The sequence below is a fragment of the Roseinatronobacter bogoriensis DSM 18756 genome, assembly GCF_004366635.1.
Taxonomy (GTDB): domain Bacteria; phylum Pseudomonadota; class Alphaproteobacteria; order Rhodobacterales; family Rhodobacteraceae; genus Roseinatronobacter; species Roseinatronobacter bogoriensis.
Window position 1 is genome coordinate 1 of the sequence record NZ_SORN01000002.1, and the last position, 113,856, is coordinate 113,856.

Annotated in this window: 111 protein-coding genes, 3 tRNA genes and 2 riboswitches (1 of these 116 only partly in view); of the genes, 73 read left to right on the top strand and 41 right to left on the bottom strand. The window is 59.4% G+C overall.

Annotated features, from left to right (window positions below):
- From EV660_RS04695 to rplA, 9 genes are all read left to right on the top strand, one after another.
- The coding region (locus EV660_RS04695) for an EF-Tu C-terminal domain-related protein (protein ID WP_246028973.1) at positions 1–510 on the top strand (510 nt) is incomplete at its 5' end.
- Positions 511–583: 73 nt separating this feature from the next.
- Positions 584–2,455, top strand: coding sequence for an ABC transporter ATP-binding protein (locus EV660_RS04700; protein ID WP_071482086.1), 1,872 nt, complete (start codon positions 584–586; stop codon positions 2,453–2,455).
- 180 nt (positions 2,456–2,635) lie between these two features.
- Positions 2,636–3,301, top strand: a complete 666-nt coding sequence (locus EV660_RS04705) for a CatB-related O-acetyltransferase (protein WP_071480612.1) — start codon at positions 2,636–2,638, stop codon at positions 3,299–3,301.
- A gap of 56 nt (positions 3,302–3,357) precedes the next feature.
- Positions 3,358–3,433: transfer RNA gene (locus EV660_RS04710), tRNA-Trp, on the top strand.
- Complete coding sequence (locus EV660_RS04715) at positions 3,406–4,329, top strand: hypothetical protein (protein WP_134013918.1); 924 nt, start codon at positions 3,406–3,408, stop codon at positions 4,327–4,329. The genes EV660_RS04710 and EV660_RS04715 overlap by 28 nt, the downstream gene beginning before the upstream one ends.
- An 89-nt stretch (positions 4,330–4,418) precedes the next feature.
- The gene (secE, locus tag EV660_RS04720; RefSeq protein WP_071480614.1) at positions 4,419–4,616 is read left to right on the top strand and encodes a preprotein translocase subunit SecE; all 198 of its coding nucleotides are present in this window, start codon (positions 4,419–4,421) and stop codon (positions 4,614–4,616) included.
- A gap of 180 nt (positions 4,617–4,796) precedes the next feature.
- Positions 4,797–5,330 (top strand): transcription termination/antitermination protein NusG, encoded by a 534-nt coding sequence (gene nusG / locus EV660_RS04725; protein WP_071480616.1) that lies wholly within the window; start codon positions 4,797–4,799, stop codon positions 5,328–5,330.
- 116 nt (positions 5,331–5,446) lie between these two features.
- Positions 5,447–5,899 carry a 50S ribosomal protein L11 gene (gene rplK, locus EV660_RS04730; RefSeq protein ID WP_071480617.1) on the top strand — a complete coding sequence of 151 codons (453 nt, stop codon included), beginning with the start codon at positions 5,447–5,449 and terminating at the stop codon, positions 5,897–5,899.
- Between the two features lie 4 nt (positions 5,900–5,903).
- The gene (gene rplA, locus EV660_RS04735; protein ID WP_071480618.1) at positions 5,904–6,602 is read left to right on the top strand and encodes a 50S ribosomal protein L1; all 699 of its coding nucleotides are present in this window, start codon (positions 5,904–5,906) and stop codon (positions 6,600–6,602) included.
- A 127-nt stretch (positions 6,603–6,729) separates the two neighbouring features.
- Here the strand turns inward: rplA and EV660_RS04740 are convergent, their stop codons facing one another.
- The 4 genes from EV660_RS04740 to nudC form a co-directional block, all read right to left on the bottom strand.
- On the bottom strand, positions 6,730–7,173 hold the full coding sequence (locus EV660_RS04740; protein ID WP_071480619.1) for a molybdenum cofactor biosynthesis protein MoaE: 444 nt from the start codon (positions 7,171–7,173) through the stop codon (positions 6,730–6,732).
- Between the two features lie 2 nt (positions 7,174–7,175).
- A complete protein-coding gene (gene moaD / locus EV660_RS04745) occupies positions 7,176–7,427 on the bottom strand; it encodes a molybdopterin converting factor subunit 1 (RefSeq protein WP_071480620.1) in 252 nt (83 codons plus the stop codon).
- Positions 7,424–8,092 carry a CDP-diacylglycerol--glycerol-3-phosphate 3-phosphatidyltransferase gene (pgsA, locus tag EV660_RS04750; protein WP_071482087.1) on the bottom strand — a complete coding sequence of 223 codons (669 nt, stop codon included), beginning with the start codon at positions 8,090–8,092 and terminating at the stop codon, positions 7,424–7,426. Before pgsA ends, moaD begins: the two co-directional genes overlap by 4 nt.
- Positions 8,093–8,185: 93 nt before the next feature.
- Complete coding sequence (nudC, locus tag EV660_RS04755) at positions 8,186–9,127, bottom strand: NAD(+) diphosphatase (RefSeq protein ID WP_071480621.1); 942 nt, start codon at positions 9,125–9,127, stop codon at positions 8,186–8,188.
- Positions 9,128–9,357: 230 nt separating this feature from the next.
- Here nudC and EV660_RS04760 point away from each other — a divergent pair, with 230 nt between their 5' ends.
- The 4 genes from EV660_RS04760 (at position 9,358) to gcvP (ending at position 16,142) form a co-directional block, all read left to right on the top strand.
- Positions 9,358–11,307: a bifunctional 2',3'-cyclic-nucleotide 2'-phosphodiesterase/3'-nucleotidase gene (locus EV660_RS04760; protein WP_071480622.1), complete on the top strand. Its 1,950-nt coding sequence runs from the start codon at positions 9,358–9,360 to the stop codon at positions 11,305–11,307.
- 155 nt (positions 11,308–11,462) lie between these two features.
- Positions 11,463–11,554, top strand: a riboswitch (glycine riboswitch).
- A 2-nt stretch (positions 11,555–11,556) separates the two neighbouring features.
- Positions 11,557–11,622: riboswitch (glycine riboswitch) on the top strand.
- A 64-nt stretch (positions 11,623–11,686) separates the two neighbouring features.
- Positions 11,687–12,826, top strand: coding sequence for a glycine cleavage system aminomethyltransferase GcvT (gene gcvT / locus EV660_RS04765; protein ID WP_071480623.1), 1,140 nt, complete (start codon positions 11,687–11,689; stop codon positions 12,824–12,826).
- A 12-nt stretch (positions 12,827–12,838) separates the two neighbouring features.
- Positions 12,839–13,198, top strand: a complete 360-nt coding sequence (gcvH, locus tag EV660_RS04770) for a glycine cleavage system protein GcvH (RefSeq protein ID WP_071480624.1) — start codon at positions 12,839–12,841, stop codon at positions 13,196–13,198.
- Between the two features lie 103 nt (positions 13,199–13,301).
- Positions 13,302–16,142, top strand: a complete 2,841-nt coding sequence (gcvP, locus tag EV660_RS04775) for an aminomethyl-transferring glycine dehydrogenase (protein WP_071482088.1) — start codon at positions 13,302–13,304, stop codon at positions 16,140–16,142.
- 192 nt (positions 16,143–16,334) lie between these two features.
- Here the strand turns inward: gcvP and trpE are convergent, their stop codons facing one another.
- Positions 16,335–17,861: an anthranilate synthase component I gene (trpE, locus tag EV660_RS04780; RefSeq protein WP_071480625.1), complete on the bottom strand. Its 1,527-nt coding sequence runs from the start codon at positions 17,859–17,861 to the stop codon at positions 16,335–16,337.
- A 6-nt stretch (positions 17,862–17,867) separates the two neighbouring features.
- Positions 17,868–19,697, bottom strand: a complete 1,830-nt coding sequence (locus EV660_RS04785) for a peptidylprolyl isomerase (protein ID WP_071482089.1) — start codon at positions 19,695–19,697, stop codon at positions 17,868–17,870.
- A gap of 288 nt (positions 19,698–19,985) precedes the next feature.
- Between EV660_RS04785 and EV660_RS04790 the strand changes: the two genes are divergently transcribed.
- Entirely contained in the window at positions 19,986–20,762 is a 777-nt protein-coding gene (locus EV660_RS04790) for a 23S rRNA (adenine(2030)-N(6))-methyltransferase RlmJ (RefSeq protein WP_071480626.1), read from the top strand.
- Positions 20,763–20,797: 35 nt separating this feature from the next.
- Here the strand turns inward: EV660_RS04790 and EV660_RS04795 are convergent, their stop codons facing one another.
- The 8 genes from EV660_RS04795 to EV660_RS04830 form a co-directional block, all read right to left on the bottom strand.
- Entirely contained in the window at positions 20,798–21,388 is a 591-nt protein-coding gene (locus EV660_RS04795; protein ID WP_157798930.1) for a protein-methionine-sulfoxide reductase heme-binding subunit MsrQ, read from the bottom strand.
- 14 nt (positions 21,389–21,402) lie between these two features.
- A complete protein-coding gene (gene msrP / locus EV660_RS04800; protein WP_071480628.1) occupies positions 21,403–22,326 on the bottom strand; it encodes a protein-methionine-sulfoxide reductase catalytic subunit MsrP in 924 nt (307 codons plus the stop codon).
- A gap of 499 nt (positions 22,327–22,825) precedes the next feature.
- A complete protein-coding gene (locus EV660_RS04805) occupies positions 22,826–23,830 on the bottom strand; it encodes an ABC transporter ATP-binding protein (RefSeq protein ID WP_071480629.1) in 1,005 nt (334 codons plus the stop codon).
- Positions 23,823–24,815, bottom strand: a complete 993-nt coding sequence (locus tag EV660_RS04810; RefSeq protein ID WP_071480630.1) for an ABC transporter ATP-binding protein — start codon at positions 24,813–24,815, stop codon at positions 23,823–23,825. The genes EV660_RS04805 and EV660_RS04810 overlap by 8 nt, the downstream gene beginning before the upstream one ends.
- The gene (locus EV660_RS04815) at positions 24,815–25,756 is read right to left on the bottom strand and encodes an ABC transporter permease (RefSeq protein ID WP_071480631.1); all 942 of its coding nucleotides are present in this window, start codon (positions 25,754–25,756) and stop codon (positions 24,815–24,817) included. The genes EV660_RS04810 and EV660_RS04815 overlap by 1 nt, the downstream gene beginning before the upstream one ends.
- 12 nt (positions 25,757–25,768) lie before the next feature.
- Positions 25,769–26,755 carry an ABC transporter permease gene (locus EV660_RS04820; protein ID WP_071480632.1) on the bottom strand — a complete coding sequence of 329 codons (987 nt, stop codon included), beginning with the start codon at positions 26,753–26,755 and terminating at the stop codon, positions 25,769–25,771.
- 99 nt (positions 26,756–26,854) lie between these two features.
- On the bottom strand, positions 26,855–28,447 hold the full coding sequence (locus tag EV660_RS04825) for an ABC transporter substrate-binding protein (RefSeq protein WP_084634869.1): 1,593 nt from the start codon (positions 28,445–28,447) through the stop codon (positions 26,855–26,857).
- A gap of 255 nt (positions 28,448–28,702) precedes the next feature.
- Positions 28,703–29,200: a MarR family winged helix-turn-helix transcriptional regulator gene (locus tag EV660_RS04830; RefSeq protein WP_071480634.1), complete on the bottom strand. Its 498-nt coding sequence runs from the start codon at positions 29,198–29,200 to the stop codon at positions 28,703–28,705.
- Positions 29,201–29,483: 283 nt separating this feature from the next.
- Here EV660_RS04830 and ectA point away from each other — a divergent pair, with 283 nt between their 5' ends.
- The 8 genes from ectA to EV660_RS04870 all read left to right on the top strand — a co-directional run bounded on the left by ectA (position 29,484) and on the right by EV660_RS04870 (position 36,704).
- On the top strand, positions 29,484–30,026 hold the full coding sequence (ectA, locus tag EV660_RS04835) for a diaminobutyrate acetyltransferase (RefSeq protein ID WP_071480635.1): 543 nt from the start codon (positions 29,484–29,486) through the stop codon (positions 30,024–30,026).
- 52 nt (positions 30,027–30,078) lie between these two features.
- The gene (gene ectB / locus EV660_RS04840; protein ID WP_071480636.1) at positions 30,079–31,359 is read left to right on the top strand and encodes a diaminobutyrate--2-oxoglutarate transaminase; all 1,281 of its coding nucleotides are present in this window, start codon (positions 30,079–30,081) and stop codon (positions 31,357–31,359) included.
- 5 nt (positions 31,360–31,364) lie between these two features.
- Complete coding sequence (locus EV660_RS04845) at positions 31,365–31,751, top strand: ectoine synthase (protein ID WP_071480637.1); 387 nt, start codon at positions 31,365–31,367, stop codon at positions 31,749–31,751.
- Between the two features lie 44 nt (positions 31,752–31,795).
- Positions 31,796–33,226, top strand: coding sequence for an aspartate kinase (locus tag EV660_RS04850; RefSeq protein ID WP_071482090.1), 1,431 nt, complete (start codon positions 31,796–31,798; stop codon positions 33,224–33,226).
- Positions 33,227–33,513: 287 nt separating this feature from the next.
- Positions 33,514–35,193, top strand: coding sequence for a 30S ribosomal protein S1 (gene rpsA, locus EV660_RS04855; RefSeq protein WP_071480638.1), 1,680 nt, complete (start codon positions 33,514–33,516; stop codon positions 35,191–35,193).
- Positions 35,194–35,399: 206 nt separating this feature from the next.
- Positions 35,400–35,687 (top strand): integration host factor subunit beta, encoded by a 288-nt coding sequence (gene ihfB, locus EV660_RS04860; protein WP_071482091.1) that lies wholly within the window; start codon positions 35,400–35,402, stop codon positions 35,685–35,687.
- A 6-nt stretch (positions 35,688–35,693) separates the two neighbouring features.
- Entirely contained in the window at positions 35,694–36,047 is a 354-nt protein-coding gene (locus tag EV660_RS04865) for a lipopolysaccharide assembly protein LapA domain-containing protein (protein WP_232727269.1), read from the top strand.
- 9 nt (positions 36,048–36,056) lie between these two features.
- A complete protein-coding gene (locus EV660_RS04870; RefSeq protein ID WP_071480639.1) occupies positions 36,057–36,704 on the top strand; it encodes a phosphoribosylanthranilate isomerase in 648 nt (215 codons plus the stop codon).
- Between the two features lie 16 nt (positions 36,705–36,720).
- Here the strand turns inward: EV660_RS04870 and EV660_RS04875 are convergent, their stop codons facing one another.
- Positions 36,721–37,233, bottom strand: coding sequence for an RrF2 family transcriptional regulator (locus EV660_RS04875; protein ID WP_071480640.1), 513 nt, complete (start codon positions 37,231–37,233; stop codon positions 36,721–36,723).
- 236 nt (positions 37,234–37,469) lie between these two features.
- Here EV660_RS04875 and EV660_RS04880 point away from each other — a divergent pair, with 236 nt between their 5' ends.
- The 15 genes from EV660_RS04880 to EV660_RS04950 all read left to right on the top strand — a co-directional run bounded on the left by EV660_RS04880 (position 37,470) and on the right by EV660_RS04950 (position 50,669).
- Positions 37,470–38,792: an NAD(P)/FAD-dependent oxidoreductase gene (locus EV660_RS04880; protein WP_071482093.1), complete on the top strand. Its 1,323-nt coding sequence runs from the start codon at positions 37,470–37,472 to the stop codon at positions 38,790–38,792.
- Positions 38,793–38,898: 106 nt separating this feature from the next.
- On the top strand, positions 38,899–39,255 hold the full coding sequence (locus EV660_RS04885) for a DUF5368 domain-containing protein (RefSeq protein ID WP_071480641.1): 357 nt from the start codon (positions 38,899–38,901) through the stop codon (positions 39,253–39,255).
- A gap of 264 nt (positions 39,256–39,519) precedes the next feature.
- A complete protein-coding gene (cysS, locus tag EV660_RS04890) occupies positions 39,520–41,055 on the top strand; it encodes a cysteine--tRNA ligase (RefSeq protein WP_071480643.1) in 1,536 nt (511 codons plus the stop codon).
- Positions 41,056–41,173: 118 nt separating this feature from the next.
- Entirely contained in the window at positions 41,174–42,802 is a 1,629-nt protein-coding gene (gene cimA / locus EV660_RS04895) for a citramalate synthase (RefSeq protein WP_071480644.1), read from the top strand.
- The gene (locus EV660_RS04900) at positions 42,790–43,536 is read left to right on the top strand and encodes a class I SAM-dependent methyltransferase (protein WP_071480645.1); all 747 of its coding nucleotides are present in this window, start codon (positions 42,790–42,792) and stop codon (positions 43,534–43,536) included. The genes cimA and EV660_RS04900 overlap by 13 nt, the downstream gene beginning before the upstream one ends.
- The gene (locus tag EV660_RS04905; RefSeq protein WP_071480646.1) at positions 43,529–44,299 is read left to right on the top strand and encodes a squalene/phytoene synthase family protein; all 771 of its coding nucleotides are present in this window, start codon (positions 43,529–43,531) and stop codon (positions 44,297–44,299) included. Before EV660_RS04900 ends, EV660_RS04905 begins: the two co-directional genes overlap by 8 nt.
- 182 nt (positions 44,300–44,481) lie before the next feature.
- Positions 44,482–44,805 carry a preprotein translocase subunit YajC gene (gene yajC, locus EV660_RS04910; RefSeq protein WP_071480647.1) on the top strand — a complete coding sequence of 108 codons (324 nt, stop codon included), beginning with the start codon at positions 44,482–44,484 and terminating at the stop codon, positions 44,803–44,805.
- Between the two features lie 50 nt (positions 44,806–44,855).
- Positions 44,856–46,523, top strand: coding sequence for a protein translocase subunit SecD (secD, locus tag EV660_RS04915; protein WP_071480648.1), 1,668 nt, complete (start codon positions 44,856–44,858; stop codon positions 46,521–46,523).
- A gap of 10 nt (positions 46,524–46,533) precedes the next feature.
- Positions 46,534–47,505, top strand: a complete 972-nt coding sequence (secF, locus tag EV660_RS04920; protein WP_071480649.1) for a protein translocase subunit SecF — start codon at positions 46,534–46,536, stop codon at positions 47,503–47,505.
- Between the two features lies 1 nt (position 47,506).
- Entirely contained in the window at positions 47,507–47,863 is a 357-nt protein-coding gene (locus tag EV660_RS04925; protein WP_071480650.1) for an Mth938-like domain-containing protein, read from the top strand.
- A gap of 61 nt (positions 47,864–47,924) precedes the next feature.
- Positions 47,925–48,548 (top strand): heme ABC exporter ATP-binding protein CcmA, encoded by a 624-nt coding sequence (gene ccmA, locus EV660_RS04930; RefSeq protein WP_071480651.1) that lies wholly within the window; start codon positions 47,925–47,927, stop codon positions 48,546–48,548.
- Positions 48,545–49,201, top strand: a complete 657-nt coding sequence (gene ccmB / locus EV660_RS04935; RefSeq protein WP_071480652.1) for a heme exporter protein CcmB — start codon at positions 48,545–48,547, stop codon at positions 49,199–49,201. Before ccmA ends, ccmB begins: the two co-directional genes overlap by 4 nt.
- Before the next feature lie 52 nt (positions 49,202–49,253).
- Positions 49,254–49,985: a heme ABC transporter permease gene (locus EV660_RS04940; RefSeq protein WP_071480653.1), complete on the top strand. Its 732-nt coding sequence runs from the start codon at positions 49,254–49,256 to the stop codon at positions 49,983–49,985.
- The gene (gene ccmD, locus EV660_RS04945) at positions 49,982–50,140 is read left to right on the top strand and encodes a heme exporter protein CcmD (protein WP_071480654.1); all 159 of its coding nucleotides are present in this window, start codon (positions 49,982–49,984) and stop codon (positions 50,138–50,140) included. The genes EV660_RS04940 and ccmD overlap by 4 nt, the downstream gene beginning before the upstream one ends.
- Complete coding sequence (locus tag EV660_RS04950) at positions 50,133–50,669, top strand: DsbE family thiol:disulfide interchange protein (protein WP_071480655.1); 537 nt, start codon at positions 50,133–50,135, stop codon at positions 50,667–50,669. The genes ccmD and EV660_RS04950 overlap by 8 nt, the downstream gene beginning before the upstream one ends.
- A gap of 248 nt (positions 50,670–50,917) precedes the next feature.
- On the opposite strand, the gene EV660_RS04955 is transcribed toward EV660_RS04950, so the two are convergent.
- Positions 50,918–51,313, bottom strand: coding sequence for a hypothetical protein (locus EV660_RS04955; protein WP_071480656.1), 396 nt, complete (start codon positions 51,311–51,313; stop codon positions 50,918–50,920).
- Positions 51,314–51,463: 150 nt separating this feature from the next.
- Here EV660_RS04955 and EV660_RS04960 point away from each other — a divergent pair, with 150 nt between their 5' ends.
- Positions 51,464–52,225, top strand: a complete 762-nt coding sequence (locus tag EV660_RS04960; RefSeq protein WP_134013916.1) for a hypothetical protein — start codon at positions 51,464–51,466, stop codon at positions 52,223–52,225.
- 268 nt (positions 52,226–52,493) lie between these two features.
- Here the strand turns inward: EV660_RS04960 and acnA are convergent, their stop codons facing one another.
- Positions 52,494–55,244 carry an aconitate hydratase AcnA gene (gene acnA / locus EV660_RS04965; RefSeq protein WP_071480658.1) on the bottom strand — a complete coding sequence of 917 codons (2,751 nt, stop codon included), beginning with the start codon at positions 55,242–55,244 and terminating at the stop codon, positions 52,494–52,496.
- A 243-nt stretch (positions 55,245–55,487) separates the two neighbouring features.
- Here acnA and EV660_RS04970 point away from each other — a divergent pair, with 243 nt between their 5' ends.
- The 6 genes from EV660_RS04970 (at position 55,488) to EV660_RS04995 (ending at position 61,092) form a co-directional block, all read left to right on the top strand.
- Entirely contained in the window at positions 55,488–56,204 is a 717-nt protein-coding gene (locus EV660_RS04970; RefSeq protein WP_071482094.1) for a DUF1223 domain-containing protein, read from the top strand.
- A 392-nt stretch (positions 56,205–56,596) separates the two neighbouring features.
- Positions 56,597–57,070 (top strand): hypothetical protein, encoded by a 474-nt coding sequence (locus EV660_RS04975; RefSeq protein ID WP_071480659.1) that lies wholly within the window; start codon positions 56,597–56,599, stop codon positions 57,068–57,070.
- Positions 57,067–57,921 carry an HTTM domain-containing protein gene (locus tag EV660_RS04980; RefSeq protein ID WP_071480660.1) on the top strand — a complete coding sequence of 285 codons (855 nt, stop codon included), beginning with the start codon at positions 57,067–57,069 and terminating at the stop codon, positions 57,919–57,921. Before EV660_RS04975 ends, EV660_RS04980 begins: the two co-directional genes overlap by 4 nt.
- Positions 57,918–58,250 carry a thiol-disulfide oxidoreductase DCC family protein gene (locus tag EV660_RS04985; protein ID WP_071480661.1) on the top strand — a complete coding sequence of 111 codons (333 nt, stop codon included), beginning with the start codon at positions 57,918–57,920 and terminating at the stop codon, positions 58,248–58,250. Before EV660_RS04980 ends, EV660_RS04985 begins: the two co-directional genes overlap by 4 nt.
- Before the next feature lie 143 nt (positions 58,251–58,393).
- Positions 58,394–58,867 (top strand): (2Fe-2S)-binding protein, encoded by a 474-nt coding sequence (locus EV660_RS04990; protein ID WP_071480662.1) that lies wholly within the window; start codon positions 58,394–58,396, stop codon positions 58,865–58,867.
- Positions 58,864–61,092, top strand: coding sequence for a xanthine dehydrogenase family protein molybdopterin-binding subunit (locus tag EV660_RS04995; protein ID WP_071480663.1), 2,229 nt, complete (start codon positions 58,864–58,866; stop codon positions 61,090–61,092). The genes EV660_RS04990 and EV660_RS04995 overlap by 4 nt, the downstream gene beginning before the upstream one ends.
- Positions 61,093–61,573: 481 nt before the next feature.
- On the opposite strand, the gene EV660_RS05000 is transcribed toward EV660_RS04995, so the two are convergent.
- The 4 genes from EV660_RS05000 to lptF all read right to left on the bottom strand — a co-directional run bounded on the left by EV660_RS05000 (position 61,574) and on the right by lptF (position 67,435).
- Entirely contained in the window at positions 61,574–62,815 is a 1,242-nt protein-coding gene (locus EV660_RS05000) for a SurA N-terminal domain-containing protein (protein ID WP_071480664.1), read from the bottom strand.
- 152 nt (positions 62,816–62,967) lie between these two features.
- Entirely contained in the window at positions 62,968–65,229 is a 2,262-nt protein-coding gene (locus EV660_RS05005; RefSeq protein ID WP_084634875.1) for an LPS-assembly protein LptD, read from the bottom strand.
- Positions 65,229–66,323 carry an LPS export ABC transporter permease LptG gene (lptG, locus tag EV660_RS05010; RefSeq protein ID WP_071482096.1) on the bottom strand — a complete coding sequence of 365 codons (1,095 nt, stop codon included), beginning with the start codon at positions 66,321–66,323 and terminating at the stop codon, positions 65,229–65,231. The genes EV660_RS05005 and lptG overlap by 1 nt, the downstream gene beginning before the upstream one ends.
- Positions 66,320–67,435 carry an LPS export ABC transporter permease LptF gene (gene lptF / locus EV660_RS05015; protein ID WP_071480665.1) on the bottom strand — a complete coding sequence of 372 codons (1,116 nt, stop codon included), beginning with the start codon at positions 67,433–67,435 and terminating at the stop codon, positions 66,320–66,322. The genes lptG and lptF overlap by 4 nt, the downstream gene beginning before the upstream one ends.
- 140 nt (positions 67,436–67,575) lie before the next feature.
- Between lptF and EV660_RS05020 the strand changes: the two genes are divergently transcribed.
- Entirely contained in the window at positions 67,576–68,787 is a 1,212-nt protein-coding gene (locus EV660_RS05020) for a cytochrome P450 (protein WP_071480666.1), read from the top strand.
- Between the two features lie 12 nt (positions 68,788–68,799).
- Here EV660_RS05020 and EV660_RS05025 read toward each other — a convergent pair whose 3' ends face one another.
- Positions 68,800–69,819 carry a GlxA family transcriptional regulator gene (locus tag EV660_RS05025; RefSeq protein WP_071480667.1) on the bottom strand — a complete coding sequence of 340 codons (1,020 nt, stop codon included), beginning with the start codon at positions 69,817–69,819 and terminating at the stop codon, positions 68,800–68,802.
- 167 nt (positions 69,820–69,986) lie between these two features.
- Here EV660_RS05025 and EV660_RS05030 point away from each other — a divergent pair, with 167 nt between their 5' ends.
- The 4 genes from EV660_RS05030 (at position 69,987) to EV660_RS05045 (ending at position 73,127) form a co-directional block, all read left to right on the top strand.
- Positions 69,987–71,354, top strand: coding sequence for a class II 3-deoxy-7-phosphoheptulonate synthase (locus EV660_RS05030; protein WP_071480668.1), 1,368 nt, complete (start codon positions 69,987–69,989; stop codon positions 71,352–71,354).
- Positions 71,355–71,444: 90 nt separating this feature from the next.
- On the top strand, positions 71,445–71,942 hold the full coding sequence (locus tag EV660_RS05035) for a GNAT family N-acetyltransferase (protein WP_071482097.1): 498 nt from the start codon (positions 71,445–71,447) through the stop codon (positions 71,940–71,942).
- Positions 71,943–71,995: 53 nt separating this feature from the next.
- Positions 71,996–72,679 carry a molecular chaperone DjiA gene (locus EV660_RS05040; RefSeq protein ID WP_071480669.1) on the top strand — a complete coding sequence of 228 codons (684 nt, stop codon included), beginning with the start codon at positions 71,996–71,998 and terminating at the stop codon, positions 72,677–72,679.
- 64 nt (positions 72,680–72,743) lie between these two features.
- Positions 72,744–73,127, top strand: a complete 384-nt coding sequence (locus EV660_RS05045) for a hypothetical protein (RefSeq protein ID WP_084635104.1) — start codon at positions 72,744–72,746, stop codon at positions 73,125–73,127.
- On the opposite strand, the gene EV660_RS05050 is transcribed toward EV660_RS05045, so the two are convergent.
- Positions 73,076–74,689: a Ppx/GppA family phosphatase gene (locus EV660_RS05050; protein ID WP_071480671.1), complete on the bottom strand. Its 1,614-nt coding sequence runs from the start codon at positions 74,687–74,689 to the stop codon at positions 73,076–73,078. The genes EV660_RS05045 and EV660_RS05050 overlap by 52 nt on opposite strands.
- A 204-nt stretch (positions 74,690–74,893) precedes the next feature.
- Between EV660_RS05050 and serS the strand changes: the two genes are divergently transcribed.
- From serS to EV660_RS05065, 4 genes are all read left to right on the top strand, one after another.
- Positions 74,894–76,186, top strand: a complete 1,293-nt coding sequence (gene serS / locus EV660_RS05055) for a serine--tRNA ligase (protein ID WP_071480672.1) — start codon at positions 74,894–74,896, stop codon at positions 76,184–76,186.
- An 88-nt stretch (positions 76,187–76,274) separates the two neighbouring features.
- Positions 76,275–76,430, top strand: coding sequence for a hypothetical protein (locus EV660_RS18565; RefSeq protein ID WP_157798931.1), 156 nt, complete (start codon positions 76,275–76,277; stop codon positions 76,428–76,430).
- A gap of 143 nt (positions 76,431–76,573) precedes the next feature.
- Positions 76,574–76,912 carry a TfoX/Sxy family protein gene (locus tag EV660_RS05060; RefSeq protein ID WP_071480674.1) on the top strand — a complete coding sequence of 113 codons (339 nt, stop codon included), beginning with the start codon at positions 76,574–76,576 and terminating at the stop codon, positions 76,910–76,912.
- Positions 76,913–76,915: 3 nt separating this feature from the next.
- Complete coding sequence (locus tag EV660_RS05065) at positions 76,916–77,425, top strand: transglycosylase SLT domain-containing protein (RefSeq protein ID WP_071480675.1); 510 nt, start codon at positions 76,916–76,918, stop codon at positions 77,423–77,425.
- A gap of 52 nt (positions 77,426–77,477) precedes the next feature.
- On the opposite strand, the gene EV660_RS05070 is transcribed toward EV660_RS05065, so the two are convergent.
- Together EV660_RS05070 and EV660_RS05075 are read right to left on the bottom strand one after the other, a co-directional pair.
- Positions 77,478–77,921 (bottom strand): DsrE family protein, encoded by a 444-nt coding sequence (locus EV660_RS05070; RefSeq protein ID WP_084634878.1) that lies wholly within the window; start codon positions 77,919–77,921, stop codon positions 77,478–77,480.
- Between the two features lie 114 nt (positions 77,922–78,035).
- On the bottom strand, positions 78,036–79,853 hold the full coding sequence (locus EV660_RS05075; RefSeq protein WP_071480677.1) for an extracellular solute-binding protein: 1,818 nt from the start codon (positions 79,851–79,853) through the stop codon (positions 78,036–78,038).
- Positions 79,854–80,147: 294 nt separating this feature from the next.
- Here EV660_RS05075 and EV660_RS05080 point away from each other — a divergent pair, with 294 nt between their 5' ends.
- Both EV660_RS05080 and EV660_RS05085 read left to right on the top strand, forming a co-directional pair.
- The gene (locus EV660_RS05080; RefSeq protein WP_071480678.1) at positions 80,148–80,921 is read left to right on the top strand and encodes a 3-hydroxybutyrate dehydrogenase; all 774 of its coding nucleotides are present in this window, start codon (positions 80,148–80,150) and stop codon (positions 80,919–80,921) included.
- Between the two features lie 128 nt (positions 80,922–81,049).
- Entirely contained in the window at positions 81,050–82,084 is a 1,035-nt protein-coding gene (locus EV660_RS05085) for a patatin-like phospholipase family protein (RefSeq protein ID WP_071480679.1), read from the top strand.
- Here the strand turns inward: EV660_RS05085 and EV660_RS05090 are convergent.
- From EV660_RS05090 to EV660_RS05100, 3 genes are all read right to left on the bottom strand, one after another.
- Positions 82,059–82,769 carry a DUF502 domain-containing protein gene (locus EV660_RS05090; protein ID WP_071480680.1) on the bottom strand — a complete coding sequence of 237 codons (711 nt, stop codon included), beginning with the start codon at positions 82,767–82,769 and terminating at the stop codon, positions 82,059–82,061. The genes EV660_RS05085 and EV660_RS05090 overlap by 26 nt on opposite strands.
- A 66-nt stretch (positions 82,770–82,835) precedes the next feature.
- The gene (locus EV660_RS05095) at positions 82,836–83,738 is read right to left on the bottom strand and encodes a pseudouridine-5'-phosphate glycosidase (RefSeq protein WP_071482098.1); all 903 of its coding nucleotides are present in this window, start codon (positions 83,736–83,738) and stop codon (positions 82,836–82,838) included.
- 10 nt (positions 83,739–83,748) lie between these two features.
- On the bottom strand, positions 83,749–84,645 hold the full coding sequence (locus EV660_RS05100) for a PfkB family carbohydrate kinase (RefSeq protein WP_071480681.1): 897 nt from the start codon (positions 84,643–84,645) through the stop codon (positions 83,749–83,751).
- A gap of 76 nt (positions 84,646–84,721) precedes the next feature.
- Here EV660_RS05100 and EV660_RS05105 point away from each other — a divergent pair, with 76 nt between their 5' ends.
- Positions 84,722–85,288, top strand: coding sequence for a hypothetical protein (locus EV660_RS05105; protein WP_100319151.1), 567 nt, complete (start codon positions 84,722–84,724; stop codon positions 85,286–85,288).
- A 9-nt stretch (positions 85,289–85,297) separates the two neighbouring features.
- Here EV660_RS05105 and EV660_RS05110 read toward each other — a convergent pair whose 3' ends face one another.
- Complete coding sequence (locus tag EV660_RS05110) at positions 85,298–85,516, bottom strand: hypothetical protein (protein ID WP_071480683.1); 219 nt, start codon at positions 85,514–85,516, stop codon at positions 85,298–85,300.
- 274 nt (positions 85,517–85,790) lie between these two features.
- Here EV660_RS05110 and recA point away from each other — a divergent pair, with 274 nt between their 5' ends.
- From recA to EV660_RS05130, 4 genes are all read left to right on the top strand, one after another.
- Positions 85,791–86,858, top strand: a complete 1,068-nt coding sequence (recA, locus tag EV660_RS05115; RefSeq protein WP_071480684.1) for a recombinase RecA — start codon at positions 85,791–85,793, stop codon at positions 86,856–86,858.
- An 11-nt stretch (positions 86,859–86,869) separates the two neighbouring features.
- Positions 86,870–87,442 carry an MOSC domain-containing protein gene (locus EV660_RS05120; protein ID WP_071480685.1) on the top strand — a complete coding sequence of 191 codons (573 nt, stop codon included), beginning with the start codon at positions 86,870–86,872 and terminating at the stop codon, positions 87,440–87,442.
- Positions 87,443–87,511: 69 nt separating this feature from the next.
- The gene (gene alaS / locus EV660_RS05125; protein WP_071480686.1) at positions 87,512–90,172 is read left to right on the top strand and encodes an alanine--tRNA ligase; all 2,661 of its coding nucleotides are present in this window, start codon (positions 87,512–87,514) and stop codon (positions 90,170–90,172) included.
- A complete protein-coding gene (locus tag EV660_RS05130; protein WP_071480687.1) occupies positions 90,169–90,456 on the top strand; it encodes a DUF1330 domain-containing protein in 288 nt (95 codons plus the stop codon). The genes alaS and EV660_RS05130 overlap by 4 nt, the downstream gene beginning before the upstream one ends.
- Before the next feature lie 47 nt (positions 90,457–90,503).
- Here EV660_RS05130 and truA read toward each other — a convergent pair whose 3' ends face one another.
- Both truA and EV660_RS05140 read right to left on the bottom strand, forming a co-directional pair.
- Positions 90,504–91,274, bottom strand: a complete 771-nt coding sequence (gene truA / locus EV660_RS05135; RefSeq protein WP_071480688.1) for a tRNA pseudouridine(38-40) synthase TruA — start codon at positions 91,272–91,274, stop codon at positions 90,504–90,506.
- 36 nt (positions 91,275–91,310) lie between these two features.
- Positions 91,311–92,162, bottom strand: coding sequence for an SDR family oxidoreductase (locus EV660_RS05140; RefSeq protein ID WP_071480689.1), 852 nt, complete (start codon positions 92,160–92,162; stop codon positions 91,311–91,313).
- A 133-nt stretch (positions 92,163–92,295) separates the two neighbouring features.
- Here EV660_RS05140 and EV660_RS05145 point away from each other — a divergent pair, with 133 nt between their 5' ends.
- From EV660_RS05145 to EV660_RS05155, 3 genes are all read left to right on the top strand, one after another.
- Positions 92,296–92,736: a DMT family transporter gene (locus EV660_RS05145; RefSeq protein ID WP_071480690.1), complete on the top strand. Its 441-nt coding sequence runs from the start codon at positions 92,296–92,298 to the stop codon at positions 92,734–92,736.
- A gap of 187 nt (positions 92,737–92,923) precedes the next feature.
- The gene (ppk2, locus tag EV660_RS05150; RefSeq protein WP_071482099.1) at positions 92,924–93,919 is read left to right on the top strand and encodes a polyphosphate kinase 2; all 996 of its coding nucleotides are present in this window, start codon (positions 92,924–92,926) and stop codon (positions 93,917–93,919) included.
- Between the two features lie 97 nt (positions 93,920–94,016).
- Positions 94,017–94,106: transfer RNA gene (locus EV660_RS05155), tRNA-Ser, on the top strand.
- Positions 94,107–94,186: 80 nt separating this feature from the next.
- On the opposite strand, the gene EV660_RS05160 is transcribed toward EV660_RS05155, so the two are convergent.
- Positions 94,187–94,263, bottom strand: a tRNA-Arg gene (locus EV660_RS05160).
- Between the two features lie 133 nt (positions 94,264–94,396).
- Between EV660_RS05160 and EV660_RS05165 the strand changes: the two genes are divergently transcribed.
- Positions 94,397–95,455 carry a LacI family DNA-binding transcriptional regulator gene (locus EV660_RS05165; protein WP_232727271.1) on the top strand — a complete coding sequence of 353 codons (1,059 nt, stop codon included), beginning with the start codon at positions 94,397–94,399 and terminating at the stop codon, positions 95,453–95,455.
- A gap of 116 nt (positions 95,456–95,571) precedes the next feature.
- A complete protein-coding gene (locus tag EV660_RS05170; RefSeq protein ID WP_071482101.1) occupies positions 95,572–98,679 on the top strand; it encodes a valine--tRNA ligase in 3,108 nt (1,035 codons plus the stop codon).
- An 83-nt stretch (positions 98,680–98,762) separates the two neighbouring features.
- Here EV660_RS05170 and EV660_RS05175 read toward each other — a convergent pair whose 3' ends face one another.
- Positions 98,763–99,368 (bottom strand): MarR family winged helix-turn-helix transcriptional regulator, encoded by a 606-nt coding sequence (locus tag EV660_RS05175; RefSeq protein ID WP_071480691.1) that lies wholly within the window; start codon positions 99,366–99,368, stop codon positions 98,763–98,765.
- Between the two features lie 97 nt (positions 99,369–99,465).
- Between EV660_RS05175 and EV660_RS05180 the strand changes: the two genes are divergently transcribed.
- The gene (locus tag EV660_RS05180) at positions 99,466–100,320 is read left to right on the top strand and encodes an RNA polymerase factor sigma-32 (RefSeq protein WP_084634881.1); all 855 of its coding nucleotides are present in this window, start codon (positions 99,466–99,468) and stop codon (positions 100,318–100,320) included.
- A gap of 53 nt (positions 100,321–100,373) precedes the next feature.
- Positions 100,374–100,733: a VanZ family protein gene (locus EV660_RS05185; RefSeq protein WP_100319152.1), complete on the top strand. Its 360-nt coding sequence runs from the start codon at positions 100,374–100,376 to the stop codon at positions 100,731–100,733.
- Here EV660_RS05185 and EV660_RS05190 read toward each other — a convergent pair.
- On the bottom strand, positions 100,719–101,669 hold the full coding sequence (locus EV660_RS05190; protein ID WP_071480694.1) for a DUF2125 domain-containing protein: 951 nt from the start codon (positions 101,667–101,669) through the stop codon (positions 100,719–100,721). The genes EV660_RS05185 and EV660_RS05190 overlap by 15 nt on opposite strands.
- Positions 101,670–101,737: 68 nt before the next feature.
- Between EV660_RS05190 and EV660_RS05195 the strand changes: the two genes are divergently transcribed.
- Entirely contained in the window at positions 101,738–102,313 is a 576-nt protein-coding gene (locus EV660_RS05195; protein WP_071480695.1) for a gamma-glutamylcyclotransferase, read from the top strand.
- A 297-nt stretch (positions 102,314–102,610) separates the two neighbouring features.
- Here EV660_RS05195 and EV660_RS05200 read toward each other — a convergent pair whose 3' ends face one another.
- Positions 102,611–103,351, bottom strand: a complete 741-nt coding sequence (locus EV660_RS05200; RefSeq protein ID WP_071480696.1) for an alpha/beta hydrolase — start codon at positions 103,349–103,351, stop codon at positions 102,611–102,613.
- Positions 103,344–104,651, bottom strand: coding sequence for an MFS transporter (locus tag EV660_RS05205; protein ID WP_071480697.1), 1,308 nt, complete (start codon positions 104,649–104,651; stop codon positions 103,344–103,346). Before EV660_RS05205 ends, EV660_RS05200 begins: the two co-directional genes overlap by 8 nt.
- A gap of 144 nt (positions 104,652–104,795) precedes the next feature.
- On the opposite strand from EV660_RS05205, the gene thrS reads away from it, so the two are divergent.
- Complete coding sequence (gene thrS / locus EV660_RS05210; protein WP_071480698.1) at positions 104,796–106,742, top strand: threonine--tRNA ligase; 1,947 nt, start codon at positions 104,796–104,798, stop codon at positions 106,740–106,742.
- Positions 106,743–106,799: 57 nt separating this feature from the next.
- Here the strand turns inward: thrS and typA are convergent, their stop codons facing one another.
- Entirely contained in the window at positions 106,800–108,620 is a 1,821-nt protein-coding gene (gene typA / locus EV660_RS05215; RefSeq protein ID WP_071480699.1) for a translational GTPase TypA, read from the bottom strand.
- 147 nt (positions 108,621–108,767) lie between these two features.
- Between typA and EV660_RS05220 the strand changes: the two genes are divergently transcribed.
- On the top strand, positions 108,768–109,619 hold the full coding sequence (locus EV660_RS05220; RefSeq protein WP_134013912.1) for a cobalamin B12-binding domain-containing protein: 852 nt from the start codon (positions 108,768–108,770) through the stop codon (positions 109,617–109,619).
- Between the two features lie 2 nt (positions 109,620–109,621).
- Entirely contained in the window at positions 109,622–110,374 is a 753-nt protein-coding gene (locus EV660_RS05225; protein ID WP_071480701.1) for a hypothetical protein, read from the top strand.
- 7 nt (positions 110,375–110,381) lie between these two features.
- Here EV660_RS05225 and EV660_RS05230 read toward each other — a convergent pair whose 3' ends face one another.
- The 4 genes from EV660_RS05230 to EV660_RS05245 form a co-directional block, all read right to left on the bottom strand.
- Positions 110,382–110,984: a YitT family protein gene (locus tag EV660_RS05230; protein WP_375781715.1), complete on the bottom strand. Its 603-nt coding sequence runs from the start codon at positions 110,982–110,984 to the stop codon at positions 110,382–110,384.
- Position 110,985: 1 nt separating this feature from the next.
- The gene (locus EV660_RS05235) at positions 110,986–111,315 is read right to left on the bottom strand and encodes a DMT family transporter (protein ID WP_071480703.1); all 330 of its coding nucleotides are present in this window, start codon (positions 111,313–111,315) and stop codon (positions 110,986–110,988) included.
- An 11-nt stretch (positions 111,316–111,326) separates the two neighbouring features.
- Entirely contained in the window at positions 111,327–112,049 is a 723-nt protein-coding gene (locus EV660_RS05240) for a M48 family metalloprotease (RefSeq protein WP_071480704.1), read from the bottom strand.
- Between the two features lie 116 nt (positions 112,050–112,165).
- A complete protein-coding gene (locus tag EV660_RS05245) occupies positions 112,166–112,825 on the bottom strand; it encodes an alpha/beta hydrolase (RefSeq protein WP_071480705.1) in 660 nt (219 codons plus the stop codon).
- A 256-nt stretch (positions 112,826–113,081) separates the two neighbouring features.
- On the opposite strand from EV660_RS05245, the gene iscR reads away from it, so the two are divergent.
- Together iscR and EV660_RS05255 are read left to right on the top strand one after the other, a co-directional pair.
- Complete coding sequence (iscR, locus tag EV660_RS05250; protein WP_071480706.1) at positions 113,082–113,540, top strand: Fe-S cluster assembly transcriptional regulator IscR; 459 nt, start codon at positions 113,082–113,084, stop codon at positions 113,538–113,540.
- A 53-nt stretch (positions 113,541–113,593) separates the two neighbouring features.
- On the top strand, positions 113,594–113,856 hold the start of the coding sequence (locus EV660_RS05255; protein ID WP_071480707.1) for a cysteine desulfurase family protein. The gene runs 784 nt beyond the window's last position; the window shows 263 of its 1,047 coding nt (coding positions 1–263); its start codon is at positions 113,594–113,596; its stop codon lies off the right edge, out of view.

Sequence of the window (113,856 nt, forward strand, 5' to 3'; positions counted from 1 at the left end):
ACAGTTGTGACCGGCCGTGTGGAGCGTGGCGTGATCAATGTTGGCGACAGCATCGAGATCGTCGGTATCCGCGACACCAAGACCACGACCTGTACCGGTGTGGAAATGTTCCGCAAGCTGCTGGATCGCGGGGAAGCAGGCGACAATATCGGCGCGCTGCTGCGTGGTATCGGCCGTGAGGATGTCGAGCGTGGTCAGGTTCTGTGCAAGCCGAAATCGGTCACACCGCACACCAAGTTCGAAGCCGAAGCCTATATCCTGACCAAGGAAGAAGGCGGTCGTCACACACCGTTCTTTGCGAATTACCGTCCGCAGTTCTACTTCCGCACAACGGATGTGACCGGCACAGTGAAACTGCCAGAAGGCACGGAAATGGTGATGCCCGGCGACAACCTGAAATTCGAGGTTGAGCTGATCGCACCCATCGCGATGGAAGAGAAGCTCCGCTTCGCCATCCGCGAAGGCGGCCGCACCGTCGGCGCTGGTGTTGTGTCGAAGATCATCGAATAATCAAGCCTTTACGCCTTGAACTATCTAGGGGCGTGCAGGCAGTGCACGCCCCTTTTCTATGTTCGAGGCCCTTATGAATAATCTGTTTTCGCGCTTTGAGTCGCAGATCGACGCCTATCCTGCGACCCCGCCGACACAACCCCCTGCCACGCTTTGGGGCTTTTCCATCCATTTTGCCCGTCCGCTCTTGCCGTGGCTTCTGGCCATGTCGGGCCTTTCGGCTGTGTTTGCCATTATCGAGATCATTCTGATCGGGTATCTGGGCACGCTGGTGAACCGGATGACCGAATTGGGGCCAGAGGGGTTTCTGGAAGCCGAGTTTTCCCGGCTGATGGGCATGGCCGGGCTGCAACTGGTGGCCTTGCCGATCATTTCCGTGCTGGGTGCTCTGGTCATGTATCAGGCGATCATGGGCAATTTTCCCCAGCGCATCCGCTGGCAGGCGCATCGCTGGCTGCTGGGCCAGTCGATGGGATATTTTCAGGATGAATTCGCAGGCCGCATCGCCACGCGTCTGATGCAGACCGCACTTTCAGTGCGTGAAGTGGTGATGAAGCTGATGGATGTCGCAGTTTATATCTGCGCCTATTTCATCGGAACACTATGGCTGGCTGCAACGCAGGATGCGCGGCTTGCACTGCCTTTCGTGGCTTGGTCGGTGGCCTATGGTGCGCTGTTATGGGTGATTGTGCCGCGTTTGGGGCGCGTGTCGCAGCAACAGGCTGATGCGCGCGCGCAGATGACCGGGCGGATTGTTGACAGTTACACCAATATTGCCACCGTCAAACTGTTCAGCCATTCCGCCCGCGAAGAAGCCTATGCCCGCGAAGGGCTAGATGGGTTCTTGCAGACGGTCTACCGGCAAATGCGTCTGGTTGCCTTGCAGGATATCGGGGTTAACCTGATCAATGCGGTGCTGACGGCTTCGGTTACAGGCCTGGGCCTGTGGCTGTGGTTGCAAGGGCGGATTGATCTGGGCGCGCTTGCGGTCGCTATTCCGCTGGCGCTGCGCCTTGGCAACATGTCGCATTGGATCATGTGGGAATTCGCGGCGCTGTTTGAAAATATCGGTACGGTCCGCGATGGGGTGTCGACCCTGTCCCTGCCGCGCCAGATAAACGATGCACCAGATGCCAAGCCGCTAACAGCCAGCAAGGGCGCGGTCGCGTTCCGCAATGTCACCTTCCGATATGACGGGGCCGCAACCAAAAAGCCTGCGGTGCTGGATGCGCTGTCCTTGAGCATTGCGCCGGGGGAAAAGGTCGGACTGGTGGGGCGCTCGGGTGCAGGGAAATCGACGCTGGTGAATCTGCTGTTGCGGTTCTACGAAGTGAATGGCGGCCAGATCGAGATTGATGGCCAGAACATTGCGGATGTCACGCAGGAAAGCCTGCGCGCGGCCATCGGTGTTGTGACCCAGGACACAGCGCTGTTGCACCGTTCTGTGCGCGACAATATCGCTTATGGCCGACCAGAGGCGCGCGAGGATGAAATCTGGGCCGCCGCCGATCTAGCCGAGGCGCGCAGCTTCATTGAGGATCTTGCCGATGCGCAAGGCAGGCGAGGGCTGGATGCGCATGTTGGCGAACGGGGCGTGAAACTTTCGGGCGGACAGCGCCAGCGCATCGCAATCGCGCGTGCCGCGCTGAAAGATGCACCGATCCTGATCCTGGATGAAGCCACCTCTGCACTCGACAGTGAGGTAGAGGCCGCGATTCAGGTGCAACTGACGCGACTGATGCAGGGCAAGACCGTTATCGCCATTGCGCATCGCCTGTCGACCATTGCTGCAATGGACCGGTTGATCGTCATGGATCAGGGCCGGATCATAGAGCAGGGGCGGCATGAGGAGTTGCTTGCGCAAGACGGGCTTTATGCACGCCTTTGGGCGCGTCAGTCAGGGGGCTTCCTGATCGAGGATGAAGACGCAGGCACCGCGCCGTAGCCCCCGAGCATTCGCGCAGCAGTGATGCTGCGCGATTTCTTGCTACAAATTGTATCTCATGCGTTTCACGGTCGCGAGAGGGATTGCGCGCGGTTTGTATCGGCAGGATATAGGCGCGGTTGACCTGTTTGCGTTCTGTGTGGGCGCTTGCCACTCTCTTCAAATCCCTACGGAGCAAGAATGCCACCGATCTTTCCATCCCCCAAAATATCCTATCCGATCATTCTGGAGGATGGCACCACGCATCCGGACACTGTTTTCCTAAGCGCGGTGATCGACCATCCGCGCTGGCAGGTCGGGGACTACACTTATGCAAGTTCGGAATCGGCACCATCAGATTGGGCCAGATATCTGGCACCCTATCTGTTCACCTTCGCACCAGAACGCCTGATCATCGGGAAATTCTGCCAGATTGCAGATAGTGTCCGGTTTATCACCGCCTCTGCAAATCATCGGTATGACGGGTTTTCCAGTTATCCTTTCGCCATCTTCCACCGCAGTTTCGAGGGTGACAGTTCGATGCCGGGAACTGGCCCTGACACGATTATCGGAAATGATGTCTGGATAGGGCAGGGCGCGCGTATTCTTCCGGGTGCGCAGATCGGCGATGGTGTTATCGTCGGTGCAGGGGCTGTGGTGCGGGGAACGGTTGCGCCCTATCAGGTTATAGCGGGCAATCCGGCAAAGCCAGTGCGCGCGCGATTTACGCCGGATGTGGTGGCGCAGTTGCTATCGATTCGCTGGTGGGACTGGCCGATCGAGCATATCATGCGTCATCAGGCTGCAATTTGTGGGGCAGATATCGAATTGCTTTCAGCAGCGGCCGAAGAGATAGCAGTACAATAGAGGCGATTTCCCTCTTGATCTTGGGCAGGCGCTGACATAACCCTGCGCCACGGACTAGGGGTATAGCTCAGTTGGTAGAGCATCGGTCTCCAAAACCGAGGGTCGTGGGTTCGAGTCCCTCTGCCCCTGCCAGTCCGGCGGCGGTCATGCTTCATGTCGGGGCACATAAGACCGCCAGCACGCACCTTCAGAAAACACTGTTCTTGAACCGCGACATTCTTGCCGATCAGGGGTGCGTATATCTGGGGCCTGACCGTTTGCGGCGCGACCTAAAGATACCGGGCCTGCACCGTCGCCCCAAGGCAATAGCCACCAGAATCAAACCATTGCTGGAGGTGGTTCAGGCCGAACAGGCCGCAGGGCGCAGGCTGCTTCTGTCTGATGAAAACATCATGGGCGGTGGCCCCAAGCCCCCTGCCTTGGCGCAGGGCGAAATCCTCTATCCCAAGCTACAAAGCCAGATAACTGTTCTGCTTGATGCATTGGAATTGCGTGACGTGACTGTTTGCCTTGCCCTGCGCAATCCGCTTGATTTGCTTGTATCGGCATGGGGGCACCAGTTCCGGCGCGGCGATTTGCAGGGATTCGATCATTTTTGTGCTGACGTGGCCCCATTGGCGCTGCGCTGGTCAGAGGTTGTCTTGCGCGTGCTGTCATGTGGGGGCGTCAAAAATGTACTGGTTTGGCGGCATGAAGACTATGCCAGATTGCTTAATCCGTTGCTGATTGCCCTAAGTGGATGCAGGCCAGACACGGCCCTCAGGCACCCCGAACGTGACGGGGGCAGCGCCTTTCTGATTGGCCCGTCTGCGCGCGCGCTACAGCTTGTCCCCGAACTGATCGCCGACACGTCCGGCTTGGATGCGAAGGTGGCTTTGCGCCGCGCAATGCGTCGGTTCCCGAAATCGCACGATCATCCGGCCCCACAACCGTTTCGCGCAGATCAGGTCGCACAGGCAAAGGCGCAGTATCTGGCGGATTGGGACAAGCTGGCGGGCATGACAGGTGTGGCCTGCCTGACACCCTGAGATCGGCACAATGCTGCCGTTATGCCGAAAGCGCCTTGAAACCCCGCGACCTCCTGCGTATGTCCGGCGCAAGCAAAAGGAATTCTCGCATGGCCAAGACCAACCCTTTCCAGTTCATGCAGCAGGTGCGCGCCGAGACCGCCAAGGTTACCTGGCCCACACGGCGCGAGGTGCTGGTGACAACCGTGATGGTGTTCATCATGGCGGCACTGACGGCTGTTTTCTTCTTTCTTGTGGACCTCCTCATCCGCACTGGACTTGCCGGACTTCTGGGAATGTTCAATTAGAGCGCGGCAAAGCGCAGGCGGGGCTTGAAAACTCCGTTCGCTGCCTGTAATGCACGCTCAAAGCGCACCGGGTCGGTGCGCTGTTTGTTTTGAACTTCTGACAGGCAATGCAGCCAACAGATGGCAAACCCTGTCAGGCCGGTGCGTCCCGCATCGGAGAAGAGCAGAAAGATGGAAAACATGGCCAAACGCTGGTATTCGGTAAGCGTTCTGTCGAATTTCGAAAAGAAAGTGGCCGAGGCCATTCGCACCGCTGTGTCAGAGGGCGGTCTGGAAGATCAGATCGAAGAAGTTCTGGTGCCCACGGAAGAAGTGATCGAAGTGCGTCGCGGCAAGAAAGTCACGTCCGAGCGCAGGTTCATGCCCGGCTATGTTCTTGTGCGCATGGAAATGAGCGCGAAAGCCTATCACCTGATCAATTCCATCAACCGCGTCACAGGCTTTCTGGGAACGCAGGGCAAGCCGATGCCGATGCGCGATGAGGAAGTGAACTTGATTCTGAATCGCGTGCAGGAAGGCGAAGAAGCCCCGCGCACGCTGATCCATTTCGAGGTGGGTGAGCAGGTCAAGGTCAATGACGGACCTTTCGAAGGGTTCTCTGGTCTGGTCGAGGAAGTGGACGAACCGGGCAACCGCCTGAAGGTGATGGTATCTATTTTTGGCCGGGCAACCCCGGTCGATCTGGAATTCACACAGGTGTCGAAAGACAGCTGATGTGATGCGCGTGGGAGGCAGGCCGGGCGCGCCCGGAATCTGCCTGACCACTAAACCGCAAACAGCCCCTTGCACGCGTGCAATCCAGGGGTGAGGTGAAAAAAAGGAGAGGCCAGATGGCCAAGAAAGTAGTTGGGCAGCTCAAGCTGCAAATTCCGGCGGGCAAAGCAAACCCGTCGCCGCCCGTTGGTCCCGCATTGGGTCAGCGCGGCATCAATATCATGATGTTCACCAAGGAATTCAACGCCCGCACAGCCGAGCTTGAACCCGGTGCACCGATCCCCACAGTGATCACCTATTATCAGGACAAGTCCTTCACGATGGACCTGAAGACGCCGCCTGCGTCATGGTACCTCAAGCGTGCGGCTGGCCTGAAGCCTGTCGGCAAGCGCAACCGCGCACGCGGTTCTGAAGCGCCGGGCCGCAGCACCGCCGGCACAGTGACCACCAAGCAGGTCCGCGAAATCGCAGAGGCGAAGATGAAAGACCTCAATGCAAACACTGTCGAGGCGGCCATGCAGATCATTGCAGGCTCTGCCAAGTCGATCGGTATCGAGGTGAAAGGGTAAGCTTATGGCTAAAGTTGGAAAACGTGTGAAAGCTGCCCGCGAAGCCTTTGTCGGAAAGCAGAACCTGACAGTCGAAGAAGCTGTGGAACTGGTGAAAGCCAATGCAACGGCAAATTTCGACGAAACAGTCGAAATTGCGATGAAACTTGGCGTTGATCCGCGCCACGCAGACCAGATGGTGCGCGGTGTGGTCAACCTGCCCAACGGCACCGGCAAGACCGTGCGCGTTGCGGTCTTTGCCCGTGGCCCCAAGGCTGATGAAGCAACAGCCGCAGGTGCCGATATTGTGGGTGCCGAGGACCTGATGGAAACCATCCAGTCCGGCAAGATCGAATTTGATCGCTGCATCGCAACACCGGACATGATGCCAATCGTCGGGCGTCTGGGCAAGATCCTTGGCCCACGCAACCTGATGCCGAACCCCAAGATCGGCACAGTGACGATGGATGTGGCCGAAGCGGTGAAAAGCGCCAAAGGCGGTCAGGTCCAGTTCAAGGCCGAAAAGGCCGGGATCGTGCATGCAGGTATCGGCAAGGTATCGTTTGACTCGGCCAAGCTGGCGGAAAACCTGCGCGCTTTTGTCGATGCTGTTGCCAAGGCCAAGCCGACAGGTGCCAAGGGTGCCTATATGAAGGGTGTTTCTGTCAGCTCTTCCATGGGGCCAGGCGTCACGGTTGACGTGACCAGCGCCACGCAGGGCTAAGGCCTATTGTTATACGGAAAAAAGGGCGGCATGTGCCGCCCTTTTTTTTTGTTTCTTGATCTTAGGGGCTTTGCCCCTCTTGGGCCAGAGGCCCAATTCACCCCAGAGTATTTTCAGCAAGAAAATGTTACCAACGCTTCAAGGCGTCTTCATCTGTGTCTTTGGCAGCCACCCATTCGGCCCCGGAATGCGTGATTTCCTTTTTCCAGAAGGGCGCGCGGGATTTAAGATAATCCATCAGGAAATCGGCTGCGGCAAAGGCGTCGCTGCGATGACGCGATGCGGTTGCGACCATCATGATCTGTTCACCCGGTCGCAATGGCCCGTAACGGTGAATAATCAGGCACTGGTTCAACGACCAGCGCCGGGCCGCCTCCGCTGCGATCTTGCCAAGCGCGCGCTCGGTCATGCCGGGATAATGCTCGATAGTCATCGAGGTGAGGCTTCTATCGTCATGGTCGCGCACAATGCCACAAAAGCTGACGATTGCCCCGGAATTGCCAGAGCGCTGCGCGAATTCCGCGCATTCCTGCCCATAGTCAAAAGGCGCGCTTTGAACCCGGATATCCATGCTTAGCCACCCGTCATCGGCGGGAATAGGGCCACTTCGCGCGCACCCGCAAGGGGGCTGTCGAAATCTGCCAAGTCCTGATCTATGGCCACGCGCAGTGCCGACAGGTCCGAAAACGCCAGCGCATAGCGGTCTTCGCGCGCGCAAAGCTCTCGCAGCAGTTCGGCAACCGTCGCTGCCTGAGTTTCAACCGTTTCTCGCGGCACGCCGATCCGTTCGCGCACCCAGGCGAAATACAGGATTTCGAGGGTCATGTGTTTTCGTCCTTCAGATAGGGCTGGGCCTTGCGGAAATAGTCCCAGCCAGTCACCAGCGTCAGTATGGCGGCGACCCAGATCAGGGTCAGGCCAAGGTTCCAGACCGTGCTGCCGCCATATTGGGCCAGTTCCACAACATTCACGTCTTGTGTGCCAATATCACTGAGAGTTGCGATCAGCGCGGCATGACTGCGCAGGGCGCTTGCCTCGCGCACATATTCCAGCCCCATTGCCAGAAACAGCACCGCAATCGCTGTCATCTGGGCCGTGGTCTTCCATTTTGCAAGTTGGGTGACCTTGAGCAAGCCTGCCTTGTCGCCAAGAAACTCGCGCAGTCCCGAGACAAAGACCTCACGAAACAGGATCGCGGTGGCCGGCAGGATCAGCCAGGGGTCCATACCGGAATAACCTGTGATCACCAGCAGCGCGATCACGACCATTGCCTTGTCTGCGATCGGGTCCAGCATGGCGCCCAAGCGGCTTTCCTGCTTCCATGCGCGCGCCAGATAGCCGTCAAAGAAATCCGTAATTGCTGCCAGCGCAAACAGCACCAGAGCAAACCAGTCTGCCCAGGGGCGATGAAAATACAAAAACATGACCGCCACACCGGGTGCGGCAAGCAGGCGCAAGACAGTCAGGATGTTGGGCAGGGTCCATCGCACTGTGCCGGGTCCGTTTCGATGTATCATATTGGGCTTCATTTCGGTTGTATCCTGAAAGCGCTGGTGTCGGAATGCAAGTGCTGTTGCGCAAGCCTAGACATGTCCTGCCAGCCATCTGCCGATCATGTAATGCGCGATAGACCCATTGCGCGCAGGCAACACATGATCATGCTGGCCTGTCCAGGCAAGCAGAACCTCTTCACGAGAGAGCCAGCGCGCATCTTCCAACTCGTCATCGAGGGTAAGCGCGGTCCCCTGTGCCTGCGCGATGCAGCCGAACATCAGCGAGTTGGGGAAGGGCCAGGGCTGCGAGGCCATGTAGCGAATATGGTCCACCTGAATGCCGGTTTCTTCCCAGACTTCGCGCGCGACCGCCGTTTCCAGCGTCTCGCCCGGTTCAACAAACCCGGCCAGTGCGGAATACATACGTTCAGGCCAGCCATGAGAGCGGCCCAGCAGCAGCTTGTTTCCATGCGTCACCAGCATGATCACGACCGGATCGGTCCGGGGGAAGTGCTTGGCCGCGCAAGCCGGGCAAACGCGTTCCCAACCCGCAGCCGTGCTTTGCGTTTTTTCGCAACATGCCGCACAGAAGCGGTGTGTCCGGTGCCAGTTGAACAGCGCCCGCGCCGTCGCTGCGAGTGCAGCTTCCACAGCGGGAATCTGCATCATGGCCAGCCGCAATTCGCCAAAATATGCCCCTTTGGGCGCAGTCGGATGGATCTGAATGCTGGTATCGGTGAACATGGCCAGCGCCGCACGATCAAGTGCATCTGGCTCCCAAGACGAAATATCGGCGGCAAAAATATTACGGCCCTCATGCTCACCCAGATAAAGGAAGGGCTGCTTTGCATAGGCCAGAATTGGATCACTTGCCCCTGACCAGCACAGCGCTTGCGCACCAAGGTGCGGTTTGCCGCGCCAAAGGGGCAGGATGCGGGTTTGCGGATCAGCCAGCGCCGATGCGAGCGCAGCCGCATCAGTTCGAAACTGCGCCTTACGAGAGTGCCATTCATGGCCAAAGGCAAAGCGCATGTTATCTCCTGTCTCCTCCAACGATGCTGCTTTTGCAGTTTTTTCCTTCAAGAGCAACCGCCTGCTTGCGCGCGATACTCTCAATGGTTGTGCGGGCGGGTGCCGTGTCGTAATGTGAAATCCATGCAACCCGGCGATTTGACACAAAATAACCTCGTTTCTGGCCGAAATTTACCCAGCCGATAGCTACACTAGAAAGAGAGATGTAATGTAACGGTATGCAGAGTGACATGACACAGCATTTGAATTCATTTGATCGCAGCCAGGAAATTTCAGCCGCTGTGGACTTGCGGATCATGGAAACGACGGATTTGCACGTTCATTTGCATCCATATGACTACTATGCAGATTGTCCCGATCCAGACCTTGGTCTGGCACGATTGGCGGAACTGATTGACCATGCGCGCCATCAGGTTCCGAATTGCCTGCTGTTTGACAATGGCGATTTCTTGCAAGGCACCCCAGTGGGCGATTTCTTTGCCTATGACCGGGGCGTTCGTGCGGGCGAGGTGCATCCCGTCATCGCTGCGATGAATGCGCTGCGCTACGATGCAATTACCTTGGGCAATCATGAATTCAATTACGGTCTGGAATTTCTGATGGGGTCACTCTCGCAGGCACAATTCCCGACAGTCTCTGCAAATATCTTGCGCAAGACAGGGCGTGGGCCGCTGTTCGACAAGCATCTTTTTCGGCCCTATCGCCTGCTTCAGCGTGATGTGATCGACCGTGCGGGCCAGTCAAAGTCGATATGTGTCGGTGTTATCGGCGTTGCACCTGCACAGATCACGGTTTGGGAGCGCCAGCATCTTGATGGGCGTATCCAGACCCGTGACATGGTCGACTCGGTCAAGGCATGGGTGCCCGAAATGCGCGAGGCAGGCGCAGATATCGTCGTGGTTCTGGCGCATTCCGGTATCGGAGCAAGCCAGCACACCGATCTGATGGAAAACGCTGTCAGCCCGCTGGCGCGGATCGAAGGGGTTGACCTGATCCTGTGTGGCCACAGCCATCAGGTTTTCCCGTCGCCGCGATTTGCTGGGGTTCCTGGGGTAGATGTGGAGCGTGGCACGATCTGGGGCACGCCGACAGTCATGAGCGGGTTCTTCGGGTCGCATCTGGGGCTGGTTGACATGACGCTGCTACAGGATGGCGGCAAATGGCATGTTGTTAATACACAAGTCACGACGCGCGCGCTGCGAGAGGCGTCATTGCATTTCGCGCAGCCCGCACCGTTGGAAGGGCTTATGCCGCTGCGCAGCCCCGCTGTTCGCAGGATCGTGTCATCCGCGCATGATGCGGTGCTGGACAAGATCCGCCAGCCCGTTGGCCAGTCTGAAACAGCGATCAATAGTTTCTTTGCCTATCTTGGGCGCAACGCAGCAACGGCGCTTGTGGCCCATGCCCAGAAAGAATTTGTATCCGACCACCTGAAAGACAGCCCGCTTGGTGCATTGCCATTGCTGTCCGCCGTGTCGCCCGCAAAGGTTGGCGGGTTTGGCGGTGCACGCAATTTCACCAATATTGACGCAGGCAAGATGACGCTGCGCGCGCTTGCCGATCTTTATGTCTTTCCCAACCGCATTGCTGCCTGTCGCCTCAGCGGGGCCGATGTCCTGTTATGGCTTGAGCGCGCCGCGTCTGCGTTCCGGCAACTTGAACCGGGGCAGGATGCGCAGGATTTGATCGATCCCGCCTTTCCCGGGTATAATTTCGAAATAATTTATGGGCTGGATTACACGATCGACCTTATGTCGCCCGCGCGTTTTGGTCCTGACGGGCGCGAGATTGACGCCAGCTATTCACGCATCAAAGATGTGACGCTGAACGGCGCGCCGTTGGATCTGGACGCGGAAATCATTCTGTGCACCAACAGTTTTCGCGCGCAGGGTGCGGGTGGCTTCGCGGGCACGGGGTTTGAAGGTGTGGTTCTGGAACATCCGGCCATAACCCGCGATATCCTGAGCGACTATGTGCGGGCGCATTCACCGCTGAATGTTTCCGCGAATTCACCGTTCCGCTTGCACGCCGATCCGGGTGTCTCGGCCATTTTGCGCACAGGGGTTGCGGCCCATAGCCACCTTGATCTGATCGCGGATTTTGAACCAGAGATACAGGGGATCGACAAGAATGGCTTCCTGAAGCTGAAGCTGTGCATGGGCGAACCCCAAGGTCATTGACGCAGGCAGGGTTGGCTATCGGGTAAATGCCGCACCAAGAGCAGATGGCGCTTGCACTTGCGCAAGCGGCGAATGGGCAGGCCCCTAAATGCTGACCCGACAAGCAGGCCCGAAAAAAGGCTTGCAAGATGCCTCTAATTTCCGATAGCACAGCGCCCAAGGACACGGGAGACACTGACGCGACAGCATCAGGGCCGAAGGAGCAACCGCCCCGGTAAACTCTCAGGCAAAAGGACCGGTCCGGGCAAACACTCTGGAGAGAGGCGCATTGCGCCCGCCGAAGGGATAGCGATCTCAGGCGTCAAGGACAGAGGGGGCATGCAGACGGCGCGAGCCGCGATCATGAACCCGGCCTTAGGGCCCGATTGACAGAGGCGCCATGCCAGAGCAGTTGACTGAATTAAAGCAGACCCCGTTGCGCGCCTTGCACCAGAACCTTGGCGCGAAAATGGTGCCTTTTGCAGGCTATTCCATGCCCGTCCAATACCCTATGGGCGTTATGGCCGAACATTTGCACACCCGCGCCGAGTGTGGCTTGTTCGATGTCAGCCATATGGGGCAGGTGATCCTGACGCCAACAGATGGAATTGCCGCGCTCGAAGCAGGGCTTGAAGCATTGATGCCGGTTGCAGTCTCTGGCTTGGCGGAAGGGCGTCAACGCTACGGGATGTTCACCAATGCCGAGGGCGGCATTCTGGATGACCTAATGTTCGCAAACCGTGGGGATCATCTGTTTGTGGTGGTGAATGCTGCGTGTAAGGCGGCGGATATTGCCCATATGCAGGCGCATCTGTCCGACGTGGCGCTGGTGGAACCTGTGACTGATCGTGCCTTGCTGGCCTTGCAGGGGCCACAGGCGGAAAAGGTGCTGGCAAGTCTGGTGCCGGATATCCGGGGAATGCGCTTCATGGATGTGCTGAGCGTTGACACTGTGTTTGGCGCGCTGTGGATTTCACGGTCCGGCTACACGGGCGAAGACGGGTTTGAGATATCCATTCCCGCGGCCACCGCGCCAGATTTCGCGCGTTTGCTTCTGGACCTGCCAGAAGTGGCCCCGATCGGGTTGGGCGCGCGCGACAGCTTGCGCCTTGAGGCCGGCTTGTGCCTGTATGGGCATGACATAGACACCACGACAAGCCCGGTGCAGGCGGGGCTTGGCTGGGCGATCCAGAAATCCCGCAGGGCAGGGGGCGCGCGTGAAGGGGGCTTTCCCGGCGCTGAGCGCATTCTTGATGAACTGGCCAATGGCACTGCCAATCAGCGTGTCGGGCTGCAACCTCAGACCCGTGCCCCAATGCGCGAAGGCACCCAGATATGGGATGCGCCCGAGGGTGGCCAGCTGGTCGGCCACGTCACTTCTGGCGGTTTTGGTCCCTCTCTTGGTGCACCGATTGCAATGGGTTATGCTGAACGCGGATGTGCTGCAACCGGAACCGAGCTCTGGGGCGAGGTGCGCGGCAAGCGCCTACCTGTGACGGTCTGTGACCTTCCATTTCGACCTTCCACCTACAAGCGCTGAGGAGCGTTTCTGATGAAATATACTGAAGAACATGAATGGCTGCGCGTCGAAGGCGATGTCGTGGTTGTGGGCATCACCGAACACGCCGCCGAGCAATTGGGCGATGTGGTCTTTGTGGAACTCCCCGAGCTTGAGGCACAGGTCGTCAAGGGGGATGAGGTCTGCGTCATCGAATCCGTCAAGGCTGCATCCGACATCCTTGCCCCGGTCGATGGTGAAATTGTCGAAGTGAATGATGCACTCAGCGACAATCCCGGACTGGTGAACGAAGACCCACAGGGCGATGCATGGTTTTTCAAGATGAAACTCGATGATCTGCGGGTGCTTGAGGATTTCATGACCGAGGATGAATATAAGGAATTTCTTGGCTGAACTACGTTGCAAGATCACAGGCCGCGCCCCTGCCACGCAGCTGGGGGCGCAGCCACCAGCGCTGCGCCTACGCGCATGATTTCCGGCAATCACAAGGTACATGATGTCTTATACCCCAATCGCCTATAACCCCTATGATTTCGCAAATCGTCGCCATATCGGCCCGACGCCTGAAGAAATGGCTGCGATGCTGGCAGAACTGGGCTGTGACTCGCTGGACCAGTTGATCGGGCAAACCATTCCCGCTGACCTGCGCCAATCCGATCCGCTGACATGGGCGCCCTTGTCCGAAGGCGAGTTGCTGGCGAAACTGCGCGCGGTTGGGGCGAAGAATAAGGTCATGACCTCGCTTATCGGGCAGGGCTATTATGGCACCGTTACCCCGCCTGCGATCCAGCGCAATATTTTTGAAAATCCCGCATGGTACACGGCCTACACCCCCTATCAGCCCGAGATTGCGCAGGGGCGGCTTGAGGCGCTGCTGAATTTTCAGACAATGGTGGCCGATCTGACGGGCTTGCCTGTGGCCAATGCCTCGCTTCTGGATGAATCCACCGCTTGCGCCGAAGCAATGGTCATGGCGCAGCGCGTCGCCAAATCCAAGGCAACCGCCTTCTTTATCGACAAGAATTGTCACCCCCAGAATATCGCCGTGATGCAGACACGCGCCGCACCGCTTGGCATTGACCTGATTATCGACGACCCGGACAAGCTGGAGGCCGACAAGGTTTTCGGGGCCATTTTCCAATATCCGGGCACCTATGGCGACCTGCGCGATTTCACTGGGGCTGTTGCCGCGCTGCATGATGCGCGCGCCATCGCCATTATGGCAACTGATCTGCTGGCACTGACCATGATCCGCGAACCCGGTGCCATCGGGGCCGATATTGCCGTGGGCAGCGCACAACGCTTTGGCGTGCCTATGGGGTATGGCGGCCCCCATGCGGCCTTTATTGCATGCGCTGATGCTTACAAGCGGTCGCTGCCGGGGCGTTTGGTGGGCGTCAGCGTGGATGCACGCGGCAACAAGGCATATCGCCTGTCCCTGCAAACCCGTGAGCAGCATATCCGCCGAGAGAAGGCCACCAGCAATGTCTGCACCGCACAGGCGCTTCTGGCGGTCATGGCATCCATGTATGCGGTGTTTCACGGCCCCAAGGGGCTGCGCGCCATAGCAGAGCGGGTGCATTTCCTGACCCAGCGCCTGTATCGTGCCTTGCGCGCGGCTGGCGCGCATGTGGTTGTGAAAGAGTTTTTTGACACGATCACGGTTGATGTGGGCGTCGGGCAGGCGGGTATTCTGGCCGCAGCCCGTGCCGAGGGGCTGAACCTGCGCAAGATCGGGACCAGCCATGTCGGCATCTCGCTGGATGAAACGACAGATGAACAGGTGTTGATGCGCGTGCTTCGCGCCTTCGGGATCGAAGGGGTGCCACCGCATCGCGGTGATCTGGGTTTTTCGGACGCGTTCATCCGCGCCAGTGACTATCTGACCCACCCGATCTTTGACATGAACCGGGCCGAGACGGAAATGATGCGCTACATGCGCCGCCTTGCCGACCGTGATCTGGCGCTTGACCGCGCCATGATCCCTCTTGGGTCTTGCACGATGAAACTGAATGCCGCCGCCGAGATGATGCCGCTGTCATGGCCGGAATTCGCATCATTGCACCCGTTCTGCCCGCCCGATCAGGCACAGGGCTATGCCGAGGCAATCTCGGACCTGAAGGCCAAACTTTGCGAGATTACGGGCTATGATGCGATGTCGATGCAGCCCAATTCCGGCGCGCAGGGCGAATATGCGGGGCTATTGACCATTCAGGCCTATCACCGCGCACGCGGGCAGGGGCATCGCGATATCTGCCTGATTCCGATGTCGGCGCATGGCACCAACCCCGCCAGCGCCCAGATGTGTGGAATGCAGGTGGTGGTGGTGAAATCCTCTGCCAATGGCGATGTTGATCTGGATGATTTCCGCGAAAAGGCGGCCAAGGCGGGTGACCGGCTGGCGGCTTGCATGATTACCTATCCGTCTACGCATGGCGTGTTCGAAGAAACCGTGCGCGAGGTGTGTCATATCACACATGATCACGGCGGGCAGGTCTATATCGACGGGGCGAACCTGAACGCCATGGTCGGGCTGGTCAAGCCGGGCGAGATCGGGGGCGATGTCTCGCACCTGAACCTGCACAAGACCTTTGCCATTCCGCATGGTGGCGGCGGGCCGGGCATGGGGCCGATTGGCGTCAAGGCGCATCTGGCACCCTTCTTGCCGGGCCACCCCGAAATCGGCGGGGCAGAGGGGCCGGTATCGGCGGCACCTTACGGTTCTGCCTCGATCCTGCTGATTTCTTGGGCCTATTGCCTGATGATGGGCGGGCCAGGGCTGACACAGGCAACGCGCGTGGCGATTCTGAACGCTAATTACATCGCAGCCCGGCTTTCGGGATCCTATGACATTCTGTTCATGGGCAACAAAGGCCGCATCGCGCATGAGTGCATTCTGGACACGCGCCCCTTTGCCGAAGCGGGCATTACGGTGGATGATATCGCAAAGCGTCTGATCGACAACGGTTTCCACGCGCCGACCATGAGTTGGCCAGTCTCGGGCACCCTGATGGTCGAGCCGACGGAGTCTGAGAACAAGGCCGAGATCGACCGCTTTGTCACAGCATTGCTGTCCATCCGAGAGGAGATTCGCGCGGTCGAGACAGGCGAGATTGATGCCGAAAACAACCCGCTGAAACACGCCCCGCACACGGTCGAAGACCTGATCGCGGATTGGAACCGCCCCTATTCGCGCGAACAGGGCTGTTTCCCGCCTGCCAGCTTTCGGGGCGACAAATATTGGCCGCCAGTCGGGCGCGTGGATAATGTCTATGGAGACCGCAATCTGGTTTGCACCTGCCCGCCGGTTGAAAGCTATGCCGAAGCGGCGCAATAGTACCGTCTGAAAACAGGGTGGCGGCTGTGCAGGCGTAAGCCGTGCATCCGGTTGCGGGGGGCAAGGGTGTCAGCCCGTCGCGTATCGACGGGCCGCCCCACGGCTCAAACTGATGTAGATCTGGCAGTGCATCGCCGCACTGCTGCCCAACGATGCGCGGCTTGTCGCAGGTATCAAGCGCCCTTCAAGACGCTATCCGTTCCCGCCCGTAAACCGCCCTGCATCCTCTGCCGCGCGGCGTAATGCGCGGGATTTATTGACAGTCTCCATATACTCCGCCTCGGGGTCACTGTCATAGACAACACCGCCGCCCGCCTGAATATATAGCGTCTCATCCTTCAGAACCGCAGTGCGCAGGCAGATGCACATATCCATCTCGCCATTTGCGGCGAAGTAGCCAGCACCGCCACCATAAACACCGCGTTTTTCCGGCTCCAACTCGTCAATGATCTGCATCGCGCGCACTTTCGGTGCGCCGGAAACGGTGCCGGCAGGCAGGCCCGCCAAGAGGGCAGACAAGGCATCCTGCCCCTCGGCCAGTTCACCTACCACGTTAGAGACAATATGCATCACATGGCTGTAGCGCTCGATGATGAATTCCTCGGTCGGGCGCACAGTCCCGATTTTGGCCACACGCCCCACATCATTGCGCCCAAGATCCAGCAGCATCAGATGCTCTGCCAGTTCTTTCTGGTCGGCCAGAAGGTCGGCCTCATGCGCGCGGTCTTCCTCGGGTGTGGCACCGCGTGGTCGGGTGCCGGCAATCGGCCGGATCGTCACCTCACCCTCGCGCAGGCGCACCAGAATTTCCGGGCTGGCCCCGATGATCTGGAAATTGCCGTCGCTAGACCCAAAATCGAAATAGAACATGAAGGGCGACGGGTTGGTGCGCCGCAGTGAACGATAGAGCGCGAAAGGCGGCAGCGCAAAGCGCTGCGACCAGCGCTGCGATGGCACTACCTGAAAAATATCCCCTGCGCGGATATATTCCTTGGCGGTTTCAACTGCGGCCAGATAATCCGCCTTGGCGAAATTAGAAACAGGCTCGCCAATCGGGGCCGTGTCATTGCGCAATTCACGCGGCGCTTGTGGAACGCCGCGTTCCAGATCGCGCACGGCATCCATCACCCGCTCGGCGGCCTGTGCATAGGCCGCGCGCGCCGACAGGCCAGATCCGGCCCATGCGGGCGAGACGACGATCACTTCACCCTTGACCCCGTCCAGCACCGCCACGACCGAGGGGCGCAACATCACAGCGTCCGGCACATTGATCGGGTCAGGGTTCACATCGGGCAGGTGTTCCACCAACCGGATCATGTCATAGCCCAGATACCCAAACAGCCCGACAGAGGCAGCGGGCAACCCTTCGGGCATGGTCATCCGGCTTTCAGCAAGCACTGCGCGCAGCGTGTCAAGCGGATGGCCGTCCATCGCGCTCCATGCGTCAGGGTCAAACCGCGCCTCGCGGTTGATCCGGCTGGCACCATCGCGGCACTCCCAGATCAGATCAGGTTTCATTCCGATCATGGAGTAGCGCCCGCGCACCTCGCCGCCGGTGACAGATTCCAGAATGAAACTGTCTCTGCTGGCGCCCGCAAGTTTCAGGTAGAGTGATACGGGCGTGTCCAGATCCGCCGCCAGACGGGTGTAAACCAGTTGGTTCTCGCCGCGCTGCCAGCCAGCCTCAAATGTCGCGAAATCAGGGGTGAACTGGGGCATGGTGCTTCAGAAATTTGCCTGAACCGCGTCGATCATGGGCTGATCAATCCGGATCGGAGTTGTCTGGCGCAAACTGTTCGAGAAATACCCGAACAGGTCTTGCGCGATGCTCTGTTCAATCTGCATTTCCAGCGCGGATCGCAAATCTGCCACATCGTCCAGCATCAGGTCAGGGCTTTCAACTGCGTGCAGTTCAAGAATGTGCACGCGGTTGGCGCTTTCAACGATGCGCACCTCGCCTGTGTCCATCTCGAATGTGGCGGCCACCAGATCGCGCGGCAGATCCGGCATGATGTCGGTGCGCCGCAACCCGTCAAAGCGGACTGGTGCAATGTTCAGTTCGGGCGCGTCCCCATTGCCGCGCAGCGCCATTGCAAGCTCTTCCGCCTGCGCGCGCAACCCTTCGAGGATGCGTTCATTCTGCCAATCCGCGATCACCTGCGTCTCGATCTCGGGCAGGGGGCGTGGGGTTGCTGGCAGCGCTTCCAGATATTCCAGCGCGAACATGCCACCATCCTGCATGAAACTGATCTCTGGGAAATCGCCCTCTTGCAGCGCCTCTGCCGCGTCGCGCACACTTTCGTAAGCGGCAATGCCGTCGGTCATGCCGGGCCGCCAGTCCATCTGGCCGGACTGCATCTCGGTTTCCTGCCCCAGTTGCGCGACAGTGGCCCCACCCGCCAACAGGTCTTCATAGAGGTCATAATCATCCGACAGCACCCGGCGCGCTAGATCTGCAAGCTGTTCATCGCGCAACTGGTCGCGGGCCTGCTCAAACGTCACTTCCTGCGCAGACAGAATGGCATTCATGCGAAAGATTGCCGGGCCAAGTGTCGTTTCTGCCGGGCCAACAATTCCGGGCGCTTCAAGCGCGAACACAACATCTGCGGCCGCGCCAAGCTGCGCGCGCGTGACATCGCCCATATCGGTGTCTTCCAACTCCAGCCCCCGCTCGGCCACGAGGCTTTCAAACGTGGCGTCACCCGCATTGATACGCGCCAGCGCATCCTCGGCACTTTCCATGTCCGAAAAGACCAGACGCTCCACCAACCGCCGCTCTGGTTGCGAGAATTCCGACAGGCGCGCCTCATAGGCTTCGCGCAGAATGGCCTCGTCCACTTCGATCGTGTCGATCACCATTTCAGGCGTGATCCAAGCATAGCTGATGCGTTTGCCCTCAGGCAGGGTGTAACGGTCAAGATTAGCCTCGTAAAAGGCTTGCAATGTGGCTTGATCCGGCCTGCCAACGGGTTCAGCCAGGTTTTCCACGCTCAGGCTCAATACTGTGACATCACGCGTCTGGGCCTGATAATCCAGCAGGGGCTGAACAAGGCTGTCAGGGGCCGACGCCCCGCTGATCACCGAAAGCTGCAAGATGCTGCGCGCCACATCTTCGCGGATGGTGGTTTCAAATTCAGATTCGTTCATGCCCGCATTCTGAAGGGCAAACCGATAGGCTTCGCGGTCGATTGACCCGTCCAGCCCCTGAAATGCACCAATCTGCAAAATCTCGCGTTGCACGGTCGTATCGCCCGCAGAGACGCCAAGGCGCGCGGCCTCATTGTCAAGCACGGCATTATTGACCAGTTGTTCCAGAACCATCTGGTCCAGCCCGAACAAACGCGCCTGCTCCATCGTAAGGGCCTGACCCATCTGGCTTTGGAAGGCGCGCAATTCGTTCTGCATCGCCCGTGCATAGGTGTTTGCCGAAATGTTGCGATCCCCGACCGAGGCGACATTTTGCGACCTGCTTCCGAACCCCTCAACCCCGAAGCCCAGAAGGCTTAGCGCCAGCAAGGCCATCAGAAAACCTGCGGCAATGTTCTTGGCGCTCATTTTCTTCTTCGGTTTTGTCTTGGCCATGCCATCTCTCTTATGTGTCGTGAGCGGGAAATTCTTTCTGCGTGTGTATGCAAAGGCGGTGGCAGGGGCAAGCGTTCAGAGGTCAAGTTTTGCCAAGCAATGTGTGAGTTTCGGGCCGATCTCAAGATCGGCTGGCAATAGCCTTGCCGGAAAATGTCTGCCCCGCATGAAAGGCGAGGGGGTGTCCATCTCGACACGCGCCACCCATCGCATAGCCAGAAGCCGATTGATGTTGCCCACGCCACATGCGAAAGCAGCGCTATGCTGTCCTATCAACATAGTTATCACGCGGGTAATCTGGCCGATGTTCACAAGCATGCGCTTCTGGCATGGGTGCTGGACTACATGACGGCCAAGGACAAGCCGATCAGCTATATCGAAACGCATTCAGGGCGCGGGCTTTATGCGCTGGACGCACGCGAGGCGCAAAAAACCGGCGAGGCTGCCGCAGGCATCTTGCGCGCAGGCCATGCGTTTGGCCCCGATCACCCCTATGGGCGCGTTCTGGCCAAGGTTCGTGCGCAGCATGGCGACATGGCCTATCCCGGCTCTCCGCTGATTGCGGCCCAGTTGCTGCGCGCGCAGGACAGTCTGACCCTGGCCGAATTGCACCCGCAGGAATACGATGCCTTGCGTCAAGTGATGGCGGGAACTGGTGCGACAGTCCAGCGCCGCGATGGGTTTGAACTGGCCCAGGCGATCTGCCCGCCCACGCCGCGCAGGGGGGTGCTGATGATCGACCCTTCCTATGAAGTGAAGTCAGATTACACGCAGTTGCCGGATTTCGTGACCACGATCCGCCGCAAATGGAATGTAGGCGTGATCATGCTGTGGTATCCCGTTCTGAATGCAGGGTTGCACCGCCAGATGGTGGCGCAAATCAGCGCGAACCACCCCGATGTAGAATGCTATGAAACCGCATTCCCACCCGTGCGCGAAGGGCATCGCATGACCGGCTCTGGGCTTGTGGTGATCAACCCGCCTTGGGGTATGGCACAGGAAGCCGCGCGCATAGATTCCCTGATCCGCGCGCTTTGACGCTGCGCCATCATCGAAATTGCGCGCCTTAACCCTCAGGTTTTGGCCTTGGACTGCGCGCGTGCCGCATAGAGGCGAGAGGCCAGCAGAAAGAGGATGACCAAAGTCAGCACTACAACCAGCGGGCTTTGAAACCGCGACACAACCCAAGTATGCGCTATCACCACAATCGCTGCGGGCCAGACCAACAGATGCAGTTTTTTCCACAGCTTGAACCCCAGCAGGCGCGGGGCAATATCGACCGATGTGAGGGCAAGCGGCAGCATGAGCAGCAGCCCGGCAATGCCCAGCTTCACATGCAACATCTCGCGCATTTCGGCCAGGGCGAATTCCCAGATACCCCCCTGATCCAGAAACAACCAGGTCATCGCATGTCCGCACGCATATAGAAACGTCCAGACCCCCAAAGGGCGGCGCGCGGCGTATAACGGGCGCCATGAAATGAATGCCTGAATAAACCCTAGGGCAAGTGTGGCCATCAGGAACAACAGCGCATATCGCCCTGTGCGGTGCAACATGACCTCATGCGGGACAACGCCCAATTGGCCTGTCTGCCAGTGCCAGATCAGGAACAGGCCCGGCACGCCACATGCGCCCCAAAGCCCCCAGCGGATCACGGATGTCATGCGGCTGGCTTGCATCAGTAATGTGTTTCCAGATCCATTCCGGCGTAAAGATCGGCAACCAACTCTTCGTAACCATTGAACATTTCGGTGCGAATACGGTTTCCGTCATGCAGTCTGCGCTCGGTCGCCTGATGCCAGCGCGGGTGGCGGACAGTGGGGTTCACATTGGCATAGAACCCGTATTCCCGGGGTGACTTTTCATGCCATGTGGGCATGGGCCGCTCGGCCAGCAGCGAGATGCGCTTGATCGACTTAATGGATTTGAACCCGTATTTCCACGGCACCACCAGCCGGATCGGCGCGCCGTTCTGGTTGGGCATCACCTCTCCATACATGCCAACGGCAAGAATGGTCAGCGGATGCACCGCCTCATCCAGACGCAACGCCTCGACATAGGGCCAGTCCAGCAGGCCTTGCGCCGCGCGCGGCATGATCGAGGTGTCGTCAAAGGCTTCAAACCGCACATACCGCGCGTCGGATTTTACACCAACATGGGCCAGCAGGTCCGCCAGAGCAAAGCCATTCCACGGGATGACCATGGACCATGCCTCCACGCAGCGCAGCCGGTAGATGCGTTCCTCGATGGGAAAGCGGGCAAGCAGGTCTTCCATCGCAATCGGGCCGGGGCGGTCAACAAGCCCGTCAATCTCTATGGACCAAGGGTCTGTTTGCAGCGCATGTGCGTGTTGCGCGGGGTCATCCTTGGCAGGACCAAACTCGAAGAAATTGCAATAACCCGTTGCAACATCAAAGGAAGTCAGCGCTTCATCGGTCGAAAATGGCCCCGGTACAACTTCTGGCAAGGACTGGCTGCGCCCCGGTGTGGCATAGGCCAGCAGCCCTGCGCCCATCGCCGTCAATAACTGGCGCCGGTTCAGGAAATCTGACCGGGGGGTGATTTCGGATGATGCGGGGATTGGGTAGGAAAACCGGGGCATGTGCGAGGATTTGTTCCATTCTTAGGTGTATATGGCGCCCGCACTATTCTGCGTTGGCACCAACCAGACAGCTGTGCCACAGGCGCATTTTCTTTGTGGCAAGCATCGCCGATGCAGGGCCGAGATGCATTGACCCAGATCAAGAGCGTTGGGTTGAGCTGAACCGCCAGACCTGAGCGTGGCAGGGGGATACGCCCTTGATCGGATGTTTTCTGAAGGCGGGTTTACGGGCGCTAGACGCTTGCACCTAGCCGCGCAGCGTCGGGCCGCGGTGCAGCGATCCACAGTTGATCTATAGCGCTTTATGCTGACCAAGTCCCTGCGAGATCAGATGATTGCGCTGGTGGCAGCCAAATCGCCGTGCCGTGGGGGCGGCCCGGCGATGCGCGGCGGCGCTTTGCGCCTTGATTCCGCGCCTGGAGTTTATTCCACCGTTTGCAAAGCTCCACAAAGCGGACCTTCGACACGCATACCGACGCCCAGCGTCACACACAGAGCATTAGCGCCCCGTAGATGCCACCTCTTGGGGCGCAAGCAGATGACAGGCGGCGGTGCCTGTGCTGGTTGGATAGTCGGGCGGGTTACTGGCCTTGCAGATATCCATCACCTTGGGGCAGCGCGGGTGAAAGGTGCAGCCCGATGGCGGGTTGATCGGATTGGGTATTTCACCCGTGACTGGCATACGCCTGCGGCCCGACAGCGCCAGATCGGGCACTGCATCCAGCAACATGCGCGTATAGGGGTGTTGCGGATCAGTGAACAGCCGCTTGGACTCCGCCACTTCGACCAGCCGACCCAGATACAGCACACCGATGCGGTTGGCCATATGGCGCACCACGCTCAAATCGTGGCTGATCAGCAGATAGGTCAGGCCGAATTCATCCTGCAAATCACGCATCAGATTCAGGATCTGCGCCTGCACTGACACATCCAGCGCAGAAGTGGGTTCGTCGCAGACAATGAATTCGGGCTTGGACGACAAGGCCCGCGCAATCGCGATCCGCTGGCGCTGCCCGCCAGAGAATTCATGCGGAAACTTCGCGCCATCAGCCGCCGACAGCCCGACCAGATCCAGCAGCCGCCCGACCTCCTTGCTGATCTCCGCCCCCCGCAGCAACCCGAAGGTGCGGATGGGTTCGGCAATGATATCTTCCACCCGCCAACGCGGGTTCAGGCTGGCAAACGGGTCCTGAAAGATCATCTGGAAGCGGCGGCGCAGCGTGCGCATCGCAGCACCCGATGCGAAATCCATTTGCTGCCCGTCAAAGCGGATCACGCCTGCCGATGGCTCCAGCAAGCCCACGATCATCTTGGCAATGGTCGATTTCCCCGACCCGGATTCGCCCACCAGCGCAAAAGTTTCGCCGCGCTTGATCTCGAAACTGACATTCTCTGACGCTGTGAGAAACTGCCGTTCCTCGCGCTCGATCACGCGGTTCAGCCAGGGTTTAGAGACATCAAACCGGCGCGTCAGCCCTTCGACCGATAGAAGCACATCAGCCATGTGACACCTCTTTTTCCTGCGCGTCATACAGCCAGCATGACACATGCCGCCCATCGGCGCGCGCAATCAGGTTGGGTTGGTCGCGGTAGCATCGCTCAAAGACCTTGGGGCAGCGCGGGTTGAATGCGCAGCCCTGCGGGATTGCGTTCAGACGCGGCATGGAACCGGGGATCTGCGTCAACCGCTCTGCGGTCTGGGTCAGCGTCGGGATCGACCCCATCAGCCCGGCTGTATAGGGGTGCTCGGCGGCCTGAATGACATCGCGCACCGGACCAATCTCGGCCAGCCGCCCGGCATAGAGCACAGCGACGCGGTCTGCTGTTTCAGCAATCACGCCCATATCATGCGTGATCAGCATGACCGACGCGCCCCGCTCGGCGCAGATTTCCTTCAGCACATCAATGATCTGCGCCTGTACCGACACATCCAGCGCGGTGGTTGGCTCATCCGCAATGACCAGTTCTGGCTCGGCTGCCAAAGCCAGCGCAATCACCACACGTTGGCGCATCCCGCCAGAGAAATGATGCGGGTAATCGTCAATCCGTCGCGCCGCCGCCGGGATGCCTACGCGGTCCAGCAAGCCAACGGCACGCGCGCGCGCCTCCTTTTCGGACAAATCCATATGCGTGCGGATCGTCTCGATCAGTTGCTCGGCCACAGTGTAAAGCGGGTTAAGGCTGGTCAGCGGGTCCTGAAACACCATGCCGATCCGTCGTCCCCGGACACGGCGCATTTTCTCGCGCGGCAGATTGTCAATCCGCTCTCCACGCAGCCAGATTTCACCGCCCGCAATCCGCCCCGGCGGTTCCAGCAGGCCAATGATCGCGGCACCGGTCAGCGATTTACCCGCGCCGGATTCGCCGACCATGCCCAGAACTTCGCCCTCGGCAATGTCGAAAGACACCCGGTCCAGTGCGCGCAATGTGCCGCGCCGTGTCGGAAATTCGACGATCAGATCACGAACGGAAAGAAGCGGAGCAGCCATCAGCGCAACCTCGGGTTCAGGGCATCGCGCAGCCAGTCACCCAACAGGTTGACCGACAGCGCCAGCGCCAGCAGCGTCAGCGAGGGGAACAGCAATATCCACCACTCGCCCGAAAACAGAAAGCCCTGTCCGATGCGGATCAGCGTGCCAAGGCTGGGTTGGGTAGAGGGGACACCCACCCCAAGAAACGAAAGCGTCGCTTCTGCAATGATCGCCAGCGCAAGGCCGATTGTGGCAATCACCAACACGGGCCCCATCACATTGGGCAGGATGTGGCGCACGAGAATTTTGGCTGGATGCGCACCAATCACGCGGGCGGCCTGCACATATTCCTTGGATTTCTCGACCATCGTGGCCCCGCGCACAACACGCGCATATTGTACCCATTCCGACAGGCCAATCGCCACGATCAGCACCCAGATCGCCATCGCTTCGCGGTAGGCGGGCGGGATGAAACCACGCGCCACACCGAAAATCAGCAATGCCAGCAGGATGGAAGGGAAGGTCAGCTGCACATCGGCCACCCGCATCAGCAGGCTGTCAACCCAGCCGCCGCGATAGCCTGCGATCAGCCCCAGCGTGATGCCCAGCACCATTGCGAAGGCGACCGCCATAAAGCCCACGAAAAGCGAAATCCGCGCCCCGTACAGGATGGTCGAAAAGACATCACGCCCTTGGTTGTCAGTGCCCAGCCAATAGGTGTTGCCGGTAAACTGGTTCGGCTCCATCGGTGGGGTAAACCCGTCCATCAGGTTCAGCGTGGCCGGGTTGAACGGGTCATGTGGCGCAATCCAGGGCGCGAAGATGGCCGCCAGAATGATCAGCAGCGATACAGTCGCGGCCACAATCGCAAGCGGCGATTTTCGAAAGGAATAGGCGATGTCGCTGTCCCAGGCGCGGGCGAAGCGCCCCGGTTCCGGCTTTTTGAAGATGTCACTCATGGCTAATTCCCCTCAATGCCGTGCATTGGCCCGGTCCACCCGCAAGCGCGGATCGACTGCGTAATACAGCAGATCAACGATCAGATTGATCACCACAAAGACCAGCGCGATCAGCATCAGATAGGCGGCCATGACGGGCACATCGACAAACCGCACCGAATTGATGAACAGCGCCCCGACACCGGGCCATTGAAACACTGTTTCTGTAATGATCGAAAACGCGATGATACTGCCCAACTGCAAACCAGTGATGGTGATCACCGGGACCAGTGTGTTTTTCAGTGCGTGACCAAAGTTCACCGCGCGGTTCGACAGGCCGCGTGCGCGGGCGAATTTGATGTAATCGGTGCGCAGCACTTCCAGCATCTCGGCGCGCACAAGGCGCATGATCAGTGTCATCTGATACAGCCCCAGCGTAATCGCGGGCAGGATGAGAGAGGCGCGCCCAGATTCCGTCAGCAGCCCGGTGCGCCACCAGTCGCCCACATATACCGTATCTCCACGCCCGAAAGAGGGCAGCCATTGCAACTCGACCGCGAAAACCCAGATCAGCAAGACACCGATCAGAAAGGTCGGCAAGGACACACCGATCAGCGATACCGTCATGATCGTGCTGGATAGCCAGCCGCCGCGCCGCAATGCCGTATAGACGCCAAAACCGACACCAAAGACAAAAGCCATGATGCCAGAGACAAGCGCAAGTTCCAGCGTTGCAGGCAGGCGCGACAGGATCAGTTCCATCACCGGCTGTTGCAGACGGTAGGAAATGCCGAAATCACCCGTCACCGCGCGGGCGATGAAATTCCAGAATTGCACAAGAAACGGGTCATCCAGACCCAATGCCGCGCGCATTTCCGCGCGTTCGGCCAGTGTGGTTTCCTGCCCCACCATCGAGGCGATCGGATCGCCCACAAAGCGAAACAACGCAAATGCCACAAGGGCCACAGTCAGCATGACAATGACCGATTGTGCCAGACGGCGCAAAATGAATGCAGTCATGCGGGCCCCTCCCGGAGTGGCGCAGGAATGGTCAGTACTCCTGCCCTAAAAACATGCCCGCGCGGAGTATCCCGCGCGGGCAAACAGGTCAAGTCCGGATCAGTCGAAAGTGACCGTGGTCATTTTCGGCTGGTTTTCAGGATGCACATCCAGATTGATATTGTCGCGCATCGCATAGGCCAGAACCTGGTTGTGCACGTTCAGGAAAATGCGCTCTTCCATCACTTCGTCCCAGATTTCCGCAATCAGCGCGTCACGCTCTTCCAGATCGGTCATGGTGGAAAGTAACTGGATCTTGGCATCCAGATCCGGGTTCGAATAGCGCGAACCGTTGAACGACCCGTAGCTGCCTTCGCGCGTGTGAACGAGGAAGTCGAACACATACTGGCTGTCAAATGTCGGAACGCCCCAGCCCAGCAGGTAGAAATCGGTTTCCCAATTCTCGATCAGCGGGAAATGTAGCGAGCGGGTCTGCGCGTTCAGGTCCACACGAATGTCGATGCGCGCCAACATGCCCACCAGCGCCTGACAGATCGATTCGTCGTTCAGGTAGCGGTCATTGGGGCAATCCAGCTGGACTGAGAACCCGTTGGGATAGCCCGCTTCTGCCATCAATTCGGCCGCACGCTCCAGATCAGGGTCGCCAAAGGCGTCCATCTCTTCGGTCCAGCCATTGACGAAGGGGGGCAGCGGGGCCGCAGAGGGCTGCGATTCGCCACGCATCACCACCTGACGGATGGCGTTGCGGTCAATCGCCAGCGCCATCGCCTCGCGGACCTCTGGCTTGGCAAAGGGGTTGTCCTCTGCATCCGAGGACGCAAGGCTGTCCGAGCTCATGTCATAGCTGAAGAAGATATTGCGGTTCTCAGGGCCACGCACGACGCGTACGCCATCTGTCTGTTCCAGTCGCGCAATATCCTGCACCGGCACATCCTGCACAATATCCACTTCGCCCGACAGCAGCGCCGCCACGCGCGTCGCGGCTTCAGCAATCGGGGTGTAGATGATCTCCGTCACCGCGGGCGCATCGCCCCAATGCCCGTCAAAGGCTTGCAGGACAGTGCGCACTTCGGGGTCACGCTCGACCAGCACATAAGGGCCGGTGCCATTGGCATTGCGCACGGAATAGGCCTCTTCGCCCGCAGCGAAATTCGGCGCGGTTTCAACGCCATTGGCCTCGGCCCATGCTTTGGACATGATGAAGGTGTTGGTCAGGTTCTGCACATACAGCGGCGCGGGGCCGGACATGCGCACATGCACTGTTGTGTCATCCACCGCAGTCACTTCCTCAACCGCAGCATGCAGCGCGGCCATGCCCGAAGGGGGCGTGCGCGCGCGGTCCAGCGAGAAGACGACATCTTCCGCAGTCATCGGGCTGCCATCATGGAAGGTCACGCCCTCGCGAATCGTGAACACCCAGACATTTTCGTCATCTTCGCTGATTCCCCAATCCGTCGCCAGACTTGCCGTCAACGAGCCGTCAATGGCGCGGCCAACAAGCGTTTCATAGATGTGATGGTTCAGCGTATGGGTTGGCCCTTCGTTCTGGCTGTGCGGGTCCAGTGTCAGCGCGTCAGCGACACGCGCCCAACGGATGGTCTCCGCGCTGGCCATAGCGCCAGATACCGTCAAGGCTGCAACGGCAATGCCCGCCATCAGGCTGGAACGGGTCGCGGATATGTGTGATTTCATGAACATTTTTAACTCCCTGAGTTGTATTTCCCGGTTACGGTGCGTGACCGATGAGAAACTACCCAAGTCATCCGCCCTTTCGCAGAACGTGTCAAGCAGTGGGCTTGGGGGACGGGCTAAACGCGCCAACACATGTTCGACACTCTGCCGTAGCAATATTTGCAGGAGTTTCGGGCCGAGAGTGTTGCCCCGACGTGATGCGCTGCTCTGCAAGCTGCATGGCAGGTTGACGCTGCGTCATGGCGGCGCAGGGTGTCAGCCAGCTTCGGGTGGGTAAAGTGCCGCCGCCTCGGTCGTTTCTGCCGGGTGCAGCAACGGGGTCGTATCTTCGGCGTCAAGCATGCCCGCCACGCGTTCGGTCACCGCCATCAACATCGCCTGTTCCCAGGAACTCAGGTCACGAAACCGCGCACTGAAGCGCTCATATAGCGGGTCAGGCGTCTGATCCAGCAAGTTGCGCCCGGTTTCGGTCAGAATGACCCAGACCGCACGACGGTCGGCTTGCCTGCGTTCCCGGCGCACAAGTCCGCGCATTTCCAGCTTGTCGATCTGAATCGAGATGGTGGCCTGACCCACCCCCAGCGAGCGCGCGATGTCACGCGGCATTTCCTGCCCATTCCGGGCCAGAGTATGCAGCACAAGAAGCTGCGCCTGCGTCAGCCCCGATGCGCGCGCCATCTCGCGTGCATTCGCTTCCAAGGCGTGCACGATGCGTCGCAGGGCGATCAGTGTTTCGGAGGAGCGGTCTAACACGGTGTCCGTCGATATTTTGTCATCTCAAAGTTACATTGGCGTCTGAACGGTGAAAAGGCAAGCGTCAGCAGCGTAAATTTGATCACATGTTTTGCAATGCTAAACAGTTTTAGGGCGAATTATATTTTTCACGTAGAAGTGTTTTTGCTTGGATTCCTCCGCATTAACATCTGAAAATAAAGGAAAAAAGTGTCAAATTGGATACGAAAATACTTTGTGTTGAAATATAATGCGGCTTCCTTATATAGAATGCTCACGGAACGGACAGCGGAAAAGAGTTTACATGTCAAAACAAAATCTGACACTGCATACAAACCCGAGAGGCGCGCTGACGCTGCGCAAGCCATCGAAAGCGGATGGATCAGAGGTGTGGAAGCTGGTTTCCGAGTGTCCACCGCTTGATCAGAATTCGATGTATATGAATGTGGTCCAGTGCGATCACTTCGCCGATACATGCGTGGCAGCGGTGCGTGATGGCAAGTTGCTGGGCTGGGTGTCGGGTCATATCCCGCCACAAAGCCCTGATACGATCTTTGTCTGGCAGGTCGCGGTGCATGATGATGCGCGCGGGCTGGGGCTGGGCAAGCGCATGCTGAATGCGCTTCTGGACCGTCCAGAGTGCGCGCAGGTGTCCAAGCTGGAAACCACGATCACCAAAAGCAATGCCGCATCCTGGGGGCTGTTCAAAAGCTTTGCACGTGACATGGGGGGCGAATTGTCCGACGCGCCGCATTACAAGCGCGACGAACATCTGGACGGCCAACACGCCACAGAACATCTGGTGACCATCTCGTTGCCACGCAAGAAGCTGCGCTCTGTCGCCTGATGCGCTGACAGCCCGGCTTCATTTTCCCGAAATTATCGAAAGGCTCATAGCCATGACACTTGGTACACATACCGATATCTACACGCGTCGCGAATCGCAGGCCCGCAGCTATTGCCGGGCATTTCCTGTCAGTTTCTCAAAGGCGCAGAACGCAACGCTGACCGATTCCGACGGGCGCAACTACACGGATTTTCTGGCAGGTTGTTCGTCGTTGAATTACGGCCATAACGACCCCGACATGAAGGAAGCACTGATTGCGCACATTACGCGTGATGGCGTGACCCATGGTCTGGATATGCACACCGACGCCAAGGCGGAGTTTCTGGACGCGTTCGAGCGCCTGATCCTGAAGCCGCGCGACATGGATTACAAATTCATGTTCACTGGCCCGACCGGCACCAATGCTGTTGAGGCCGCGATGAAACTTGCGCGCAAGACAACCGGCCGCGACACGATCATCGCCTTCACCAATGGCTTTCACGGCATGACAATGGGCGCGCTCGCCGCGACTGGTAATGCGGGCAAGCGGGCCGGGGCAGGCACCACGCTAAGCGGCGTTGTGCGTATGCCGTATGAGGGCGCGATGGAAGGTGTCGATTCGCTGGCCATGATCCGCGCCATGCTGGACAATCCTTCCAGCGGAATCGATGCGCCTGCCGCTTTCCTGATCGAACCTGTTCAGGGCGAAGGCGGGTTGAATGCCGCGTCAAGCGCGTTTCTGAAAGGGCTTCAGACTCTCGCGCGCGAACATGGCGCCCTGATCATTATGGATGATATTCAGGCCGGGATCGGCCGCACGGGTCCGTTTTTCAGCTTCGAAGGGATGGGCATCAAGCCCGACCTGATTCCGCTGGCCAAGTCACTGTCCGGAATGGGCCTGCCCATGGCTGGCCTGCTGATCCGCCCTGATCTGGACGTGTGGAAACCGGCTGAACATAACGGCACATTCCGCGGCAACAACCACGCTTTTGTGACAGCGCGGGTCGCGTTGGAAAAGTTCTGGTCTGATGACCGGTTCCAGCGCCAGACCGAGGCCAAGGCCGCCTTCCTGACCGAGCGTCTGAAGGAAATCGCCGCACTTGTTCCCGGTGCGGGGCTGAAAGGGCGCGGCATGATGCAGGGTATAGATGTCGGATCGGGCGATATGGCCGCCGATATCTGCGCCACATGCTTCGAGCATGGCCTGATCATCGAGACATCGGGCGCACATGACGAGGTCGTCAAGGTTCTGGCTCCCCTGACCATTCCGCAAGAACAGCTTGCGAGCGGGCTGGATATTCTGGAAGCTGCCGTCAAGGCACAAAGCGCCTCACACAAAATCGCAGCGGAGTAAGCAGAATGATTGTCAGAGATTTGCACGAAGTCAAACACACCGATCGTCGCGTGAAAGACCAGCAATGGGAATCGGTCCGCATGTTGCTGGCCGATGATGGAATGGGCTTTTCCTTCCATATCACCACGATCGCCGCAGGCAGCGAGCATACGTTTCACTACAAAAACCACTTCGAGAGCGTCTATTGCATCTCGGGTGAAGGCAGCATCGAAGACCTTGCCACCGGCACGGTCCATGAATTGCGCCCCGGTGTGATGTATGCGCTGAACCTGCATGACAAACACACATTGCGTTGCCGCACCGAGATGGTGTTTGCCTGCTGCTTCAATCCGCCTGTCACTGGCAAGGAAGTGCATCAGGCTGATGGATCTTACGCTTTGGAAACTTCCTGATCAAAGGGCGGGCAGGGGTGAAAAGCCACCTGCCCAAGCTTGAAATGACACATACTGTTGAGAAAATCGGCGGCACCTGCATGAGCCGCGCGCGCGAACTGGTCGACACGCTATATGTTGGGTCACGCAAGAAAGGCGCAATCTATAACCGCGTCTTTGTTGTCTCGGCCTTTGGCGGGATCACCAATATGCTGCTGGAGCACAAGAAAACCGGGTCACCGGGTGTGTTTGCGCGCTTTGCTGCTGACGATGGCGGGTCTGGCTGGCAAGACAGCCTCAAGGATACAGCCGCGAAAATGTGCGAAATTCACGGCGAGATTCTGGAACATGATGCAGACCGCGAACGCGCCGATGCCTTCGTGCGCGACCGGATAGAGGGGACGCGGGCCTGCCTGCTGGACCTTCAGCGCCTTGGCTCTTACGGCCATTTCCGCATCTCTCAGCAAATGCAGACTGTGCGCGAACTGCTTTCCGGTATGGGAGAGGCGCATTCCGCCTTTGTCACTACACTGCTGTTGCAACGTCGCGGCGTGAATGCGCGGTTTGTTGATCTGTCTGGCTGGCGCGACGAGAATAATCCGTCCTTGGCGGATCGTCTGGACCAGGCCATGTCCGGCATCGACCTGACGACAGAGATGCCGATTGTCACAGGCTATGCGCATTGTGCTTCCGGTTTGATGAATGAATATGATCGCGGCTATTCCGAAGTGGTGTTTGCGCATCTGGCCGCCCAGACGGGCGCATCCGAGGCGATCATTCACAAGGAATTCCACCTGTCGTCGGCAGACCCTCGCATTGTTGGCGTTGAAAATACTGTCAAGATCGGGCGCACCAGTTACGATGTGGCAGATCAACTGTCGAATATGGGCATGGAGGCGATCCACCCCAATGCCGCGCGCGTGTTGCGCCGCGCTGATGTGCCATTGCGCGTAAAGCACGCGTTCGAGCCCGAAGACCCCGGCACGCTGATCGGCCCCGAGGGCGGTTCTTCTGGCCGCGTCGAGATGGTGACAGGCCTTGCCATTCACGCGTTCGAGGTGCACGAGCCTGATATGGTGGGGGTGAAGGGCTATGACTCCTGCATTCTGGATGCGCTAACACGCCATAACGTCTGGATCGTGTCAAAGCATTCCAATGCCAATACGATCACGCATTACCTTTCCGGCTCTTTCAAGGCGATCCGCAGGGCAGAGGGTGAGATTCTGAAATCCTACCCCAATGCCGAAATCAACACCCGCCCGATGGCGATGGTGTCCGTGATCGGGTCAGACCTGACCGAAGTGTCGGTTCTGGCACGGGGGCTGGACGCGCTGGAATCCGGTGGTGTGCGTCCGCTGGCCGCGCAACAGGGATTGCGCCGCGTTGAGGTGCAGTTTCTTGTCGCGCGCGACAGCATGGATGATGCGGTCAAGCTTTTGCATGAAGCGCTGGTCACCGGCACCACGGCGCAGACAGTGCCACGCGTCGCGGCCTGAACAGGAAAATGACGGTATCATTACGGCCAGATCGGCGAAATACACCCGATCTGGCCGCAAAAATTGCCAATATCGCTTGTCAGACGCGCCATGCACGCCTATAGAGCAGCCAATCAAGAAGAGGTTGAGGCCACATGATCGGGATGAGCAGGGTCGGGCGCAAGCTGCGACCCTTTGTGTTTGTTGCTCCTCTCGCGTGGTGTTTGCCTGCTTGTTGAACCCGAAACCAAAGACCGGCGGAGGCAACCGCTCGGCCAGAAACATGAATGTAAAGGATGCAGAACTGAATGTGCGCTAAAGCAACCATGGAAGAATTCGAGGCAATGCTCAATGAGAGCCTCGAGATGGACACCCCCGATGAGGGCAGCGTTGTCACCGGCAAGGTTATCGCCATCGAGGCAGGCCAGGCCATCATCGATGTCGGCTACAAGATGGAAGGCCGCGTCGATCTGAAAGAATTCGCAAATCCCGGTGAAACGCCGCAGGTGGCCGTCGGCGACGAAGTCGAAGTTTTTCTTGAGCGTGTCGAGAACGCGCGCGGCGAAGCTGTCGTCAGCCGCGAGAAGGCCCGCCGCGAAGCCGCTTGGGACCGTCTGGAAAAAGCCTATGCTGACGAAACCCGCGTTGAGGGTGCGATCTTTGGCCGCGTCAAGGGTGGCTTCACGGTCGATCTTGGTGGCGCTGTGGCCTTCCTGCCCGGCTCTCAGGTCGATGTGCGCCCCGTGCGCGACGCTGGCCCGCTGATGGGTCTGAAGCAGCCGTTCCAGATTCTGAAAATGGACCGTCGTCGCGGAAATATCGTTGTGTCGCGCCGCGCCATTCTGGAAGAATCCCGCGCCGAACAGCGTGCAGAAGTTATCGCACAACTGGCCGAAGGTCAGGTTGTCGATGGCGTCGTCAAGAACATCACCGAATATGGTGCATTCGTCGATCTGGGCGGTGTTGACGGGCTGTTGCACGTCACTGACATGGCATGGCGCCGCGTCAACCACCCGTCCGAAGTCGTCACCATTGGTGAAACGATCAAGGTGCAGGTCATCAAGATCAACAAGGACACCCACCGCATCAGCCTTGGCATCAAGCAGCTTCAGGCCGACCCGTGGGATTCCGTTGCATCGCAATACGCCCTGGGCACAGTGCACAAGGGGCGCGTGACCAACATCACCGATTACGGCGCGTTCGTCGAACTGGAAGCCGGTGTCGAGGGTCTGGTCCATGTCTCGGAAATGAGCTGGACCAAGAAGAACGTTCACCCCGGCAAGATCGTGTCAACCTCGCAAGAGGTGGATGTCATGGTTCTGGAAATCGACGGTGCCAAGCGCCGCGTGTCTCTGGGGCTCAAGCAGACCATGCGCAACCCTTGGGAAGTCTTTGCCGAAACCAACCCGGTCGGCACCCAGATCGAGGGCGAGATCAAGAACATCACCGAATTCGGTCTGTTCATTGGTCTGGAAGGCGACATCGACGGCATGGTTCACCTGTCCGACATCAGCTGGGACCAGCGCGGCGAAGAAGCCATCGCAGATTTCCGCAAGGGCGACATGGTCAATGCGGTTGTTTCCGAAGTCGATATCGAGCGCGAGCGTATTTCGCTGTCGATCAAGGCGCTTGAGAATGACAACTTCTCGGATGCTGTTGAAGGCGTGAAGCGTGGCGCAATCGTCACCTGTGCCGTGACTGCTATCGAAGATGGCGGGATCGAGGTCGAGTATAACAACATGAAGAGCTTCATCCGTCGCTCTGACCTTGCACGCGACCGTGCCGACCAGCGCCCCGAGCGTTTCCAGGTTGGCGACAAGATCGATGCGCGCGTCACTTCGGTAGACAGCAAGACACGTCGTCTTGGTCTTTCGATCAAGGCCCGCGAGATTGCCGAAGAGAAAGAAGCAGTCGAGCAGTATGGGTCATCCGATGCAGGCGCCAGCCTCGGCGATATTCTGGGCGCAGCCCTGAAAGACCGCAACTGACGCTGGACTGCAGTCAAAATGTTCTGAAAATCCCCGGCTTTTGCCGGGGATTTTTTATGTGGGCGGCTGTTTTGACAAGATTCCCGCCTCCGAGGGATTATGCCGGTTTTTCAGTGTTCCTTCGCCAAACGATTCCGCATATAGTTCGCTTACAATAAGGCATGACCCGCAAAGGGTTGCCGCACGAGACCGGGGGGTTAACCGAAATGATCCGATCTGAACTGATCCAGATAATTGCAGACGAGAACCCGCATCTATATCAACGCGATGTCGAGCGGATCGTAAACACTGTCTTTGGCGAGATTACCGAAGCACTTGCACGTGGTGAACGCGTCGAGTTGCGTGGTTTTGGGGCGTTTTCCGTCAAGAAACGGGATGCGCGTACCGGGCGCAATCCCCGCACCGGCGAAAGTGTCGAGGTCGAGGCCAAGGCGGTTCCCTTTTTCAAGACCGGAAAGCTATTGCGCGACCGGTTGAATGGCTTGGAGGTATAAGGCGTCATGATGGCTTATCTGCGCTACGGTTTCGCCACATTGGTGGCACTGGTCTTTGTAACAATCGCACTCGCCAATAGGTCAATGGTGACAGTGCAGCTTTTGCCCGATGCGCTCGCCTCTCTGACCGGCATAGATATGTCTCTCTCGCTGCCGCTGTTTGTGTTGCTGGGCATCGCAATCGCGGTTGGCCTGCTTCTGGGCTTTGTGTGGGAATGGTTCCGCGAACATGCTATTCGCGCCGAAGCAGCGCGCCTGCGCCGCGAACAAGAGAGCATGCGCGCCGAACTCAAGCGCGCAGAGAAGGCTGCTCCGCAAACACGCAAGGACGATGTGCTTGCGCTGGTCGAGGCGAAGTGACCTTTTCCCATGCCTGATGCGGTAAAGGTAAAATTCTGCGGCCTGGCCACTGGACAGGCCGTTGCAGATGCCGTGCAATCGGGTGCGGATTATGTGGGGTTTGTCTTTTTCCCACCCTCGCCGCGGAATGTTACGCTGGAACAGGCCGCGGCTTTGGCATCAAACGTCCCCGCAGGGGTAACGAAAGTTGCGCTGACCGTTGATGCCGATGATTCAGCGCTTGATGCGCTGATCGCGCAGGTTGCGATTGATATGTTGCAGCTACACGGGCACGAATCCCCCGCGCGCGTTGCCGAAATACGCGCGCTCTACGGGATTCCGGTGATGAAGGCGGTGGGTCTGGCTGATCGTGCGGACCTTGATAATCTTGAGGCATATCTGACCGTCGCCGACCAGATTCTGGTCGATGCAAAGCCGCCAAAAGACGCAGTCTTGCCCGGCGGCAATGGCCTTAGCTTTGATTGGCGTTTGTTACAGGGGAGGCAATGGCCCTGTCCCTGGATGCTGGCGGGCGGCCTTACGCCTCAGAACGTATCCGAAGCAATCCGGCTGACCGGGGCAGGGCAGGTCGATGTCTCCTCCGGGGTAGAGCGGGCACCGGGCGAGAAGGATGCCGCCCTGATGTCCGCCTTTATTCAGGCCACAAAAACTGCCTGACCGTGATAAAAGACTCTTATTCTGCGGCCAGTTTCTCAATTGGCCGCGCGATAAAGCCCTCTGTGCTCTTTGATCCGCATTTTGCAGGGACGCGCGGCCCGCTTATGGTCAGCAAGGCTTCCAGTCCTGAATTGCAGGTGACAAGTTCAGACACATACAGGTCATCCAAGGCCCCATAAAATGCGTCCACCGCACGCGAAAGATGCGGGCGCATGACGCAATGCTCTTTCAATGGGCAGGTGTTGTTGTCGGAAAAGCACTCGATAAAGGGCAGGCTGGATTCAAAGACACGAAACACCGCCCCAACGCTGATGCAATCTGCCGGGCGCGCCAGATGAAACCCGCCATGGCGCCCGCGAAGGGTGGTGATGAACCCTTCCTGCGCCAGTTTGTTGATGACCTGTGCAAGGTGATTTTCAGAGGCATTGACCGCCGTGGCCACATCCTGTTTCCGCACCAGCGTATCCTTGTTGACGGCGCAGAACATCAGCGTGCGCAGCGCAAGGTTGGTTCTGGTTGTCAATCGCATATTATCCGCTCCTTGGTCTTCGACCTTTATTAAGCCGGGCGCATATTGGTGTCCCTTGGAGGCAACTATTAGGTGTTCAACAGCGACTGACTTTGATCCGCATCAAATAAATCAAGCGGCAGACGGGTTATTTTGTCGCAGATGGGAAAGTTCTATCGGATTTGATATGGATCAAAGATGCAATTAGTCATATATTGCATTGTGAACATATGTATGCTGACTGGATGGGGGAGCGCATGGACAGTTTTGATAAGATCACCGCCAGCCGAAGGGGGTTTCTTGGCCTTGCCACAGGTGGTGCCGCGCTGGCCCTTGGGGCAGGGCAGGGCGCTCAGGCATCGGTTGTGCGCACCAATGCCCGGATCCTGATTCTGGGCGCCGGCGCCGGCGGCGCGGCCATTGCCAACCGGCTTGTGGAACGCCTTGACGGGGCGTCTATCACCGTGCTGGACGGGCGTCCGCAGCATTGGTATCAGCCCGGTTTCACGCTGATCGCATCGGGATTGCGCAAGGCGGATTACGCAGTTTCAACGACGGAACAGTGGTTGCCCAATGGGGTAACCTATATCAACGAATATGCCGCAGAGCTGGACCCGGACGCCAATCGCGTCATCACTACAGGTGGTCAGCGGATCGACTACGATTACCTGATCGTGGCGACCGGCCTTGTTCTGGACTGGGACGCCATCGAAGGCTTTGACCTGAGCATGGTGGGCCCCGAGAATGGCATTTCAGCCCATTACGCCAGCCCTGAGATGGCCGAACTAAGCTGGCATGCGATGGACAAATTCACCTCTGAAGGGGGTGTCGGCATGTTCGGTCGCCCCGCGACCGAGATGAAATGCGCCGGTGCGCCTGTCAAACTGTGCTTTCTGGCAGAAGATATCGCTACCACCAAAGGCAACCGCAGCAATTGCGAATTCATTTATAATGCGCAGGCGCAAAACCTGTTCGGTGTGCCTGTCATTCACCACCGCGTCCGCCAGATCATGGATGAGCGCGACATCACCTATCGCTACCAGCATGTGCTGAAAGGGATTGATCTGGGTGCAAAAACCGCAACCTATACCACCCCCGATGGCGAAGTGACGGATAGATGGGATTTCATCAATGTCATCCCCCCCCAGCGCGCGCCACAGGTCATTCGCGACTCTGGCCTGTCCTGGGCCGACCGCTGGACCGATCAGGGCTGGATCGAGGTTGATATGCAGACCCTGCGCCATGCGCGCTACCCCAATGTGTTCGGTATTGGCGATATTGACGGGGTGCCAAAAGGCAAGACAGCGGCTTCAGTCAAATTCCACATCCCAGTGGTCGAAGATCACCTTGTCAGCGAAATTGCCGGGCGCGAAGGCACCCGCATCTATGATGGCTATACATCCTGCCCGCTGATTACCCGCATTGGCCGCGCCATGCTTGTCGAATTCGACTATCAGGACAATCTGACACCGTCCTTCCCGGGGGTCATCGCCCCGCTTGAAGAGTTGTGGATTTCCTGGCTGATGAAGGAAGTCGCGCTGAAAGCCACCTATAACGCCATGTTGCGCGGTCGCGCCTGAACAGGCCGGATCAGGGGGCTGCCGCCCCCCGGCGGGTAAGCCCGCCTTCCCCCCGCGAGTATTTAGGGCAAGAAAATAAGATCTTGTCTGTAGAAAGGTCGAGAGAATGGAAGAATTCAGCTTCATGACGATCATCGCCGTGTTCGAGGAAATGTTCGGACGCGGCGTGTTCTGGGCAATGGTGCTGGTCGCCGCCGTCATCACGCTGGCATATCTGTATGTGCTGGTGCGTGACCGGGCAATGTCGATGCGCAAGTTCCTGCTGGCACAATTGTCGATGCCGATTGGCGGCGCGCTTGCAGTCTGGTTCGTCATGCTGATGACGAATTCTGGGTTTCGCGATATAGGCGGCCCGATTGACTGGCTGGTATTGTTGGGCGTTTTTGCCGCAGGGGCCATAGGGTTTGCCATCCTTGTCTATGTGGTTCAGTCCATCGTCCGCGGCAAGGCGAGCGACGCGTGACGCCAGTAACACAGGATTGGTCGGTCGCCGCTCCTCCCATGCAATGATCGACCTGTTAGCCCGCGTCCTTCCTCCCAAAGGCGCGGGCTTTGTCATTTTCGGGCTTGGCAGTTGGGTGTCGCGCACTTATGGTCATGCACATGAAGAGCTTGACCTGCATCATTACCTGCTGCATTTGCCGCTGAGTTTCCTGGCGGTCGGTCCTTTTGGCATTTTCCCTTGTCTGACAGCACCTTCCGCCGGGCCCTGGCCTGAGAGGATGGCATGACTGAGATTCGCCTGCACAATTCCCGCACCCGCCGGAAACAGCCCTTTGCGCCGCTGGATGCGCAAGATGTGCGGATGTATGTCTGTGGCCCTACGGTCTATGACCGCGCGCATTTGGGCAATGCGCGACCGGTGGTGGTGTTTGATGTGCTGTATCGCTTGCTGCGCCATGTCTATGGCAAGAAGCATGTGACCTATGTGCGCAACTTCACTGATGTGGATGACAAGATCAATGCGCGGGCGCGGATGCTGCAGGAGGGCGGCGATACGCGGTCCTTGAACGAGATCATTCGCGCGCTGACCGATGAGACGATCGACTGGTATCACGCCGATATGGATGCTTTGGGCGCTTTGCGGCCCAACCACGAGCCGCGCGCGACCGAGTTCATCGTGCAGATGGTGGCGATGATTCAAGGCCTGATCGACAAGGGTCATGCCTATGCGGCCGAAGGTCATGTGCTCTTCGATGTGCGCAGCTACCCGGAGTACGGCAAGCTGTCGGGCCGCTCGGTCGATGACATGATTGCCGGCGCGCGGGTCGAGGTCGCGCCCTATAAGCGCGATCCGATGGATTTTGTTTTGTGGAAGCCGTCTTCGGTGGAGGAGCCGGGTTGGGACTCGCCTTGGGGCCGGGGCCGTCCGGGCTGGCATATCGAATGTTCGGCCATGAGCCACGAGTTGCTGGGGCCGGCGTTTGATATTCATGGCGGCGGGATCGACCTGCAATTCCCGCATCATGAGAACGAGATTGCGCAAAGCTGCTGCGCGCATCCTGACGCGGATTTCGCGAATTTCTGGCTGCATAACGAGATGGTGCAGGTCGAGGGGAAGAAGATGTCCAAGAGCTTGGGCAACTTTTTTACAGTGCGGGATTTGCTGGATGAACTTGAAAAGCGAATGCCAAAGAGAGTTGCTGGCGAAGTAATTCGGCTGGTGATGATAAAATCTCACTATCGGCAACCAATGGACTGGACGGAAGCTGCGGCTAAAGAAGCAGAAGCTACCCTTAGAAAATGGGCGCGAGCGACCGAGAATGTGCAAAGTGAAAAAATAGATCAAAGAGTGATAGACGCTCTGTCGGATGACCTGAATGTATGGGGTGCAATCACAGTTTTGAACGAATTGGCTGCCAATGGTGATGGGAGTGCATTGCTCGGCTCGGCTCGTTTTCTAGGCTTGCTTAGCGAGGAAGTGCGCGCAATTTCCCAAGCAACAGAGGCATACTTCGATCTGCAAAAATTGTTGATCCTGCGGGCTGAGGCACGAAAAGAAAAGAACTTTGCGAGAGCAGACCTTATTAGAAAACGTCTCGATGATTTCGGTATCCAATTGGTGGACCAGTCAGCAACGGTCACAGCGCCAAAATTCGAAGTTTTTAAAATTGAGGAAGTTATTCAGAGTCTTCCTCCTGAAGATAAAGAAAACCTTCTCGGACAAGAGGAATATGTTGTGCCGCGGATTTTCAACAACAAGGCGTTCAGCGACCGCTACCAAAGCTTTGTGGCACGCAAGGTTCTTGGAGAACTAGAATGAACTATCGCCTTCTGCCTTGGCCTAATCAGTCTAAACGCCAGCACGGTCGGCGGCCCGCCTGCTCCGCAGGTGGGCGTTGCTCGCGTCCAGATGCGTCACGCTCGTTACAGGCCCACCCATGACCCGCACCCGCCTCACCCTCTATGACACCACCCTGCGCGATGGCCAGCAGACACAGGGCGTGCAATTCTCCACGCCGGAAAAGCACCAGATCGCCGCCATGCTCGACCAGCTTGGCATCGACTATATCGAGGGCGGCTGGCCGGGGGCGAACCCAACGGATTCAGAATTTTTCGCCGCAAAACCGCAGACCAAGGCGACGCTGACGGCCTTTGGCATGACCAAACGCGCAGGGCGTTCGGCCGAGAATGACGATGTGCTGGCCGCTGTGCTGAACGCAGACACACAAGCGGTCTGTCTGGTTGGCAAGGCGCATGATTTCCACGTCACCACGGCGCTGGGGATCTCATTGGCGGAAAACCTTGAGAATATCGGCGCCTCGATTGCGCATTGTGTCGCCCGGGGCCGCGAGGCGCATTTCGACGCCGAACATTTCTTCGATGGCTACAAGGCCAACCCCGATTACGCCCTGCAAGCGCTGCACGCCGCCCATGACGCCGGTGCGCGCTGGATCGTGCTTTGCGACACGAATGGCGGCACGCTGCCGAGTGAAATCCGCGCGATCACCGAAAGCGTCATCAAAAGCGGCATCCCAGGCGACCATCTCGGCATCCATTGCCATGACGACACCGGGCAGGCCGTGGCCTGTTCGCTGGCGGCTGTGGAAGCGGGCGCGCGCCAGATTCAGGGCACGCTGAACGGGCTGGGCGAGCGCTGTGGTAATGCCTCACTCACCACACTGATCCCGACGCTCTTGTTGAAACCCGCCTATGCCGAGCGGTTCGAGATTGGCGTAACCCCAGAGGCGCTGACCCAACTGCTGCGGATCTCGCGCAAGCTGGATGATATTCTCAACCGCGTGCCATTGCGCACGCTGCCTTTTGTCGGCGCGTCGGCCTTCGCGCACAAGGCGGGGCTGCACGCGAGCGCGATCCTGAAAGACCCGACCACTTACGAGCATATCGACCCTGCGACCGTGGGCAATGCCCGTGTGGTGCCGATGTCCAATCAGGCGGGGCAGTCGAACCTGCGGATGCGGCTGGCGGATATGGGCGTGGCGGTCGCCAGGGACGACCCGCGCCTTGGTGCGATCCTTGAGGATGTGAAGGCGCGCGAGGATCAGGGCTATGCCTACGATTCTGCGCAGGCCAGTTTCGAGCTGCTCGCGCGCCGCGCGCTGGGGCAAGTGCCGGATTATTTCGAGGTCAAGCGCTACCGCGTGACCGTCGAGCGTCGCAAGAACAAGTATAATGAGATGATCACGCTGTCAGAGGCTGTCGTCGTGGTCAAGATCGGCGACGAGAAGAAACTCTCAGTCTCGGAATCGTTGGATGCCGAAGGTCATGATCGCGGCCCGGTCAATGCATTGGCCAAGGCGCTGGCCAAAGACCTTGGCCCCTATCAGGATGCGATTGACGATATGAAACTGGTGGATTTCAAGGTGCGCATCACGCAGGGGGGCACCGAGGCTGTGACGCGCGTCATCATCGATTCCGAAGACGGACAGGGGCGGCGCTGGTCCACTGTCGGTGTGTCGCCCAATATAGTGGATGCCAGTTTCGAGGCGCTGCTCGATGCGGTTACATGGAAATTCTTGCGCGATGGGGTAGAACCATGTCGGACCTGACACCGGATGAAGCATTCCTGACACTCTATAGCGATCTGGCCCGCGAAGGGCCGGGGGCCGCAGCCGATCTGGGCTGGGCGCTTTCGGTCGCGGCCACCCCGGCGGAGGCGCGCATTTGCGACGCTGGCTGTGGATCGGGCGCCGATACAGTAACGCTGGCCAAGGAACGGCCCCGCGCAAAGATCGATGCCGTGGACAAGACTGCACAATTTGTGGACGCGGCGCGCAAGCGCACTGCCCCTTTCGGCGCGCGTGTGCGCGTGTGGCAGGGTGACATGGCCCAACTTGATGGCCCTTATGACCTGATCTGGTGCGCAGGCGCGATTTATTTTCTGGGCGTGACGCAAGGATTGCAAGCGTGGCGCAGCGCTTTGGCCCCGAACGGCGTGGTGGCTTTCTCTGAGCCCTGCATGTTGCCGCGCCCGTCAGATGCTGCGCGGGCTTTCTGGTCGGTCGAATACCCACAGATCACCGATATGGCGGGTATCCGCGCGCGGGTTGCAGCGGCAGGGTACCGGGTCTTGGGCGAGAACCTCCAGATCGGGGCGGCATGGGAAAACTACTATCTGCCTATGGAGCGGCGCATCGCCAGCCTGCGCCCCGACGCGTCCAGCACGCTGGCCGCCGCGTTGGACACCGCGGAGGCCGAGATTGCGCGCTGGCGCGCTGCACCTTCTGAAATTGCCTATGCCTTGATGGTGGTCGCACCGGGTTTATCTGCCCCGGATGACTGATCTTGCTGAAAAGCTGCGTGTGGGCGACCCAGAACGCCATGCCGCGACCCTTGCCGCACCTGAAAATCTGCGCGCAAGGCTCTGGCCGCTTTATGCTTTCAATCTGGAGATTGCGCGCGCGCCCTGGATGACCTCAGAGCCGATGATTGCTGAAATGCGCTTGCAATTCTGGGCGGATGTTCTGGATGAAATTGCCGAAGGCAAGCCACCGCGCGCGCATGAGGTGGCCAGCCCACTGTCCGAGGTCTGGCGCGAATGCGACCTGCCGGTTGCGCTGGGGCATGAGATGGTCGCCGCGCGCCGCTGGGATATCTACCGTGACCCCTTTGCCGATGAAAGCGCCTTCGAGCAGCATTTACAGGCGACAAGCGGCAACCTGATGTGGCTATGCGCGCGCGCCCTGAACGCAGGTGACAGCGCAGAGCCGATCATACGTGATATGGGCTATGCGGCGGGGCTGGCAAACTGGTTTCTGGCGATCCCACGACTTGAAGACGCGGGGCGCATTCCGCTGATTGATGGCCGCGAAACTGCCGTCGCGGCACTGGCACAAGACGGGCTGATGCGGCTAAAGCGCGCGCGCTCCAACCGCGCCAGGGTCGGTGCCGACCTTCTTGCGGTCATGCTGACCGGCTGGCAGGCGGGTACAATTCTGAACAGCGCGGCAAAATCGCCGCATCTTGTGCGCGAAGGCGGGCTTCAGCCCTCGGAATTCAGGCGCCGTGGCAGCCTTTTACTGCGCGCGCTTTCAGGTCGCTGGTAGGCGGGGCCGGATGCTCACACCAAATCGACCGATTGTCTCGGGTTTGCGATCTGAATCCCGCCCCTCGCGCCTTGCCAATATCCGCCCCTGCCAGTAGGGTGCGCGCAAAATTGCCCATTGGATGAATGTCCGGGGCAAACTGTCATGCCCTTTTTCCAAGGGTCCAACTTACAGGAGCTTTCATGTTCGTCACACCTGCCTATGCGCAAGATGCCGGTGCCGCCGGTGGTTTGATTTCGATTATCCCTTTCATCCTGATCTTCGTGATCATGTACTTCTTGCTGATCCGTCCGCAGCAGAAGAAGGTCAAGGAACATCAGGCAATGGTCGGCGCGTTGCGTCGCGGCGATCAGGTTGTGACCCAGGGCGGGATCATCGGCAAGGTGGTCAAGGTCAAGGAAGATGGCGAGGCCGAGGTTGAGATTGCCGAGGGCGTGAAAGTGCGCGTCCTCAAGCAAACCATCGCAACTGTGATTTCCAAGACCGAGCCTGCTGCGAAAGAATAAGGGCACGTCTCGCCCTGCCCTGACACCTGAACTCCGGGAGCAACGCTCTGATGCTGCAAATACCGATGTGGAAACGCGTCTTGATCTGGGCGACCTGTGCCTTGGCATTGTTTTTTGCGATGCCAAACCTGTTCTACGACAGGGTCGAGCAGCATAATGATGCCGTTGCGATGATCGAAGCGGGGCAGGGTAACGCCGCCCTGGAAGAAGCGCGTAGTGGCTGGCCGGGGTTTCTGCCCTCTTTTCTGGTGAATCTGGGCCTTGACCTGCGCGGCGGCGCGCATCTTCTGGCCGAGGTGCGGGTGGCCGATGTCTATGCAGACCGCATTGACGGCATGTGGCCTGCCGTGCGCGACCGGCTGCGCGACGAACGTGACACGGTCGGCGCTGTGCGGCGCATGCCGTCAGATGATCCGGGCGAATTGCGGGTGCGCATCAACAACACTGCCGCGCTGGAACAGGCAGCCGGCTTCGTGCGCGATCTGGCACAGCCAACCCAGTCCATGACCGGGTTTTCTCAGGCGCGCGACCTTGAAGTGCGCGTTGAGGGGGAAGATATCGTGGTTACCCTGTCCGAGGCAGAGCGCCTTGCCACAGATGAACGCACGATGCGCCTGTCGCTTGAAATCATCCGCCGCCGCGTTGATGAAGCAGGCACACGCGAACCCACGATTCAGCGTCAGGGTGCGGACCGTATCCTGATTCAGGTGCCCGGCATCGGTTCTGCGGAAGAACTGAAAGAGCTGATTGGCACAACAGCACGTCTGACCTTTCACCCTGTGGTCAATGTGACCTCTAATCCCGACGAAGTGCCCGGCCCAAGGCAGGTGATCTATCCGTCCATCGATGAACCGGGCACATATTACATTCTGGAACAGACCCCGGTCGTAACAGGTGAACAACTGGTCGATGCGCAACCGGGGATGGACCAGAACAACCGCCCGGCTGTGAATTTCCGCTTCAACCCTGCTGGCGGGCGCGCCTTCGGGATCTACACAGCAGAGAATATTGGCAATCCCTTCGCCATTGTTCTGGATGGCGAGGTGATATCCGCGCCTGTGATCCAAAGCCATATACCCGGCGGGTCCGGGATCATCACAGGCCGCTTCACGGTTGAAGAAACAAGCCAGCTTGCCGTTCTGCTGCGCGCAGGTGCCTTGCCCGCCGAGATGGATTTTCTCGAAGAACGAACCGTCGGCCCGGAACTGGGGCAGGACAGCATTGACGCAGGCCGGATCGCGGCAATTGTCGCAATGGTCGCGGTGCTGGTCTTCATGTTGGCCAGCTATGGCATATTTGGCGTGATCGCAAATATCGCGCTGCTGCTGAACCTCTCGATGATCTTTGCGCTTCTGTCGCTGATCGGCGCAACGCTGACCTTGCCGGGGATTGCAGGGATCGTGCTGACCATTGGCATGGCGGTGGATGCGACCGTCCTGATCTTCGAGCGAATACGCGAGGAAATGCGAACCGCGAAAGGACCAGCGCGCGCAATCGAGTTGGGCTATGACAAGGCGCTTTCGGCAATCCTCGATGCAAATATCACCACCTTCATCACCGCCGTGATCCTGTTCGCAATGGGCTCTGGCCCGGTGCGCGGCTTTGCGATCACGCTGGGGCTTGGCATCCTGACCTCGGTCTTTACCGCGCTGATGGTCACGCGCCTGATGATGGTCATCTATTTCGAGCGCAAGCGCCCGAAAACACTCACGATCTGAGGGGTTGAACATGCGACTGAAACTGGTTCCGCAAGACACCTCGGTTGACTTCTTCCGCCACTGGAAGACAACTTTCGGGGCGTCGGTCGTTGCAATGGTGCTGTCGATTGTTGTCTTTCTGACCATGGGTCTGAATTTCGGTATCGATTTCCGGGGCGGCACCTCAATCCGTACCGAAGCGCAAAGCCCGGTCGATATCGGCGAATACCGCGCTGCCATCATGCCGCTGGGCTTTGGCGATGTGGCGATCACCGAAGTTTTCGATCCCGCCTTCGGGTCGGACCGCCATGTGGCAATGGTGCGCATTCAGGCCCAAGAGGGCACCGAGGCGATCACGACAGAACAGATCTCGGCAGTCCGCGACGCGTTGCAAGCGCTTGATCCGACCCTGACCTTTGCCGCTGTCGATTCCGTGGGGCCAAAGGTTTCAGGCGAATTGATCCAGTCTGCGATCATTTCTGTGGTGCTAGCGCTTGCGGCGGTGTTGTTCTACATCTGGCTGCGATTCGAATGGCAGTTCTCGCTGGGTGCCGTGGCCGCACTTGTCCATGACATCGTCCTGACCATCGGGATTTTCAGCGTGCTTCAGATCCGATTCGATCTGGCGATCATTGCGGCGCTGCTGACCATCGTGGGCTACTCGCTCAATGACACAGTGGTTGTGTTTGACCGCGTGCGCGAGAACCTGATCAAGTACAAGAAACGCCCCTTGAAAGAGGTGCTGACACTTTCGATCAACGAAACGCTGTCGCGCACGGTGATGACCTCTGTCACCACATTGCTGGCCTTGTTGGCGCTGTTCACGCTGGGCGGTGATGTGATCCGCGGCTTTGTATTTGCCATGATCTGGGGTGTCATCGTGGGCACCTATTCATCGGTCTTTGTCGCCTCGGCGGTGTTGCTGCGCCTTGGGGTCAAGCGGGACTGGTCCAAGAATTCCGGCGATACATCCGGGACGCAATTCGGCGTGAAGGAAAGCTGAGATGCGCCTGAATGAGATTGATTTCGGTGCCGCACAGCCTGTCGAAGGCTACGGTCCCGGATTCTTTCGTATCGGGGGCGAGGCGCATGAAGCACCATTGCTTGTCCTGCCCGATCAGGTTCGTGGCTGGGGCGGGTATGACGACGTCGACACGTTGCTGGAACTGGCCGGGCAAGTCGATGTGCTATTCATTGGCACGGGCGAGCAGATTGCGCATATCCCAGCCGGTTTGCGCGGGACCTTGGAAGACGCAGGCCTGGGCGTCGAGATTATGGACAGCCCGGCCGCCTGCCGGACCTATAATGTGCTTTTGTCTGAACAGCGCCGCGTTGCTTTGGCTGTGCTGCCTGTCGGATGAGGACAGATTTGAGTATTTTTAGCAAGAAAATGATATCAGCGCGGCGAAAGCGAGGCTCCGGGTGGGGTTGAATGTCAGAGATCTGGCTTGCGCCCGTGGTGGGCTTGCGATGTTGGAGGGGGTGAGCTTTTCCATATCGCCGGGGGCTGCACTGGTGCTGCGCGGGCCAAATGGCTGCGGCAAGACAACATTGCTGCGCACACTTGCGGGCTTGCAGCCTGCCTTTGGCGGAGAGGTGGATTGCCCGCCCGAAGCGATTGCCTATGCGGCCCATGCCGACGGGTTGAAGGCGACACTGAGTGTTTCCGAAAATCTGCAATTCTGGGCGGCGATTTATGGTACACGCGACATTGACACGGCGTTGGAGCAGATGAACCTGCGCGCGCTGGCCGGGCGGGCGGCACAGAACCTGTCGGCAGGGCAAAAGCGGCGCTTGGGATTGGCGCGGCTTATGGTGACGGGGCGCCCGATCTGGGTTCTGGACGAGCCGACCGTTTCGTTGGATGTGGCCTCGGTCGCGCTGTTTGGCGATGTGGTTCGACACCATCTGGCAAGCGGCGGCATGGCGGTGATTGCCACCCATATTGATCTTGGCCTGCCAGAAGCCGAAATTCTTGACCTGTCGCGGTTCAAGGCGCGCTTGCCCGAGTTTGGGGTCGGCGATTTCAATGAGGCCTTCCTGTGATCGCGCTGCTGATGCGCGACTTGCGCCTTGCCTTTCGGGCAGGGGGGGGCTTTGGCCTTGGGCTGGCCTTCTTTCTTATTCTGGCGGTGCTGGTGCCACTGGGCATCGGGCCTGAACCGCAGACGCTGGCGCGGATTGCGCCGGGAATCCTGTGGGTGGGGGCGCTGCTGGCTTGCCTTTTGTCGTTAGATAGGATTTTTGCGCTCGATTTCGAGGACGGCTCCCTCGACCTTCTGGCGACAGCGCCAGTCCCGCTGGAAGGCGCGGTCAGCATGAAGGCCCTCGCACATTGGCTGACAACGGGCCTGCCGCTGGTGCTGATTTCCCCGGTGCTGGGGTTGCTCTTGTTTCTGCCCGGCGAGGCGTATCTGTGGCTGATCGTGTCGCTGGCATTGGGGACCCCGGCCTTGTCGGTGATCGGAACCTTTGGCGCGGCCCTGACAGTCGGGCTGAAGCGCGGGGGGCTGCTGCTTTCGTTGCTGGTGCTGCCGCTTTACATTCCGACATTGGTCTTCGGCGCAGAGGTCGTGTCACGCGGCGCGATGGGGCTGGCGGTCGATACGCCGCTGGCGCTGTTGGCAGGCATCACGGCGGGCGCTGTGGCAATATTGCCCTTTGCATCTGCCCATGTGCTACGGATAAACCTTCGGTGATCCGCGCCACTGCGGAGTTGAGAGCGACCCAAGTGAAAGATAGGTAAGGTTCATGGCATCCTTTTGGGAATATGCAAACCCGCTCAAGTTTATGCGGACAACAGATTGGCTGTTGCCGATCGTGGCCATTGCCGCGGTTGTGGTCACGTCGATTGGGTTGATCTGGGGGTTTTTCTTTACGCCGGATGACTTCCGGCAAGGCTCTACCGTGAAGATCGTCTTCATTCATGTGCCCGCTGCGATGATGGCCATCAATGCTTGGGTCATGATGCTGGTCGCGTCGCTGATCTGGTTGATCCGGCGGCACCATGTCAGCGCATTGGCGGCCAAGGCGGCGGCCCCTGTCGGGCTGGTGATGACACTGATCGGATTGATTACCGGGGCCGTATGGGGCCAGCCGATGTGGGGAACATGGTGGGCATGGGACCCGCGCTTGACCAGCTTTCTGATCCTGTTCCTGTTTTATCTGGGCTACATCGCGCTGTGGTCGGCAATTGACGACCCCGACACGGGCGCGGACCTGACAGCGGTTTTATGCCTTGTGGGGTCTGTTTTTGCGGTTTTGTCGCGCTATGCGGCGATTTTCTGGAACCAGGGCCTGCATCAGGGGGCGTCACTCTCCGTGGCGCCGGGCACTCGGATGGATTGGGCGTATAAGGCGCCCTTGTATATTTCCATGACAGGGTTCGGGCTGATTTTTCTGGCGCTTGTGCTGGCAGGCACGCGGACTGAAATTCGCGCGCGCCGCATGAAGGCCCTTGTCACACGGGAGCGGATGGCATGATGCCTGATCTTGGACGTTACGCGCTGGAAGTGTCGCTGGCCTATCTGGTGTCACTTGGGATGATTGGAGCGTTGGTGCTGTGGTACTGGGCCCGTGGTCGCACAGTGCGCAGGCAGTTGGATGAAATAGAGACAAGACGAGGAAAAAATGAGTAAATTCAGACCGTTGATGTTTCTTCCGCCAGTTCTTTTTCTGGCTTTGGCTGCCCTGTTCTGGTTCGGAAATATGCGCGAAGATCGCGACTCTCTGCCATCTGCACGTGAAGGGCAGGAAGCGCCGGCGGTGATGTTGACGCAATTGGGAGAGTTGGACCTGTTTGACGATGCGACCTTGCGCGATGGCGAGGTTAAGCTGGTCAATTACTGGGCGTCATGGTGCGCGCCTTGCCGAGCCGAGCATCCGTTGCTGGAGGAACTGGCGCAGGAAGTGCCGGTTTATGGCATAAACTACCGCGATCAGGCAGACCGTGCCCTTGATTTCCTAGATGAATTGGGAAACCCCTTTGCCGGAAGCGGGCAGGATGCATCCGGGCGCATGGGGCTGGATTGGGGCCTGTATGGGGTGCCTGAAACCTATGTCGTGGCCGGTGATGGAACGATCGTGCTGCGTTTTGCGGGGCCGATCACGCGGCAGGTGGTTGAAAACCGTATTCGCCCTGCGATGGAACGGGCAGCGGCGCGGTAACTGTTCATTCATTCGAGGAAGTTTAAAAGCGCGACAAGATTTGTCGCGCTTTTTCATTGGCTTGACAGGGAAATTTCAGACGCCTTTTGACGAAGGTCAGGGCGCGATGCGTGTGGGTCAGAGGGATTATCCCAGAAATAAAATCATTTTTCAGTTTCCGGCAAAATATACGCAAAAGCACCTGAATCTGAGGCACGACTTTTTTGACTGCTGAAACCGTTTTTCATTTCAACGCCGGAGAGGGGTGCTTATTCGCGCACGATGAAGGGCATGATCTCGCGCTCTGCGCCGTCTGACAGGATCAGTTCCCAACGCCCGGGACGGGTCATCTGACCGGAACCGGACCATGCGCCGCCGCTGTCTGTTCCGGTGTCGAGAATGATCGCTTCACCGCCGACAGGGCGAAGCACGATTTGCGGGTCCTGTGCTTCGGAATGCTCGACCGTTACATCGACGCGGTAGCCGCCATCAATCGTGACCGAGGTGCGAATCTGCGGGGTCAGTTCGGTTGTATGCAAAAGCAGAGTCTGGTTTGGGCCAACGATTGGAAGCGGGTCACGGACGAAGAACGACACTGACGCCATCAGAATGATGAAACCCATCACAAGGCCAAGGATGGTGAGGGCGATTATGCGGGTGGTCATGGGGCGTCTCTTCTATCGTGGTTTATGGGGGGTAAGTGCCATGAAGGGGGGAAGGAGGCAAGGTGGCGTTTCCGATATGTCCTTGGATATAGCTACATTTATTGTAGTGTTGTCACAAGCGATCAAGGAATTGCGACTTGGAGAACACAAATGAGCATTAATCCTGATAAGTTGCTTCCAAGTATAACAGGAGCTTTTACAACTAAAATTCTATTACTTGAATCTTATTTTTTGATTCGTTCTGGTAGGTCACCTGTCTATTTCGGCTTGGCTGATTTCATTGAAAACTATTCAATTGAGATTTTGTATATAGCGGTAACACTCTTTCTTTTAACAGGTTGGATCGCAATTCCAGCTCTAGTCTCTTACTATGTTATATTTGGTTCACTATCATGGTGTGGGCGCAAGTTTATGAGTATTTTTCGATATGCGGGCATTCCGATTTTCTCTGCACTTTACATTGATAATCAGGAACGCAGTGTGTCGCTATTACAGGCGAAAGATTATGCTAAATCTCAAGGCGAACAAGATTTGTTGAGGCGGATTGACGAATACGAACGAAGTGTTTCTGAAAGGTTAGAGAGCGAGGCGAAGGCTGCTGGTAACTTTGTATTAATTATTTTAATATTGGTGCTAAGTTATCAGTTGAATGCGCCAAACTTCCTTATGAAAGTTTCGGAATTTGCTGATCCTTTTTTACAAGGTTATGCGTACAAAGTCGTTGCGTTTCTTTTAGTGGCGCAAGGTCTTGTTGGCCGCATGACCAGTTTTTACCTTTTGGGCGCTTCAGGTAGTTTGCCTCCTGACTTCTTTAGGTCTGAGGAAGAGCGGCTGCATGCAGAGAATTGGAATGTAGAGATATTACGGCGCTATGAGCCATTGGTCGAGCGTTGGAAACACAAGATTAAGTAGTTCCTCTTGGTGATTATGCGCCGCCGCGCAGCGCCCGACCGCCCCGTCACGCCGGAGGCGTGCCTATGGCACGACGACGGGCGCTTTTCACCGCAGCCCGGCGATGCGCGGCTTCGTTCCCGAAGCTGAATGACAGCAAAGTCCCGCATGACGTCCGTTAGCCCTGATCCTCCGCGCGCATTGCGCGGCGGTGATTTCTCTGCCGTTCGAGAACAGAAAAACCCCGGCGCGATGGCCGGGGTTTTCCGAGTCGGGCTGTGGGCCGGAATTATGCCGCCTTGGCAAGGTTGCGCAGCACGTAGTGCAGCACGCCGCCATGTTCGACATATTCCTTCTCGATGCCGGTATCGATGCGGCACTTGAGCATGATGGTTTTTTCAGTGCCATCGCCGTAGGTGATGGTGCAGGGCACTTCGGACAGGGGTTTCAGATCGCCCTCAAGCCCGGTGATCGAGATCACCTCATCGCCGGTCAGCCCCAGCGATTTGCGGGTGTCGCCGCCTGTGAACTCGAACGGGATAACCCCCATGCCCACAAGGTTGGAGCGGTGAATACGCTCGAAGGATTCCGCGATCACGGCCTTGACGCCCAGCAGGTTGGTGCCTTTGGCCGCCCAGTCGCGTGACGAGCCTGCGCCGTATTCGATGCCGCCAAAGATCACAAGCGGCGTGCCCTCATTCTGATAGGCCATTGCCGCGTCAAAGATCGCGCTTTGGGCACCATCGGGGCCTTTGGTATAGCCGCCTTCGACCCCGTCCAGCATTTCATTGCGGATGCGGATATTGGCGAAGGTGCCGCGCATCATCACTTCATGGTTGCCGCGACGCGAGCCGTAGCTGTTGAATTCGCGCACGGGAACCTGACGCTCTTCGAGGTATTTGCCTGCGGGCGTGGATTGCTTGAAGCTGCCAGCCGGGCTGATGTGGTCAGTGGTGATCATATCGCCCAGAATGGCCAGTACGCGCGCGCCCTTGATATCCGAGATGGTGCCCGCTTCTTTCGGCATGTCGCGGAAATAGGGCGGATTCTGGATATAGGTCGAGCTGGAGGGCCAGTCATAGGTTTCGGAATCGGTCGTCTCGACGCCTTGCCATTTCTCGTCACCCTTGAAGACATCCGCATATTTGGACTGGAACGCTTCGCGTGTGACTGTCTGCTGGACCAGATCGGCCACTTCTTTCTGTGTGGGCCAGATGTCCTTGAGGTAGACATCCTTGCCGTCTGGGGTCTGCGCGATCGGGTCTTTGGTGATGTCGATATTCATGTCACCGGCCAGCGCATAGGCGACCACCAAGGGCGGTGATGCCAGATAGTTGGCGCGCACATCGGGGCTGATGCGCCCTTCGAAGTTGCGGTTGCCCGACAGGACCGAAGTTGCAATCAGGTCGTTTTCATTGATCGCCTTGGAGATTTCTTCCTGAAGTGGGCCGGAATTGCCGATACAGGTTGTGCAGCCATAGCCCACAAGGTTGAAGCCGATGGCGTCCAGATCCTCTTGCAACTCAGCCGCTTCGAGATAGGCCGACACAACCTGGCTGCCGGGTGCGAGCGAGGTTTTCACCCAGGGCTTGCGGGTCAGGCCAAGCGCGCGGGCCTTGCGTGCGACCAGACCTGCGCCGATCATCACATAGGGGTTCGAGGTGTTGGTGCATGAAGTGATGGAGGCAATCACCACAGAGCCGTCGCGCAAGGTGTAATCTTCACCCGCCACCGCTGCGGATTTGCGCGGGTCGGCGGGGGCAGAGGGGGCCGGGCCTTCGTCGGACATATCTTCTGCTTCGTCATCTGCGGCGACACCGCGATACTCTGAGACGACATCGAGGAACTTCACCGCTGCCTGATCGAGTGGGGTGTGGTCCTGCGGGCGCTTGGGGCCAGAGATGGCGGGCACAACAGTGCTCATGTCCAGTTCCAGCGTGCTGGTATAGACGGGCGCGTAATCCGCCCCGCGCCAGAAGCCGTTTTCCTTGGCATAGGCTTCGACCAGAGCGATGCGGTCTTCATCGCGGCCGGTCTGTTCCAGATAGCGCAGTGTTTCCTGATCAATCGGGAAGAAGCCACAGGTTGCGCCATATTCGGGGGCCATGTTTGCAATGGTCGCGCGGTCTGCCAGCGGCAGGTGGTCCAGCCCGTCGCCGTAGAATTCGACGAATTTTCCGACCACGCCATGCGCGCGCAGCATTTGCACCACTTTCAGAACCAGATCGGTTGCGGTGGTGCCCTCGACCATCGCTCCGGTCAGTTTGAAGCCAACCACTTCGGGGATCAGCATGGAGACGGGCTGGCCCAGCATCGCGGCTTCTGCCTCGATCCCGCCAACGCCCCAACCCAGCACGGCCAGACCATTGACCATTGTGGTGTGGCTGTCAGTGCCCACCAGCGTGTCAGGATAGGCGACGGTTTCGCCATTCTGGTCCTCATCCGTCCAGACGGTCTGGGCCAGATATTCGAGATTCACCTGATGGCAGATGCCGGTGCCCGGTGGCACCACGCGGAAATTGTTGAACGCGCCCTGACCCCATTTGAGGAAGGTGTAGCGTTCCATATTGCGTTCATATTCGCGGTCCACATTCATCTGGAAGGCGCGCGGATTGCCGAATTCGTCGATCATCACCGAATGGTCGATGACCAGATCAACAGGGTTGAGCGGGTTGATCTTCTGCGCGTCGCCGCCCAGCGCCTTGATCCCGTCGCGCATGGCGGCAAGGTCCACCACGGCAGGAACGCCGGTGAAATCCTGCATCAGAACACGCGCGGGACGATAGGCGATTTCGCGCGGGTTCTTGCCGCCATTGGCCGCCCAGTCGGAGAATGCTTTGATGTCGTCCAGCGTGACGGTGTTGCCATCTTCAAAGCGCAGCATGTTTTCCAGCACAACCTTGAGGGCGGCAGGCAGTTTCGAGAATGTGCCAAGCCCCGCCGCTTCGGCTGCCGGAATAGAGTAATAGGCGACGCTTTTGCCGCCTGCGCTGAGGGTCTTGCGCGTGCCTGCGCTGTCTTTTCCGACGAATATGGTCATGGGGCTTTGGCCTCCCTTGAGGTTGAAAAGGGCTATTTGCTGCCCTGCCATACCCTTATCTGGCAAGGCCAATCAAGTAAAATCCGGCATTTTGTATACCGTTGTGCACAAAAAAATGCAAAAGAGACGCCACCGGGCTGGTGTGGCGTTCTTGCCGCGTTTGGCGCTTCTCGCAAAACCTTGATTGGCCCTGCCACCCTCACGTGGTTAGATCAGCGCCACGGGATCAAACAAGGTGCACACATGCGACGGGCCAATCGCTTCGGACTATTACTATCTGCGATATTTGGTCTTGCAACCCCTGCCTTCGCGCAGCAAGGGAATGTGCTGGTCGAATTGTTCACCTCTCAGGGCTGCGCGGCGTGCCCGCCGGCTGACCGGCTACTTGACCAACTGGCCGACCGCGATGACGTGATCGCGCTGGCGCTGCATGTGGATTACTGGGATTATATCGGATGGACCGACAGTTTCGGGCAGGCGCGATTCAGCGAACGCCAGAAGGATTACGCGCGCTCCAAAGGGCGTGCCTCGGTCTATACACCACAGATGATCATTGGTGGTATTGACGAGGTCAAGGGTTCCGCGCAGGCCAAGGTCATGGGAACATTGGCCACGCATCTTTCGGTGCTTGTTTCGGGCAGTGATGTGCGGTTGACCCTGACAGGACAGCCGGGCAGCGAGATCAGCATCGAAGCGTTTGCCGATGAAGGGCTGGCCTATGCCGCCGATGTGCAACTGGTGCGCTACCGCGATTCAGAGACGGTCGATATCATGGGCGGCGAGAATAACGGCAAATCGGTTGTATATCGCAATATCGTGACATCGTGGGATGTGATTGCAACCTGGGACGGGGTGGCCCCCTTTCGCCAGACAGTTCAGGTTGCGGGGGATGAGCCTGTCGTCGTGGTGATCCAGGAACAAGGGCAAGGGCCGGTTCTGGCTGCTGCCCGCCGCCGCTAGGGGACATCATCTGGCAAAAGGTTCCCGCTTCGGTGCTTGCCCGAGAAGCGGCTGTGCGGACTTTGCATACATAGCGAGTCCGGGTGCAAAGCCGCGCTGCGCAGCGGCCTTCGGCCTCGATTCCGCGCTGGTCAAAGACTGCAACGCCCTCCAAGCAGTCGTCGGGTATCTTGTGCCGGGTGGCAAACAGCAGGGGGCAGTCGGGTGACGGGTCGAGAATGCAGGCTGGACGCCGAAACAATGGACACGGAACCGGCGCCGCGCGTGTGTCGTGTCACCAAATTGCCCTAAATTGGTCCCATAACAGCTCAGAAATTTGAACACACTTAATTTATGTTTTTGCGCCGCGACAGTCGTCCAGTGCGCGCATCTGTTGGAAGGAACCCGTTGCGATGACCCCGGATCCCCAAGCAGTGACGGATCAGGCCAGCCCGGCATTCAAGCCGCTGACACTGACCAGCTTGCGCCGATATATCTTTTTCACGCTTGCCGCGCTTATCCTGCTGGGGCCTGCGCCCGGTCAGCTTTTCGGCAAGCACTCGCCTTGGCTGCGCGAATGGGTCATGTATTCGGGTGTGGGTGTTGGCCTGCCCAAAGGGGTATTTACTGTGCATGACGCATCCGGGCCTGTCGCGGAATACACGCCGCTGCAAGCTGCTGGTCTGGAACGGTATCCTCAGATTGTACATTATTTCTTCGAAACAAGAATTTTCGAAGATGCGGACCTGACCCGTTTTGCGGCAAATACCTGCGAGGCGCTGTTGCCTGGGCAGCACCTGTCCTTTGACGGGGTGGTGGGAACGCGCAAGGGTTGGGTTCCCATGCCCGTGGCCAACCTGTGTCCGCAGACGGAGGATGCACCATGAAAAACGGCCAAGGGCACAAAATCGTGCACGCCATCACGCAATGGGGGCCGGAGGCCACAGGATCAACGCGTGCGGCAGGGCTGATGCGGATTGGACTTGGCGTTATTGCGCTGATCCGCTTTGGCAATGAACTGGCACCCTATGCCATTAATGGCCTGATCGGATTGTCGTTGTCGGTGCTACTGTTCGGCTTTGCCTTCACCACAATTCTCGGAATTCGCGCGCGGCTGTCCGTGGCGGGGCTGGGTGCCACGATCATGCTGCTCTACGCTCTTGGGCTGAATGGTGTCGGCCTCGTGACATGGGCGCATCATCATGTCTACCTGTTGGGCATGGCCTGTCTGCTGCTTTCGCTTTGCGATTGTGGCAAGTCATTCTCGGTGGACCGGATGCGCGCTTTGGCGACACAGGGGCGCGTCAGGCCACCGGCTGAGTTTGGCGCGCTTTTGGGGCAGCGGCTGATCGCGCTGCAACTTTCTGCACTGTATTTCTGGACGGCTGTGGACAAGAGTGACTGGGCCTTTGTTTCCGGCCAGCGTCTGGAACAGACCATGACATGGGTACATTCCGGCAGGGTGCTGGAATTCGTTCTGCACTGGCCTGCGCTTCTGGCGCTCGCTTCGATCATCGTGCTGGTGGTGGAATACTGGCTGGCTGTGGCCATCCTGCTGGCACGGTGGCGGCCTGCCGCAATCGCTGTTGGCCTGGCAATGCATATCAGCTTCTACCTGCTGTTGCCGGTCAACACCTATTCGATCACGGTCATCGTGCTTTATCTGGCGCTGCTTGATCCGGCAGCAGTGCATCGCTTCATCGACCGCATGCTGGGCTATCCTGAGGTCGCCCGATGACGCCGCTGAAAATTGTCTATGATGGTGAATGTCCGTTCTGCGCCAGCTATGTCAGGCTTCTGCGCCTGCGCGAACGCCATGCGGTGCGCCTGATTGATGCGCGTATCGATCCCGAAACGGCGCGCGCCTATGGGCTGGATCTGAATGAGGGGATGATCGTGGATCTGGATGGCGAGGTGTATCACGGTGCGCGTGCTGTCGCATTGCTGTCACGCCTGTCGCGCGGGCCGGGGCTTTTGCGCTCTGACCAGGTCGCGGAACGGGTCTATCCGTGGATGCGACGCGGGAGGGCGCTGGCGCTGACCCTTCTGGGGCGCAAGCCGCTTTGAGGTGAAAGCGACCGAGCGAGCAAGCTGGCTTCGAGTCGCATGTCTCACGCGCAGGACACGAGGATTTTTCGCGCCGCGCCGGTGAAATCTGACAACAAGATGTTAGATATAGTCCATCAAATCCAGACAGGCGGGCGCGATTGATGTCAGTGTCACTTACCGTAAATGGAACAGTCAGGCAAAGCAGCCTTGACCCCGAAACGCCGCTTTTATGGGTGTTGCGGGATGAATTTGGCCTGACTGGCACGAAATTTGGCTGCGGGGTCGCGGCATGTGGGGCCTGCACTGTGCATATAGACGGCGAGGCTGTGCGCGCCTGCCAGATTGCATTGGGGGATGTCTGGGGGCCGGTCACAACGATTGAAGGGCTGTCACAAGGCTATACCCTTGCGCCTTTGCAGCAGGCATGGGTGCGCCATCAGGTGGCGCAATGCGGGTTTTGCCAGTCTGGCCAGATCATGCAGGCAGCCGAACTTCTGGCGCAGAACCCTGCGCCGACAGATGCAGAGATTGACGAAGCGATGGCGGGCAACCTGTGTCGCTGCGGGACTTATTCAGTGATTCGCGCCGCAATTCACGACGCTGCGCGCGCCCTGAACGGGGGGAGCGCGGGATGAGCAGGCTTGGCAAGATTACGCGCCGCACGCTTCTGGTCGGGGCTGTGGCTGTGGCCGGGGGGGCGGCATTTGGCACCTACAAGATTCGCAAACCGGTCACGAACCCTTTGCGGCCTGAACACGGCGCCAGCCTGAACCCCTATGTCATCATCGACCAGCAGGGGATCAGCATCATCGCACCGCGTGCTGAAATGGGGCAGGGGGTGCATACTACCCTTGCCGCGCTGGTGGCCGAGGAACTGGACGCGGATTGGGAGAGTATTCGCGTGCTTCACGGCCCGCCAGCGGCGGCTTATTTCAACGCAGCCCTTGCGCATGGGGCTTTGCCTGTGCCCGATTATGACCTGAAGCCTTGGCAGCGGCGCGTGACCCAGGGGCTTGGCGCGGCCAGCAAATTGCTGGGCTTGCAAGTCACGGGCGGGTCAACTTCGACCGTGGATGGGTTTGAACGGATGCGCCTTGCGGGGGCTTCGGCGCGCGAGGCGCTGAAGGCCGTGGCGGCGGACCGGTTGGGCGTGGTGCGTGGTGATCTGCGCACTGAAGCGGGGCGCGTCATTACGCCTGACGGCACTGAGATTGACTACCGTGATCTGGTTGAGGCGGCCGCCACGCGCCCGGTGCCGCAGGTCGAGTTGCGCCACCCATATGAGTGGAAATTGCTGGGCCAGTCGCTGCCGCGCAGTGACATGCGCGCCAAGGTGACAGGCCAGGCGGAGTTTTCCACCGATATCGTGCTGGAGGGGATGAAGTTTGCCACTGTGCGCATCTGCCCCTATCTGGGCGGCGGCATGGCGGGGTTTGACCCTGCACCCGCGCTGGCTGTTGCAGGGGTCGAGCGAGTGCTTGATCTGGGCGACGGGGTGGCGGTGATCGCGTCCAATACATGGGCTGCGATGCAGGGAGCAGAGGCGGTTGCGATTGACTGGACGCCCTCGCACTTGCCAGCGACCACCGATGCGATGTTCGAGCAGATTGCGCAGGCATTCGCGGCGCGGCCAAACTCGACCATGCGCGATCAGGGCGCGCCGGATGACATTCCCGCCGGGATCGAGGTGGAATACCGTGTGCCGTTTCTGGCCCATTCGACGATGGAGCCGATGGGCGCCACGGCTGTGTTGCAAGACGGGCATCTGACGGTCTGGGTGGGCAATCAGGCCCCGCGCGAGCATCTGAAGGTTGCGGCGCAAGCTGCGGGGATTTCAGAAGATAATGTCACCCTGCATACGGTGTTTCTGGGCGGTGGTTTCGGGCGCAGGGTTGAGACGGATATCACTCGGCAAGCGGCCCGGATTGCAGCACTTGTGCCAGAGACCCCGATCCGGCTGACATGGTCGCGCGAAGAAGACATGCGCCATGATTTCTATCGCCCGGCGGCGATTGCGCGGATGCGCGGCGCGGTGGAAGACGGCCGCGCGGTGTTGTTCGACGCACAGATTGCGGCCCCTTCGGTGACACGCGCCGCGCTTGGGCGGATCATCGGGCGGCAGATGGGCGGGCCGGACAAGGGCCATGTCGAGGGGGCATTTGACCAGCCCTATGCGATTCCGAATTACCGCGTTGCCGGGCATCTGGCGGATCTGGATGTGCCGATTGGGTTCTGGCGGGCGGTGGGCAATTCCTTCAACGGGTTTTTCCACGAATGCTTCATCGACGAACTGGCCCATGCGGCAGGGCGTGACCCGCTGCAATTCCGGCTGGACCATGTGGGCGTTGAAAGCCCTGTCGCAGGCGGTGTGCTAGAGGCTGTGCGCGATATGTCGGACTGGGGTGCGCCGGTGTCTGAGAATGTTGGGCGCGGCGTGGCAATGATATGGTCTTTCGGCACGCCCACAGCCGTTGTGATTGATCTGGAACGTGAAGCGCGGGGCATTCGCATTGCGCGTGCCTTCATGGCCTGTGATCCAGGGCTGGTGCTGGACCCGGCGATTGTGCGCGCGCAGATGGAATCGGGGCTGATTTACGGGCTGTCAGCCGCCGTGATGGGTGAGATCACCTTTACAGACGGGCGCGCCGATCAGGGCAATTTCCCTGAATATGATGCGCTGCGCATGTTCAACACACCGCGCATCGAGGTGGGGATCTTGCAGGACAACCCTCATATGGGCGGGGTGGGAGAGCCGGGCACACCGCCGGCCATGCCCGCTTTGGCCAATGCGCTTTTCGCGCTGACCGGACAGAGGGTGCGGTCGCTGCCCCTGCTGCCCCATGCGGATTTTCTGGTGTGATGTGGTGCGGCTGCCACCAGTGCAAGGATGTGGACTTTTGCGGATTTGGTTCGGGTGAAGCGCGCGTGAGTCAAGCGTTGTTTGCCACCTGACGAAAGGTTCCCGCGCCCGATCCGATGTCTTTGTGAGAGGTGGCTATGCGGGACTTTGCTGTCAAAAAGGCACTGGGTACAAAGCCGCGCAGCGCAGGGCCGCGGTGCGGCGATCCAAGGTTTACTCTGTAGCGCTTTATGCTGGCCAAATCCGCGCAAGATCAGATCTGTGCGCTGGTGGCAGCCAAATCGCCGTGCCGTGGGGGCGGCCCGGCGATGCGCGGCGGCGCTTCGCGCCTTGATTCCGCGCGGCTCAAAGTCCGCAACGCCCCCAAACTGTCATAGGGTAACTTGATGTCAGGTGGCGAACACCAGCTTTGGCATAGCTGCGTCATTCCGCAAAGCGGAGGCTGAAGGTGCGTGGCGGCAGTGGTTGTTAGATGACGGGATCAGAAATCCCGCACATCTGCATCCGCGATCAGTTCTTGCAGCTTCACATTTGCCATCTCGCCGATGCGGCGGTCAAACAGAACATCGCGCACACGATCATCGCTTGGGGCATCTTCAAATTGCAATTCGCGGGTGCATAGCATCAGGACCACCAGATTCGTCCCGTCTGTTGTGTTTGCCGAAATCTCGTTGCGGTCCAGCCTGGCCAGTTCGATTGCGTCAGACTGGGGCAGATTATTGACCAGTCCTTCACGCTCGACCAGTGCGTCTTCGGGTAGACCGCGTGCAAAGGGGCCAAGCCCTGCACAGTTGCGCACCTCTGAGCGCATTTGTGCGACGCGGGCCAGATTCTCTTCGCTGCGCCCACCTGGCAGAAGCAGTCTTTTGTAGCGCAATGCGACCTGATCGGCAGGAATGTCGCGGGTGCTTTCGCTTGCTCGCAGCTGGAAATAGGCAATTGCGCCGCTGAGCGAGATCGGGCCGATTATCTGACCCGGACGGGCCTGAGAGATAGGGCCAGAGATCTGACCCGGAAGGTTCTCAACGGGAACCCAGTCGGGTATGCGCCCGCCCTCATCGCGCGACCCGGCAAGCGAGAATTCGCGCGCCAGATTCGAGAATTCCTCGACGCTGTTCGCGGCCTCGATCAGTTCCATGATCTGGGCGACGGCATCTGCGAATTCAGGGTCGGTCGGCAGGAAAATTTCAGAGATCAGCACGCGCTGGCGGCCAAGGATTGCGACCACATCGCGCGCGCGCCGCACATCGGAATCAGACACAGCGACAAGGGCGGGGAAGCGCTGTCCGACAACCTTGCGCCACAACAGACCCGCTTCGACAAAGGCCTCGAAAGTTTGCGCATCGACTCCATTCTCTGCCAGTGCGGCGACAAATTCTTCGGTCGACAAATCCGCGCGGGCGGCAAATTCCGACATGCCTTCGTTGATTTCATCGCGGTTTACGCGAATGCCAAGGCGGCGCGCGTAGTCGCGCTGCACGGCTTCTTCGGTCAGGCGCTCCAGTGCCTCGCGGCGTGGGTCCGCGCCGCCGGAATTCAGCACTTCGAGGAACATGATCCGCTGATCGACATCGTAATTGCTGATGACGCGATCATTCACGGTTCGGGCGGGGGCGAACATGTTCTGCGCCTGTACGGGTGTTGATGGCGCGGCCACCAATGCAAGACAGGTCGTCAGCACCAAGCCAAAATGTTTCAGCGGTGAAGTCTCGATTAAGCGCATCAGTTCTGTCCGTTTCCTGCCTTGGCCCGTTGGGTGGCCGTTTGTTCCGGGATTACACGCTTTTCCCGGCAATGTCATCACACTTGCGCTGTACCCGTGGTACTGGATTGGTGTGTCCTGAACATGGCGCTGCAATTCCTGCAGCGCTGCCTCTAGATATCACTACACGCGCGCAGCGCCCGCGATGGGCTGCCGCCAACCCCCAGAATGTCTATGGTCAGCCCAAGGCTGGTCCGGTCGCTTTGTTGTGTCGCAGCGGCGAAGCGGCGTTCGACCCCCAGATTCATGCGCAAACATTCGTTTTCATAAGCAAGTCCGACCATTGCGCGTGCAGCCCGGTTGCGCGCAACATCATAGCGCCACCCCACTTGCGCGGTCCAGAAATCGTCAATGTCGCGGGTGCCGTCAAAGCGCCATTCCGCGTCAGTGCGTTCGCGCCCCTCAAACGGGTTGGCAAAAATCCGCATATAGCTGGTGGAGATGGTGAATTCCTCGCCCGTCCAGTCCAGTTCCAGCGCCGTGCGCCGCAGCCTGAAATCCGACGAGAAAAGCGAACGGTTGCTAAGCTGCAATCCGTCAACCATGTCAATGCTGCCCGCGACCAGCCAGTTCGAGCGCGCGCCTGAAAGCGGGGTTCCTTCTGAAAACTGTTCCAGATCACGCGCGCGCCAGATCCGCCCGATCATCAATGTACTGGACCAGCCTTCGGGGTCGTGGCGGGTCCAGCTTAGCCCCAGATTGGCGCGCAGCCCCCCTTCGCGGATGTCGCGGCTGGCAAATCGGTCATAGGTGAACAGGTTGCCTTCATCCAGTTCGGGCATACGGTTCGCTTCATGTGGCAGGGTCTCATCGTGGTTGCGCCCCCAGATCACCTGCGCGACAGGTTCTATCACATGCGACACGCCATCGCCTTGCGCGCGCACAAGCGGCCAGCGCAGCTCCGCCATGAGATTGGGCGAAACGCGCGTGAAAGAGGTGGGAAAGACGCCCCCGGTTTCGGACATGCTGAACTGGTCAAGCCCGATATGGCCGCCCACAGCCCCCAGAACCCCGCCGGGCAAAACCGCATCGCGGCGCCATTCCAGGTCGAGGCTGAGCCGTCCGACGCGGCGCGGACGTGGGCCTTGGGCCGGGTCCGGCAGATTTGGCAGCGCGACGGGTGTCGGCGCGGGCTCTCCGGTCAGGCCGACGGCTTGCCTGCGCTGGTGCAGATGCGCTTCCAGCCGGAACCCGGCCACACCGCCAAGGACAGGCACATCCATGCGCCGTTCCAGCAAGGCTTGCCCGACCTGATTGGGTAGGGTGGTATTCTGATCGCCCGACCTGACAGAGCGGAACTGAAGCGCCTGAAGGCGAATACGTTCGTCGCGGCGGATGCGTTGCACGGTGATGTCGCTGGTCAGGCTTGCATCGCCAATGTCGTAATCATCCAGCACCGTGCTGTCCGAGGGCTGGATCAGATTGAAACTGAGGTTGAAGCCGTGGCCAAGCGCGAATTCACCCAAGGCCGAGCCAAAGGCACGCGTCCGCCCCGGACGGATCGAATCGCGCGCGACCAGCCCACCAATTTCCAGCCGCCCGGTCGCAAATGCTTGCCGGTAACGCAGTTGCAGTGCCTGTGTGCCCTGGCTGCCCACAAAGGGGGTTATAGTCAAGTCGCGGTCTTGCGACAGCACCAGAAAATAGGGGGCGCGCAAACCAACGCCATGCGATGTGTCGATCGAGTAGCGCGGGCTGAGAAAACCGGTCGCACGCTGCAAGCGCGGATCAGGCACGCGCAGGCGCGGGATATAGGCCACCGGCAGGCCGAACAGGCGGAATTGTGCATTCTCGAAATAAACCTGCTGCTCCTGATCGTCATGCACCACGCGTTGCGCGCGGATTTCCCAAAGCGGTGTGCGCCGTTGTGCGCAGATCTCACAGCTGGAGGCGATGACATTGTTCATCTCGGTAAAGCGTTCGTCCAGACGTTCCACCGAATGCGCGGCAATCTGCAATTGCTCGTCAAAGACAACCCGGGCAGAGCGGATCAGCCCACGGCGCAAACCGTCGGACAACTCTGCCTGATCTGCCAGAATGATCACCTCGCGCCCGTCATTGAGCACCAGCGGCCCTTCGATCTGCAAGCTGCCATCGCGCCGGTTATAGGTCACGCGGCTGGCTTGCAGGCGCGTGCCGCCAAACAGGGCCTCGACATTGCCTTGTGCGACCAGCACTTCGCCACCGTCGATGCGCAGTTGATCGGCAACAAGGGTGGCAAATTCTGCTTCTTGTGTCGTGGTCTGCGCTATCGCGCGTGGCACAATGGCTGGGGCACTGGCAATGGCCAGACCAAGTGCGGCAACCGCCAGCGCATGGCACAGACGCGGCGCAAAACGCCTGCCACTTGATTTGATCGGATGCCTGTGGGGCATCACCGTTCCTCCAGATTCAGCATTATGCCAATTGCCAGAAACAAGGTTGCAAAAGGCAGGCCCCAAGCAGCCAGAATCACCGGAATCTGGCCGCTTTCCCCCAAGACCTGCGCGAAGTTACGCAGAAAAAACAAGGCAAATCCAGCCAGAATCGTGATCAATGCGCGCACACCTGCGCTGCCTGCGCGCATGTGGTGAATGCTGAGTGCAAGGGCCAGCAGCATAAGCCCAGTCAGCATGACCGGCAGCGCCAGTTCCATGTTCAGGCGCATTCGGTGTTCCAGTGCTGCGAAGCCCGCGCGTTCCAGTGTGGCAATGAATCCGGGCAGTTGCGCCAGTGGGATGGCGCGCACCTGCGCAAAGCTGTCGCGTATGCGTTCGGGGGTCAGGTCGGTTGGTACGTCCAGCGCGTCGCTGAATTCGGCGGATTGTTCTGGGTTCGGGGCGGACAGGTTCCACAGTTTCACGCCTTCCAGTTGCCATCTGCCGGGGCCGAGCATGGCGCGTTCGGCATGGATGCGCGTGCTTACCCCTTCGGTCGCATGAAAAACCAGAAAGGTGACATTGCGCAGAAGCGTTCCGGTCGCCTCTGCCTCGCGGGCATGAATGACGGTCTGGCCCAGCGCATCGGCCTGACGCAACCACAGCCCGTCAGCGCCGATGGCCGCAACATCGGTAGGCCTGTCGCGGACCTCAGCCATGACGCGGGCATATTCGCGCGATGAACTGGCCACCAAAGGGTTCATCACCGCGACAAATGCCATGCTGGCCAGCATGACCGCAAGGGCCGGCAGCACGACCAGACGGGGAACTGAGCGTCCGGTCGCGCGGATGACCACGAATTCGGAACTGCGCGACCAGGCTAGACCCACCCACATGGCCGCCAGCATCAGAACCAGCGGCGCAATCTCGTAAAACCCTTCGGGCAGGTTCAGCGCAGACAGGCGCAGAATTTGGTCGAACCCGACATTGCGCCCGGAGAGCCTGCGCATCTGCTCGACCATATCCAGCAGCAACAACATGCTCAGGAATATTCCCGATACCATCAAGAAACTGGCTGCGATCCGCCGGGTAAGGTAGCGCGCAAGGATCATGGGGTCACCCGTTTGCGCTGTCGTCGCGGGACGCTGACCCACAAGACCATTGCCGCAACCACAGCCAGCCCCAGACCCACCGGCACAAAGGCAAGGCCCGCGCGTGTTGCGTCGCGCAGGGCCGGGCCGGCGCTGGCATTGCCGACAAGTTGAATCAGCGCAAGCGCGACAATTGCAGCCAGCACCTGCCGCCATGCGCCAAGGCGGCTGAACTGGCCCAGAAACACCGCCGCAAACCCGATCAGCGATGTTATGATTGCAAGCAGGGGTTGGGCATGGCGCGACATCAGCTCGAATCGGACTTCGGCAAGGTTCAGGCCCATCTGCTCCAGCATCGCATCATCTGCATCGCGCAATTGCCGTGTGGGCAATTCGCGCACATCCGGGCCGCGCCCGGCAGGGCCGATCAAGCCCCCGACATCATAGCTGAGGTCATCAAAGGCGATTGTCGTCAGGCGGTTTGTGCTGAGAGAATAGACCAACGCCACCCCGTCCAGCATGACCAGAACCGGCCCTTGTGGCCCCGGCACCAGCAGCGCAGAGGTCGCGTTATATTCCACCCGTGTCCCGTCTGTGCGCGAGTCTGAAAGAAACACATCTTCCAGTTTCCCTTCGGGGGTGATGCTGCGAATGAACACCAGAATGCCATCGGCAGGTTCCAGAAATTCGCCTGCGCGCAAGAAACGCGTGGTGATGTTTTCCGCGATCTGGACCTGACGTTCGGTCAGTTGGGCGCGCGACAGGGGCATGAGGACGTGCATCAAGAGCGCAAGCATCAGTGCCACAATCACCCCGAATACCGCGACAGGGCGCAACATGCGCAAGTAAGACATGCCTGTGCCTTGAAGCACGACCATTTCATTGTCGCGCGTCAGGCGGATGGCCACATACACCGCCGCCGCAAAGGCCGAGAGCGGCAGCACAACACGAATCACATTGGGCAGGGTCAGCGCGGAAAGCTCCAGAAACACCCAAAAGCTCTGCCCGTCACCGATCAGCGCATCAAACAGCCGTGCCGCACGATTGACCCAGTAGACTGATACCAGCACCAGCGAGAAAAACGCGAATACCGCCAAAAGCTGCGCCAACAGATATCTGTCTATCCGACTCACTCCTGTGGCACCTCTTGTTTGTCTTAAAACGCCAGATTATCGGCAGCCGCCGCAGAAGAAAAGCGCATCCCGCCCTTGCTCTGCACACCGTCCTTGCGCAGTGTCGCGCACTAAGGGAGTGCAAGGTGAGGAGGAACACCATGGCGGGTATAAATATTTCCGGGTTCGACCTATCGGACCCACCGGCAGGGTTTAGGGAAAACCCGTTTGCGTATTATGATGCGCTGCTAGTTGATGCGCCGGTCATGGTGCAGCCAGATGGGTCGGTTCTGGTCGCGCGTCATGCTGATCTGGATGCGATCTATCGGGATACGACGCGCTATTCTTCGGACAAGACCGTTGTGTTTGAACCCAAATTTGGCAAGACATCGCCGCTATACGAACATCACACCACCTCGCTTGTGTTCAATGACCCGCCCTTGCACACGCGTGTGCGCAAGATCATGACATCGGCGCTGACCCCGCGTGCCATCGCCCGGATGGAGCCAGGGCTGGTAATGGCGGTTGATGCGCTGCTTGATCAGATGCAGGACAAGCCAGAGCCTGATTTGATCGAGGATTATGCCGCCGCCATTCCGATTCAGATTATCGGCAATCTGCTGGATATCCCGCTGGAGGAGCGCGGGCCACTGCGCGACTGGTCGCTGGCGATTCTGGGTGCGCTGGAACCTGCGCTGACAGAAGATGAGCTTGCACAGGGCAATCGCGCGGTTGAGGAGTTTGTCGATTATCTGAGGGACCTGGTTGCAAGGCGGCGTGCGCGGCCGGGCGATCCGGAAACCGATGTTCTGACCCGGCTTATTCAGGGCACAGGCGCGGGCGAGCAGCTTTCAGAGCGGGAATTGCTGCAAAACTGCATTTTCATTCTGAATGCCGGACATGAAACCACAACCAATCTGATCGGCAACACATTGGCCTTGTTGCATGATCATCCGTCCGAATTGGCGCGGCTGAGGGCAGAGCCTGCCTTGATCAATAGCACGATTGAGGAAAGTTTGCGCTTCATGTCGCCCAATCAGTTCGGCAATCGTGAAACCACGCAAGATGTGGTGATTGGCGGGCAGCAGATTGCGCGCGGCACGAACCTGCACTTGTGCATTGGCGCGGCCAATCGTGACCCGGAGGTGTTCGACAGCCCCGGCATTTTCGACATTGCGCGCAAGCCGAATCGGCATCTCGCCTTTGCGGGCGGGCCGCATGTCTGTGTGGGGCTGACACTTGCGCGGATGGAAGGGCGCATTGCGGTTGAGAGGTTTCTTGCGCGGTTTGAAGGTTACGACCTGAAAGACGGGCGCATACCGGGCGGGCGTATCCGCTTTCGTGGCTATGCCGCGCTTCCCGTCAGTTTATGACGCGCTGCGTGTTTACTCGCTTTCGGGACCGTCTTCTTCCTCGGTGCCGTGGGTGCCGCGTTCGCGGTAGGGGGTGGTGTTGTAATGCGCGCGGTAGCATTTCGAGAAATGCGACGGTGAGGTGAAGCCGGTCGCAAGGGCCACGCTGATCACGCTCATATCGGTTTGCATCAGCAGGTTGCGGGCGCGCTCCAGCCGCAATTCCATATAGTAGCGCTTGGGGCTGCGGTTGAGGTAGCGCCGGAACAGCCGTTCAAGCTGGCGGGTGGACATATCGACTTCATTGGCAAGGTCAGAGGGGCTGATCGGGTCCTCGATATGGTTTTCCATGAATTCGATCACGCGCGCCAGTTTGGGGTGGCGCACACCAATACGTGCAGGGATGGATAGGCGCTGGGTGTCGCGATTGGTGCGGATTGAGGAATAGATCAACTGGTCAGCAACGGCATGGGCAAGGTCTGCGCCCTCGGAATTGGTGATCAGCGTCAGCATCATGTCGAGCGGGGCGGTACCACCGGCGGATGTCAGGCGCTTGCCGTGGATGACGAAGACGGATTTTGTCAGGTCGATTTCCGGGAAGTCCTCGATCAGGGCATCGTGGTTTTCCCAATGGATTGTGGCGCGGTGCCCGTCGAGCAGCCCAGCCTTGGCGAGGGTCCATGCGCCTGTGCAGATGCCGCCGATGATATTGCCGTGCCGCGCGCGCTTGCGCAGCCATGACAGGATGGCAGGGGTTGTCGCGCGCTGCACATCCACCCCGCCACAAACGACGATCATCGCATCATTCGGAATGTCGCCGAGGCCATCCTTCACGCTGATCTGTGTGCCGTTCGAACAGGTAACCGTGTCGCCGCTTTCGCTGACCAGTTTCCAGCTATAGAGGGGCTTGCCCGCCGCGCGATTGGCAAGGCGCAGCGGTTCTATCGCCGCAGCATAGGCCATGAGCGTGAAGCGTTCCAGCAACAGAAACACGATGTGGTGGCGCGCGCTGTCGGATGAGCGTGGCGCAGGGCGGGCAGGGAGTGAGGCCATATGTATACGTGCGCATTCAGTTAAGGTGGCTGCGACACAAACAAGTTTCGAATGCCCGCGCAAGAGCAATCGTATTTGCAAGCGGCAAAGCGCTTTTGTATAGAAGGCCCGAGCGGCGCTGCGACCGCTAACGCCGCAACACAGAATTGACACCCCGGAGGCACCTGATGACCCAAGGCTGGACGAAATCGACATGGCGCACGCGCCCGCGTATCCAAATGCCGGATTATCTGGATGCTGCCAGACTGGATGCGGTCGAGGCGCAGCTTCGCCAATACCCGCCGCTTGTCTTTGCTGGCGAAGTGCGCGCGCTCAAGCGCAAGCTGGGTGAAGCGGCGCGGGGTGAGGCGTTCTTGTTGCAGGGCGGCGATTGCGCAGAGAGCTTTGCCGAGTTCAATGCCGACAGCATCCGGGACACCTTCAAGGTGCTTTTGCAGATGGCAATCGTGCTGACCTATGGGGCCAAGGTGCCAGTGGTGAAGGTGGGGCGCATGGCGGGCCAGTTTGCCAAGCCGCGTTCAGCCCCGACCGAGGTGATGAACGGGCAGGAATTGCCCAGCTATCGTGGCGATATCATCAACGGGTTCGATTTCACCCCCGAGGCCCGGATTCCCGACCCCAACCGCATGTTGCAAGCCTATACGCAAGCCGCAGCCGGGCTGAACCTGTTGCGCGCTTTTTCCAAAGGGGGCTATGCGGATATGCACCGCGTGCATTCATGGACCCTTGGTTTTGCTGATGGCGAAAAGGCCGAGCGCTACCGCGAGATGACCGACCGGATTACCGACACGCTGGATTTCCTGACTGCGGCGGGGATTACGTCGGAGACGAGCAAGGAATTGGCCTCGGTCGATTTCTACACCAGCCACGAGGCCTTGTTGCTGGAATATGAAGAGGCGCTGTGCCGGGTCGATTCGACCTCTGGTCTGCCGGTGGCGGGGTCTGGTCATTTTATCTGGATTGGCGACCGGACCCGCCAGCCAGACGGTGCGCATGTCGAATTCTGCCGTGGTGTGCAGAACCCTGTCGGGCTGAAATGTGGCCCCTCGATCAGCCCTGATGACCTCAAGCGGCTGATGGCGACGCTGAACCCGGAAAATGAAGCGGGGCGGCTGACGCTGATTGCGCGCTTCGGGGCAGGGCAGGTGGGCGATCACCTGCCGCGCCTGATCCGCGCGGTCGAGGAAGAGGGCGCCAATGTGCTTTGGACCTGTGATCCGATGCATGGCAACACGATCAAATCCTCTAGCGGGTATAAGACGCGGCCCTTCGATTCGGTTTTGCGCGAAGTGCGCGAGTTCTTTGCCATCCATAATGCCGAAGGCACGATTCCGGGTGGTGTGCATTTCGAGATGACGGGCAAGGATGTGACCGAATGCACTGGCGGGTTGCGCGCCGTGTCGGATGAAGACCTGTCGCAGCGCTACCACACGGCTTGCGACCCGCGCCTGAATGCCAGCCAGTCGCTGGAACTGGCATTTCTTGTGGCCGAAGAACTGGTGGGCCGCCGCCAGAAGCTGGCCGCTGCGATGTGATGGAACCTTGACTTCAACCCTGCTCAGGGCGTGCGAGAGAGGGGCTGCGGCCCCTTTCTTTCATCCCTGCGCCTTGCCCGGACGATGCTGATGCCCGCGTTGACCCTACGCGATGCCACGCCGGATGACGCGGCCGCCATTGTCGCGATCTGGAACCCGATCATTCAAGACACTGTCGTGACCTTCAATCCCGTCTTGCGCAGCACATCCGAGATTGAAGACATGATCGTATCGCGTCAGGCGGGCGGCCATGCGTTTATCGTGGCGCAAGACGCAGAGGATGTGTTGGGCTTTGCCAGCTATGCGCAGTTTCGTGGTGGCCTTGGCTATGCGCGCAGCATGGAGCATACGATCAATCTGTCACCTGCCGCGCGCGGCAAGGGCGCGGGGCGGGCGCTTTTGCTGGAGCTGGAGCGGCACGCGACGGCGGCAGGTCATCATATCATGGTTGCTGCCGTGACGGGAACCAATTCGGCCAGCATCAGTTTTCATCACAAGCTTGGTTATGTTCATGTTGGCACAATGCCGCAAGTCGGGTGGAAGTTTGGCCAGTTTCATGATTTGGTTCTGATGCAGAAATTCTTGTGAATGCGGTAATTTGTACTGCTGCAATTCTGATTTCACCCTGTTAGGTTTTATCCATGTCGATCTGGACCCGCATCGCTGACGCCCTGACTGCTCTTCGAAAGGGGGAGCCGCTGAGCACGGTATTCGACAAGTTGCGCACACCGCCCGAACGGACGGTGGCATTTACCATTGCGGTGATTGCACTAGGGGCAAAGCTGGCCAAGGCCGACGGGCAGGTTACGCGTGGCGAGGTGGCGGCCTTTCGCCGTATCTTCACCATCCCGCCGGAGGATGAGGCGAACGCGGCGCGGGTGTTCAATCTGGCGCGGCAGGATGTGGCGGGATTTGACCTTTATGCGCGCAAGATTGCGGGTATGTTTCCGCCCCGCGATCCGGTGCTGGTTGACCTGATGGAGGGGTTGTTCGAGGTCGCGATGGCGGATGGCAGCTTTCATCCGCAGGAAGAAGCGTTCTTGAGTGAAGTTGCCCGGATTTTTGGCCTGACAGACAGGTGTTTTCGCTGCCTGCGCGCACGATTTGTGGGCGATGTTCCGCCCGATCCTTATGACGTGCTGGAAGTCAGCCATGATGCACCCATCGCCGTGATCCAGCGCGCCTATCGCGACGCTGTGCGCGAAACGCATCCGGACCGGCTGGCGGCGCGCGGTGTGCCGCAAGAGGCGGTAAAGCTGGCCGAGCATCGGCTGCGCGATCTGAACCGCGCCTGGGAAGAGATTCAGCAAGGCCGCGCGGCCTGACACGTTTGTGCGAGCGGAATTCTGTGTGCTGGCGGCATGGGCACCGCGCCGCTATAATGCGCATATGAAAAACACCGTCTTGCCTTTTGTGCTTTGCGCTTTTCTGGCCGCCCCCGCGCTGGCCGAGGAAGACAGCGTGCCCCCGCCTGCATCGGAAGAGAGCGGGCAGCCCTTGTTTGATCTGTTCGAGCGGTTGCTGCGCGGATTTATGACCGAGGTTGAGCCGCAGATGCGCGAATTGGAGCGCGGATTTTCGGCACTGGAACCGGAATTGCAGCGCTTTCTGGAGCAGTTGCGCGACATGACGCAATATCACCCGCCCGAGATGCTGCCAAATGGCGATATTCTTATCCGGCGTCGTGACGGGGCCGATTTGCCAGAGGAAGCAGACCCCGATCAGGATGCGGCTGAAGGGGACGAGTCTGCGCCAGACCCGTTCGAATTGTGAGTGCGGCGCACGCGGATTTTTGACTCTGCCCCGATCTGATTCGCGAGTGTCGCAAAGCGTTGTTCGGCCACTTCAGTAAACAGTGCCTGCATATCGCGTTCCAGCACCAGCTCCAGTACGCCCTTTTTCGGGAAAAAGCGCAACTCGCCCGCGTTTTCAGGACCATCCATCGAGAACATGGCCCCAAAGCGCAGCGCGCGGCCCAGCATCTTGGCTTCGGCAAGGTCCTTGTCCGACATTAGCCCCGCAATTTCCTTGATGCGCGGGCGCATGCCATTGGTTTTGTAGCGGTGCATCAGCGCGATGCCCAGATAGACGCGCCCCTGATGGTCCAGCCCGCCCAGATTGGCGCGGGTGGTGGTGTCAAAGCAGGCATCGGCGCGGTAATCGGGATGGGCGCGCCAGTTCACGTCATGCAACAGACATGCAGCGCGGATCAGGCGCAGCCGTTCAGGGGGGCGGTTGCGATAGAGCGGCAACAGGAAATGATACAGCTTGCGCCCGAAACCGGGAATGCGCGAGCTGGAATGTTCCATGAAGTGACACGCCTCTATCAGCGGGTCGCGGCGGCGCAGGTCTTCGGGCATCTGGTCAAACAGAATGCCCTCTCTGATTCCGTAGCTGGAGACATAGACATTTCTGGGTGTGAAGACATGCACCAACTGGCGCAAGACCTGACAGGCCAGCGGCACAAGGCTCATGCGTTCACTTGAAACGCCGGTCAGGGCGCGCAGCTTGGCCGGGTCCTGTTCGGTGATCCAGTCAATGGTCTTGCGGATGGCCTTGGGGGTCATTGCATATTCATGCAGCACTTTCAGCGGATAGCCACGCCGCTCCATGTCCATGCGGGCGATGGCGCGCCATGACCCGCCGACCAGATACAGCGCGTCATGATGGTCGCCCACCTGTTCGCGCAGGTCTTTCAGCACGGTGCCGATATGCTCGCGCAGCCCTTTTTTGCCACCACTGACCTGTTGCAGGCGAAACGGGCCAAGGCCAGAGCTGACATTGCGATGCACCTTGCCGTCACCAATGACGGCCAGTTCCATGCTGTTGCCGCCAATGTCGCAGACAAGGCCCTTGGCCTCTGGCCAGCCTGTCAGCACGCCCTGGGCGGATAAGCGCGCCTCTTCCGGGCCATCAATCACGCGCATACGCAGACCGGTTTCCTGTTCAATCTGGGCGCAGAATTCGGGGCCGTCCTCTGCCTCTCGCATGGCGGCGGTGGCGACCATTGTCAGGTTCGTAAGTGACATGCCGCGCGCAAGAAGGGCAAAGCGCTTGAGTGTTGCGAGCGCGCGCGCGCGCCCTTCGGGGTTTAGCCGGCCCGTTTCGGCCAGCCCGCGCCCCAAGCCGCACAACACCTTTTCATTGAAGAAATAAGCCGGGCTTCGGGCGGCACCGTCAAACACCACCAGGCGCACAGAGTTTGAGCCGACATCGATCACCCCGACATGGGTTAATGCGCGGGTTTGCGGGTCAGCGAAAACGGGTGTGTCAAACAAACCCGATGTGGTCGGGGTTTTCTGGCCCGCTGTTTGGGCGGGCGCGTTGCCATCCATTAGGGCAGCTCCTGTCTGGCATCGGTCATGGGGATGATAACGCTGCGGGTGGGGGCGGGTCAATCTTTCCTGCGCGTTACCCCTGCGTCATGATGGCTTTGCTGCGATCTGTGCAAGATCCTCTTTCTTGCGCAGCCGCAATGCGGCATAAGGGCCGCGTTCAAGACGCGGGCGGCCTGCCTGCTTTACCTGACGAGAGGTTCCATGCACGATATCCGCGCTATCCGCGAAAACCCTGCCGCTTTTGATGCCGCTTTGGCCCGTCGCGGGATGGGCGCGCAATCTTCCGAGATTCTGGCGCTGGATCAGGCGCGCCGGGCCGCGATTTCGCAAGCCGAAGCAGCAAAAGCGGCGCAGAATGCGGCCTCGAAACAGGTGGGCGCAGCAAAAGCGCGCGGCGATGAGGCTGAATTTGAACGTCTGCGCGCCCTTGTGGCCGAGAAGAAAGCCGAAATGGCGGCGCTGGAGGAAGACGCGCGCGCGGGCGATGCGAAACTGACCGCGATTCTGGAAACCTTGCCAAATACGCCGCTGGCAGAGGTGCCGGATGGTGCGGATGAGGGCGACAATGTCGAGTTGAAGCGCTGGGGCAGCCCGCGAGAGTTCGACTTCCAGCCTGTCGAGCATTTCGAGATTGCGGGTGTTGCGCGGGATATGGATTTTGCGACGGCGGCCAAATTGTCGGGCGCGCGTTTCGTGGTGCTGCGCGGGGCTGTGGCGCGGGTGCACCGGGCGCTTGCGCAATTCATGCTGGATCTGCATGTCGAGGATCATGGCTTGCGCGAGGTCAACAGCCCGGTTCTGGTGCGCGATGAGGCGATGTATGGCACCGGCCAGTTGCCCAAATTTGCCGAAGACAGCTATCGCACCACCAATGGCTGGTGGCTGATCCCGACATCCGAGGTCACATTGACCAATTTCGCCGCTGGCGAGATTCTGGACGGCGCGGCCCTGCCGCTGCGGTTTTGTGCGCATACACTGTGTTTCCGGTCCGAGGCGGGCAGTGCGGGCAAGGATACAACGGGCATGTTGCGCCAGCACCAGTTCGAGAAGGTCGAAATGGTGTCGATCACGCGGCCAGAAGACAGCCTTGCCGAGCATGAGCGCATGACCCGCTGCGCCGAGACTGTGCTGGAGCGTCTGGGCCTGCCCTATCGCACGATCGTGTTGTGCACGGGGGATATGGGTTTCGGGGCGCAAAAGACCCATGATATCGAGGTCTGGGTGCCGGGGCAGGGCACCTATCGCGAGATTTCGAGCGTGTCGGTCTGCGGTGATTTTCAGGCGCGGCGCATGACTGCGCGGTTCCGTCCGACAGATGGTGCGAAACCGGAATTTGTGCATACGCTCAATGGGTCTGGCGTGGCAGTGGGGCGCTGTCTGATTGCGGTTCTGGAAAACGGCCAGCAGGCCGATGGCAGCGTTGAACTGCCCGAAGCGTTGCACCCGTATCTGCGCGGGCGCAGCCGGATCACCCCGGAGGGAGAGTTGGCGTGACGGCCTGACATGGTCTTGATCGCACCTGATTTTGGCCATGTTTACCTTGTTTTCTGTATGTATGATTTTTGAGAACAAGGATTTTGATATGCGTCACACATCACCTGTCCGGCCCATGCAGGGCGTCATGGCCAAGCATCCGTGTCCGGCACCGGCATTGGGTGCAGATACCCGTCCGTCCCACCCGCGCGCCGATGTCACGGATCGGCGTGTGGTTGCGTTTACGGATTGGGCCTTGATCTGACAATTTCCCGAAATGGGCCGAATCTTGCCGATTGGCCCATGATCCGCGGTGGAGAGGCTAAAAACTTCTGGGCGAAACCGTGCTGGATGCGCTAGCAGCTTGATCAGTCAGCCCGCATGCGGGTGTCGCCAGATAGCTGTCTTATGCCTGATGCGATTTCCTCGATCCGAAATCTTGGCCCCGCGATGGAGCAGGCTTGCGCGCGCGCCGGTATAGATTCGGCAGAGCAGTTGCGCGCGCTTGGGACAGATGCCGCCTATGCGCGGCTGCTGCGCAGCGGGCACCAGCCGCATTTCATTTCCTATTATGTGCTGGAAATGGCCTTGCAGGGCCGCCCCTGGAATGATTGCAGAGGCGATGAAAAAGCCCGCCTGCGCGCGCGCTTTGATCGGCTGAAAGCAGAAAATACCCCTGAAACCAATGCGATGGATGCCATTCTGAATGAGATTGGTGTCATTTCCGCAAATCGAAAGGTGCGTTGAGTGATGATCCGGTCCTTCAGTTTGGTTCTGCTATGCCTTGGGCTTGCTGCCTGTGGTAAACCTGCGGCCGATGTGTCGCGCGCGGCCCCTGTGCCAAGCAACCTCTATCCCGGCGAGACACCGCAGATGCGCGCGCTGGTGCGCCAATATGCCGCCAAGCATGACATTCCCGAAGCGCTGCTGCACCGGGTAATCCAGCGCGAAAGCGACTACCGGCCACATGCGCGCAATGGACCCTATTGGGGGTTGATGCAGATTCTGCCGCAGACCGCCCAGCAGATGGGCTTTCAGGGGGCGCCGCAGGATTTGCTGAATGCGGAAACCAATCTGAGATATGCTGGCCGCTATCTGCGCGGGGCGTGGCTGGTGGCGGATGGCGACATTGACCGCGCTGTGATGTGGTATGCGCGCGGATATTACTTTGAGGCGCGCGACCGTTGCATGTTGGTAGAAACAGGGCTGCGCACACGCGAAGTGCGGCGCGATTGCCCGTCACGCCAGCAGGAAAGCTGATGCGGGCACGCGCCCCCGCATGTGGCGGGGGCGCGTTAAGATGGGGTGTGGCTTAGAACGACCAGACGCGCGCGTCGGTTTCCAGCATTGCACCTGCCATCGCAGCGGGCTGGGCCACGCCAACGCCTTCGATCAGGACATCAGCTTCGGCACCCAAGCCGGGCAGGTAGATGGCGCAAACCTCGACCGTGACACCGTTTGCCATCAGCATTTGCAACATACCTTGCGGGCTTGCATCGCGGGGTGGTTGCGGGGCTGTGGCTGTTTCGGGCGCGTCAATCAGTGCCAGATCACCGCCGGGGCCACAAAGCAGAATGCGCGTTTCTGCACCCTGTTCGTCCGCTTGCGCCGTCAGCACCATGGCCATCAACTGTGTCTGCGGGTTTTCCGATGTGACCACAGTCACCAGCTTTTCTGCCGGGTCGGCAAAGGCGGGCGCAGCGAGGCCCGTGCCAAGCAGGGCGGCAATGGCGGTCGTGCGGATCATATGGGTCATACTATTTGTCTCCTTTAACTGCCGGGCTAGGCCGGTCGCCGGAAAGGTGACAGGAGTATTGTAAAATTCATATACGACGATATGTCGCGCATCGGTTGGCAGCGGTGGGGCAGGTCAGTCCTGCCACCACCAGACATCGGGCTGAAAGCCGATCCAGTCGCCATAGACCGGCAGGCGTTCGGGGTATTGCAACTCTGCCGCATGGGCGATTCTGGCGCGGTCATTGAACCAGAACGGCACCACATAGCGCCCCGTCGTCAGCACCCTGTCCAGCGCGCGGGCGCTGGCGATGAAATCTTCTTCTTCCTGCGAATTCAACAGCCGTTCGATCAGGGCGTCTATGGCGGGGCTTTCGACCCCCATCCAGTTGCGCGCGCCGGAAATGCTGGCCGCCTCTGACCCCCAATAAAGCCGCTGTTCGGCACCGGGGCTAAGGGAGAGGCCGCGCACGTAATAGGACATGTCGAAGTCGAAATTATTGGTCCGTTCCGTATATTGGGCCGAATCGATTTGAGAGACAGTGACATCCATTCCCAGCCGTTTCAGCGCCTCGACATAAATATCAGCGATAGAGGCCACTTCGGTCGAGCCTTGCCGCAACAGAATGGTGAAGCGGAACGCCTCTCCTGCTGTGTTGCGCAGCACGCCTGCGTTGTCAGGTTCCCACCCGGCTTCGGTCAGCAGGTTGGTGGCCGCGCGCATATTCGCGCGATTGGCCACACTGCCATCAGATGTGGGCAGGCGGTAGCCGTCCAGCGCACCGGGGTAAAGCTGGTCTGCAAAGGGTTCCAGAAATTCGGCCACGCGCCCTTCGGCCGGGCCATCCTGCATCCCCAGCACCGAATTCGAGAAATAGGAGGTGATGCGCGGGTCTTCGCCGGCATTGATGACCTGATTTGCATATTCGAAATTGAAGGCGTGAATCATCGCATCGCGCACGCGCCAGTCCGAGAAGAGCGGGTTGCGTGTGTTCATCACGAATCCGGCAATACCCGAGGGGCGCTGATGCGGGATTTCGGATTTCACGATTTCGCCCGCCTGCACAGCGGGGAAATTGTAGCGCGTATTCCACGCATTGGCGTTGGTTTCGCGCATCGTGTTCAGCAGGCCAGAGGTGAAAGCTTCGAACATGGCGGTGCCATCGCCGAAAAATTCCATCCTGATCTCGTCAAGATTGGCCTGACCGCGCATGAAGGGCAGATCATTACCCCAGTAGTCAGGATTGCGCTTGAGATAGACATAGCGCCCCGCCTCGAACCGGTCGATGACATAGGGGGCGGTGGTGATGGGGATGACAGAGGTGCCGGATTCCGCGAAATCACGGTTTTCCCACTGCGCTTTTTGCAGGATCGGGCGCATCCCCATGATCAGCGGCAATTCGCGGTCCGGTTCGGTAAAGGTGAAGCGGATCGTGCGATCATCGACAGCTTCGGCCCGCTCTACACGTGACCAGGTGCCGTGAAAGCGCGGGTGCCCGATTGTGCCAAGAGTTTCATAGGACCACAGCACATCTTCGACAGTGACCGGACTGCCATCGGAGAAGCGCGCCTCTGGTCGCAGGGTGAATTCCACCCAGGATCGCTCCTCATCCGTCTCGACTGATTCGGCCAGCAAACCGTAAAGGGTGAAGGGTTCATCCCAGTTGCGGCCCATCAGGCTTTCATAAGCGAGATATTGCAACTGCCAAGGCGCGCGGCCGCGCAAAATATTCGGGTTGAGGGAATCAAAGCTTCCGACCTCGCCCTGCACGATTCGACCGCCGCGTGGTGCGTCGGGATTGACATGGGGCAGATGCGCAAAATCTGGTGGTAGAGCGGGTTCGCCATACATAGCTATGCCATGCTGCGGTTCTGCGACGCTTTGTTGCGCGGTGATGATTGTAGGCGCAACAAAGACAATCGCGGTGACCAACTGGCGCAATTGTGGTTTCATTCTGGCTGCTCCGAAGCTTTTTTGGGGGCTGGTTTCCTGCCAAGCTACAGTGCGTTGCCAAAGTTATCAAACTTTTAGCTTGGAAGCCTAAGGTAGAATGGCTATATATAGATCACTGCTCGATAGGTTTCTTGCCTGTATGAAACCTGCCTCAATAACTGACGCCCGCCTTGTGCGGGCGTTTTTTTTGTGCGGTGTTCTGGCGCGATGTGTCAAGCCTGCGGCTTCAGGCTGGCCCTTGGCGTTCTAACCATTATGCTGTGGCACATGGATAGACGCAAAAGGAGCAGAGCAATGCAGCTTGCAGGAAAACGCGCCGTGGTGACCGGGTCCAATTCGGGGATCGGGCTGGGAATTGCACGGGAACTGGCGCGCGCCGGGGCAGAGGTGGTGATTAATTCTTTCACCGATGACGCCGATGACCACGCGCTAGCGGCACAGCTTGCAACAGAGACGGGCGTGAAGGTCAGCTATATTCAGGCCGATATGTCGAAGCCCGACCAATGCCGCGCGCTGATCGAACAGGCCGGGGGCTGCGATATCCTGATCAATAATGCAGGCATTCAGCATGTGGCGCGGATTGAAGAATTCCCGGCCGAGAAATGGGATGCCATTCTTGCCATCAATTTGTCATCAGCCTTTCACACCACTGCAGCCGCCCTGCCGGGGATGTATGACAAAGGTTGGGGACGGGTGATCAACATTGCCTCGGCGCATGGCTTGACGGCCAGCCCCTATAAATCGGCCTATATTGCCGCCAAGCACGGGATTGTCGGGCTGAGCAAGACCACTGCGCTGGAAGCGGCGGGCAAGGGGGTGACCTGTAACGCGATCTGTCCGGGCTATGTGCTGACGCCGATCGTGGAAAAGCAGATCCCCGACCAGATGAAAACCCACAACATGGACCGCGAAACAGTGATCAAGGAAGTGATGCTGTCACGCCAGCCCTCGGGCGAATTTGCGACAGTTGAGCAGATGGGCGGCACGGCTGTGTTCCTTTGTTCTGACGCGGCGGCGCAGATCACAGGCACGACCATTTCTGTGGATGGAGGCTGGACCGCCTTGTAACCGCGTGTTGTGTGGACAGGGCAGGATTTGAGTATTTCTGGCAAGAAAATGATGCAGTTACGCGACAATTGGCCGGTGCCGCCAAGACATATGGCGGTGATCTGCGATTTGAGCATGGAGAAATATGAATGACAAAGCGGATCAATCTGGCGCTTCAGGGGGGCGGTGCGCATGGCGCGTTCACATGGGGTGTGCTGGATCGTTTGTTGCAGGAAAAGGACATTGAGATCGCAGCGATTTCCGGCACTTCGGCGGGGGCGTTGAATGCGGCGGCGCTGAAGGCGGGCATGGCGCAGGGCGGCGCGCAGGGGGCGCGGGTGTTGCTGGACCGGATCTGGCATCAGGTCGGGTCGGTGCATGATTTGCGCCTGACAGGGTGGATTGCGCAGACATTGCCACCGGTGGGTATGGTGAATTCGTGGATGGAGTCGCTGATGCCTGTCTCGCCCATGGATATTGCAGCGCTGGTGACCAGCCCCTACCAATACGGCCCGCTATATCGCAACCCGCTGGAGCCGGTGGTGCGCACGCTGAATTTTGATCAGGTCTGCGCGCATGACGGGCCGGAATTGCATATTGCAACCACCAATGTGCGCAGTGGCAAGATCCGGGTGTTTTCGGGGACAGAGATTTCCTGTGAGGTGATCATGGCTTCGGCCTGCCTGCCCACGTTGTTTCAGGCCGTGGAGTTGGAAGACCCTGTGACCGGTGTACGCGAAGCGTATTGGGATGGGGGATATACCGGCAACCCGGCGCTGTACCCCTTGTTTGACGCGCATTTGCCCGATGACATTGTGATCGTGAATATCAACCCGTTGCAGCGCGAGGATGTGCCCCGAACGCCGCAGGAAATCCAGAACCGGGTCAACGAGATCAGTTTCAATTCCTCGCTGTTGCGCGAATTGCGGGCCATCCAGTTCGTCAAGGACCTGATCGCGCAAGGCCGGATGGAGCGCGGAACGATGAAGGATGTGCTGGTGCATATGGTCGCTGATGATGACCTGATGACGACCTTGTCCGTCACCAGCAAGGTCACGCCGACGCCCTATCTGTTGCACAGCCTGAAAGAGGCCGGGCGCAAGGCGTGCGAGGGGTTCTTGTCAGCGCATAAGGCTGATCTGAACACGCGCGCCAGTCTCAATCTGGAAGAGATGTTTGGCTGATCTTCTGTGTCCGCGTGCGTCCGGCGGTGGCGTGTGATCCGGGTTTGCGTGGCTCCGGATAGACCAGCCCGGCAGAGATGACCAGTTTCGCGGCATCCTCGATCGACATGTCCAACTCGATCACATCGGCGCGGGGCACAAACAGCAGAAAGCCAGAGGTCGGGTTGGGCGTGGTGGGCAGGAAGATTGACACCATCTCGCCGTTTTCGGCCAGATAGTTGCCAATCTCGCCGCGTGTGGTGGTCGAGATGAAGGCCATCGCCCAGATGCCGGGGCGCGGATATTGCACCAGACAGGCGCGGTCGAAGGTCGGCGCCTGACGGGACAGGATGGTGTCGGCAATCTGTTTGACCGCGTTATAGATCGAGCGGATGACCGGCATCGCCTCGACAATGCGTTCGCCCCAGCTGACCAATGTGCGCCCGATCAGGCCCTTGGTGAAATAGCCCATCACAAGGGTGAAGATCACGAAGATCACCACCCCCACACCGGGGATGTCCAGCCCGGTCAAAGCCTCTGGGTGAAAGCGGCGCGGGATCAGGGGCAGGATCAGCCCGTCGATCCAGGTGATGACATTCCAGACCAGCCAGATTGTCAGCACGCCCGGCGCAATAACCGCCAGCCCGGCCAGAAAATTGCCGCGCAGCGATGCGATCAGACCGCGTTTGCCATGTTCCGGACTCATATGATTCCCCTGATGATCAACTTGCGCGCAAAGATGGGGTAGGGGGCAGGCATATACAAGCGCTCCTCATGCAAGCGCGCGGGCGATTTCGGCAGCCAGCCGGGCATTGTTGCGCACCAAGGCAATATTGGCCGCAAGGGATGCGCCCTGCGTCAGCTCGAAAATACGGCGCAGCAGGAAGGGAGTGACGCCCTTGGCGGAAATCCCCTGTGCCTCGGCCTCTCTCAGGGCGGTTTCGATCAGGGGGGCGAGCATGGAGGCGGGCAGTTCATCGACTGCCGGAATGGGGTTTGCGACCAGTTGACCGCCGGGCAGGCCAAGCTGCGCGCGCATCCGGTGGCTGGCGGCGATTTGCGCCGGCTGATCCATGCGCAAGGGCGCTTTCAACCCGCTGTCGCGCGACCAGAAGGCAGGCAGCGCGTCCTGACTATAGGCGATGACCGGCACGCCAAGCGTTTCCAGAACTTCCAGTGTCTTGGGCAGATCGAGGATGGCTTTTGCCCCTGCGGCCACGACCGTGACGCGGGTTTGCGCCAGTTCCTGCAGGTCGGCAGAAATATCGAAACTGTGTTCGGCCCCGCGATGGACACCGCCAATGCCGCCTGTGGCAAAAACCTCGATCCCGGCGCGCGCGGCGCAGATCATGGTGGCCGCGACGGTTGTGGCCCCGGTGCGCCCAGTGGCGAGGGCGACTGCAAGATCGGCGCGGCTGAGTTTCAACGCGTCGGGGGTCTGGGCAAGCCGGTCAAGCTGCGCGGCGCTCAGCCCGATGTGGATCTGGCTGTCCATCACCGCGATGGTGGCCGGAATCGCCCCTGCGGCGCGGATGTCCGCTTCGACCTGCTGGGCCATTTCCTTGTTCTTGGGCCAGGGCATGCCATGGGTGATGATGGTCGATTCCAGCGCCACAATGGGCAGGCCCCTGGTGCGGGCCTCGGCGATTTCGGGGGTGTAGCTCAGTAAGGTCATTTGGGTTCCTTCAGCTTTGGTTTGGCGGCTGGGCCACATGCGCGGCTGCGGCGCTGAGGGCAAATTCCAGCGCGGCGCGGCGCGCCGCGCCGCCCAGTTCCTGTGCAATATGTGCGCCCATGAAGCAATCGCCCGCGCCTGTGGCGCGCCGGGCCGTGGTGGCGGGTGGCGACAGGGTGAGTTCGGCGGATGCATCGGCATCTGTGACGCTGCGTGGCCCGTCGGTCACCAGCGCGCGCGTGGCCCCCAGATGGAGCAAGGCGCGTGCGGCGCTGGCGCTGTCGGTGAAGGGGGTGTCGCAAAGCCCGCTCGCCTCGGCGAGGTTGAGGTAGACGGTGCAGCGAGGGCGGGCAAGAAAGGGCCTGAGGCGTGCGGCCTTGGCGGGGGAGGCGGCGGTGAGGCGCAGGTCGGCGCTGCGCAATTCGGGGGCCACAGCCAGCTGTTGCAACAGGCCGCCCGACAGGCCGCTATCCACCACGACTGGCCCGCGCCACGGCGTGTCGCGGCTTGCCAGCCGACCATCTTGCAGCGGGGCAAGGCAGGACAGGTCCAGCGCCTCCAGCGCGGCAGAGGCAGCAATGGCGGCAACAAGGCCCTGCGCCCCTTCGATGGCGAGGTAGGAATCCGTGCGCGCGCCGTCCTGCATAACAAGGAAACGCGTGTCGATGGCGGCGGCCTTGATCGCGGTGACAAGGGCTGTGCCCGGCGCATCCTGCCCGATTGCGGCAATCAATGCAGGCCGATGACCATGCTGCGCAAGCGTGCGTGCGATGTTGAACGCGACCCCGCCGGGGGATTGGCCAATCTGGCCGGGCACATCATCGCCCACGCCTATCTGCGCAGGGCTGTGGCCGATAATGTCCCAATGGGCCGCGCCAATGCACAGAATGTCCGGGATGTGTGTCATCTGGCTTTGGTGCCGCAAAGCGCGAAGATTGGCAAGCAGGGCTGGCGACGGGACAAATGGCCTGCTAGGCAAACGCATGTTTGAAGATTTCTCAGAACGCTTGTTTGCGCATTTTGTCGCTGGACACTGGCGCGCACCCTATAGCGAAAACGCGTATCCGGTGACGACAGATCAAGGTGTCGGGCTGGGGCAGGTCATGGCCGCGGGACCGCGGGACATAGCGCGCGCGCTCAATGTCCGGCGCGGCGCAGACCAGCAGGCGTGCCTGCGGCTTGCCGATACGCTGGAACGCGAGCGTGATGTTCTGGTGCGGGCCAGCGTATTGCAAACCGGGCTGGCCCCAGCGCCCGCCGGTTTGGATGGGCTTGCGGCTGCTTTCGCGGCGCCGATGGACGCACAAGGCGGGGTAGTGTTTTCAACGCGCGCGACCCGATTTGAGGATCTGGGCCGCGCATTGCGCGCCAGTGTCATGGGCGGTGCGATCTGGTGCCCGACCGTGGATCAGGCCGTGTTTGCGACCGCGTTCGCCTGTCTGGTGCAGCAGGCAGACTTGCCGCCGGGGGCATTTGCCTTGCTGCACGCGCATGTTCCCAGCACAAAAGCGGCGTTTGATGAGGCCGGGCTGACCATGCAGGAATGTTGAGCGCGGGTGTTACAGCCCGGTGCGTGCCCCAAAGATGCGGTCCACCACCTCGGCGCGGGTCAGGCCCAGTTTTGCAAGTTCTGCGTCAGACATGGCGTTGAAATGCATCACTGCGCGGTATTTCGGCGAAAACTCTGCAATGCGAACCAAAGCATTGAGGATGCTGTCCCCGATCTGGCGCAGATTCGGGCGCGCTGTGTTGCGAATGTTTGTTGTGAGCGTCGTCATTTGGAAACCCTTTCGAACAAGTGTTTCCCCCCTTAGCGTTGAAGGTAGGACAGGATGGCTGACATGACTACAGTAAATCCCGAAACCCCGGTTTGCGTTGGCTGCAAGGCTCGATATGCAAGAAATTGTTAACTATTCGCGCCTAGCCTTTGTGAATGATCTGATGAATTGATACCAAAGTTCTCGCATTGTTCTAATTTATGGTGTATGGAACAATTATCGAACAAACAGGCGATTGCCGCGCGTGGCGCGCTGTGGAATAAGGGGCAAGGAAATGGCAATGGCGGACCTGCTGACAATGACCGACAAACGGACGGCGGAAAAACAGAAAGCGCTGGATTCAGCGCTGGCACAGATTGAGCGGCAATTTGGAAAAGGCTCGATCATGAAGCTGGGGGGCGATAACCCCGTGGCAGAGATCGAGGCGATCTCGACCGGCTCTCTGGGGCTGGATATCGCGCTGGGGATTGGTGGCCTGCCCAAGGGGCGCGTGATCGAGATTTACGGGCCGGAAAGCTCTGGCAAGACCACATTGACGCTGCATGCAGTTGCTGAAGCGCAAAAGAAGGGCAGTGTCTGCGCTTTTGTGGATGCCGAACATGCGTTGGACCCGCAATATGCGCGCAAGCTGGGTGTTGATCTGGATGAATTGTTGATTTCACAACCCGACACGGGCGAACAGGCGCTGGAAATCGTCGATACGCTTGTGCGGTCGGGCGCGGTCGGGCTTGTCGTGGTCGATTCGGTCGCGGCACTGACACCGAAATCCGAGCTTGAGGGTGATATGGGCGACAGTTCGGTGGGCGTGCATGCCCGGCTGATGAGTCAGGCCATGCGCAAGCTGACCAGTTCGATTGCGCGGTCGAACTGCATGGTGATCTTCATCAACCAGATTCGCATGAAGATCGGGGTCATGTTCGGCTCTCCTGAAACGACGACAGGGGGCAATGCGCTTAAATTCTATGCGTCGGTGCGGCTGGATATTCGCCGGATCGGATCGATCAAGGATCGTGACGAGGTGGTGGGCAACCAGACCCGCGTCAAGGTCGTCAAGAACAAGGTCGCGCCGCCGTTCAAACAGGTGGAATTCGACATCATGTATGGCGAGGGCATTTCCAAACGCGGGGAATTGCTGGATCTGGGCGTCAAGGCCGGTGTGGTCGAGAAATCGGGCGCCTGGTATTCCTACGGGGATGAGCGGATCGGACAGGGGCGCGAGAATGCGAAAACCTATCTGAAGGAAAACCCGCAAACCGCCATGCAGATCGAAGACAAGATTCGCGCCGCGCATGGGCTGGATTTTCATATGAGCGAGGGTGACGATTCCATCCTCGAGGACTGAGTGGAGCGAATGTGCAGGTAACACGCGCAGAACTGGATGCGGCGTTGCCGGATATCCTGTCAGCCCCGAGTGATGCGGGGCTGATTTCGTCGCTTTGCCTGCGGCCCGATTACGGTAAGCGCGTATTTGTTGACAGGATTCATGTCACGGCAGACCAAGGTATTCCGGGGGAACGCTGGGCGTCGCGGCCGTGGCGGCGCATGGCTGATGGCAGCCCCGATCCCGGCATTCAGATCTGTATTTTGCAAAAGCGTGTGCTGGACCTTGTCTGGCGTGACCGGGCGAATACCGTGCATCCGGGCGACACATTCATAACAGATATGAACCTGTCAGAGGGCAATCTACCAGCCGGGCAATTGTTGCATGCGGGCAGCGCGGTGTTGCAAGTCTCGGATATTTTTAATGATGCCTGCGTGAAGTGGAAGGCGCGATATGGCGTGGCCGCATGGGACTGGGTGAATGACCCTCAGAACCGCGCGTTTCGGCTGCGGGGGATTTTGTGCCGCGTTGTGCGTGACGGCGAAATCCGTGAGGGCGCGCGCTTGCGCAAGCTCTCAGGCGGGTCTGAGGGCGATATCGGCTGATACAGGTGTGGACAGGCTAGGCGCGCAAGGCTAAACCGTGCCAACTTGAATTCGCGCCGGAGGAAATTCATGGCCAGCCTCAATGATATCCGCTCGACTTTCCTTGATTATTTCGCCCGGCAGGGCCATGCGGTGGTGGACAGCTCTCCCCTTGTGCCGCGCAATGACCCGACGCTGATGTTCACCAATTCCGGCATGGTGCAATTCAAGAATGTATTCACCGGGCTGGAGCACCGGGATTACAACCGTGCCACCACCTCGCAGAAATGTGTGCGCGCAGGCGGCAAGCATAATGACCTCGATAATGTGGGCTATACCGCGCGGCATCATACGTTTTTCGAGATGCTGGGCAATTTCAGCTTTGGCGATTACTTCAAATCCGACGCAATTCCCTTTGCATGGGAATTGCTGACCCGCGACTTCGACATCCCGAAAGACAGGCTTCTGGTCACGGTCTATCACACGGATGACGAAGCCGCCGAGATTTGGAAAAAGGTGGCGGGCCTGTCTGATGAACGGATCATCCGCATTCCGACCGATGACAATTTCTGGCGTATGGGCCCGACAGGCCCTTGCGGGCCATGCACCGAGATTTTCTTTGACCACGGCCCCAGCATCTGGGGCGGCCCTCCCGGCTCGGCTGAGGAAGATGGCGACCGCTTTATCGAGATATGGAATCTGGTCTTCATGCAGAATGAACAGCATGAAGATGGCAGCATGACCGAATTGCCGCGCCAGTCGATTGACACCGGTATGGGGCTGGAGCGGATTGGCGCATTGCTACAGGGCAAGCACGACAATTACGACACCGACCTGATGCGCGCGCTGATCGAGGCCTCGGCCCATGCCACGACGTCGGACCCGGATGGGCCGGGCAAGATGCATCACCGGGTGATTGCAGATCATTTGCGCGCAACCTCTTTCCTGATTGCAGATGGTGTGATGCCCTCTAATGACGGGCGCGGCTATGTGTTGCGCCGGATCATGCGCCGCGCGATGCGCCATGCGCATATGCTGGGCGCGCAAGACCCGCTGATGCACCGTCTTGTGCCCGCGCTGGTGCACCAGATGGGCGGCCATTATGTAGAATTGCGCGAGGCGCAGGCGCTGATTACTGAGACATTGCGCGCCGAGGAAACGCGGTTTCGCCAGACCCTCGATCGCGGCTTGAAACTGCTTGATGCAGAGCTGGAGGGCCTGTCCGAAGGGGCGACTTTGCCCGGTGACGCGGCCTTCAAGCTGTATGACACATTCGGCTTTCCGCTGGATCTGACACAGGATGCGCTGCGCGAGCGCGGGCGCGCGGTCGATGTAGCGGGTTTTGACGCGGCTATGGCCGAACAGAAGGCGCGGGCGCGCGCAAGCTGGTCCGGTTCGGGCGAGGCAACGGATGCCGCGATCTGGTTCGATCTGGCTGAACGTGCCGGTGTCACAGAGTTTCTGGGCTATGACATGGAAACCGCCGAAGGGCAGGTCATGGCGCTGGTCAGCGACGGGGCCGAAGTTGAGCGCGCGGGGGGTGAGGTGCAGATCATCACCAACCAGACCCCGTTCTATGCAGAATCCGGCGGACAGGTGGGGGATACCGGCTTTATCCGTTCAAGCACTGGCGCGGCAGAAGTGACCGATACACGCAAGGTTGCGGGGGTGTTCATTCACGTTGCGCGCGTGACTGAGGGCGAAATCTGCAAAGGGCAGCCCGTCAAGCTGGAGGTTGACCATAGCCGCCGCAGCGCGATTCGGGCCAACCATTCCGCCACGCATCTGCTGCATGAGGCGTTGCGCCGCGCACTTGGCGATCATGTGTCGCAGAAAGGCTCGCTCAACGCGCCTGACCGGCTGCGCTTCGATTTCAGCCATGGTGCTGCGCTCAGTGCCGAAGATGTGGCGCAGATCGAGGCGGAGGTGAACCATTTCATCCGCCAGAATACACAGGTTGAAACGCGCATCATGTCCCCTGATGAGGCCCGCGCGCTTGGGGCGCAGGCGCTTTTTGGTGAGAAATACGGCGAAGAGGTGCGTGTCGTCTCGATGGGGCAGGAGGCCAGTTCTGGCAAGGGGCAGGACGGGCAGACCTATTCGCTCGAACTGTGCGGCGGCACACATGTCGCGCGTACTGGCGATATCGGGGCCTTTGTCTGCCTTGGGGACAGTGCCTCTGCGGCGGGTATCCGGCGGGTCGAGGCGCTGACCGGTCAGGCGGCGCTGGAGTATCTGCGCGCGCAGGATATGCGGCTTGGGGCTGTTGCGGGCCTGCTGAAGGCGCCAGCGCAGGATGTGCCAGAGCGCGTGAAGGCCCTGATGGAAGAGCGTCGCGCGCTGGCCAATGAGATTGCGCAACTCAAGCGCCAGATCGCGCTTGGCGGTTCTGGCGCGCAGGGCGATGACATCGAGCAGATCGGCGGCTTGCGCGTGATCGCCAAGGTGATGACTGGTGTCAGCGGCAAGGAATTGCCTGCGCTGATCGATGCGATGAAGGAAAAGCTTGGCTCAGGTGCGGTGGTGCTGATCGCCGATACAGGGGGCAAGCCTGCTGTGGCCGCAGGTGTGACCAAGGATCTGACTGGCCAGATTTCGGCGGTGGATCTGGTGCGCGCCTGTGTGGCCGAGCTGGGCGGCAAGGGCGGTGGCGGCCGGCCCGACATGGCGCAGGGCGGCGGGGCCGATATTGCTGGCGCGGATCGCGCGCTTGCTGCAATCAAGACAGTTCTGGAAGGAGTAGGTGCATGAGTGCCTTGTGGATAGCCCATGTTGAGGTCACCGACCCGGAGGCTTATGGCGAATATGCAAAGCGTGCGACAGGTGCGATTGCCGATCATGGCGGTGTGTTTCTGGCGCGCGCTGGCCGCTATGTGCAGCTTGAAGGGCGCGAGCGTGCGCGCAATGTCGTGGCACGCTTTCCCTCGCTAGAAGCGGCTGTGGCCTGCTACAACTCCCCCGCCTATCAGGACGCGTTGAGCTATGCCAAAGACGCGGCAGAACGTGATCTGGTCGTGGTCGAGGAAGCAGACTGAGCGCTTTTGCTCATTTTCTTGCCAGAAATACTCAATAACGCCGCGCTTTACCCAGAGAACGGGTCTTGGGGATAGCCCACACCGGTCAGATACAAGCCATCGGGCGGGCTAACCGGACCGCAGGCGGCGCGGTCGCGTGCCTCCAGTGCAGCTTTCATGTCGCTAGGTGCCCAAGCGCCTGCGCCCACACGTTCCAGCGTGCCAACGATGCTGCGCACCTGATTGTGCAGAAATGACCGCGCGCGCAGACTGAAGCGGAATTCCTGCCCGTGGGGGTGTTCGTGGCAGGTAATGTCCAGCCGGTCCAGCGTCTTGACCGGGGATTGGGCCTGACATTGGCTGGCGCGGAATGTGGTGAAATCATGCGTGCCCAGCAGGTGGTGCGCGGCCTCTTGCATCGGGGCGAGGTGCAGGGCGTGGCGGATATGCCAGACCTGACCCGCCTCGAATGTGGGGGGTGCGCGACGGGCCAGCAGGCGGAACAGATAGCGCCGCTCTGTGGCGGAAAAGCGTGCGTGGAACCCGTCATCCACCTGTGCGCAGGCCAGCACCGCGACAGGCGCAGGGCGCAGATGGTGATTAAGCGCCTCCATCAGGCGAAACGGTGCCCAGTCGCGGCGCATGTCGCAATGCGCCACCTGACCTGTTGCATGCACGCCTGTATCCGTGCGCCCGGCGGCCGCGATGCGGGGCAGGTCCGGTTCCAGCCGGGCAAGGGCCGCTTCGATCGCGCCCTGCACCGAAGGCTGGTCGGCCTGTGCCTGCCACCCGCAAAACGGACGCCCGTCATATTCGATTTTCAACGCATATCTTGGCATGAGATGCGGGTTAGCCTGCCGCACGCGGCTTTGCAATCAGCCCTCTGCCTTCAGGATCGACGCAAGGCCGCTTTGATAGTCGGGATAGTGCAATTGCAGGCCCAATTCGCGCTTGATGCGCGTATTGCGCACCCGCTTGCTGTCTGCATAGAAGCTGCGCGCCATCGGCGAGAGCTCTGCCTGTTCGAAGCTGATCTCTGGGGGCGGTTCGAGGCCGAGAAGTTTCGCAGCATGTTCCAGCACATCTTGCGGCGGGGCCGGGTGGTCGTCGCATAGATTGAAGATGCGTGTGCCGATATCCGAGGTGATGGCACGTTCAAGCGCCTGTCCGATATCTGCGTAATGGATGCGCGAAAAATACTGGTTGGGTTTGATAATGCGCTGCGCCCGTCCGCTGCGAAGTTTTTCAAACGGGCCGCGCCCGGGGCCGTATATCCCTGCCAGCCTGAAGATATGTAGCCGGATGCCTGCGCGCGCGCAGATCTCTTGCCACGCGGCCTCTGCCTTGACCCGTGCGATTGCCCGGTCTGAAACGGCATTCGGGGGGGTATCCTCATCAACCCAGCCACCGCGCTGGTCGCCATAGACGCCCACGGTTGACAGGTAGCCGACCCATTTCAGATGGCGTGCATCCGCAAGCTGGGTGCCGATTGCGTCCAGTACCGGATCGCCCGCGCGGGGCGCAACCGAACTGAGCAGATGCGTCGCTTGCCCCAGCGGAAGGGGCGCACCGGGCCAGATAAGGGGCGTGACGCCGCCTGCGGCAAGTTTCGCAGCCTTTTCCGGGCTGCGGGTGGTGCCGATGATCTGCCAGCCCTGTGGCAATAGCCGGTCTGCCAGCGCCTGTGCGCTGTAGCCGTGTCCGATGGAAAGAAGCGTATTTGTCATGGTTCATAGTATCCGGTGGCGCATGCGCAGGTGCAAGGGCAGAAAGGCGGATTTGTGCTGGCGGGCGACCCTTCGCAGTGGCAGGGTGGCGACACCGAACCGAGGGAGAGGCGCGCCTATGCTACCGGAATCCATGAAATATGCCCTGATCATGCTTGCCGCAGGGGCAGGTGTGCCGGTTTTGGCGGCGCTGAATGCGCAGTTGGGCGCGCTTGTCGGCTCTCCTGCGGCGGCGGGGGCGGTGATGTTTCTGATCGCGGCTGTCGTGGCCGTATTTGTGGCCGTGGTTCTGGGCCAGAGCGCTGCCTTTGCCTTGGTGTCGGCGCAGCCGCGTTATCTGTTTCTGGCGGGGGTGTTGATTGCGTTCTATCTGCTGTCGATTTCCTGGGTGGCGCCGCGCTTCGGGGTCGGAAATGCGGTCATGTTCGTGCTGTTGGGCCAGATTGTGGCCATTAGCGTCATCGACCATTTCGCCCTGTTTGGCGCGAAATTACGCCCCTTGGACCTGTCACGCGCGGTTGGGATTGTGCTTATGACGCTTGGCGTGATCCTTGCGCAGCGCCCCGGTTCCTGAAGCGCTGGCCGCCTTGCCTACGGCTGGCGCTTCAAGTTGTCTTGGGCTTGCCGGGCTAATTTGATCGGTATCAAGGACAGGTTTTCACAAATAGGTTACATTCCTCATCTGATCTCAGCGACCGGAATTGGAGAAGACCGTGCCCGAATCTGCATCTGCCCTTGAAACCCATAACACCCCAAGCCTTGTGCCCGACCCGGACCCGCTTGCGGCAGAGGTATCGGGGGCTGATCCGGTCACGGATGCGCAGGTGTCCGATACGAAGCCAGCGGTCGTGCCGGGAACACGGCTGAAAACGGCACCCAAGGGCCATAGCTGGAAACCCGACCCCGCAACGCTGACCGCAGAGGAAATACGCAGGTTCTTCGAATCTGACCGCTTTCCCTACCGCTACAAGATGGCGCGCGCACCCTATGAGGCCGAGAAGGCGCGATTGCAGGCCGAATTGCTGAAAGTCCAGAAATGGGCCATCGAGACTGGCGAGCGTTTTATCTTCTTGTTCGAGGGGCGCGATGCTGCTGGTAAAGGCGGGACAATCAAGCGGTTCAATGAACATCTCAACCCGCGTTTTGCGCGGGTCGTGGCGCTGAACAAGCCCTCTGAGACAGAGCAGGGGCAATGGTATTTTCAACGCTATGTCGAACACCTGCCCACATATGGGGAAATGGTGTTTTATGACCGGTCTTGGTATAACCGCGCGGGTGTCGAGCGCGTGATGGGGTTTTGCACACCGACAGAGTACCTCGAATTCATGCGTCAGGCCCCCGAATTCGAGCGGATGCTCGTACGGTCCGGGATAAAGTTATACAAATACTGGTTTTCGGTCACGCCTGAGGAACAGCGCCGCCGCTTCCTGTCGCGCGAAACCGACCCGTTAAAGCGCTGGAAGCTGTCCCCGATCGACAAGGCCAGTCTGGGGAAATGGGATGAATACACTCAGGCCAAGGAAGCGATGTTCTTCTACACCGACACCGCCGATGCCCCTTGGACTGTGATCAAGTCCAAGGACAAGAAGCGCGCCCGGCTGGAATGCATGAAGCATTTCCTGTCGAGCATTGACTACCCGGACAAGGATAAAAGCATCATCGGCACGCCAGATCCCCTGATCGTGGGGCGCGCCAGTCAGGTGGTGTTGTCTGGCGTCGAGCTTGATCATGTCATGGGTGCCAGCGCAGTCGGCTAAGGGGGCTGCGGCAGGTTCGGTGTTCTGCGTCTTTTCTGCCGCAGTGGCACAGACATGCTTGTATCCTGCCCTGAGAGCGGCTAATGCCTGCGCCACCGGATGGGTGGCCGAGTGGTTTAAGGCTCTGGTCTTGAAAACCAGCGTACGTGAAAGCGTACCGTGGGTTCGAATCCCACCCCATCCGCCACCAGTTTTAGCACTCTTGTTGCAAGGCGCGGCGCTCTCGGGGCCGGATGCCCGGTTGCGGCGTTCAGCGCGTGTCAAGCTTGGTGACCCCGGCAGGATTCGAACCTGCAACCTGCCCCTTAGGAGGGGGCTGCTCTATCCAGTTGAGCCACGGGGCCAATACTGGCCTAGCCCTTAGCGACTTTTTTCCCTGCTGTCACCAGTGGTTTGTCCCTCGTGTAATCAAGTGCTTGGCCGTTGCGTTTTGTGGCGCTAACATGGTCATATTCGCATCCAGACAGGAAATTGCCCGTGCCCCCTTATTTGCCCCCAGAAGCGCAACGCCCCCTGACACTGCGTGATGTGTCCGAAGCAAGTGGTGTCAGTGAGATGACGGTCAGCCGGGTTCTGCGCAATCGTGCGGATGTGTCGCCAGCGACGCGGGAAAAGGTGCTCGCGGCGGCGAAGATGCTGGGCTATGTGCCCAACAAGATTGCAGGCGCGCTTGCCAGCCAGAGGGTCAATCTGGTGGGGGTTGTGATCCCGTCGCTGTCGAACATGGTGTTCCCCGAAGTTCTGGCCGGTATTTCGGCAGCGCTGGAAGATTCGGGGTTGCAGCCGGTATTTGGCGCAACCGACTACAAGGCCGAACGCGAAGAGAATGTCATCTACGAGATGCTGTCCTGGCGGCCATCGGGGATGATTGTAGCCGGGTTGGAACATACAGAAGCCGCGCGCGCGATGCTGGCGAATTCGGGGATTCCGATTGTCGAGATCATGGATATTGATGGTGATCCGGTTGATTCGATGGTCGGCATCTCTCATCGGCGGGCCGGTCGGGAAATGGCAGAGACTATTCTTGCCGCTGGATACCGCAAGATCGGCTTTCTTGGGTCAAAAATGCCCGATGACCACCGTGCGCGCAAACGTCTGGAAGGGTTCACACAGGCGCTTGAGGATGCGGGCGTGGAGCTTGCCGAGGTTGAACATTATGCCGGGGGGTCATCTCTGTCCAAGGGGCGCGAGATGACCGAGGCGATCCTCTCGCGGCGGCCTGATCTGGATTTCCTGTACTATTCCAACGACATGATCGGGGCAGGTGGGTTGTTGCATTGCCTAGACAAGGGGCTGGATGTGCCGGGCCAGATCGGGCTTGCGGGGTTCAATGGGCTGGAGTTGCTGGACGGGTTGCGCCTGCGCCTTGCCACAACGGATGCCTGCCGCCGTGAAATCGGGTTGCGTGCCGCCGAGATTGTGGCGGGTAAAAATGATGACGGTGTAATCGGTGGAAAAAGGATCGAATTATCGCCGATTGTTAACCGTGGGGATACAATTCGGATTGGGACCGCCCGCAGCGCCGCCGCAGGCTGAAACCGCCATTCTTGATACCTGTTACCGTTCCCTCTCCGGGCTTGCCCAAGGGCTTCCACTTGCTGCGCCTTGGGGTTACATACGGGCGAAATAACGGGATGAATGGGGCTGGACAGATGGCGATGGACAAGAATTTTGACGCAAAAACCGCCGAGCCGCGGATTGCTGCGAAATGGAGCGAGGCGGGTGCGTTCCGCGCCGGGGCGAACAAGTCGCGCGACGAGTCCTTCTGCATCATGATCCCGCCGCCCAATGTGACGGGCAGCCTGCATATGGGCCATGCCTTCAACAACACGTTGCAAGATATTCTGGTGCGCTGGCATCGGATGCGCGGCTTTGACACGCTGTGGCAGCCGGGGCAGGACCATGCGGGCATTGCCACGCAGATGGTGGTGGAACGCGGGCTTGCCGCAGAGGGCAAGAAACGCACAGATTTCACGCGCGAGGAATTTCTGGCCAAGGTCTGGGACTGGAAGGCGCAATCGGGCGGCACGATCATCAACCAACTCAAGCGGTTAGGGGCAAGCTGCGACTGGGACCGCAATGCCTTCACCATGTCTGGCGCGCCGGGTGCACCCGAGGGGGAAGAGGGCAATTTCCACGATGCGGTGATAAAGGTCTTTGTCGATATGTACAACAAGGAGCTGATCTATCGCGGCAAGCGTCTGGTCAACTGGGACCCGCATTTTGAAACTGCGATTTCCGATCTTGAGGTCGAGAATATCGAGACTGATGGCCATATGTGGCATTTCAAGTATCCGCTGGCGGATGGTGTGACCTATCGCTACATTGAAAAGGATGAAGAAGGCGCTGTTATCGTTGATGAAATGCGCGATTACATCAGCATTGCGACAACGCGGCCTGAAACCATGCTGGGCGATGGGGCGGTGGCAGTTCATCCATCAGATGAACGTTATGCGCCAATTGTTGGAAAACTATGTGAAATTCCTGTTGGCCCGAAAGAGCATCGTCGCCTGATTCCGATCATTACAGATGACTACCCAGACCCGGAATTCGGGTCTGGTGCGGTCAAGATTACGGGCGCGCATGATGCCAATGACTATGGCGTGGCCAAGCGCGGCGGTATTCCGATGTACCGGCTGATGGATACACGCGCGCAGATGCGCGCCGATGGTGCCCCCTATGCCGAAGCGGCCGCGATTGCAGGCGCAGTCGCACGGGGCGCGCAGGTGTTGTCAGAGGCAGAGGCCGACGCGCTGAACCTTGTGCCGGATCATCTGCGCGGCCTTGACCGCTACGCGGCGCGCAAGGCTGTGGTCGAGGAAATCACGTCCGAGGGGCTTGCGGTGATGACCCGCGCGGATGATCCGCGTCTGGGTCGCACGCCGGGCGAAGAGGACGATCCCGCGGCAGAGGTGCCGTTGGTCGAGGCGAAGAAAATCATGCAACCCTTTGGCGACAGGTCCAAAGTTGTGATCGAGCCGATGCTGACCGACCAGTGGTTTGTTGATGCTGGCAAGGTCGTCGGGCCAGCACTGGACGCCGTGCGTTCGGGGCGCGTGAAGATCATGCCGGAGAGCGGTGAGAAGACCTATTACCACTGGTTGGAGAATATCGAGCCGTGGTGCATTTCGCGGCAACTCTGGTGGGGGCATCAGATTCCGGTTTGGTATGGGCCGGGGTTAAAGGAAGATGGAAGCCTTGACATAACGACCACTAAGTTTTTCTGTGCGGCATCTCTTGACGATGCGATCTCCGAAGCATCGAACTATTATAAAAAACACTCTGGAAAACTGGTTCAAGTCTTTGCTCTGGAACAGGGTGCAAAACCAACGCTATCTCCGAAAGATGTTCGGGAGATAAAGGAGCTTCATGATAAGCCCTTTGTTGAGCCTGTTCGTGATGGTGAAAAATGGCAGATTGTCGGCGATGCAGAATCGATCAGTATAAAGATTGGTCGTGACCCCGACGTGCTCGATACATGGTTCTCCTCTGGCCTCTGGCCCATCGGCACGCTGGGCTGGCCCGAACAAACCGAAGAATTGCAAAAGTATTTCCCCACATCAGTGCTGGTGACGGGGCAGGATATTCTGTTCTTCTGGGTCGCGCGGATGATGATGATGCAGCTTGCTGTGGTAGATCAGGTTCCGTTTCACCATGTCTATCTGCATGGGCTTGTGCGCGATGCCAAGGGCAAGAAGATGTCCAAATCCCTTGGTAATGTCGTTGATCCGCTGGAGATCATTGACGAATATGGCGCGGATGCCTTGCGCTTTACCAATGCGGCCATGGCCAGCCTTGGCGGTGTGCTGAAGCTGGATACGCAGCGCATTGCGGGGTATCGCAATTTCACCACCAAGCTGTGGAATGCCTGCCGCTTTGCCGAAATGAATGGGGTCTGGGAAGACCACAGCACACAGGCCATGCCGCCCGAAGCAAAGGCGACTGTGAACCGCTGGATTATCGGCGAGACGGCGCGCGTGCGCGAAACAGTCGATGCAGCGCTGGCCGAGTACCGGTTCAATGATGCCGCACAGGCCCTTTATGCCTTTGTCTGGGGCAGGGTATGCGATTGGTATGTGGAATTCGCCAAGCCACTGTTCGATGGTGAGGACGCGGCCGAGACGCGCGCGACCATGGGCTGGGTGCTGGATCAATGCATGATCCTGTTGCACCCGATGATGCCTTTCATCACAGAGGAGCTCTGGGGGCTGACGGGCCAGCGTGACAAGTTGTGCGCCCATGCAGACTGGCCCGAATATGGGGCCGATCTGGTCGATGCAGATGCAATGCGCGAAATGCGCTGGGTGCTTTCCTTGATCGAGGGCATCCGTTCGGCGCGGGCGCAATTGCGGGTGCGGGTGGGTTTGAAGCTGAACATGGTGCAGCTTGATCTGGATGCGCAGGGCCGCGCGGCGTTGTCGCGCAATATGGCGCTGGTGATGAGGCTGGCCCGGATTGCGGCGCTGGAAGAGGTGGAGCACCTGCCCAAAGGGTCGATCACCGTGACGGTTGAGGGGGGCACATTCGGCCTGCCACTGGAAGGGGTGATTGATATTGCCGCCGAGCGTGACCGGCTGGAGAAAACCTGTGCCAAGCTTGAAAAGGAAATGAGCGGGATTGAAGGGCGCTTGCGCAACCCGAAATTCGTGGCCAGCGCGCCCGATGAGGTGGTCACCGAGGCGCGCGAGCGCGCGCAGGTTCTGGGCGAGGAAGTGGAGCGCGTGCGCGCGGCAATCGCCCAACTTGATAAGGTTTCCTGAGCAGGTGAAGGGGGGGCGTGCTTGCCCCCCATCGAGGGGGGACGCGCCCGCGTCGGGCCTGAAGGCCCTTCACCGCAGCCCTGTCAGTCGTTTTGTGGGACCTGCCTTGCGGGCTGAAAATCGACGCAGATCGCGTGCATTTCGGGTTGGGTCAGCATGCTTTGGGTGCAGTGGCAATAGATGGCACTGTTATCAGCTTCGCAATGGCTGCAATCAGAGCAGGTTCCGAAGACAGGCGCATCTCTGGCTTGTGCCAGATCTGCAATCGCTTGACCCAAGGCACTGGCAAGGACTGCTTGTGTCTCTTGCGGCAGGCGCGCCAGTACCTGACGCAGGTTTTTCAAGGGGTCATGCCGAAGCAGCGCCTGTCCTGCTTCTGTCACATCCAGTACTGTGCTGCGCCCGTCTGATTGATGTGTGCGGCGCGACAAAAGTCCAAGCGTGACCAGTGATTTCACGGTCTGGGACGCGGTGCCACGCGTTGTTGCGTGATATTGAGAAAAGCCCGAAGGCGTGCGCGAGAAGCGATTTGCCTGCGCGAAATAGCGCAGCGCGGTCCATTGCGCAGCGGTCAGGCTGGGCAAGGCGCCGGGCTGGCCCGCACATGCGCCGGGTGTCTGGCCCAAGCGGGCCAGATACACGATCAGATCAGCAAGATCACCGCCAGAAGCAGAGCTGTGTTTTTCCATGGGCGGCAGATAATCCTGTCGTACTGCGTTGACAAGCCAGAGGTCCGAATGATAGCGTAACGAAACTATATCGAGTCGAAACAAAAAGGTCTGTACGATGCAACCTCGTGACCCCAGCACCAGCCGCTTTATCCGTGATGCCATGGCAAGCGAGATGCTGGATGCCCAGACGGAACATGCGCTGGCGATTGCATGGCGCGACGCGCGCGACGAGGCTGCGTTGCACCGCCTGATTACGGCCTATGCGAGGCTTGCGATCTCTGTCGCGACAAGGTTTCGCCGCTACGGGATGCCCTTGGACGACCTGATTCAGCAAGGCAATCTGGGGCTGATGCGCGCGGCCGAAAAATATGACCCCGAAAATGGCGCGCGGTTTTCGACCTATGCGGCATGGTGGATTCGCGCATCCATGCAGGAATATGTGATGCGCAACTGGTCGGTTGTGCGCACGGCCACGAATGCATCACAGAAGAAGCTGTTTTTCCATCTGCGCAAGACCTTGGTCAAGCTGGATGATGGTGAAATCCGTAGTGAAAACCTGAGCCAGTCTGTCGCGCGCGAGCTGGATGTGCCTGAGGAACAAGTAGAAATCATGCTGGGGCGCATGTCGGGCCAGGATTTGTCCCTCAACACACCGCAGTCAGATGGTGAAGAGGGGCGCGATTGGCTGGATACAATCGTGGATGCGAACGCGCAGACCGAAGCGCATGTGCTGGGTGATCTGGAGGCGCAGCGACGGCGCAAGCTGCTGTATCGGGCCGTGCAGGACCTGCCCGAGCGCGAGCAGCGCATCATTTCCGAGCGGCATCTGAGCGACAGCCCGCGTACATTGGCCGAGATCGGCGTAGAGCTTGGCATCTCGAAAGAGCGTGTGCGCCAGTTGGAAGAACGTGCCATGTCGCGCATTACGACTGCCGTGCGCGAAGCGGCCAGTATTCCAGTTCCCGCTTGAACCACTGCGGCTGATATGCGACCCGCCTCTTGCAGTTGGCAAGGGATGTATGTGTGAACAAATACGGAAAGCGTAATCTTGGCTTTGGTCTTTCGGTCGTGGTCGGGGTTGTTGTTACGGCGATGTTGCTGGTGCCTGCGTCGGATATTCCCGGACCGCATATCGAGGGGCTGGACAAGGTCATTCATTTTGCGATGTTCTTCTTGCTTGTCCTGCCCGCCCTGACATTTGCGCCATCGTCTTGGGTCTGGGTTGTCCCTCTCGCAATCTTTCATGGTGGCATGATCGAAATCATCCAGCCCTACTTCGGGCGGGGTATGGAGTTCGGTGATTTTGTTGCGAATACGCTGGGCGTATGTACCGCAATTCCCATATCGCGCGCGATCCACCGGCGCTGGTTAAAGCCGCGGTAGATATCCCAACACAAAAGGCCCGAACGCGACGACTGAATCGCTGACATTCAGGGTCAAAGTTATCGCTGTGCCGCCGGGTTCGGCTTGTCCGCCCAGGAAAAAACCAGCCATCATGGCCGCGTCGCGATCTAGCATGCCGGTTTCCACAAGCATTGTGTGCAAGACGCGCCAATCCTGTAGCGACAGGGTGATGTCGCCATCAAACCCGCCAGTGTCAGTGCGTCTGAGCTGGCCGGTGCCGGATGCTTTGAACGCACCCCAATCAAGCTGCATGGCGTTTATATCGATCTGCTGCGGGGTCGGTCTTGTTCCGTCAAAGGCAAGCGGGCGGTCCAGCGCGATTTGGGTCTGTAAGGCAAATTGTTCTATCTGGTCGGGGTGGCTGCCCATTGGGTTCATCGCGCGGCGCAGTTCGGGCGAGAGGTGAAGCCCCTGCGCCGTGATGCTGAGCGTGTAGGCGGAAGTGTCGCGTCTTTGCAGTGACCCTTGAAGCATCTCCAGATCACTCAGGATAAGGGCGGGCGCGGCCTTCGCATTGCCCAGCGTCGCGTTGGCGTTGAGCAGGTTGCGGTTGAGGTCCAATGCAAGGTCAAGCTGCATGACCTCGTTTTCCAGAGCAATCGACTGACCAAGGTGCCGGAGTGTCTGTGTCTGTGACAGAGTGGCAGTCAGATGGTTGGGCCTGTAGCTTGCCGCCTCGATTGTCGCGAGGGGGACTTGCCAGATCAGCGTCTGATCGCGGTTCTGGATTTGCAGGTTTTCCAGATCGGTCCGAAACGCAAGCGGGAACCCCGACACTGTGCTGGGTCGTGCATCGACGGACCCGATCTGTGCAAATGCGTCGGGGCCAAAACGTGTGATCCCCTGTGCGGCAAGCGCCCAATAGCTAGCAAAAAGGGCACCGGCGATCACCATGACAGCCACGATCCGTTTCATTAAGCCGGCCTCTCTTTTCGTTTGCGATGTTTCCCTTTACATCGGAACCCGAAGGAAGGGCCAGTCACATGGATGCGCGTCAGTCAATTTGGGTTTTTGGGTATGGTTCGCTGATATGGGAGCCGGGCTTTGCCTTTGCGTCACGTCAGATTGCGCGGCTGGAAGGGTATCAGCGCAGTTTTTGCATGCGCTCGATCCATCATCGGGGGACGGTGGCGCGGCCCGGTCTGGTCCTGGCGCTGGATGAAGGGCAGGGCGGTTGCGAGGGGGTGGCGTTTGAAATCCCCCTGCGGATCGCCGAAGAAAGCCTTGAATACTTGCGTGCGCGCGAATTGATCTCGGCGGCCTATCTGGAAGCGCGGACGCATATTTCGCTTCAAGACGGGCAGCGAGTGGAGGCTGTGACTTATGTGATCGACCGCGCGCATGAGCAGTATTGCGCGGGCTTGTCGCTGGAAGAGCAAGCGCAGATCATTGCCGGGGCAGTGGGCGGACGTGGGCCGAACAGCGAGTATCTGTTCAATACTGCCGCGCATCTGGCGGAACTGGGATTGCGCGATAAACAGCTCGACTGGCTGGCGGCGCGGGTCCGGGCGTTGGGGGGCGCGTGTTTTGCACCTGACGACAGGGTACACCAAAAGTGAGAATGGCCAGCTTTGTGGGCCGTTGCGGAGATAGGGCATCGGGACCGAAGCCGCGTAGCGTCGGGCCGCGGTGCGGCGATCTACCTATTAATCTGTAGCACTTTATGCTGGTCAAATCCGCGCAAGATCAGATCTGTGCGCTGGTCCCAGCCAAATCGCCGTGCCGTGGGGGCGGCCCGGCGATGCGCTTTGCGCCTTCACTCCGCGCCTCGTCCTTCATCCCAATGTCTACAAACTCCTCAATATTGTCACAGGTCAACTACTAAAAGGTCAAGAACGCAACGCCCGGACCAAAGGTTACTGGCTGACTTCCGAGATCGCAGCGGTGATCATGCCCAGACATTCCGGCGTTGAAAACCTGTGATCGGCATCTTTGACGAGTGTCAGACGCAAATCCGGGCAGGTGGCATGTTCACACAGGCGCAGGGGGACGGATATCTCGACAGCCTCGTCGCGGGTGCCCTGCATCAGCCGGACCGGAAAGGGCAGGTCCAGCGCGGTTCGCAGCACAAGCTGCGCCTTGCCATCCTCAAACAGGCGGCGGGTCAGAATATAGGGTGTATCGTCGTAACTGTTGGGCAGGCTGGTCTGGCCCTGTTCCAGAATTTCCGCGCGCTGCGCATCTGTCAGGCCGGGCCACATGCTGTCTTCGGTGAAATCGGGGGCGGCGGCCACACCGACCAGTGCATGAACGCGTTTTGGCAGCTTGCGCGCAAGCAGCAGCGCGATCCACCCCCCCATGGAAGAGCCGACAAGGATTTGTGGCCCCTCGGTCAGTTTGCTGAGCGCTTCCAGCGCATCTTCGGCCCAATCCCCGATACACCCATCCGCAAAGGCACCAGAGCTTTCGCCATGCCCCGAATAATCAAACCGCAAGAAAGCGCGGCCCTGTGATCTGGCCCAGTCTTCGAGATGGATGGCCTTGGTGCCGCTCATATCCGACATGAAGCCGCCCAGAAACACAACGCCCGGCCCTTTGCCATTGGTCTTGTGATAGGCCAGCTTGCGGCCTGCGCTTGTGTCCAGATACTCAACCATTGCCCAACTCCTTCAATCCATATGCCACGAATGCGCCGCCTGCCGCCATGCAGGCAAACAGTGCCATTGTTGTTGCGGCCCCGGCAAGGGCGGCCAATGCCCCAAAGACACCGCTGGCCAGCAGGATCACACCGATGACCGTGTTTGCAATGGCTGTATAGATTGCGCGGCGGTCTTGTCCAACCATGTCCACCAGATATGTGGCCCGCCCCAGCCGCACCCCCTGATGCGCGATCATCAGCCCGAACAACGCCAGTGGCATGGCCCAGACGGTTGCCGCCAGCCCCAGAGCAACGAAGGCCAGTGTCAGCACCATTGCGCCCGCGCCTGAAATGCCTGTCCAGATCAACACCTTGCGCGACGATTGGTCTGCCAGCCTTCCCCAGACATAGCTGGACAACAGCGCCGCCAAGGCAGAGGCTAGAACAAGCGCGCCAAGCCCTTCCAGTGCCGCGCCCCCCTCGCCAGAGGCCAGCACCACCAGATAGGGCGGCGCGAGCGCGGTCGAGGTCAGCAGACCGCGCGCGAGGATGAAGCGCAAGAGTTGCGGGTCTTCGCGCAGATAGCCAAGATTTGCCAATGCCGCTGCAAAGCCATTCGCGCCGCCCTCCTGCGCGCCCTTATCTTCGGCCAGCCCCGAAAAGATCAGCCCGGCAAGCAGCCACGCGCTTGCCGCAAGGGCCAAGGCCCCCATGACCACCGCCGCGCGCGAGTCCGAGAACAGGATCAGCACCAGTGCAAACCCGATCACGATCATGGCCGACCAGCTGCCTGCGACCCCTGTGACGGTGCCGCGCTGGCCCTTGTCGATGGTTTTGCCCAGAACATCCTTATAGGCCACCGAGGCGACCGAACGCGACAGCGCCAGAATCGCCAGCCCCAACAAGATCACCAGCCCGGCCGGGGTGCCGGATAATGTCAGCGCTGCGCCCAGAATGATTGCAGCGCCAACCCCTTGACCAATGGCTGCGGCTGCCCATGCCCATTTGCGCCGCGCCAATGCCCGTATCCGCGCGGCAGTGAAAAGCTGCGGCAGAAGTGCGCCCGCTTCGCGTATAGGCACCAGCAAGCCTACCAGCCCGGCCGGTGCGCCCAGATGGGTCATCAGCCATGACAGGACCAGTTTCGGGTCGGCCAGCCCATCGGCGGATTTACTAAGCCCGAGTGCTGCGGCATGGCGCAGGAAATTCTGGGGTTGGTGATTGCATGCCTCTTCCGAGATGTCGCGGCACATGCGCCCGTCATCGTCATTTGCCAGCATTTCATAGCTGAGACGGACAGCGGGTCGCGGTGTGGTCATCTGTGTTTCCTTTTTTCTGTGCGCGAGAGGTGACAAGATAAAACGATGTCAGCTTGACTTTCGTTCCCGTCAAGGCCAAACCTCCCGCGACATAACCCGCAACCGGGCGTTCCGTGGGCGCCAAAACGACGAGGAGCAAGGCCTATGGCCCAGATTTCCCTGATATTCCCTGATGGTTCATCGCGCCAGTTCGACGCAGGCGTGACTGCGGCGGATGTGGCCGAGAGCATTTCCAAATCGCTGGCCAAAAAAGCAATTTCCGCCACTGTTGATGGCGCGCATTTCGACCTGCAATGGCCGATCATGACAGATTCCAGAATTGCCATCCACACGATGCAGGATGACACACAGGCGCTGGAGTTGATCCGCCATGATCTGGCGCATATCATGGCGCGCGCGGTGCAGGAAATTTGGCCGGATGTGAAGGTCACCATTGGCCCGGTGCGGGACAAGGGCTGGTTTTATGACTTTGACCGGGCAGAGCCGTTCGTGCCCGAAGACCTTGCCCAGATTGAAGCGAAGATGCGCGAGATCATCAATGCGCGGGAGGCTGTGCGCACGGAAATCTGGGACCGTGCCCGCGCAATCCAGCATTACAAGGACGCAGGAGAGCCGTTCAAGATCGAGTTGATCGAGCGTATTCCCGAAGGCGAGCCGCTGCGCATGTATTGGCACGGCCACTGGCAGGATCTGTGCCGCGGCCCGCATCTGCAACATACCGGGCAAGTGCCTGCGGATGGTTTCAAACTGATGAGCATTGCAGGGGCCTATTGGCTGGGGGACAACTCGCGGCCCATGTTGCAGCGCATTTATGGTGTGGCCTTCAAGAACCGAGTGGACCTGAAAGCGCATCTGACCATGCTGGAAGAAGCGGCCAAGCGCGACCACCGCAAACTGGGGCGCGAAATGGACCTGTTCCATATGCAGGAAGAAGCGCCCGGTCAGGTGTTCTGGCACCCCAATGGCTGGTCGATCTATACCAGCTTGCAGGATTACATGCGCCGCCAGCAGCGACGCGGCGGCTATGTCGAGGTGAACACCCCGCAAGTTGTCGATCGCAAGCTGTGGGAAGCCTCCGGCCATTGGGAGAAGTATCAGGACAATATGTTCATAGTCGAAGTGGACGAGGAACATGCCCGCGAAAAGGCCGTCAACGCGCTCAAGCCCATGAATTGCCCCTGCCATGTGCAGATTTTCAATGTGGGCCTGAAAAGCTACCGCGATTTGCCGCTGCGCATGGCCGAGTTCGGATCGTGCAACCGCTACGAGCCATCGGGGGCGTTGCATGGGATCATGCGGGTGCGCGGTTTCACGCAAGATGACGCGCATATTTTCTGCCGCGAAGACCAGATTGAAGAAGAAACGCGAAAGTTCATCGAGTTCCTGTCCGCGATTTACCGCGATCTGGGCTTTGAGCAGTTTCGCGTGAAATTCTCGGACCGGCCCGAAACCCGCGCGGGCGCGGATGAGGTTTGGGACAAGTCCGAACATGCCCTGCGCACAGCGACCGAGGCTGCGGGGTACAGCTACGAAGAAAATCCCGGCGAGGGGGCGTTTTACGGCCCCAAGCTGGAATTTGTGCTGACCGACGCGATCGGGCGTGACTGGCAATGCGGCACGCTACAGGTGGATTTCGTGCTGCCGGAACGGCTGGATGCCAATTATGTCGGGCAGGATGGGGCAAAACACCGCCCCGTCATGCTGCACCGTGCGGTTCTGGGCAGTTTCGAGCGGTTCATCGGCATATTGATCGAGAATTTTTCGGGGAAGCTGCCGCTATGGTTGGCCCCGCGTCAGGTTGTGGTGGCCTCGATCATCTCGGAAGCGGATGACTATTGCCGTGAGGTGGTTTACGCCCTGCAAGCGGCCGGGTTGCGTGCCGAACTGGACCTTCGCAACGAGAAGATCAACTATAAGGTGCGCGAGCATTCTGTGGGCAAGGTGCCGGTCATTCTGGCCATTGGCGCGCGCGAAGTCGAGGAACGCACAGTGTCCGTGCGCAGACTGGGCGACACGCGGACGCAAAGCGAAAAACTTGAAGACCTTGTTGCCGCCCTGCGCATAGAGGCAACCCCGCCCGATCTGCGCTGACGCTGGCCGATGATAAAAAAAGCCCCGGCAGTTTTGCCGGGGCTTTTTCTTTTACGATCAGGCGCTGGCCTTGGCCTGACGCTTGCGTTCATGCGGGTCAAGGAAGCGCTTGCGCAGACGGATGGCGTTGGGCGTGACCTCAACCAGTTCATCATCGTCAATATAAGCGATGGCCTGTTCCAGCGACATGATGGTGGGGGGCGTCAGCTTGACTGCGTCATCCGTGCCCGATGCCCTCACATTGGTCAGTTTCTTGCCCTTCAGCGGATTCACTTCCAGATCATTGTCGCGGCTATGTTCGCCGATGATCATTCCCTGATAAACGGGGTCTTGCGGGTTGATCATCATGCGCCCGCGCTCTTCCAGATTCCACAGCGCATAGGCAACGGCTGTGCCATCTTCCATCGAGATCAGAACGCCCTGACGCCGGCCCGGAATCGCGCCCTTGTAAGGAGCCCATTCATGGAAAACACGGTTCAACACGCCCGTGCCGCGCGTATCGGTCAGAAATTCGCCATGATAGCCGATCAGCCCGCGTGATGGGACATAGGCGATAATGCGTGTCTTGCCGACACCTGCTGGTTTCATCTCTGCCAACTCGCCCTTGCGCGGGCCGGTCAGTTTTTCGATCACGGTGCCGGTATATTCATCATCGACATCGATGGTGACTTCCTCGATCGGTTCCAGACGCTGGCCATCGACATCGCGCATCAGCACGCGGGGGCGCGAGATTGACAGCTCGAACCCTTCGCGGCGCATGTTCTCGATCAACACGCCCATCTGCAATTCGCCACGGCCTGCGACGTCAAACGCCTCACCGCCCGGTGTGTCGCTGACCTTGATTGCGACATTGACCTCGGCTTCGCGCATCAGGCGTTCGCGGATCACGCGGCTTTGAACCTTGGTTCCGTCGCGGCCTGCCAGCGGCGAATCATTGATCCCGAAGGTGACGCTGATGGTGGGCGGGTCGATGGGCTGCGCGGGCAGGGCGGTATCAACCTCCAGCGCGCAGAGCGTATCGGCCACTGTTGCCTTGGACATGCCAGCCAGCGTCACGATATCGCCTGCCTCGGCCTGATCAATCGGGGCTTGTGCAAGGCCGCGGAAGGCCAGAACCTTGGTCACGCGGAATTGCTCCAGCTTGGTGCCGTCGCGCGACAGGGCCTTGATCGTCTCGCCGGGTTTCAGTGTGCCAGCCTCAACCCGACCGGTCAGGATGCGGCCAAGATAGGGGTCTGCGCCAAGCGTGGTGGCCAGCATGCGGAAGGGTTCATTGCGCGCCTCGATCTGTTTCGGCGCGGGGACATGCGCGACGACCAGATCGAACAAAGCCGACATATCCTTGCGCGGCCCGTCAAGTTCCGCATCGGCCCAGCCATTGATCCCGCTTGCATAAAGCACAGGGAAATCAAGCTGTTCATCGGTTGCGCCCAGATTGGCGAACAGATCGAAAACTTCATTCAAGGCGCGGTCGGGTTCGGCTGCGGGCTTGTCAACCTTGTTCAGCAGAACGATGGGGCGTAGGCCAAGCGCCAGCGCTTTCGAGGTCACGAATTTGGTCTGCGGCATCGGGCCTTCGGCAGCATCGACCAGCAGGACGACACCATCAACCATCGACAGGATGCGTTCGACTTCGCCGCCGAAATCGGCGTGGCCGGGGGTGTCGACGATATTGATGCGCGCGTCTTTCCACTCGACCGAGGTTGCTTTGGCCAGAATCGTGATCCCGCGCTCGCGCTCCAGATCATTGCTGTCCATTGCCCGTTCCGTCGTGGCCTGGTTGTCGCGGTAGGTGCCCGACTGTTTCAAAAGCTCGTCCACAAGTGTGGTTTTGCCATGGTCAACATGTGCGATAATCGCGATATTGCGAAGGGTCATAAGTCTTGCCTTTTAGGGGTGCTGCGCCGCCGCATTATCGCAACTGCCCCCGAAATGCGAGTCTCTAAGTGAACTTGTTCGCTACACTGCGGCATTTCTTGACCAAAAGTGACCTTCTGAGTAGTGTTTGAAGCTGGAGGGCCGTGCGTGACAGGAACTGACTTGCGTGATTTCCCCGTGCCGGATGAGTGCCGGGACTGGGTTGAGAATTTGTTTCGTGATCTTGATGTGAAAGTCTCGCGTCAAGCCGCGCGCCAAGAGAGCCAGATCATGCACCGAGATGGTGTCATTCGCCACGACAGCACTTGCGGCAAGAAAGACGCTGATGCGCTGTTCGATGCCGTCATAACAGGGAATTACGCGCAAGCGCTGGATCTGTGCCGAAAGGCGCTTGCCCAGCCGGATATTGGAGCGCGCGGCATTTACACCGCGCTGATGTTGCCTGCTATCCGAATGGTTGGGCAGGCCTGGGCGGATGATAGCGCTTCATTCGCTCAGACCTCATTGGGCTTTTGTCTGTTGCACCGTTTGTTGGACCGTCTGGCGCAGGACATGGCGTCAAACGGCGTGTCTGTCGGGCATCGCACATGGCAGACCGGGCAACAGCGGATCATGGTGGCGGTCGCGCCGGGGGATTCGCACAGTTTCGGCGCCATGATCCTGACGGAGGAATTGCGCCTGCGCGGGTGGTTCGTGACATTCTATGACCACAGCCGGAGTGATGCAGTGATCGAGGCGCTTTCCGAGCAGGGCTTTGACACGCTGGCAATTTCTGTTAGCTGCGACGAGAGTCTGGCTGGCCTTGCGGATTTCGTCACGACCTGCCGCCTAGCCAGTCGCAACCCGCAAGTGGAGATATTGATCGGAGGGGCGGCGATTCAGGCCCCGTTCGGCCAATACGGCTTTCTTCAGGCCGATCGTGTCGGGATGAGCATCGAAGAGGTTGTTTCGGCGCTCGCATCCCGTGAAGCCGAATTGCAGCAAGGCAAGTGGAACTGATCATGACCAATACATCCGGTAGTCTGACACAAGTGACGGCCTGCATTGGCACGTTCCCGGCAGAAGTTGTGGGCCAGATCATTCTGGCATCCAGTGATTTGTGTATTCTGGTCGGGCCGGATCTGATTGTGAAAGATGTGGTTCTGGGCTTTGCGCTGGAAGATATCGCCTGCACGACATGGCGCGGCGCTGCGTTACGCAAACTTGTCGGACCAGAAGGGCAGCGCAAGGTTGATCTGCTGTGGTCTGATGCGACGGTTGAGAAAACCGGCTGGCGGCACCTGAATCTCAGAACGGACCATGCCGATGCCGAGTTGCCGCTACTGGTCCAGCGCATTGCCACCGGCACGGGGGACTCTGTCCTTGTGTGCCGCGATTTGCGCCCTGCCGTGCGCGTGCAGCAGCAATTCAATCGCGCGATGACAGAAATGGAGCAGCGCCGAGAAGATGTTGTGGATCTGTTTTCGCCTGTGCCCGCGTCGCACATTCCGGCAGGGGCAGGATCTAAAGGCGTCACTGGGGTGCTGGACACAAGATCTGCGCAGGCTGATGCAATGGTGCGTCAGGCTTTTGATGGTCTGGGCCGCCACTCGCTGTCGCAGATCGTGGCCCAGACTGCGCGCGTGTTGGAAGAGATGTGTATCCGCGAGGCGTATGCGCAATGCGGCCATGATCTGGCCGCCACTGCGCTCTTGTTGGAGATGGATGCCGACGATCTGGCGCAACGCCTGGCCTTTTACCAAGGCAAGCCGTAAGCAACGCTCAGGTTGCGATATAGCGGTCGCCGCGATGGTTTATGCCGATAATCGCATTCAGCACTGCCGCCCCCAGCAGCGACCATAGCACCAGATTGGCGGGCAGAACTAGCAGCGCCACCGCAAAGAGCACCAGATCAAAGCCAAGCTGCACCCAGCCCGCGCGCCAGCCCAGACGCTCTTGCAGGTCATAGGCCACGATGCCGACACCCCCCAGACTTGAACGATGGCGAAAGATGGCCAGCAATCCTGCGCCTGCAATCATACCGAACAGCACGGCCGCGACAGCAGGGTTGGCCGGAACCACCGTCACCAGATCCCCGATGACCAGCGACACGCCAGATATCAGCAGGACAGAGGCAAAGGTTTTCAGCGTGAAACCTGCGCCCAGCCGGAACCATGCCAGCGCATAGAACGGCAGGTTGATGACAAAGAACACCACCCCAAAGCTATAGCCTGTCATGTAGGAAATCAGCACCGCCAGCCCGGCGGTCTGGCCCGTCACCAGCCCTGCGCCTGTCAGGATCAGCACACCGAAGGCGCACATGATGGCCCCGAAGGCCAGGCCCTGCGCATCTTCGAGCGGGGTATGCGGTGCGGGTTGCCGCACATCAATGCCCGACACTGTTGCTGAACAGGTTGATGACCGCAATCCCGGCAATGATCATGCCAAGGCCCAGAACTGCGGGCATGTCCAGTCGCTGGCCAAAGACGACCCAGCCGATGCCGGCAATCAGGCAGACACCCAGACCGGACCAGATTGCATAGGCCACCCCCACAGGGATGATCCGCAACACCAGCGCCAGCAGCCAGAAAGACAGCGCATAAGCCAGCACCACCAGAATTGACGGGCCAAGCCGGGTCATCCCATCGCTGGCCTTCAAAGCCGTTGTGCCGATGGTTTCAAACAGAATGGCAACCCCAAGATATAGCCAGTGCATGACGCGTTTCCTTAGATCGGGCGGCCTGCCGCCATGTTGTCAACCGCACGCTCAATCTCGCGTAGCCGTTCGGCATTGGGCGGGTGGGTGCCAAGAAACTGGTTGCCCGGATCCGGGATCCGGCGGAAGATTTGCGCGCCGCGCAAGGGGTCATATCCGGCACGCGCGGCGATAAGGGCGCCAATGCGGTCGGCTTCTAGCTCAAAGCTTTTGGAGTAGCGTCTTGCACCGACAGTGGCGCTCGTGTTGACGATGCGTTGCGCTGTCGCCTCATCCGCACCGGTGATTGCCGCAAATAACCCGCCGATTAACGCGCCTGTCATGGCCTGTTCCTGAATGCGGGGCAGGTGGTCTGCAATGTGATGCGCCGCCTCATGCCCGAAGATCAGGGCGATTTCGTCATGGCTACGCAAATCGTCGATCAGCGCAATTGTGAAGGCGATAATCGGCCTGCCGTTTTCGTCGCGGGTATGAAACGCGTTCGGAGGTTGATCGGGGCGATCATCCAGAACGACCATGAAGTTGCAATCCAGTCGCGGATTGCGTTCGCGGCAGACCTGCGTCGCAACAGGGCGCATACGTTGAACAACGGCGTTGAAATCCGCGCGGGTGCTGCTGGGGGTGGTGGGCTGCTGTGGCGCGGGGGCCAGAATGGGGCCCGGCGCCAATGTGCAGGCAGCGACCGCAAAAGCGGTCAGGGACAATAGCAATGTCGAGCGCAAAGCTTGCAGCATCGGGACAGGCCTTTCTCAGTCACCACAGACTTAGCGGACCGCACGCAAAGGACAATACGTGCAACAGCATCAGTGCGCGCGCCGCGCCTAGGACGTTTCGTAGCGCGCGAGAGATGTCAGCGCGTCGATTCTGTCAGGCGGCGGGTCACATAGTCGGTCACGGTGTTCAGCATGGGTTGCATATGCTGTTCTTCATCCTTGAAGAAATGGTCCGCACCTTCGATTTCGGTATGGGTGATGGTGATGCCGCGCTGTTCCTGCAATTTTGCGACCAGCGTTTTCGTGTCACGCGGCGGGGCGACGCGGTCGGCGGTGCCATTGATCACCAGACCAGAGGCCGGGCAGGGGGCAAGGAAGCTGAAATCATACAGATTGGCCGGTGGCGCGACCGAAACGAAGCCAGTTATGTCGGGGCGGCGCATCAGAAGCTGCATCCCGATCCACGCACCGAAACTGAACCCTGCCACCCAGCAATGGCGCGCATTCTGACTTTGGGCTTGCACATAATCCAGCGCGGCTGCGGCATCGGACAATTCGCCAATGCCCTGATCGTATTCGCCCTGGCTGCGCCCAACACCGCGGAAATTGAACCGCAGCACCGAAAAACCCATTTTATGGAAGGCGTAATGCAGGTTGTAGACAACCTTGTTATTCATGGTGCCGCCAAATTGCGGATGCGGGTGCAAAACAATTGCAATCGGCGCATCGGTTTTGGGCTGTGGGTGGAAACGGCCTTCAAGGCGGCCTTCTGGGCCGGGGAAGATGATCTCGGGCATAAGGGGCCTTATTTTGTGGTCACAGACTTCAGGAATTCTCTGTCGCTGTTGTTTTGGTTCATTTCAAGTCGCAACTCGCGACGAATAGCTAATTCTTGACTCTTTACTTCAGGCATTTTAGAAGTGTTCTAATCTGCGAGACATGTTCTCGGGGTGGTGCGCGCTGCGCCGAAGGTGTAGGCGCGCATGTCGCGCGCGTCAACCTCATTCGGCGGCGCTTGATCTGCTGAGATGGTGTGTTGAGCGAGGGTCTGCCATGAAGCTTTCGACAAAAGGGCGCTATGCCATGATCGCGCTGGTGGACCTTGCGCAGGCCCCCAAGGATGCGCTGATCTCGCTGAACGAGATATCTGGTCGGCAACAGGTCTCGCTGGCCTATCTTGAACAACTGTTCGTCAAGCTGCGTCGTGCGGGGCTGGTCGAGTCCGTGCGCGGGCCGGGGGGCGGTTATCGTCTGGCGCGCCCCGCCGATTCGATCCGCGTGTCTGAAGTGCTGGAGGCGGTTGAGGAAACAGTCAGCGCGATGCATACGGGCGCTGGGGCATCGGGCGCGGTTTCGGGGTCAAGGGCGCAATCCATGACCAACCGGCTGTGGGAAGGGTTGTCGGCCCATGTCTATGTGTTCCTGCACCAGACCCGCCTGTCAGATGTTGCCTGCAATGCATTGGCACCATGCCCTGCCGTGCCTACATTATTCGAAGTCGTCGATGAATGAGGCTATAGGTCGGTTTTGACTGGCAGTAATGGGCTGAATAAGGGGGCAGGTCTGTGACTCGCCGCGTGTATCTGGACTATAACGCGACCGCGCCTGTGCGCGCGGAGGCACGCGCGGCGATGATCGCGGCGATGGATGTCGTGGGCAACCCGTCATCCGTTCATGCCGAGGGGCGCAAGGCGCGTGCACTGTTGGAAAAGGCACGTGCGCAGGTGGCGGCGGCGCTTGGGGCTGATGGGGCCGAGATTGTCTTTACCTCTGGCGCGACAGAGGCGGCGGCACTGGCGCTTGCAGGGCGTGGTTTGTCATGTGCGGC

Coding starts and splice junctions, on each gene's coding strand:
- cysS (WP_071480643.1), top strand. CDS start 39,520: ATGACTGAGATTCGCCTGCACAATTCCCGCACCCGCCGGAAACAGCCC.
- EV660_RS05205 (WP_071480697.1), bottom strand. CDS start 104,651: ATGACCACACCGCGACCCGCTGTCCGTCTCAGCTATGAAATGCTGGCA.
- EV660_RS05100 (WP_071480681.1), bottom strand. CDS start 84,645: ATGACACACATCCCGGACATTCTGTGCATTGGCGCGGCCCATTGGGAC.
- ccmD (WP_071480654.1), top strand. CDS start 49,982: ATGATGCCTGATCTTGGACGTTACGCGCTGGAAGTGTCGCTGGCCTAT.
- EV660_RS05060 (WP_071480674.1), top strand. CDS start 76,574: ATGCCTGATGCGATTTCCTCGATCCGAAATCTTGGCCCCGCGATGGAG.
- EV660_RS05175 (WP_071480691.1), bottom strand. CDS start 99,368: ATGGAAAAACACAGCTCTGCTTCTGGCGGTGATCTTGCTGATCTGATC.
- EV660_RS04985 (WP_071480661.1), top strand. CDS start 57,918: ATGACGCCGCTGAAAATTGTCTATGATGGTGAATGTCCGTTCTGCGCC.
- cimA (WP_071480644.1), top strand. CDS start 41,174: ATGACCCGCACCCGCCTCACCCTCTATGACACCACCCTGCGCGATGGC.
- EV660_RS05095 (WP_071482098.1), bottom strand. CDS start 83,738: ATGACCTTACTGAGCTACACCCCCGAAATCGCCGAGGCCCGCACCAGG.
- EV660_RS04955 (WP_071480656.1), bottom strand. CDS start 51,313: ATGACCACCCGCATAATCGCCCTCACCATCCTTGGCCTTGTGATGGGT.
- EV660_RS05225 (WP_071480701.1), top strand. CDS start 109,622: ATGACCAATACATCCGGTAGTCTGACACAAGTGACGGCCTGCATTGGC.
- EV660_RS04825 (WP_084634869.1), bottom strand. CDS start 28,447: ATGAAATCACACATATCCGCGACCCGTTCCAGCCTGATGGCGGGCATT.
- rpsA (WP_071480638.1), top strand. CDS start 33,514: ATGTGCGCTAAAGCAACCATGGAAGAATTCGAGGCAATGCTCAATGAG.
- EV660_RS05040 (WP_071480669.1), top strand. CDS start 71,996: ATGTCGATCTGGACCCGCATCGCTGACGCCCTGACTGCTCTTCGAAAG.
- lptG (WP_071482096.1), bottom strand. CDS start 66,323: ATGATCCTTGCGCGCTACCTTACCCGGCGGATCGCAGCCAGTTTCTTG.
- EV660_RS04980 (WP_071480660.1), top strand. CDS start 57,067: ATGAAAAACGGCCAAGGGCACAAAATCGTGCACGCCATCACGCAATGG.
- EV660_RS05000 (WP_071480664.1), bottom strand. CDS start 62,815: ATGCGCTTAATCGAGACTTCACCGCTGAAACATTTTGGCTTGGTGCTG.
- EV660_RS04905 (WP_071480646.1), top strand. CDS start 43,529: ATGACTGATCTTGCTGAAAAGCTGCGTGTGGGCGACCCAGAACGCCAT.
- secF (WP_071480649.1), top strand. CDS start 46,534: ATGCGACTGAAACTGGTTCCGCAAGACACCTCGGTTGACTTCTTCCGC.
- EV660_RS05145 (WP_071480690.1), top strand. CDS start 92,296: ATGAAATATGCCCTGATCATGCTTGCCGCAGGGGCAGGTGTGCCGGTT.
- EV660_RS05090 (WP_071480680.1), bottom strand. CDS start 82,769: ATGAGTCCGGAACATGGCAAACGCGGTCTGATCGCATCGCTGCGCGGC.
- rplK (WP_071480617.1), top strand. CDS start 5,447: ATGGCCAAGAAAGTAGTTGGGCAGCTCAAGCTGCAAATTCCGGCGGGC.
- EV660_RS05035 (WP_071482097.1), top strand. CDS start 71,445: ATGCCCGCGTTGACCCTACGCGATGCCACGCCGGATGACGCGGCCGCC.
- EV660_RS05130 (WP_071480687.1), top strand. CDS start 90,169: ATGAGTGCCTTGTGGATAGCCCATGTTGAGGTCACCGACCCGGAGGCT.
- EV660_RS05200 (WP_071480696.1), bottom strand. CDS start 103,351: ATGGTTGAGTATCTGGACACAAGCGCAGGCCGCAAGCTGGCCTATCAC.
- iscR (WP_071480706.1), top strand. CDS start 113,082: ATGAAGCTTTCGACAAAAGGGCGCTATGCCATGATCGCGCTGGTGGAC.
- EV660_RS04760 (WP_071480622.1), top strand. CDS start 9,358: ATGACACAGCATTTGAATTCATTTGATCGCAGCCAGGAAATTTCAGCC.
- EV660_RS05180 (WP_084634881.1), top strand. CDS start 99,466: ATGCAACCTCGTGACCCCAGCACCAGCCGCTTTATCCGTGATGCCATG.
- gcvP (WP_071482088.1), top strand. CDS start 13,302: ATGTCTTATACCCCAATCGCCTATAACCCCTATGATTTCGCAAATCGT.
- EV660_RS04960 (WP_134013916.1), top strand. CDS start 51,464: ATGAGCATTAATCCTGATAAGTTGCTTCCAAGTATAACAGGAGCTTTT.
- ectA (WP_071480635.1), top strand. CDS start 29,484: ATGTCAAAACAAAATCTGACACTGCATACAAACCCGAGAGGCGCGCTG.
- EV660_RS05020 (WP_071480666.1), top strand. CDS start 67,576: ATGGCGGGTATAAATATTTCCGGGTTCGACCTATCGGACCCACCGGCA.
- EV660_RS05085 (WP_071480679.1), top strand. CDS start 81,050: ATGACAAAGCGGATCAATCTGGCGCTTCAGGGGGGCGGTGCGCATGGC.
- yajC (WP_071480647.1), top strand. CDS start 44,482: ATGTTCGTCACACCTGCCTATGCGCAAGATGCCGGTGCCGCCGGTGGT.
- EV660_RS04785 (WP_071482089.1), bottom strand. CDS start 19,697: ATGAGCGCCAAGAACATTGCCGCAGGTTTTCTGATGGCCTTGCTGGCG.
- EV660_RS04865 (WP_232727269.1), top strand. CDS start 35,694: ATGATGGCTTATCTGCGCTACGGTTTCGCCACATTGGTGGCACTGGTC.
- EV660_RS04995 (WP_071480663.1), top strand. CDS start 58,864: ATGAGCAGGCTTGGCAAGATTACGCGCCGCACGCTTCTGGTCGGGGCT.
- ihfB (WP_071482091.1), top strand. CDS start 35,400: ATGATCCGATCTGAACTGATCCAGATAATTGCAGACGAGAACCCGCAT.
- thrS (WP_071480698.1), top strand. CDS start 104,796: ATGGCCCAGATTTCCCTGATATTCCCTGATGGTTCATCGCGCCAGTTC.
- EV660_RS04875 (WP_071480640.1), bottom strand. CDS start 37,233: ATGCGATTGACAACCAGAACCAACCTTGCGCTGCGCACGCTGATGTTC.
- EV660_RS05075 (WP_071480677.1), bottom strand. CDS start 79,853: ATGAAACCACAATTGCGCCAGTTGGTCACCGCGATTGTCTTTGTTGCG.
- recA (WP_071480684.1), top strand. CDS start 85,791: ATGGCAATGGCGGACCTGCTGACAATGACCGACAAACGGACGGCGGAA.
- truA (WP_071480688.1), bottom strand. CDS start 91,274: ATGCCAAGATATGCGTTGAAAATCGAATATGACGGGCGTCCGTTTTGC.
- EV660_RS05190 (WP_071480694.1), bottom strand. CDS start 101,669: ATGAAACGGATCGTGGCTGTCATGGTGATCGCCGGTGCCCTTTTTGCT.
- EV660_RS05030 (WP_071480668.1), top strand. CDS start 69,987: ATGACCCAAGGCTGGACGAAATCGACATGGCGCACGCGCCCGCGTATC.
- ectB (WP_071480636.1), top strand. CDS start 30,079: ATGACACTTGGTACACATACCGATATCTACACGCGTCGCGAATCGCAG.
- EV660_RS04845 (WP_071480637.1), top strand. CDS start 31,365: ATGATTGTCAGAGATTTGCACGAAGTCAAACACACCGATCGTCGCGTG.
- EV660_RS04970 (WP_071482094.1), top strand. CDS start 55,488: ATGCGACGGGCCAATCGCTTCGGACTATTACTATCTGCGATATTTGGT.
- EV660_RS04940 (WP_071480653.1), top strand. CDS start 49,254: ATGGCATCCTTTTGGGAATATGCAAACCCGCTCAAGTTTATGCGGACA.
- acnA (WP_071480658.1), bottom strand. CDS start 55,244: ATGACCATATTCGTCGGAAAAGACAGCGCAGGCACGCGCAAGACCCTC.
- EV660_RS05005 (WP_084634875.1), bottom strand. CDS start 65,229: ATGCCCCACAGGCATCCGATCAAATCAAGTGGCAGGCGTTTTGCGCCG.
- EV660_RS05070 (WP_084634878.1), bottom strand. CDS start 77,921: ATGACCCATATGATCCGCACGACCGCCATTGCCGCCCTGCTTGGCACG.
- typA (WP_071480699.1), bottom strand. CDS start 108,620: ATGACCCTTCGCAATATCGCGATTATCGCACATGTTGACCATGGCAAA.
- EV660_RS04740 (WP_071480619.1), bottom strand. CDS start 7,173: ATGGATATCCGGGTTCAAAGCGCGCCTTTTGACTATGGGCAGGAATGC.
- EV660_RS05110 (WP_071480683.1), bottom strand. CDS start 85,516: ATGACGACGCTCACAACAAACATTCGCAACACAGCGCGCCCGAATCTG.
- EV660_RS05170 (WP_071482101.1), top strand. CDS start 95,572: ATGGCGATGGACAAGAATTTTGACGCAAAAACCGCCGAGCCGCGGATT.
- EV660_RS05065 (WP_071480675.1), top strand. CDS start 76,916: ATGATCCGGTCCTTCAGTTTGGTTCTGCTATGCCTTGGGCTTGCTGCC.
- EV660_RS05245 (WP_071480705.1), bottom strand. CDS start 112,825: ATGCCCGAGATCATCTTCCCCGGCCCAGAAGGCCGCCTTGAAGGCCGT.
- EV660_RS04705 (WP_071480612.1), top strand. CDS start 2,636: ATGCCACCGATCTTTCCATCCCCCAAAATATCCTATCCGATCATTCTG.
- msrP (WP_071480628.1), bottom strand. CDS start 22,326: ATGCCCCGGTTTTCCTACCCAATCCCCGCATCATCCGAAATCACCCCC.
- EV660_RS04810 (WP_071480630.1), bottom strand. CDS start 24,815: ATGGCTGCTCCGCTTCTTTCCGTTCGTGATCTGATCGTCGAATTTCCG.
- EV660_RS05045 (WP_084635104.1), top strand. CDS start 72,744: ATGAAAAACACCGTCTTGCCTTTTGTGCTTTGCGCTTTTCTGGCCGCC.
- EV660_RS05235 (WP_071480703.1), bottom strand. CDS start 111,315: ATGCACTGGCTATATCTTGGGGTTGCCATTCTGTTTGAAACCATCGGC.
- EV660_RS05105 (WP_100319151.1), top strand. CDS start 84,722: ATGTTTGAAGATTTCTCAGAACGCTTGTTTGCGCATTTTGTCGCTGGA.
- EV660_RS04805 (WP_071480629.1), bottom strand. CDS start 23,830: ATGGCTGATGTGCTTCTATCGGTCGAAGGGCTGACGCGCCGGTTTGAT.
- EV660_RS04815 (WP_071480631.1), bottom strand. CDS start 25,756: ATGAGTGACATCTTCAAAAAGCCGGAACCGGGGCGCTTCGCCCGCGCC.
- EV660_RS05025 (WP_071480667.1), bottom strand. CDS start 69,819: ATGGCCTCACTCCCTGCCCGCCCTGCGCCACGCTCATCCGACAGCGCG.
- EV660_RS04790 (WP_071480626.1), top strand. CDS start 19,986: ATGCTGTCCTATCAACATAGTTATCACGCGGGTAATCTGGCCGATGTT.
- rplA (WP_071480618.1), top strand. CDS start 5,904: ATGGCTAAAGTTGGAAAACGTGTGAAAGCTGCCCGCGAAGCCTTTGTC.
- EV660_RS04795 (WP_157798930.1), bottom strand. CDS start 21,388: ATGACATCCGTGATCCGCTGGGGGCTTTGGGGCGCATGTGGCGTGCCG.
- EV660_RS04820 (WP_071480632.1), bottom strand. CDS start 26,755: ATGACTGCATTCATTTTGCGCCGTCTGGCACAATCGGTCATTGTCATG.
- EV660_RS04870 (WP_071480639.1), top strand. CDS start 36,057: ATGCCTGATGCGGTAAAGGTAAAATTCTGCGGCCTGGCCACTGGACAG.
- secE (WP_071480614.1), top strand. CDS start 4,419: ATGGCCAAGACCAACCCTTTCCAGTTCATGCAGCAGGTGCGCGCCGAG.
- EV660_RS05140 (WP_071480689.1), bottom strand. CDS start 92,162: ATGACAAATACGCTTCTTTCCATCGGACACGGCTACAGCGCACAGGCG.
- EV660_RS04925 (WP_071480650.1), top strand. CDS start 47,507: ATGCGCCTGAATGAGATTGATTTCGGTGCCGCACAGCCTGTCGAAGGC.
- gcvT (WP_071480623.1), top strand. CDS start 11,687: ATGCCAGAGCAGTTGACTGAATTAAAGCAGACCCCGTTGCGCGCCTTG.
- EV660_RS04880 (WP_071482093.1), top strand. CDS start 37,470: ATGGACAGTTTTGATAAGATCACCGCCAGCCGAAGGGGGTTTCTTGGC.
- EV660_RS04900 (WP_071480645.1), top strand. CDS start 42,790: ATGTCGGACCTGACACCGGATGAAGCATTCCTGACACTCTATAGCGAT.
- EV660_RS04850 (WP_071482090.1), top strand. CDS start 31,796: ATGACACATACTGTTGAGAAAATCGGCGGCACCTGCATGAGCCGCGCG.
- EV660_RS05050 (WP_071480671.1), bottom strand. CDS start 74,689: ATGGATGGCAACGCGCCCGCCCAAACAGCGGGCCAGAAAACCCCGACC.
- EV660_RS04885 (WP_071480641.1), top strand. CDS start 38,899: ATGGAAGAATTCAGCTTCATGACGATCATCGCCGTGTTCGAGGAAATG.
- secD (WP_071480648.1), top strand. CDS start 44,856: ATGCTGCAAATACCGATGTGGAAACGCGTCTTGATCTGGGCGACCTGT.
- trpE (WP_071480625.1), bottom strand. CDS start 17,861: ATGCCCCAGTTCACCCCTGATTTCGCGACATTTGAGGCTGGCTGGCAG.
- EV660_RS05080 (WP_071480678.1), top strand. CDS start 80,148: ATGCAGCTTGCAGGAAAACGCGCCGTGGTGACCGGGTCCAATTCGGGG.
- serS (WP_071480672.1), top strand. CDS start 74,894: ATGCACGATATCCGCGCTATCCGCGAAAACCCTGCCGCTTTTGATGCC.
- moaD (WP_071480620.1), bottom strand. CDS start 7,427: ATGACCCTCGAAATCCTGTATTTCGCCTGGGTGCGCGAACGGATCGGC.
- alaS (WP_071480686.1), top strand. CDS start 87,512: ATGGCCAGCCTCAATGATATCCGCTCGACTTTCCTTGATTATTTCGCC.
- EV660_RS05240 (WP_071480704.1), bottom strand. CDS start 112,049: ATGCTGCAAGCTTTGCGCTCGACATTGCTATTGTCCCTGACCGCTTTT.
- EV660_RS04975 (WP_071480659.1), top strand. CDS start 56,597: ATGACCCCGGATCCCCAAGCAGTGACGGATCAGGCCAGCCCGGCATTC.
- gcvH (WP_071480624.1), top strand. CDS start 12,839: ATGAAATATACTGAAGAACATGAATGGCTGCGCGTCGAAGGCGATGTC.
- EV660_RS04990 (WP_071480662.1), top strand. CDS start 58,394: ATGTCAGTGTCACTTACCGTAAATGGAACAGTCAGGCAAAGCAGCCTT.
- EV660_RS05195 (WP_071480695.1), top strand. CDS start 101,738: ATGGATGCGCGTCAGTCAATTTGGGTTTTTGGGTATGGTTCGCTGATA.
- EV660_RS04700 (WP_071482086.1), top strand. CDS start 584: ATGAATAATCTGTTTTCGCGCTTTGAGTCGCAGATCGACGCCTATCCT.
- nusG (WP_071480616.1), top strand. CDS start 4,797: ATGGCCAAACGCTGGTATTCGGTAAGCGTTCTGTCGAATTTCGAAAAG.
- EV660_RS04950 (WP_071480655.1), top strand. CDS start 50,133: ATGAGTAAATTCAGACCGTTGATGTTTCTTCCGCCAGTTCTTTTTCTG.
- nudC (WP_071480621.1), bottom strand. CDS start 9,127: ATGCGCTTTGCCTTTGGCCATGAATGGCACTCTCGTAAGGCGCAGTTT.
- EV660_RS18565 (WP_157798931.1), top strand. CDS start 76,275: ATGCGTCACACATCACCTGTCCGGCCCATGCAGGGCGTCATGGCCAAG.